Genomic DNA, 97418 nt, shown 5'->3' on the forward strand with positions numbered 1-97418 from the left:
ATTCGGCTGCGATGATCAACTTCTGATTCAGGCGCTCTTGAAGCCAACCCATCTGTACGGGGCACTGGTGAAGCGGTTGATCGAATCAGACACACCTCTGCATGCCATGGCCCACATCACAGGCGGAGGCATTCCCGAGAACTTGCCGCGCTGCCTTCCTGACGGCTTGATCGCCAAGGTGGCCCCCGAACGCTGGCCGCGCTCGGAACTGTTCAGCTGGCTGCAATCTCACGGAGAGATCAAGGAGCGTGATCTCTGGCACACCTTCAATCTGGGAATTGGTTATTGCCTGGTGCTTCCTGGCGCGGCGGTCGAAGCTGCAATCGAACACTGTGAACAACAGGGCTTCAAGGCGTGGGACATCGGCGAGATCATGGCCACTACTGGCCATGACGACTCCCCAGTGCTCGGCTTACCCGCCTGAACCAGACCTGGATCCAACAATCTCCAACAGCTGGAGGACAAAGCGCACTGAGGCCTTCCAGCCCCGTTAGTCTCCCATCAGACAGATCGATCTTGCATCGATCAATGCGTCGCGACATACGCCCTAGTAAGCCATGCCATTTGATAGATCTCAGCGCACGACCCGACGACGTTCGTCGGCAGGTCCCACACCTCCAAGACGCCCAGTCAGTTCTGGATACGACAAAAGCGGAGCTCACCGTCAGGGTGGACCAAGACCGACCTTTCTGGCGCTGAAGGACCACGGCAAGGTCTTCGTTGCGGACATGCCCTTTCTCTCTGATGGGCAACTGGCCAACATCAATAAAGAAGCTGCGGAAGTTCTTCTAAGTCTTGAGCGTCGCATCACCGAGTTGGAGCAGGTTCAGGGTGACCGTGACACGTTGATCAAGGCCTGCACGAAGCGCGATGTCACCCACCGTTTCCTGAGAGCAATCGAGGAGGAACAACAACAGCGCCGGGACAATCCCGCCGTTCGCCGCGCTGCAGGAGAGTCTCTGCCTCGAACGTTTCTGGAGATCGCACGCCACCGCCTTCCGGGCGCAACGTTTGATTCTTTGCTGCAGGAAGCACTCTCAGCCTGCGAACAGTCGGCAGCAGAACCTTCACCTGCCATCAAGCCACCACTCAAGGTGGTTTCCCTGCAACCCCAGGCATCATCACTGCCAGTGGTCGTCAGTCCAGATCCGGAACCAACCGATCAAGCGCTCTGAAACGGATTGTCCGGCATGCGCACCGGACAATCGAGACTGAGCTGATCGAGCAGACTGCGCTCTTGCTCAGTGAGGGTCCAGCCAAGTGCCTGCTTGGCATCCTCGACCTGAGCGGGTCGGCGAAATCCAGGAATCGGGCAGGTTGCGTGAGCCCGGCACCAGTTCAGGGCCACCTGCATCTGATTCACCCCCCTTGCCTGCGCCATGTCAGCCATCGCCTGACGCAGAAGTAGAGAACCCGGCAACAGGCGCCGAAACAGCCCCGAACGCAAGAGCGTTGCATCACTGGGTGTCCAGCCAGGTTGTCGCGCCAAAACGCCAAGAGCAAGAGGGCTGTAAGCCAGGACCTCCACACCGAGGTCTCGACACACGTCGAGGATGCCGCCAGGTCTGATTGGTTCTGGAGCAAGCAGTGACAGCTGCACCTGCACACTGGCCAGCCGTACACCCCGACGCGCCAGATGATCGTGAAGCAGCCTTAGACGCTGGGGGCCGACATTGGAGACACCAAGCTCACGTACTTCACCCTGGTCCACCAGATCAGCGAGACCGTCCAGCAGGGGTCGTTCCTGCCATGGGGCGTATCGGGCTGTGCTCCAGTGCAGCTGCACCCGATCGAGCTGACCCCGTAGACGCTGCCGGCTGGCTTGAAATGCTTTCACCAGGCCGCGACGACCAAGGCGCCAGGGGAATGGAGCCAGCTTGGTGGCAACGATGAGGTTATTGCGGGACGAGAGCTCAAGACCCTCCAGACACTGACCCAGCAGCTCTTCACTTCGACCATTCAATCGACCAGTGCCATAGGAGTCCGCCGTGTCCACGAGCTGCAATCCGGCAGCAACGGCCGCTGCAAACGTTGCTTTCAGTTCTGGATCGTCTGTTTCGGAGCGATAGCCCCAGAGCAGTTGGTTGCCCCAGGCCCAAGTCCCGAATCCAATTCCTGTCACAACGCCGTGGATCGCTGCACGCCATGATCGCTTCAGTTCGGTCCATGCGATGTCACTCACTACTGCCGAAACTGCTCGCAATCGGCGGGACGAGGGCTCTGCGCAGGATTCAGCCAGCGGTGCTGCAGATGAGCGTGTGCTCTGCTCTCACTGTGGTCGCACCGCCAGCAACGGCATCAGCTGCATCGGCATGTGCGTGGCCGACAGCGACTACTGAAGTGATGCGCGTCCAACCGATCCACCAACACGCGGCCCTTGGATGCGCTCTGTTGCTTGGTCTGAGCTCCCCCCTCTCTGCTCAACCCCAAATCGAATCCTTTTCAGGTCGATATCAGACCAAAAGCAGCAACTGTCGCTTCCTGCCATTGAATGGGCAAAAGCGTGGTTGCCGTTTCATTCAGATCGATGGCCGAACACCGGCGGTCATCAGCATCCGCTTTATTGGAGCTGGCGATCAGCCAGGCTCCAGCCAGAGGCTCACATTCGTGGTGTCGGAGTTGTCAACAACGCCCGTTTTGAACTGCAGCCGAGGCAAATGCCAACTGAAAACGGCCAACTGGCAAGGCAGGATCAACAGTGTGTCCGAAGCGAACTACGACGCCAATGGACTGGCTGAAGAATTGCCGAAGGCCTGGGCTGTGAGCCTGGGGAACTGCAGCGTCCGTACAGGACGCATTCTCTGTCGTGCCGATAGACCAGCAGGAGGACAGGTCAGTGCTGAAGCACAACTCTGATGATCCAAACCCTGTGATGAGAACGAAGGCGGCACCCAGATTCGAACTGGGGATAAAGGATTTGCAATCCTCTGCCTTACCACTTGGCCATGCCGCCGCTCGGAGCAAATCCGCTCCACTGGCGGATCGTATCAGCGAGACCGCCCCTGCCCTGCTGGTGATTAGCAACGGACATGGCGAGGATCTGATCGCACTGAAAATCATCGAAGCGCTGCATCGACTGCAACCGGCCTGGACCGTGAAGGTGCTTCCTCTCGTCGGCCAGGGCAGCTGCTTTCAGGGCGCGATTAAACAAGGCTGGGTGCAGAAGATCGGTCCGGGAGCACGACTTCCAAGCGGAGGATTCAGCAATCAGAGCCTGGGCGCTCTCCTCTCAGATCTCATGGCCGGTCTGCCGCTGCTCACCTGGAAGCAATGGATCTGTTTGCAGAAGGAGCGCAAGTCCACTGCTGCAATTCTGGCCGTGGGAGACCTGCTGCCGCTGCTAATGGCCTGGAGCGCCCGTCGGCCGTTTGGGTTCATCGGCACGCCCAAGAGCGACTACACCTGGAGCAGCGGGCCAGGACAAGCCCTGAGTGATCGCTATCACGCACTGAAAGGCAGCGAGTGGGATCCCTGGGAATGGCATGTGATGAAACGGCGCGGCTGCCGCCTGGTTGCCATGCGCGACCGTCTCACCGCAAGGGGACTGCGCCGCCACGGCGTCAACGCGACCAGCCCCGGCAACCCAATGATGGATGGGCTTGCCCCATCAGACCCCCCAGCCAGCCTGGAGCGATGCCGACGCATCCTGCTGCTGTGCGGCAGCCGGATGCCCGAGGCACTGAACAACTTCCGCCGCCTGATCAGCGGACTCCTGCAGATGCCAAGCCCCGTGCCTCTGGCCGTTCTGGCAGCCCTTGGCTCCAGCCCCCTTCAGAACGAGCTGGGTGAACTGCTGCAAAACCTTGGATTCCGCAGCTGCCCTCCTCCGAGCAGCGTCCTCGAAGCCGCCGAATGCTGGGTAAGTGGGCCGGTGCTTCTCCTGATTGGACCAGGGCGATTCCAGCAGTGGGTGGCTTGGGCGGAAGCAGGTGTTGCCACCGCTGGCACAGCCACAGAACAAATGGTGGGACTGGGAATCCCAGCCCTGTCCTTGCCAGGTCATGGTCCGCAGTTCACCCGTGGGTTTGCCGAGAGGCAGAGCCGACTTCTGGGTGGCGCCGTCCGCACCTGTGAATCGGAACAGGAGCTGGGCCGCCGTCTTGCCCAGCTGCTCAATGACCCTCTGCTGCGGCAGGAGATGGGACGCATGGGGCGCCAGAGGATGGGCCCGGCCGGCGGCAGCGAAGCCATTGCCAGGGAAGTGATCGGCCAGCTCGCACCCGAACGCTGATACTGGGTTTCACTTCAGAACGAAGGATCTCCTTCCCACCGCCATGGCCGCCATTCAGGACCGCGACTATCTGAGGCTTTGCGCGGAACTGGCAAGTCTGCTCAGCATCAGCCAGGCCTCTGCCCGCAGACGGGTCGACCAGCAAGCAGCCAAGGACGGTGCACGGGATGTGGAAACCCGAAAAGCCGTGGCAACAAGTCTGCTTGATGCAGCGAAAGCCGAACAGGGCCAGGGCTCAGCGGGCAGCAACCTAGACACGCTGCTGGAGGCTGAGCCCATGGATCAACACTTCATGCTCGAAGACTGAAACCGCTCAGTGCTCGAAGGTGTTGACAAAGCGAAAACGATCCAGATCAGACATCACTGAAACGCATGCGAAGCAACGCTGCGCCAGCTCCCAGCGACCCTCTCGCCGCAACATCACCTCCAACTGGCGGCGCGCGGGCAGCAGATAACGGGCATCGTTGGCGGCGTAGGCCAGCTGGGCGTCGCTTAACTGATCAACCCTGCCCCAATCACTGCTCTGGGCCTGTTTATCCAGCTCAACTCCGACCAGTTCCATGACCAGATCCTTGAGGCCGTGCCGCGGGGTGTAGGTGCGTGCCAGACGACTCCCAACCTTGGTGCAGAACACAGGATTGACTCGGATCGAAAGCCCTGTGGCCAGCGCTGCCACGTCAAACCGGGCGAAATGGAACACCTTTTCAATGGATTGAGCCTCCATCAGTGACTTCAGCCGCGGGGCCTCCGTCTGGCCGAGACCAACGCGAATGCAAGCAACCTGGTCTCTGTCGTCGCAGATCTGCACCAGACAGAGTCGGTCACGTCCATGAATCAGTCCCATGGCTTCGGTGTCGACCGCAAGGGCCTTCGCCTGGACGAAGCGGTCATACCAGTCCTGATCCAGGTCTCCATCAAAGACTGCGAATGCGCAGGGCTCATTGGGGGTCTCAGCCATGGAAGGAAAGCAAGGGACGACAACCAACCACCACTCTGGCCTCAGCGGGCGATCGAACGAGTTTTAACTGAGCGCTTGAAAATCAGAACGAGACCGAGTTAGACAAAATCGAGACAGCTTGTTTTCATGCTCACCCAACGCAAACCAACGCGCTCCTGTCTGGCGGACATCGAACACTATTTCCAGCAGCCCCCGCCGCTCTTCCTGGATCTCGAGCTGGCGGTCTGCTGGGTTCTGGACTGCCTGCTGCAGAACGACACCTACCCCTCCGGACTGCTTCAGCGCCTGCAGAGTGATCATCCCAAGCTGCGGCTATCCGAAACGGTGCTGCATCAGGCGGTCGATTTTCTCGAGCAGCAGGAAATGCTTGATTCCTATACCAAGCGTTGTCCAAGCAGGGGTCGCCCCCGCCGCATGCTCCATCTGCATCAGGACGCCAGAGGGCAGGCTGAGCGCCTGATGGAACCCTGGAGCCGCTGGCTTCATGAACACGATCCACTGACCACCTAGCTACTGACCACGTAGAACAGTCCTCTGTTCGGGCAGCAGCTAGCCGGATGCCATCCCCCCAGACGTCCACTCTGCTGCTCACAGCGTTGCTGGGGATTGGACTGGTCTTCTTCCTGCGAGCTGCCAGCAAGGATCGAACCACTGTTGTGGAGGTTCGATCACCGCGGCCTCCAGTAGAAGTGCTGAATGGCCTCGACGCCTGGTTGAAGCAGCGGGGCTGGAGCCAGCAGGGCGGGGATGCCGATCGCTGCCTGCTGGAATACAGAGGCCAGGTCGACAGCAGTGTCCCTCTGGCAATCCTGCTGTCACTGCTGGGAACCGTCGGTGCTGGCAGCCTTGGACTGGTCGTGAGACAGATGAACCCATCCTTGAATTGGTGGCCTCTGCTGATTGCCACTTTTGGTCCCTTGGCCGGGTGGATCTACACCCGCCGAGCAAGACGTGTGGAAGAGATTCAGATCCGGCTCATCGAGTCTGAGGCAGGCGAAGGCAGCACACTTCGCCTACGTGCTCATCGCGATGAGCTCATCGCCCTTGAGCTTGCCCTTGCCGATCCGCTGGAACTGGCGAGCGATGGCGCGTTGCTGTCATCACCGATCTGACGTGACTCCGCGATGGCTGGTCCTGCCCGCGGCATTGATGACCGCTGGACTGATCCTGTCAGCAGTGATGGCAACGGCCGCCAAAACACCACACCCCCAGGACGACGACCCCCTCACGGGAGTCAGGGTTAGCTTGCCTGCCAGCTGGAAGGGCCGAGCAATACCCTCAGAGTCCATGGAGATTCTGGTTCTGGCAGGCCATGCCGACTCCCAGGGAATCGAGGGAGCCGGGACTTCGGGCGCAGCTGTTGACCGTGGGGGAGCCCGCCCCATGGATGCGCGCATGCGCGATGAACTGTTCTGGAATCGGCGGGTTCGTGATGCCGTGGTGACAACAGGCCAGGCTCGCGGACTCAAGATCCGTTCCTATGAACCGGATCAACTCACGATTGAGAATGAAGAGGATCCACGCACCAACTGGTCGGTGGGGCGACGTCACCACGACGCAGGTGGTTACGTCTTGGAGATCCATTTCGATGCCTACGGCCGCCACGGCGTCGGCTCTGGCCTGATCCCCAACCTGCGCAGTCCAGCGACAAGGATTGACGAGAGCCTGGCCCTCAATTTCGGGCGCTATCCCATCAACTTTCGCGGCGGTCTCGGCGCACCCAGGCGAGGCATCAGCATTCTCGAGATCGGCAAACTGGAGGGACAGCTGGAGCGAGCTTTACGGGCTCCGCAGAGTCGCAATGCAGTGGTTGCCGCGGTGGCCCTTCGCATCGTTGAAGCCATTGAGCTGGGCATCGGGGAGACCCCGGGCCCAGCAACCCAGAGGCTCAGTTCACCGCCTGATGCGGACGACAACGTTCCTCAAGCGATGGATCGTCGAACCAATGCTGTGGGCGGGTGAACAGATCCGTGAGCAGGGCCTCACGAGACCCCTCCTCGGCCTGATAGCCATATTCCCAGCGAGCTAGAGGCGGCAGAGACATCAGGATCGATTCAGTGCGGCCATTGGTCTGCAATCCGAAGATGGTTCCTCGATCCCAGACCAGATTGAATTCCACATATCTGCCCCGTCGATACAACTGGAACTGACGCTCACGGTCTCCGTAAGCAAGGCCATTGCGCTTATCGATAATCGGCATATATGCAGGAAGGAATGCCGTTCCGTTAGCTCTCGCCAGATCATGCAGCTGCTCCCAGGAGAGATTCACTGAACCGATCTCAGCCGCTTTGCGAGCAGCTGGGCCTTCAGGATCCTGGCCGCGGTAAAGACGCCCAGACCCGTCTTGGTAGTCGTAAAAGATGCCGCCGATCCCCCTCGTCTCCTGGCGATGCTTCAGGAAGAAGTACTCGTCACACCAGGGCTTGAACACCTGATAAAGACGCTCATCGACTGAATCGCAAGCCTGCTGATGGGTGCGATGAAAATGGCGGGCATCCTCAAGAAAGGGGTAGTAAGGCGTGAGATCAGCACCACCTCCGAACCACCAGACCGGTCCAGCCTCAAAGTAGCGGTAATTGAGATGCACCGTCGGAACGAATGGATTTCTGGGATGCAGAACCATGGAGGTGCCGGTGGCAAACCATGGATGCCCTTTGGCTTCAGGCCGCTGTTTAAGGATTGAAGGTGGCAGTTCCTTGCCATGCACTTCAGAGAAATTCACGCCTCCCTGTTCAAAGATGCGGCCTTCACGCATCACGCGGGAACGCCCACCGCCTCCTTCAGGCCGATCCCAGCTCTCTTCCTGAAACTTGCCAACGCCGTCGATCTCTTCGAGGCCTGAGCAGATCTCATCTTGCAGGCCCATCACCAGCGCACGGGCACGCTCGCGGGAGTCGGCGGGGGGACGCTCTCCCGAGACAGCCGCAGACGACGAGGGCACGGCCCCGAGCATCCGGCCCTTCAGACGCTTAAGCAGGGAACGGACCATGGTCGACAGTGTCGTTGAACTCCTGACCATTTCAGCCCAGCGCCGTCTCCGACAAGTTCGTGTGAAGGACTGTCATGGAAAAGCGCCCCTAGGATCCAGCCAACGAATGGGACGCATGACCACTGCGGAACAGGCCACTCAGGCGCTCAGCGACCTCCGCGATGCGGGAAGTGACCGTTCTCTGTTGGACCTCGGTTGGCTCGACCAGGTGCGGGTGACGCCTCCAAGGGCAGTGATCCGGTTGAACCTGCCTGGATTCGCACAGAACCAGCGTGATCAGATTGTGAGCGGTGCGAGGCAGCGACTGCTGCAACTGGAGGACATCGACGATGTCCAGATCGAACTCGGGCAACCACCCTCCCAGGGAGGAATCGGACAGGCTGGCCACGGCCAGGTCGCCGAACGACAGTCGATTCCCGGTGTCCGGCATGTCATCGCGGTCAGCAGCGGCAAGGGTGGCGTTGGCAAGAGCACGGTGGCGGTGAATCTGGCCTGTTCACTAGCCGTGCGTGGACTGAAGGTAGGGCTTCTGGATGCCGATATTTATGGTCCCAACGCCCCAACCATGCTCGGGGTGGCGGACCGTACGCCTGAGGTGAGCGGCAGTGGAGACAACCAGTGCATGCAGCCGATCGAGACCTGCGGCGTCGCCATGGTGTCGATGGGGCTGCTGATTGAAGAGAACCAGCCCGTGATCTGGCGCGGACCCATGCTCAACGGAATCATTCGCCAGTTTCTTTATCAAGTGCAGTGGGGAGAGCGCGATGTCTTGGTGGTTGACCTGCCGCCGGGCACCGGCGATGCCCAATTGTCGTTAGCCCAGGCTGTTCCCATGGCGGGCGTCGTGATCGTGACCACCCCACAGCAGGTGGCCCTTCAGGATGCGCGACGCGGATTGGCGATGTTTCGCCAGATGAATATCCCGGTGCTGGGTGTGGTCGAAAATATGAGCGCGTTCATTCCGCCAGACCAGCCCGATCGCAGATATGCCCTCTTCGGCACAGGCGGTGGCCAGACGCTGGCCGATGCTTTCGACGTCCCCCTACTGGCTGAAATTCCCATGGAGATGCCTGTTCAGGAAGGCGGCGATCAGGGCAAACCGATCACCTTGTCAAAGCCCGACTCGGTCAGCGCCAAGACATTTCTGGCGCTGGCAGATCGTCTCTCACCCATGGTGACCAACGAAGCCTGAGCATGGTGTCCGGAGTCGGCCTAAGTGGACAACCCCTGTTCAGAAGGCCCGACAAACGGCGGGGTCGAGGACGCGAGCGGGACTGGATTCTGTGGGGAGTACCGCTCGCCATGGTTGCCGTGGCTGGACTTCTGATCGCCAGCACGCAGCGTCAGGCCGATTACGCCGACTGGTATCACCACTGGATCACTGCCGGTGTCGGCGTGGGAATCGCACTTGTGCTGGCGAGGTTGTCGTTGCTGCGACTCCGCCCCCTGCTGATCCCCATTTACGGACTCACCGTGATCAGCCTGGTCGCTGTTCGAATGATCGGCACCACAGCACTAGGCGCACAACGCTGGATCAGCATCGGGGGCGTGCATGTGCAACCCTCCGAATTCGCGAAGCTGGCAGCAATCCTGCTGCTGGCAGCGGTATTGGATCGACACCCTGTTGAACGCCCGGTGGATCTGCTCAGACCAGTAGGTGTGATTTCACTCCCCTGGGTGCTGGTGTTCATCCAGCCCGATCTGGGCACGTCGCTGGTGTTCGGGGCGCTGTTGTTAACGATGCTCTACTGGTCGGGAATGCCTTTCGAGTGGCTGGTTCTGCTGCTCTCCCCCCTGATCACGGCCCTACTCGCAGGACTGTTCCCCTGGGGACTCGCCGCCTGGATCCCATTCACCCTGGGCATCGCCTACCGGTCTCTGCCCTGGAAAAAAGTCGCGCTGGCTCTGGTCCTGGCGGTTCAAAGTGCAGCTGCACTGGTGACTCCCTGGCTTTGGGCCAATGGCCTGCAAGATTATCAGCGCGACCGACTGGTGCTGTTTCTCGACCCCACCAAGGACCCCTTGGGTGGTGGCTATCACCTCCTGCAGAGCACTGTGGGAATTGGTTCTGGAGGACTGTTCGGCACTGGCCTGCTGCAGGGACAACTCACCAAGCTGCGCTTCATCCCCGAGCAGCACACCGATTTCATCTTCAGTGCGCTGGGTGAGGAGCTGGGATTCGTGGGCACAATTCTGGTGGTTGTCGGCTTCGCACTACTGATGGGGCGCATGCTTCAGGTGGCAGGAAAAGCTCGGACAGACTTCGAATCGTTGGTGGTAATCGGTGTCGCCACGATGCTGATGTTCCAGGTTGTGGTGAACATCTTCATGACCATCGGCCTTGGGCCCGTCACCGGAATACCACTGCCCTTCATGAGCTACGGACGCAGCGCCATGGTGGTGAATTTCATCGCACTTGGCCTCTGCCTATCCGTGGCAAGGCGTGCAAGGCGAGCTCTGATCCCTTGAAGGACTCCACACCGCTGCTGCAGTCAATTCAGGCCTGTATGGCGACGGGTGTCCCTCCAGGCCAGGCCAGCGACACCAATGCCAGACGGCTGTGGTGGGGCGGCTTGGAAGTGCTGCAAGATCTGCTGGAGATTCAATACAACACTGCCGCAGGCATCTGGCTGGCGGCACCGCTGCCAGCCCTTTACGCCCCCGATCTGCTTCAGCGTTTTCAGGGCTGGGTTTGGGCACCTGAGGCCCTGGATGTCCTGAGTGCCGCCGAGCGATCAACCCTGCTCCCACCGGATCGCCTCAATGCCAGACAAAGCCAGGTCGCATTGGCCACGTCCAACGAGCACTTCCAGCGCCTGCCCCTGAGAGAGTCCGACAGTCACGATCCGCTGCTGATCGTGATCACAAGCCGGCTCCAGGTGGCCCTGGCCCTCCATGGCGAAGAGGGACAGCGGCAGCTGCTAATGCGCAGCGAGCCCGACATCCTTGGCCAGGCCCTGACGCTGGTTGAACAGCGTCTGCGCCTGGATGCGCCTGAACAAGCCGACCAACTGCAACAGGCGGTTCGGCAACTCGGCCCTTTGCAAAGCAGCAGCGATCTGGCCACACGCTTCTGGCCCCGTCTGGCGGAGCGGCTCGCTGGAATGGCGCCCACGGTCATGTTGCAGACAGCGCAGGGTCCCAAATCCACACCACCTCCACCACAGCCTGCTAACGACAACGGAGATGAGGATGCTGAACTGTCGCTGCTGGAGGCCATCACGCATGAAGTGCGCACACCCTTGGCCACCATCCGCACCTTGATCCGTTCCCTGCTGCGCCGCCGTGACCTTCCAGAGCAGGTGCTCGGTCGCCTGCAGCAGATCGACACCGAATGCAGCGAGCAGATCGATCGGTTCGGGCTGATTTTTCAGGCAGCCGAACTGCAGCGGCAGCCCCATAGCTCGTCCACGCTGGCCAGCACCGACCTTGGAGCGATGCTGAATCTTCTGGCGCCGGGATGGGAACAGCAGCTGCAACGCCGGGGATTACATCTCGAGCTGAACCTGGAGAGTGGGCTTCCCCCTGTGCTGAGCGATCCAGGTCGACTGGAGCCCATGCTTGGCGGACTGATTGACCGCTGCAGCCGCAGCTTGCCGGCAGGAAGCAGCCTTGAATTGACCCTTCAACCGGCGGGTGCGCGCCTGAAGCTGCAGATTCTCACGAGAACACCTGATCAGCTCTCCACCACAGCAGCCGACGCCAACGACTTGTCGCAGGAAAACCTTGGTCCCGTTCTCAGCTGGAACACCAGCACGGGTGGACTGCAGCTGAGCCAGACGGCAACCCGTCGACTGCTTGAACGACTTGGCGGACGCCTTACCCAGCGCAGGGACCGCGGGCTGACGGTGTTCTTTCCGATCGCCGATCATTGTTGACGGGTGTGAAGGTCCGGGTCGGATCACCAAATCGGAGCCGAATCATTTGCTACTTTCCAAACAGATCGGCATGCGGATTTCCTCAGGACAGCCATGACATCAACTCCTTTGACAGGACAGCTTCCCCAGTACATCGGAAGCACCGGTGGCCTGCTCAATTCCGCGTTAACAGAAGAGAAATACGCAATCACCTGGAGCAGCAAAACCGATCAGGTCTTCGAGCTGCCAACCGGCGGTGCTGCAGTGATGAACACCGGCGAGAACATCATGTATTTCGCACGCAAGGAACAGTGCCTGGCGCTGGGCACCCAGCTGCGCACCAAATTCAAGCCCCGGATCGAGGACTACAAGATTTACCGGATATACCCCGGTGGCGACACTGAATTCCTGCATCCCAAGGACGGCGTCTTCCCCGAGAAAGTCAATGAAGGTCGCGCAATGGTGGGGCATAACCCACGCCGCATCGGCCAGAACACCAATCCTGCCAAGATCAAGTTCAGTGGCCGCGACACGTTCGATACCTGATCCCCTCCTCGCTTAAATCCATCCCGTCGTTCTGTTGAACGGCATGATGGTCGGCGGTCGGTTTCGACGACTTTTTCATGCTCAGTCCCGACCGCAAAGCCTTTCTGGAAGCCGCTCAATCAGGCGCCACGATGATCCCCGTGGCCTGCAGCTGGCCTGCGGATCTCGAGACCCCGCTGACCACCTGGTTAAAGGTCGGACATCAACGACCACCTGGTGTGCTGCTGGAATCTGTTGAAGGTGGCGAAACCCTCGGTCGCTGGAGCGTGGTGGCCTGTGACCCTATCTGGACGTTGTCAGCAGCGCGTGATGGGCTGGAGCGGACCTGGCGAGATAATCACCGCGAGACCTTCAGCGGGAACCCCTTCGATTGCTTGAGAAGCTGCCTGGAGCCTTACCGGCCTGCAACGCTCCCGGGACTGCCTCCGCTGGGCCAGCTCTATGGAATGTGGGGATACGAGCTGATCCGCTGGATCGAGCCCAGCGTTCCTGTCCATCCCGCGAGCGCCGATGGTCCGCCTGATGGACTGTGGATGCTGATGGACAGCATCCTGATCTTCGACCAAGTGAAACGCCTGATTACCGCTGTTGCCTACGGAGACCTCAGCGGACAGCGCAATGCAGCCACAAGTCCTGAGGATGCCTGGGACGAGGCGATGGCGCGCATCAACTCACTGCGCGAACGCATGGCAGCCCCCTTACCGCCCGTGCGACCTCTCAACTGGAGACCAGACAAAGGTGCAACCCCAGAGACCCGAAGCAATCGCACCCAGGATGATTTCCACCAGGCGGTGGACCAGGCGCGTGATCACATTGCTGCTGGTGATGCCTTCCAGCTGGTCGTGAGTCAGCGGCTAAGCGTTGATGTCGATCATCCACCGCTTGATCTGTACCGCAGCCTGCGGATGATCAACCCCTCTCCTTACATGGCGTTTTTCGACTTCGGTGACTGGCAGCTGATCGGCTCCAGTCCCGAGGTGATGGTGAAAGCGGAACCCGATCAGGGTGGGATCCGTACGGTGCTACGACCGATTGCCGGTACGAGGCCCCGAGGCAGTAATTCTGTTGAAGACAGGAACTTCGAAGCCGACCTGCTGGCCGATCCCAAGGAGCGCGCCGAACATGTGATGCTCGTTGACCTGGGACGCAATGACCTGGGCAGGGTCTGTGCGCCCGGTTCGGTCTCCGTGCGCGAACTGATGGTGATTGAGCGTTATTCCCATGTCATGCACATCGTGAGCGAAGTGGAGGGGCGTCTTGCCCCTGGCAAGGACATCTGGGATCTGTTGATGGCCTCCTTCCCGGCAGGGACTGTGAGCGGAGCTCCAAAGATCAGGGCAATGCAGCTGATCCACGAGCTTGAACCCGACGCCCGTGGTCCCTACTCCGGTGTCTACGGCTCGGTGGACCTGGCCGGAGCACTCAATACCGCCATCACGATCCGCACCATGGTGGTGCAACCAAGATCCGACGGTGGCTGGACCCTGCAGGTGCAGGCAGGAGCGGGAATCGTGGCCGATTCCCAGCCAGAAGCAGAGTTCCAGGAGACACTCAACAAGGCGCGCGGGATGCTCACAGCGCTGGCCTGTCTCGAGGACGTCGAAGCATGAGCCGGAACAGGTTGCTCAAAGGCTTTGAAGTCGAGCTGTTCACCGGGCGACCCGATGGCCGCAATGTCGGCATCGCAGCCCGTGCCAAGAGGGAACTCGAGGGCTTCGTGACGGAGCCAGATCACCGCAATCTTGAATATGTGACCGATCCGCAGGCCAATTACGACGGCATTGCAGAGGCCTTGCTCTCTCCTCGCCGCAAGCTGCGTCGCTGGCTGATGGAGCAAGATCTCACCCTGCTGCCAGGCAGCACCCTTAGCCTCGGGGACACCGACCGTTTTGAGCGTTCAGACCCGGATAACCCTTATCACTCACTGATCGAAGCCACCTACGGCACAGCAGTGGTAACAGCAAGCATCCATATCAATCTAGGGATCGATAATCCAGCTGAACTGTTCGCTGCTCTGCGTCTTGTTCGCTGTGAAGCGGCTCTGTTGTTGTCTCTGAGTGCCAGTTCACCCTTCCTCAACGGCCGGATCACCGGAGCGCATTCCCAGCGTTGGCTCCAGTTCCCGCTCACTCCGGCACGCGTTCCTCTCTTCCTTGACCACCAGCACTTCATCTCCTGGACCAATCAGCAGATTGAGGCCGGTTCCATGCACAACGTCCGGCACCTCTGGACCTCCGTGCGACCGAACGGACCGGACCGTCCGAACCAACTGAATCGTCTTGAGCTGCGGATCTGCGATCTGATCACCGACCCAGAGGTGCTGATTGCAGTGACCGTTCTTCTGGAACTACGGGTGCAGCAGGTGCTGCGAGAGCCCGAACAGCACGACCCCCTGCAAAGCAGTGCACTCAATCTTCAGCAACTGGAAGAGCTGAGCATGAGCAACGATCGCGCCGCGGCCCGTTCCAGCCTTGAGGCCACACTGCACAACTGGCGCGACGGACGCGAACGCTCTTGCAGAGACTGGCTGGAGCAGCTGATCGACAGCGTGACGCCGCTGGCTGAAGAGCTTGGATTGAAGCAGCAACTCGATCCACTCTCAGCCGTTTTACAAGAAGGCAATCAGGCCATGCGATGGCTGCAGGGCATCCACTCCGGAGAAAGCATCGAATCGGTGCTGCGCGAGAGCATCACGGCCATGCAAGAGGAGGAGATGCGTGGAGTGTGCACGCCGGCCGAACGTTCTTTGGGATGATCATGACGACTCCAGATCCCGACCCGCTTTCGATGTCCTCCTCCCCAGCAATGATTCCTGCGAGCGATCAGCCCAGGGCTGCGGTGCAGGAGACATCTGGCAATGGCCATCTGCTTCAGCAGCGCCTGGCTCTGGTGGAAGATCTGTGGCAAACCGTGCTGCGCAGCGAATGTCCTGCGGAACAGGCTGAACGCCTGCTGCGCATGAAGCAGCTCAGTGATCCGGCCTTACCCGAACCCAGTGCCGTCAGTTCGGATTCCGTGGTCTCGCTGATTCGAGATATGGACCTGTCGGAAGCCATTGCAGCGGCCAGAGCCTTCTCGCTGTATTTCCAGCTGGTGAACATCCTCGAGCAGCGCATCGAGGAGGACAGCTACCTCGAAAGCATCGTCCGCTCTCAGGAACTGGCCGAGCAGGTTGATCCCTTCACTCCACCACTGGCAACTCAGACAGAACCCGCCACGTTCAGCGAACTGTTTGAGCGTCTGCGGCGCCTGAACGTGCCTCCCGCACAGCTGGAGACCTTGCTTCAGGAACTCGACATCCGACTGGTCTTCACAGCCCATCCCACGGAAATCGTGCGTCACACGGTGAGGCACAAACAGCGGCGTGTTGCCAGCCTCCTGCAACAGCTGGAGACCGCCTTCGAAACCAGTCCACGCGATGCTGACGGCATCCGTCTTCAATTGGAAGAGGAAATCAGGCTCTGGTGGCGCACGGATGAACTGCACCAGTTCAAGCCATCCGTACTCGATGAGGTCGATTACGCCCTGCACTATTTCCAGCAGGTTCTGTTCGACGCCATGCCGCAGCTGCGTCGCCGCCTGACCACCGCACTCTCCGGCAGTTACCCCGATGTACAGCTGCCCCCGTCCTCCTTCTGCACCTTCGGGTCTTGGGTGGGATCCGACCGAGACGGCAACCCTTCCGTCACCACAGACATCACCTGGCGGACAGCTTGTTATCAGCGTCAGTTGATGCTGAACCGCTACATCAGTGCCGTCCAGAGCCTGCGCGACCAGCTCAGCATCTCGATGCAGTGGAGTCAGGTGAGTGCTTCGCTGCTCGAATCACTGGAAATGGATCGGTTTCGCTTCCCGGAGGTCTATGAGGAGCGAGCCACCCGCTACCGCCTCGAGCCCTACCGCTTAAAGATGAGCTTCATGCTCGAACGGTTGCGTCTCACCAAGTTGAGAAATGATCAGCTGGCCGATGCCGGATGGCGAGCTCCGGCCGAGAGCCCCCAGCCGTTTGCTCCCGAGAGTCAGCCGAGCGAAGCCCTCCATTACGGGTCGGTCGCCGAATTCCGCAGTGATCTTGAGCTGATCCGCACAAGCCTGGTGAGCACTGATCTCACCTGTGAGCCCCTCGACACCTTGCTCACTCAGGTTCACATCTACGGCTTCTCGCTTGCGGGGCTCGATATCCGTCAGGAGAGCACGCGGCACAGTGACGCGCTGGATGAACTCAGCCGATATCTCAATCCAGACCAGGCCTATGGAGACCTGAATGAGCAGGAGCGCGTGAACTGGTTGCTGCAGGAGCTGCAGACGCGTCGCCCCCTGATACCTCCTGCAGTGGATTGGTCTGCCACCACCGCGGAAACGGTGGATGTGTTCCGGATGCTGCATCGCCTTCAGGACGAATTCGGCAGCCGCATCTGCCGCACGTACGTCATTTCCATGAGTCACAGCGTTTCCGACTTACTGGAGGTGCTGCTGCTAGCCAAGGAGGCGGGCCTCGTGGATCCCTCCGCTGGCCATGCCGATCTGTTGGTGGTTCCTCTGTTCGAAACGGTGGAGGATCTTCAACGAGCTCCTGAAGTGATGGGCGAGCTCTTCCAGACAACGCTGTACAGAAACCTGTTGCCTCGCGTAGGCAGCCAGGGACTGCCGCTCCAGGAACTGATGCTCGGTTATTCCGACAGCAACAAGGACTCTGGATTCCTCTCCAGCAACTGGGAAATTCACAAGGCTCAGATTGCGCTGCAGGATCTGGCTGCACGCAATGGTGTGGCCCTACGTTTGTTCCACGGCCGTGGAGGCTCCGTCGGCAGAGGCGGTGGCCCCGCTTACCAGGCAATCCTGGCCCAACCGAGCGGCACTCTGCAGGGACGCATCAAGATCACCGAGCAGGGCGAAGTGCTGGCTTCCAAGTACAGCCTGCCTGAGCTGGCTCTCTACAACCTTGAAACGGTCACCACAGCAGTGGTGCAGAACAGCCTGGTCACCAATCAGCTGGATGCCACCCCAAGCTGGAACGAGCTCATGGCTCGACTAGCGAAATGCTCACGCCGCCACTACCGGGCCCTTGTGCATGACAATCCCGACCTGGTGGCCTTTTTCGAGCAGGTGACTCCAATTGAAGAGATCAGCAAACTGCAGATCTCCAGTCGTCCAGCACGGCGCAAATCCGGCGCCAGGGATCTGTCCAGCCTGCGTGCGATTCCCTGGGTGTTTGGCTGGACCCAGAGCCGATTCCTGCTGCCCAGCTGGTTCGGTGTGGGCACAGCTCTCAGTGAAGAGCTCGAAGCTGATCCAGAGCAGATGACCTTGCTGCGCACCCTGCACCAGCGCTGGCCCTTCTTCCGGATGCTGATTTCCAAAGTGGAGATGACTCTCTCCAAAGTCGATCTCGATCTGGCCCGTCACTACGTGACCAGCCTGGGCAGTGCAAGCCATCGCGATGCCTTTGAACGGATCTACACGACGATCGCTGATGAATACACACTCACTCGACGCCTCGTTCTGGACATCACCAGACAGGAAAGATTGCTGGATGCCGACCAGGCACTGCAGCTGTCGGTAAACCTGCGCAACCGCACGATCGTGCCGCTGGGGTTCTTGCAGGTGGCCCTACTCAAACGCCTGCGTGATCAGAACCGTCAGCCACCTATGAGCGAATTTCCGAGTGACGGCGACGGTCGGACCTACAGCCGCAGTGAGCTTCTGCGCGGAGCCCTGCTCACCATCAACGGCATTGCCGCAGGCATGCGCAATACCGGTTGAGTCGCGGTGGCACTGCTTCCCTTTCGCCAACAGGCCGCCGTTCCACGGCTCCCAGAGCGCTACAGCGTGAGCATGGAGTTCGTTCCCGATGGGAACAGCATCAATGCCCTGCTGGAAGACTGCGGCGATCAACCCCACCCGGTGGAACGCTGGCCGCTGGCACTGCAACGCAGCATCTGGCACCTGAGTATCCTCGACAGTGAAGAGCAGCGGCTTGTGGGCTTCGTCAGAGCCACCAGTGATCAGGCACTGAATGCCAATCTCTGGAACCTGGCAGCCGCTTCAGGACCTGATCAAGCCAGATTGCTGGAGGTGCTGGTTCACCGTTCACTGGCCTGTCTACGCAGAGATTTGCCCGGATGCAGCATTTCGATTGCAGCACCTGCCCAAGCGCTGGATGCACTGAAATCACGAGGCTTCATTCTTGATCCTGGCGGGATCAGAGCGATGGGCCTGCGGCTGCGATAACCGGTCGATCTTTCTGAACACGAGCATGGAGGGACTCGAACCCCCGACCCTCAGAACCGGAATCTGATGCTCTATCCAACTGAGCTACATGCCCACGCGGCGGCTGGGAGAACAACCACGATCCAGTTACCTTAGCCACACACCGCACCCGGACCGATTCGGCTTCTCCGGCTCGAACTGCAGGAGTTCCGCAACCACTGCAATCTGCAGCTGGAGATTGATGCGCCGCGTCTGCTGGTGATCGGCAGCAACGGCGTTGGCAAATCCAACCTGCTCGAATCAGTGGAGCTGCTGGGCAGCCTGCGCTCACATCGATCCAGCCAGGATGCGGATCTGATCCACTGGGATGCCTCCCGCGCTCTGCTCAAGGCCACCTGCCTTGATGAGGATGTGGTCGAACTCGAACTGCGGCGACGGGGAGGACGACAGGCTCGACGCAACGGCAAGGTGCTGCAGCGTCAGATGGATCTGATCGGCCCCCTGCGCTGTGTCGGGTTCAGTGCGCTGGATCTCCATCTAGTGCGTGGAGAGCCGGCACTGAGGCGTCAGTGGCTCGATCGGGTCGTGTTGCAGCTGGAACCGGTCTATGGCGACCTGATTGGTCGCTACAACCGCCTGCTGCGACAACGCAGCCAGTTCTGGAGACGAGGTGGGCTCGGCACGTCGCTGGAACGGAACGTGCTGCTGGACAGCTTCGACACCCAGATGGCACTGGTGTGCACACGCATTCACCGCCGCCGTCGTCGTGCCTTGGCACGACTCGAGCCCCTCGCCGCAGCCTGGCAGCAACGTCTCAGCCAGGGCGATGAACAACTGGAACTGCGCTACTCGCCAGGAAGCGTGCTGGAAGGGGAAGAGGCCGAGGAAACCTGGCGGCTGTCCATCGAAGAGCAACTGCAGCGGCAGCGGCCAGACGAGGAGAGGCTGGGCAGCTGCAGGGTGGGACCCCATCGCGACGAAATCGATCTGATGCTTAATGGCACTGCAGCTCGCCGCTTCGGATCTGCAGGGCAGCAGCGCACCGTGGTGCTGGCACTGAAGCTGGCCGAACTGGAATTGGTGGGTGAATTGTGTGGTCATCCCCCTCTGCTGCTGCTGGATGATGTGCTGGCGGAACTGGATCCACGTCGCCAGCTCACCCTGCTGGAAGCCGTGGGTGATTCCCATCAATGCCTGGTGAGCGCTACGCACCTGGACGCTTTCGAAGGCCAATGGCGGCAGCGTTCGCAGATTCTCAACGCTGATCACTTGAGAAACGGGCTGAGAAAAAGCTAGGGTCTGGAGCCCTTTTCTTCGATGCCCTGATGGAGCAGACCCTGTCCTGCCTGCATCCCAACCCGGGATGGGACGACGCTTTAACCATCTCAGCCCCCAGCCCCAGTCAGACGAGTGCGACTGACATGGTGGGAAAACATTGCATCCTTGAGCTCTACGGCTGCGATCAGCGCAAGCTCAACGACGAAGCCTTCCTGAGGACCACCATCACGATGGCAGCGAAACGTGCTGGTGCCACTCTTCTCAACCTCATCACCCACCGATTCGAACCTCAGGGTGTGACCGGGCTGGCGCTCCTTGCCGAGTCCCATATCTCCATTCACACCTGGCCTGAAAACGGTTACGCAGCAGTGGATGTGTTCACCTGCGGAGATCACACCATGCCCGAATCAGCCTGTGAACACCTCAGGCAAGAGCTGGGCGCAGGTCGCCACTCCATGCGCAGCTTTCTGCGAGAAACACCGTCGGCCGTAGCTGAAGCAGAACGGACACCGAGCATCCAGGCCGGCTAAATCGGCCCTCAACCGGGGATAACCCGGTTGAGTTTTCCACTCACCAACCCTTCCAAATCGAGGCTCACACTGGTGAAGCCGAGTTCGAGCATGGCCCGAACCAATGAGTCTCTGAGCTCAGGAGCAAGCAGTTCCGCAAGCCGCTCCTGAGGAACCTCGATCCGGGCCGAAAGGCCTTGGGATCGAACCCTCACGCGAGCGAAGCCCCGTTCGATCAACCAGGCTTCCGCATGACCAACCTGTCTGAGCCGGTCATGGCTGATGGCTTCTCCATAGGGAAAGCGTGAGGCCAGACAAGGCTGAGCCGGCTTGTCCCACCAGGGAAATCCCAGCGCCTTGGACAGTCGTCGCACGCAGGACTTATCGATCTTCAGATCCGCCAGCGGCGAACCCACACCTGCTTCACTGGCCGCCTGTAGGCCAGGCCGATGATCGCCGAGGTCATCGAGATTCACACCATCCAGCACCCTTGCTCCTTCAGCAGCCTCAGCAATGGGGGCGAGATGACTGTGCAGCTCGCGTTTGCAGGCATAACAACGATCCGTGGGATTGCTGCTGTAGGCGGGGTCTTCGAGCTCCCTGGTTTCCACCTCACGGTGGCGGATTCCCAGCCAGTGCGCCTGCTGACGCGCTTCAGCCAATAGATGAGGAGCCAGCGAAGGCGACACGCCGGTGATGGCACACGCGCAGTCGCCAAGCTGTTCCTGGGCGATGGCAGCCACCAAGGTGCTATCCACCCCACCGGAATAAGCAACGAACACGCGATCACAGCCCTCGATCCATTCACGAAGGTGCCTCAGGCGAAGCTCATCCTCCACCGACAAAGATTCCAGCAGGCGCAAGGTCTCGAAAGCCACTGCTGAAAATAAGAATCTCGTTATGCTCCGATCGTAAGAAGCGCCATCCAGGAATCGACGATGGACGCAGTCCAGTCATCCGATAGCTCGAGCGGAAACCGACGCAACAGCAAGCCAGGCATCGGCATCGTCACAGCTGCCGACAGCCGTGAACGCAGCCTGGGTCAGCTGCATGTGTACGACGGAGAAGGCAAGGGCAAAAGCCAGGCCGCACTTGGTGTTGTGCTGCGCACGATTGGTCTGGGCATCTGCGAACAACGGCGAACCAGGGTTCTGCTGCTGCGATTCCTCAAAGGGCCTGGACGGGCCTATGACGAGGATGCAGCGATTGAAGCATTGCAGCAGGGTTTCCCCCACCTCATCGATCAGGTCCGCACAGGGCGCGCCGACTACTTCAATGCTGACGAGGCCACCAAATTCGACCAACAGGAAGCCCAGAGAGGTTGGGACATCGCGCGAGGCGCGATTGCCAGCGCCCTCTATTCCGTTGTGGTTCTGGACGAGCTGAACCCGGTGCTGGATCTTGGTCTGCTCGATATCAACGACGTGGTGAAGACCCTCTCGGCACGACCGGAGGGCATGGAAATCATCGTGACCGGACGAGCTGCCCCCCAACCGTTAATTCAGATCGCCGATCTGCACTCTGAGATGCGGGCCCACAGACGGATCGAGCCCAAAGATGATTCGCTGCTTCCATTCCCGTCACCGGGTGGAATCGAGATTTACACCGGCGAAGGCAAAGGGAAGTCGACCAGCGCCCTGGGCAAAGGTCTCCAGGCCATCGGTCGAGGCATCAGTCAGGACAAAAGCCATCGCGTGCTGATCCTGCAATGGCTCAAGGGAGGTAACGGTTACACCGAGGATGCTGCGATTGCAGCTCTGCGTGAGAGCTATCCGCACCTGGTCGACCACCTGCGTTCTGGACGGGACGCGATCGTCTGGCGTGGTCAACAGGAACCGATCGATTACGTGGAGGCTGAACGCGCCTGGGAAATTGCCCGAGCGGCAATCGCCAGCGGCCTCTACAAGACCGTGATCCTGGACGAGCTCAATCCCACGGTTGACCTGGAACTGCTACCAGTCGAACCCATCGTGCAAGCCCTGGTGCGCAAACCCTCCGAAACTGAAGTGATCATCACAGGGCGCTGCAAACACCCACCGGCCTACTTCGATCTGGCGAGTGTTCATTCTGAGATGGTGTGCCACAAGCACTACGCCGAACAGGGAGTCGACCTCAAGCGTGGGGTTGACTATTGAGGGCCTGATCCAGCCTCAGTAACGAGCAACTCCAGGATCGACCTGCTGCGACCAGGCATCGATCCCTCCCGACACATTGGTGGCGTCGATTCCTTGCTGGGCGAGCAGCTCGACCGCCCTAGCAGAACGTCCTCCCAGCTTGCAATGCACGTAGATCGGACCTTGACCAGCAAGGCGGCGAATCTCCTCGATCCCCTCTCCGTTCTCGATTTGTGCAAGCGGGATCAGTTGCGATCTTGGAATCACGGCCACGTCAGCTTCCGAGGGATTGCGCACATCAATCAGTACCAGCTCACCGCCGTCGTCCAACAGTGCGCTGAGCTCCTTCACGGAAATGCTTCTCACGCTTGACGCTCCCTCAAGACGGCCAGAATCGTCGACGCTACAGAACGCCTCGTAATCGATCAGGCCTGTGATGGGAGGGCGCTGGGGGCGGCGCTGCAGACGCAGCTCACGGAAACGCATGGTCAGGCCGTCCACAAGCAGCAGCCTCCCATCCAGAGATTCACCAAGTCCTGCCAGCAACTTGATGGTTTCGGTGGCTTGAAGCAGCCCGATCAATCCCGGCATCACCCCAACCACTCCACCATCTGCGCAGGAGGGAACAAGGCCAGGGGGCGGTGGCTCCGGAACCAGATCGCGGTAATCCGGCGACTGAGGGCCTTGGTTGAAGACACTGACCTGACCTTCGAAACGCTGGACGGAGCCATACACCCACGGCTTGTTGAGCAAGGCACAGACGTCGTTGATCAGATAGCGAGTCGGAAAGTTATCGGACCCATCCACCACCAGGTCATGGCCCTCGACCAGCTCGATGGCATTGGTGGTGGTGAGCCGGCAAGCGTGCTGCTCAACCAGGCAATGGGAATTCAAGCCCACGATCCTTTGACGAGCGGAATCCGTCTTGAGCTGGCCAAGGCCACTTTCGGCATGAATGACCTGCCGCTGAAGGTTGGAGACCTCCACTCGGTCGTCGTCAACGATGCCGATGCGACCAACACCAGCCGCCGCCAGGTACATCAATAAAGGCGAGCCGAGCCCACCAGCGCCTACACACAACACCGATGCTGTTTTCAACCGCCGCTGACCGGCAACCCCAAACTCCGGGAGTGTGAGGTGACGGGCATAACGTCCACGCTCCTGAGCACTCAGATCGGGATCTGGAAGGTGTTCCGTCATTGCAGAGGCAGAAAGACGCCATCGGGACACGACATCACAGTGTCTCCCACCGTTGCCTGACTGTGGACAACCAACGAAAGAGCGCTGACAGGTTTGTCAGGTCCCCCCGGCCCGGCCCCCTGTAACCACCAGGCACGGACGCCGGCGACACCGGCATCAATGACCATGACTCCCTCGCCGACAGCCCATTGCCTATCCAGTGCACTGGGCAGCGGCTTGCCCTCTGGATGGGAATGCGCACTGCCAAGAACCCGCCAACCTCTCTGTCGAGACCAACGCTGGGCAGCGATTTGCTCACGAGGATCGAGTGCGAAACGTGATCGGCGCGAAGCCGAAACCAGCGATTGATCTCGGTCTCCGGTGATCGCATCGTTGTATCCGCCGAAACCAGGGCGCCAGACATTGCAACAGGGCCACACGAAGCGCACATTGAGATCAGGTGCTGACTCGCCAAGCAGCAATGCGCAACCCTCTTCCGGTGATACAGCTCCAAGAGAAGCCCTGAGAATCATCAGACAATCGAGATCGATACGGAGCCGGCATGGCATTCCAGTGATCTTGCCGATATCGTCGCGGAGTATTAGTAGCCAGCCTAGGCGTCATGAGCGACGAAACCACTACGCAGTCGACTGAAAGCGCCACAGGCGACAACATCGCCTTCGCCGAGCGCTACAAAGACGTCCTCGGCAAGGTGAACGAAACTCTCGACAAGGTCGATTGGAGCCAGGCAGGGCGCATCGGCAAGGTTGTTGGCATTTTTGCCGCTGTGATCGTTGCCCAGATCCTGATCAAAGGCATTCTCGACACGATCAATTTGCTGCCGGTTGTCCCGGGCCTGCTGGAACTGCTCGGCGTTGTGGTGGTCGGGCAATGGAGCTGGAAGAATCTCACCACAAGCGACAAGCGCAATGCTTTAGTTGACAGAATTCAGACTCTTCGCAAGGAGTACCTGGGCTGAAGCCGATTGGCATGAGCCATCAGGTTCATTCACGATCGTTTCAGAGCAAGGCGAGCCGCAGATCCTTCAGGATCTTGCGGCTTTGTTGTTGGTATCCACCGCCAAAAAGGTTGGCGTGATTTAACAGGTGATAGAGATTGAGAGCCTCGATTCTCTGTTCTGCCCCCGCTGGCAGTGGCCATTCACGGCTGTATCCCTCCATAAAGCGACGAGAGAATCCACCGAATAGATAGGTCATGGCCAGATCTACTTCGCGATCAGCCCACCAACTGGCGGGATCAATCAAGAGACCACGACCATCAGCCAGCACCGCTGCATTGCCAGCCCATAGATCGCCATGAACCAGGCAGGGTGCAGGGGCATGACGATTCAGCCATGCAGCGATCGGTTCAAGCACTGACTCCCAATCCTGCTCAGCTAGCCCCCACTCAGAGGCCAGACGTAGCTGGGGCTGAAGTCTGAGTTGGGTGAACGCATCGCCCCAGCTGTCACGCCATCCGGATGGCTGGGGACCAAGACCGATGAAGCCATCACGATCCCAGCCGAAACGACCTGGTCCGACCTCAGCCGACGCACGATGGAGCTGCGCCAGTCCCCGGCCAAGACAGAACTGATCGCCGCTAGTGGCATCCCACCAGGCCATCACCAAGGCTGAGTTCTCAGGCAGTGGCAAGCAGCCGAGCACCTGAGGCACTTCGATCAAGGCTGGATCTGCCCAGTGACGTAAGGCCTGCAGACCGGACTGTTCCGCAAGCAAGTTGGCCGTTTCGGCCACCTTGACGAAGAGTTGCTCACCACCGTTCAGGTTCAGCCGCCACGTGGAACCCACACTGCTGCCGCCAACACTGAGCACATCAACGATCTGTCGTCCCTCAAGCAACTCAGGGGCAGCGGCCAGTGCCTGTTCCAGCTGATCACGCATCCACGCTGATCTAACTCTGCTGCCAGCATGCCGCGATGGAACCAGTCCAGGACGTGATCGTTATCGGTGGCGGCATTGCCGGTCTCACCGCCGCAGCCCTGCTGGCCCATGAGGGTTTGGGCGTCACCCTGCTGGAGGCACACCACCAGCTTGGCGGTTGTGCTGGAACGTTCCGACGGGGTCCGTTCACCTTTGATGTGGGCGCAACACAGGTTGCGGGACTGGAACCTGGAGGAAGTCATGCACGGCTCTTCCAGCACCTGGACATCCAACCTCCTGAAGCCGAACAGCTGGACCCCGGATGTGTGGTTGACCTCAATGACGGGTCGCCACCGGTGCATCTCTGGCACGATCCTCAGCGCTGGTGCCAGGAGCGCAACCAGCAATTCCCTGGCAGCGAAAGCTTTTGGCAGCTGTGCAGCTGGATTCATCGTCAGAACTGGCAGTTTGCTGCAGCTGATCCAGTGCTGCCGATTCGCACTGGCTGGGATTTCGGACGCACACTGGCTGCCCTGACCCCCGGAAATCTGGCTTGTGCCCCACTCAGTCTGCTCACGGTGTCTGATCTACTGACTCTCAGCGGATGCGCTGGAGACCGGCGACTGCGACGCTTCCTCGACCTCCAGCTACGGCTGTATTCACAGCAACCGAGTGACCGCACATCAGCTCTCTATGGCGCCACGGTCTTACAGATGTGCCAGGCCCCACTCGGTCTGTGGCATCTGCACGGATCGATGCAGAGCCTTAGCCACCAGCTGGAGACAGCACTGGAACGCGATGGTGGGCGGGTGTTTCTGCGCCATCGTGCTCTGAAACTGGAGCGCGATGGCGATCAATCTGGATGGTCGGTCACGGTTGAAGCTCCTGGGACAGCGCAACGATGCCTGCATGCCAGCGAGATCATCTGCAGCCTTCCGCCGCAGTGCCTGCCAGGCCTGATTCCGGATCGGGAACAGATGCCAGACACGTACCGCAAGCACCTGAACAGCCTCAAAGCACCGAGCGGAGCAATTGTGTTCTACGGCGCCGTGGAACGGCATCATCTGCCGGACGAATGCCCTGGACACCTTCAGCGCGACGGCAAAAACCCCGGTTCACTCTTTTTGTCGATCAGCCACGACGGTGACGGACGAGCCCCGAAGGGCCAGGCCACCGTGATCGCCAGCGTCTTCACCTCGCCGGAGGGCTGGCATGACATGGATGAGAAGGCTTACCAGCAACGCAAACGGGAGCTTCGGGATTCAATTCGACAAGACGTGAACGCCGCTTTGAAACTGCCAGATGACGCCTGGCTGCATCAGGAGCTGGCTACTCCGAGAGGATTCGCCCACTGGACCGGTCGTCCAGATGGCGTGGTGGGTGGTCTTGGTCAGAGCCCAGATCGCTTCGGCCCCTTTGGACTGGCCAGCCGCACGCCGATTCCCCAGCTGTGGCTGTGCGGTGATTCCATTCATCCCGGAGAGGGCACCGCCGGCGTCAGCCTGTCCGCACTGATGGCATGCAGGCAATTGATGGCTGCGCGAGGTCTGACCCTCAGGCTTGCGGCCTAACTGGATCAGAAGGGGGTTCCAGAAACCCTGGACGCAAGGCGCGAGTCTTTTCCAACTCCTGCTCCAATTGAGCCCAATGGCCGTTGAGGATTGCCTCTTCAAGCTGTTCGAGGCTCCATCGATAGGCGGCAAGAGACTTCAGCAATGCAGAGGTATTGCGGCAGGCCATTGCCGTTCCCAGCGCTGGATTGCCGCCACCAACCCGCGTTGTATCAGCGAAACCACTGGACGCCAATTGACGCGCAAGATCGCGCACGCGTGGGTCTCGCTCCTCCCCGAGCACGCGCAGCAGAGCTGCGCTCACCATCACGGGCAGATGGGAGATCAGGGCAACGGCCTGGTCATGAATGAACGGATCCGCACTGATCCAGTGCGCACCGAGCGCGCAAGCCAAAGCTCTCACCTGCGTCAGAGCTTTGGGATCTGTCTCAGCCTCTGGAGTTCCAACCCAGGCGCGTCCTCTGAACAGACCACGGCAACCGGAGTCCACCCCTGACTCCGCAGTCCCTGCCATGGGGTGAGACGCAACGAAGCGGGGATGGCGATCTCTCCAGACATCGAGGACGGCTCCCTTCACCGACCCCACATCCGTGACGACGGCCTCAGACGGCAGGGCTTGAAGCAGCTTATCTTGCGGCTGCAGCAAGGCCTCTAGCGGCAATGCCAGCACGACAAGATCACATCCCGCGAGGCAGGCAGGGTCGCAGCTGACAGTATCGACAAGCCCGCGCTGAAGGGCACGCTCCGCTGTGCTGTCGCGATGCACGAGGCCCTGAACGCTCACCCCAAGAGCACGCAGATCCAACCCGATCGAGCCACCGATCAGGCCAAGGCCCACAACACCGACCCTGCTGACACCAGCGAGTTCTGCGATCCGCTCCTGATCCATCACTGCTGTCCACATCCAGCACATGTTGCTCGACTTGTGCAGGGATCGGAACAGCTCAGCCTGAACCGATAAGGGGCCAGGCGGTTCTTAGGCTTTTCGAATGCTGGAAGTCCAGGCCCATCAGCAGCTCAAGCACCTGCTTCGTGGAGAAGCGGGCCAATGGGAGCACCAACTGACCCTGAGTCGCCTGGTGGGCCGAAGTCTGCGACGCCAGGATCGAACCAGAATCCAGCTGTCTGCGGGCAGCAGCGACCGTTGGTGGCTAGCCCTGCTGGTGCCGCTCAGCCTGCGCAGCAATCACACCGTGCTGGTTCTCGACCCGACTCAACACCAGCGGTTGCTGCATGTTGAACGGCCGCGCCTGCTGGAGAGCGGATTAAAGCTGGGATGCTGGACAGGCTTTGATCCCCCGCCTGGAGACCAGATCTGGCTGTTGACACCCCAACAGCTTCTGGATGTCCATCGCCGCGGACAGCTCCGTCCTGACGATCATCTTGTTGTTCCCGAGGCGGAGTGGCTTCAAGACCGTCTGCGACGGGCCATGACCGTGAACATCGAATCCTGTCACTGGGAGGAACTACGAGCAGCATTTCCCTCCGCAGGAGAGGGTTTGCTAGATCTGCATGAACGCCTGAGCCGCCAGCTTGTCGCCCTTCGTGGAGGAACGAACCGCGACCTCCCCATGCCCGAGAGCGCTCTGACCCGGGTTCGCGATCTTCTGCAGCTGCTGGGTTCAACACCAGAACCCTGGTGCCAGCTGATGTCCATGGACAGGTCATCTTGGGCCAGCTGGGCTCGCGTGGATTCGAACACCCTGCAGTGGAGCTGGCAGTTGCAACCGCTTGAACCACTGATCACGCTGGAATCGCTCTTCCAAAAGCATCCCTGGACATTGATCCACGCAGATGGAGGCTGTCGACGTCATGGCGAAGAGCCGAGCATCGACAGCGATGAGCTGCGCATCGATCTACGCGATGCACCGCGTGGAGAGCCACTGCCGATCTATCTGCCGAGGCGTCAGCCACTGCCAAACACTGAAATTTTTGCCGGCCATCTTCTGGAGCAGAGCCGACGCCTGATCCTTGGCCGAACGGGATTAACCGCAGTCCTAGTGGATGCGCCATGTATGCGTCAGCGTCTCTGCAGCGAGCTTGCAGCGGAATTCGGCAGCAGGGTCACGTTGGAAAGCACCGCACCGGAGTCAAACGGAGTGATCTGCTGCAGCTGGAACTGGTGGTTGAGTCATCAGCATCTGCTTCCGAACCCAGAACAGCTGATTGCAGCCATGCTGCCGATCGCCAGCCTGGAGGACCCTCTGACCGCAGCCCGTGTGGAGTTGCTGAAGCGCCAGAGGCGTGATTGGTTTCGCACGCTTCTGCTCCCGGAAGCACTGGCCATTTTGATCCCTGCCATTGCCTCGCTCAGACGCAGCGGTGGTCGGCTGGCCATCCTTGACGGGCGGGTCCGAGGACGCAGCTGGGGAGAGCAGGTGCTGCGTGCACTGGAACCCTGGGACTCGTTGCAGAGACTTCGGCCAGACTGACATTCACTTCTAGGCTGACCAACAGCTTGTGAGGCCTGAGATGGGAGAAGCACGACGCCGTGCCAGTCAGGGACTGCCACCTCGCCAGAGCAAACCCGATCCCAAGGACGCTGAGCGATTTATCACCTGGTTACCGCTGACTCGAGCGCAGGCCACGCAATTCGTGTCCATCACCACACGAGGCGCCTGGATCGGCATCGCAGCCCTGGTGCTGTTCTGGGTGGTGGTGCGCTTCATCGGGCCTGCCGCCGGATTCTGGACGCTTGCCGACAGCCCATAAAACCGCGAAAGCTCACCTCAGCTCTGAATTCGGAAGAAAACCTTTAGGCTCATATGCACCTGGGTGGTGTTCTGCGTGTTCCTCCGACTTGCCGAGCAGTACCGCTCGGTGGTCCAAGATCTGGTCATGAGCCTTCAGGCTCTGGCGAGAAATCTCAGCAAACAGGGCATCACAGCAACCTGCTACGTCTGCGATGACGGCCAGCACGGAAGTGGAGCCTCATTTATGGCCGAGCTTGGCGAGCAACATATGGTGCGCTTTCTGGTCTCTGACTTCGGCATCAGCTGGGTCGAATCCCGCAACGGCCGCGAACTGGTGAAATTCGAAGGCGCTGAAGCCATTCAGGAACTTCAGCGCATCACAGGGAGCCTGCAGAGAAGCCGCAGCGAATGCAGCTCCTCACAGCTCAAGCAGGGCTAATCAGGCTGCGTCCTTCGACGGCGCAGCAACCTCAGCAGACTTGGCGAGAGGCTTGGCAGCAGCCGAGCGTGCCGCAGCAGCAAGAGGACGCATGGAATTGGACGTGACTTCCGAACCCTCCGTCAGCTTCTGACGCACCAAAACCTCAATGGCATCCTTGGCCTCCGAATTTTGCTCCAGCCAACCAATGGTGTTGTCACGACCCTGACCGATGTTGTCGCCCTCATAGCTGTACCAGGCACCCTTGCGAGTCACGACACCCGTCTCCTCCGCCAGATCAAGCAGACAACCCAGCGTGCTGATCCCACGACCAAAGAGGATGTCGAATTCCGCGATGCGGAAGGGAGGAGCCACTTTGTTTTTGGCCACCTTCACCTTGGCGCGGATGCCATATTCCTCAGTACCGCGCTTCAGCGTCTGAATACGGCGGATATCAAGACGCACCGAGGCGTAAAACTTGAGAGCGTTACCACCGGTGGTGGTTTCTGGGTTGCCGTAGGTGACACCAATCTTGAGACGCAGTTGGTTAAGGAAAATCACCGTGCAACCGGACTTGCCGATATTGCCTGTGATCTTGCGCATCGCCTGGCTCATCAGACGGGCCTGACTGCCCACGGCAAGGTCGCCCATCTCACCTTCGATCTCAGCACGAGGCGTCAGAGCGGCGACAGAGTCAACTACCACGATGTCGACAGCCGCAGAGCGGACCAACTGGTCCACGATTTCCAGCGCCATCTCGCCGGTGTCCGGCTGAGAAACCAGCAGGTTTTCCACATCCACTCCCAGCGATGCGGCATAAACCGGGTCGAGTGCATGCTCGGCATCAACAAAGGCCGCGACGCCGCCATTGCGCTGAACCTCGGCAATGGCATGCAAGGTCAACGTGGTCTTACCGGAACTTTCGGGCCCGTAGACCTCAACAACTCGTCCTTTGGGATACCCACCACCGAGGGCAAGATCAAGGGTGAGAGCTCCAGTGGAAATGGTTTCCACCCTCATCCTGGATGCGTCCCCGAGACGCATGATCGAACCCTTGCCGAAGTTGCGCTCGATCTGACCGAGCACGAGATTGAGCGCTTTATCGCGCTCACCGGGGCGGACATCTCCACCGGAGGACTGGGAGGCTTTCACGTCGGCTGGCATGGCTGAAACAGTTAAGGAGCAGAAGAACGCCGCAGGCAGCTGATCGGGACGGCGGATGAACCGACGCCTCGGTGGGATCAGAGACCGGACAGATCATCCAGTGCCCCGATCCAGGCCATCCGTCACACGTAGTACAGATGTACGTTATCGAATCAGGGCCAGTCCGCCAAGGGGGCTGCGAACTGCTCTGGCCTCAATAGGCGAATTCCACTGGAGAGGTCCGTCACATCCGTTGGTCTCAGGTAGCCCCAGCTGACCAGCCAGCAGGGCAGGGTTTCGAGGCCTGGGGTGGTTCGAACGGTTTCCAAGGTGGGGCGACGGTCCTCGACAAAACCCTCCAGCGTCCAGTCGCAGGCCAGGCGGCGCAGCACCTCAGGTTTGGATCCCGACTCATGCCCATCCAGCCGTTCTGGCTTGAGCCCCATCGAGGCGAGCAGCTCAGCGGTGAAATCCCGTGCCTTGGTGGTGAGCACCGCCCAGGCCATGTTCTCTTCCGAAAAAGCAGTCAAACGCTCAGGCACTCCCGGATAGGGCTGATGCAGAGCCAGCCAGGAGTCCCGATCGGTCCTCACGGCATCGGCCCGCACCACCTCAAGGGTCTGCTGCAGCAAGGCAGGAGTCCAGCCGAAACGCTCCAGGGCAGCTGTGCATTGCGCCGCGTAGTCGTGCACAAATGCCTGGACCCCGAGCTGCTCGAGAAGACCGCGTTGTTCGGAAATCAATGCCGCGCTCAGCACCATCTCCCAACCGTGATGAATCCAGGGTCTGAGCTGCCGGAACTGTGGCGGTGTGGACTCAGGAAGATCGACAGCGGGATTGAGCTGCAGGCAGGCACGACGAGCACTCCACCAGTACTCGTTCATCCCATCCACAATCACGCCGTCAAAATCGAAGACCAGCAGACTGGGTGATCGCACTGAGGATCAAGAAAAACTGGGCCGCTAGGATTCGAACCTAGGAATGGCGAGACCAAAACCCGCTGCCTTACCGCTTGGCGACGGCCCATTGATTCCAGTGATGAAACTCCCTACGGAGGTCAACTCTGGGGTTCAAATAGTTACTCACAACGGAGTGACCTTCGTCAATCCATCCGAGCATCCAGGTGCGAGATCATGGAGGGAAGACCCTGAGCCGGCGCTGATCACTGGATCCATAGACATCGCTCTGAAGGCTGTAACGCGCCACAAGATCTGCCTGCATCTGAAGAACATTCTCGTTGCGAGGTAGAAGTTCAACCGGACGCCCCTGCGGCATCACAATCTGCTCGACTGCAAGACGGCATTCCTCGAGAGCCGCCAAAGCATCGCCTCGATCCGGATGAACGAATGACCTCTCAGACTCCTGGTCTTGTTTGGGCAGAGGTTGGCGGTTGAGGAGTCGCTCAAGAGCTCGCTCCACCTGGGCCAGAGAATCCGACTTGATCACAAGAATCGGTACCCCGGCCTCCCTTGCCTGTCGGCGAAGCTCGGGCTGGCGTCCTAACCCTCGACGCACGCTCAGCAGCACATCCGCACACGCCAGATCGTCAACAGCACTGACAGGCCAACCATGGCAGCGGACAGCTTCTTCGAGTCGCTGCTGACTGAATCCACAACAGAGCACCTGCAGCTTCAGCTCACGCGGTGCCTCATCAACGGCGGACTTTTCGGGAGCATCGTCCCTGGGAACGGAACGCCTGGGATCGGGCAAAGGAACTACGGCCAGGGCAGGCCGCCGCTGAGGAGGCTGCGGCGTTGAAGGCTCTGGGTCGACAAGCCTGACGCCGCCGTCCGCCATCAGTTCGCGCTGCTGAGGCCTGGGGCTTTGTCCACGCAGCAACAGATCCACCGTGCGCCCGACATCGTCGTGAACTGCCCAGCGATGGCGGCTGTGCATCTCCACAGCGAGCGGGAAGGTGGGTTCAGCAGCACGCTCCAGAACCGTTTTCTGCGTTCGGCGCCGGCGTGCCTCATCGTCGCCAAGGGTGACGGACTCAATCCCCCCCACCAGATCGCACAGTGTCGGATTCTTGATCAGATTGGCGAGTGCATTGCCATGGGCGGTGGCCACAAGCATCACTCCCCTCTCGGCGATCGTGCGTGCCGCCTGAGCTTCCAGCTCAGTACCGATCTCATCGATCACGATGACTTCGGGCATGTGATTTTCAACCGCCTCGATCATCACCTGGTGCTGAAGTTCGGGCCTGGCCACCTGCATGCGCCTGGCACGACCGATTGCAGGATGTGGAATGTCTCCATCACCAGCGATTTCATTGCTGGTGTCGATCACAACGACCCGCTTGTGCAGATCATCGGCCAACACACGGGCAATTTCCCTAAGAGCTGTGGTCTTGCCCACACCGGGGCGTCCCATCAGCAGCAGTGACTCTCCGCTGTCGAGCAGATCACGAACGATGGCGACTGTTCCGAAAACTGCGCGTCCAACGCGACAGGTGAGGCCGACCACATCACCGCTGCGATTACGGACGGCGCTGATGCGATGGAGTGTTCGCTCGATGCCGGCACGATTATCAGCCCCGAACTGGCCGATCCTGCTCACCATCTCCTCGAGATCGTTGCGCTCCAGGCAGCGGCCACCAAGTTCAACTGAGCGACCTGGATAGCGCGCTTCCGGAATCCGACCGAGATCGAGCACAACCTCAAGCAGCTGATCACGACGTTCAGCGGATGCAAGAGCTTCCTGAACTGCGGTGGGCAACAACGCGAGCAGCCGCTGCAGATCATCGGTGATGCGCTCGGTACTCATGGCCCAGGCTCCCAGTGCTCATCAGGACCTAAACGCCTTCTAGCAGGATTGAGTCCCCAATCGGGACCGTCAGGGGCGTGAAAGCCAGGGGATGACAAGATCACGGGCCAGCGCCAGGGCCTGCTCCCAGCCAAAGGGCCAGTCACGCAGGGTGGTCCGGCGGCATTCCGCCTCCTGCAGTAGAGGTTGCACGATCGAACGGGCCATGCCACCAAAGGCGACGCCTGCAGGACCACTGGAACGCGGCAGTCCCAGGCCGTCCAGCAAACCGATCGTCGCGCCATTGGTGCCTCCCGCCAGCTGCAACGGCCCCGGAGGTGCGCTGGTCCGCACCTGCTGCCAGAGCCGCAGTGCCGCACGGGCCGTGCCTGCACCGACATCGCCGCTCATCGGACGTCCATCCAGCTGCCAGAGAGGTCGAAAACCATGCTTGCGCAGAACCTCATGGCGACCCCACAGCTCCGTGACCAGATCTTCGGAGCGAAGACCATGCCCCTCAAGACCGCAGCTGACCGCCAGCCTGCGCAGAGGAATCGAGGCAGCTGCAACCTGCTCAAGCGTGCGATCAAAGTCCTGCTCACGCCCAGGTGCGGTATGAACCTCAATCGCATCGGGTTGGAGCTCGGCCAGCAGAAGGGCGAGGTTGTCCAGCCCCACTCGGTGATCGGAGGTTTCAATCAGGCCAAGGGGGCAGGCCGGTAAACAGCGCCCACAGCCGTAGCAACGGTTGGGGTCGACACCAGGACCGGCATGAATGGCATCAGCCGGGCAGACCCTCTCGCAGGGGCGCGCGCAATCAGGTGGGCAACGGGACGGGTCAAAGACAGCCTTACGAAAATGGGCATCACGTCCATCGCTGACGCTGACCATCAACCAGGGGGAGTGACCAGTGCGTTCCCGGGCCCAGCTGAGACCGGTGCGAGCAGCATTGACGACAGCGGCGTCGGCTGCCACGTCGACACACTGAACGCCGGCCACGGCATACAGGGCACAAAGGTCTGCAACCGCAGCCAAATCCTGGTTACTGGCCCCACAGATCAATTTGACCCAACGTCCCTCCCCGAGGGCTTCATCACCGGCGGTCTGTGAACCGGTGACCGGCAGAAGACAGGTGGTCAGGCTCCCAGCAGCCGTGTCATCGGCTGCCAGCGCAGGCTGCGCGCACCACCCATTTCCACCACAATCTTCAAGCGCGGCTCACGCCGGCAAAGGTCGCAGAGGGACAGCAATTCCGATCGAGACAGCACCTGCCCCTCGATCAGCCAGAGAACGACCGGCTTGTTTCCAAGCAGAATCTCTCCAAGCTGAGGCATGACTTCCTGCACCTCTCCAACCGCCGCACCACGTCCAACGCTTTGATGTCCAAGGTGTGGAGGGCGCACGCCGTGTTTCTGCAACAGAAACACCTCCGGATCTCCTAAACCGCGTGCTGAGGTGATCTGTGTGCGGTACCCAGCGGCACGAAGTCGCCTCAGCAGGCGCGTCTCTGCGCCGCCCTCAAGGGGAGCATGGACTGCCATGACACCTGCGGATTCCAGTTCACGGCGGAAACCCCGACCTGAAAGCAGCAGCGGCATGGAATTAGTCCAGATGGAATGAGTCTGGCAGCTGATCAGGTATGAATGGCAGCTGGAAGGCAGTGGTGTAGGGTTTTTGTTTGCTCTGCCGATCTGTGCCCGTCCGCTAGCCGGGCCTCCAGTTCCAAGAGCAGGTCCGGCGTGTGCGCCGGATCTTCAGGCCAGTGCAATTCAGCGATTTCATTCGTTGCATTGCCGGGAAACTACCGACCTTCACCGGTTGATTAAGTCCCAGCCAGCTGATTCGCTCGCTAGCCCCAATCCGAATTGCTCCAGCGGTTTCCGTTGAAGCTTTCGGCCATGACTGCGTCATCTCAATCAGCGCCCTTCAGGCCACGGCTCCAGCAGCTTCAAGTTGCAACAGCTGAGGTTGTCCACGCTGGCGTCATTACCTCCCATGTCCATCGGCATCCTTGGGAAGAAACTGGGTATGTCCCAGTTCTTCGACGAGCAAGGCAAAGCCGTCCCGGTCACTTTGATCGAGGCGGGGCCTTGCCGAATAACCCAACTCAAGACCACTGAAACTGACGGCTATGAAGCCGTGCAGATCGGTTTTGGCGAAACACGCGAAAAGCTGATCAACAAGCCCGCCAAGGGTCACCTCGCCAAATCCGGCGAGGGGATTCTCCGCCACCTGAGTGAATACCGCGTCGACGACCTGAAGGGTCTCGAGCTGGGTGGCGCAATCACCGTGGGTGATTTCGAGGCAGGCCAGAAGGTTGACGTCAGCGGCGACACCATGGGTCGTGGCTTCGCCGGTTATCAAAAGCGTCATGGCTTCAGCCGAGGTCCGATGACCCACGGCTCGAAGAACCATCGTGAGCCCGGTTCAACCGGCGCCGGCACCACACCTGGTCGGATCTACCCCGGCAAGCGAATGGCGGGTCGCTACGGCGGCAAGAAAATCACCACGAGGGCCCTCACGATCCTCAAGGTGGACAGCGACCGCAACCTGCTCGTGGTCAAGGGCTCTGTTCCTGGCAAGCCTGGATCTCTTCTGAACATCCGGCCCGCCAATCGTGTGGGTGCCAAGCCCACCAAAGGAGGTAAGTAATGGCCAATTGTGTTGTTCGTGACTGGCAGGGCAAGGAAACCGGCAAGGCTTCCATTGACCTGAAGGTGGCCAAGGAAACTACTGCCGTTGACCTGATGCACCGTGCGGTGCTTCGCCAGCAGGCCCACAGCCGTCAGGGAACTGCAAGCACCCTCACCCGTGCCGAAGTACGAGGTGGCGGACGCAAGCCTTACAAGCAGAAAGGAACCGGTCGTGCCCGTCAGGGATCGATCCGTACGCCTCTGCGTCCCGGCGGCGGCATCGTGTTTGGTCCCAAGCCGCGCACCTACAACCTTGCGATGAATCGCAAGGAGCGTCGTCTGGCCCTGCGCACCGCGCTGATGGCCCGCATCGATGACGTGATTGTGGTGAAGGACTTCGGAGCAGCCCTCGAAGCGCCAAAAACCCGTGAAGTCGTTGACGCACTCGGGCGCCTCGGAGTTGCTGCCGACGCGAAGGTTTTGATTGTGCTCACCGCCCCAAGCGAAGTTGTGAAACGGTCCGTTCGCAACCTCGAGAAGGTAAAGCTGATCACTGCTGACCAGCTCAACGTCTTCGATCTGCTCCACGCCAATGCATTGGTGTTGGGCGAAGAGGCACTCGCAACCATCCAGGAGGTCTACGGAGATGACTGAGCGCTTCACAGGACGCCTGGCGGATGTGATCCGCAGGCCTCTCATCACAGAAAAAGCCACCCGAGCACTGGAACTGAACCAGTACACCTTCGAGGTGGACCACAGAGCTGCCAAGCCCGACATCAAAGCCGCTGTTGAGCAGCTATTCGATGTCAAGGTCACCGGCGTTAGCACCATGAATCCTCCCCGCCGCAGTCGTCGGGTCGGCAAATTTGCCGGCAAGCGCTCTCAGGTGAAGAAGGCTGTGGTGCGCCTCGCTGAGGGCAACTCCATCCAACTCTTCCCTGAGTCCTGAGGGGTCTGAAACGTCATGGCAATCCGTACCTTCCGCCCCTACACACCCGGTACCCGCACCCGGGTCGTCACCGACTTCAGTGAAGTCACCGGCCGCAAGCCGGAGCGTTCGCTTGTGGTGTCAAAGCACCGACGCAAGGGACGCAACAACCGCGGCGTGATCACCTGTCGCCATCGTGGCGGTGGCCACAAGCGGCAATACCGCATCGTCGATTTCCGACGCAACAAGCACGGCGTCCCCGCCAAGGTGGCCGCCATTCACTACGACCCGCACCGCAATGCGCGGCTGGCCCTTCTCTTCTACACCGATGGTGAGAAGAGATACATCCTTGCTCCAGCAGGAGTCACCATCGGTCAGACGGTGGTCTCAGGGCCTGAATCTCCTATCGAGATCGGCAACGCCATGCCGCTCTCTGACATTCCCCTCGGTTCCAGCGTTCACTGTGTCGAGCTTTACGCCGGTCGCGGTGGACAAATGGTCCGAACTGCCGGAGCCAGCGCTCAGGTGATGGCCAAGGAGGGCGATTACGTCGCCCTGAAACTGCCATCCACTGAGGTTCGCCTGGTGCGCCGTGAGTGCTACGCCACCATCGGCGAAGTCGGCAACTCGGAGATCCGCAACACCAGCCTTGGCAAGGCTGGGCGCAGGCGCTGGCTCGGACGCCGACCTCAGGTGCGAGGCAGTGTGATGAATCCCTGCGACCACCCCCATGGTGGTGGTGAAGGCCGAGCTCCGATCGGGCGTTCCGGTCCTGTAACCCCCTGGGGCAAGCCTGCGCTGGGACTCAAGACCCGCAAGCGCAACAAGCCGAGTAACAAGTTCGTCCTCCGCAAACGTCGCAAGACGTCCAAGCGGAGCCGTGGCGGACGCGACTCATGATGCTGCTCACCATTCTGTCGTTCGCTTAATCCGCCATGGGACGTTCACTTAAAAAAGGCCCCTTCATTGCCGACAGCCTGCTTCGCAAGGTTGAAAAGCAAAACGCCGCCGATGACAAATCGGTGATCAAAACGTGGTCAAGGGCTTCCACGATCCTGCCGATGATGATCGGCCACACAATCGCGGTTCACAACGGCCGCACCCACGTGCCGGTCTTCGTGACTGAACAGATGGTGGGCCACAAGCTTGGCGAATTCGCCCCCACACGCACCTTTAAAGGCCACATCAAAGACAAGAAAGGAGGCCGCTGAGACCATGACAACGTCATCCCCAACGGCAACTACCGCCAAAGCCCACGGTCGCTTCATCCGCGGCTCCGTGTCCAAGGTCCGGCGGGTTCTCGATCAGATCCGCGGTCGCAGTTATCGCGATGCGCTGATCATGCTCGAGTTCATGCCTTACCGCTCCACGGGTCCCATCACCAAGGTTCTGCGTTCTGCAGTGGCCAATGCCGAGCACAACCTCGGACTTGACCCTTCAACCCTTGTGATCTCCCAGGCCAGCGCAGACATGGGTCCATCCATGAAGCGCTACCGCCCCCGTGCCCAAGGTCGCGCTTTCGCGATCAAAAAGCAGACCTGCCACATCAGCATTGCTGTGGCACCCCAGACCGACTCCTGACCCCCGAGCACCCCGACTGATGGGACACAAAATCCATCCAACCGGCTTACGCCTGGGGATTACCCAGGAGCACCGGTCACGCTGGTACGCACCCAGCAAGAGTTATCCGAGCCTCCTTCAGGAGGACGATCGGATTCGCAAGTTCATCCACAAGAAATACGGCTCCGCCGGTATCAGTGATGTGCTGATCGCCCGCAAGGCCGATCAGCTCGAAGTTGAGCTGAAAACCGCACGCCCCGGCGTGTTGGTTGGACGCCAGGGCAGTGGCATCGAAGAGCTACGCTCCGGCATCCAGAAAACCGTCGGTGATCTGAACCGTCAGGTTCGGATCAATGTGGTCGAGGTCGAGCGTGTCGACGCCGACGCTTTCCTACTTGCCGAATACATCGCTCAGCAACTTGAGAAACGTGTGGCATTCCGTCGCACGATCCGCATGGCCGTGCAGCGAGCACAGCGAGCGGGTGTTCTGGGCCTGAAAATCCAGGTTTCAGGACGCCTGAATGGTGCTGAGATCGCTCGTACCGAGTGGACTCGTGAAGGTCGGGTGCCTCTGCACACCCTTCGCGCTGACATCGACTACGCCACCAAGGTCGCCAGCACCACCTATGGGGTGCTCGGCATCAAGGTCTGGGTATTTAAAGGCGAAGTGCTGGGCGACGAAGCCCAGCAACAGCTGCCAGTGGGGGCAACCCCGCGGCGTCGGGCCGGTCGCAGGCCCCAACAGTTCGAAGACCGCTCCAACGAGGGTTGAACAGGAGGCCTGAACCATGCTGAGTCCAAAACGCGTCAAATTCCGTAAGCAGCAACGCGGCCGCATGCGCGGTGTCGCCACTCGTGGCAACACCATCGCCTTCGGTCAGTTCGCTCTGCAGGCACAGGAATGTGGCTGGATCACCTCTCGCCAGATCGAGGCCAGCCGTCGTGCCATGACCCGCTACGTCAAGCGTGGCGGAAAAATCTGGATCAGGATTTTCCCTGACAAACCGGTCACCATGCGCGCTGCCGAAACCCGAATGGGTTCAGGTAAGGGCAACCCGGAATTCTGGGTGGCGGTGATCAAGCCGGGCAGGATCCTGTTCGAGATGGGTGGTGATGAAATCACCCCCGAAATCGCCAAGGAAGCCATGCGCCTTGCGCAATACAAGCTTCCTGTGAAGACCAAGTTCATCACTCTCGATGAACAGGAGCAGACATCCGGTGCGCAAGCTCCGGGCGCTGCTGCCGCCACCGTGGAGTCCTGACCATGGCCCGTCCCAACGCCTCCGAACTGCGTCAGCTCTCCGACGCAGACCTCACAGAGCAAATCGTCAGTCTCCGCCGCGAGCTGTTCGATCTGCGCTTCCAGCAAGCCACAAGGCAGCTGGCCAACACCCACCGCTTCAAGCAGAGCCGCACCAAGCTGGCCCAACTGCTGACGGTGCAGAAGGAGCGCCTTAGCTCCACCGCCTCCTGATCCTTCGCTTCATACCTATGGCACTCAAGGAAAGGGTCGGCACCGTCGTCAGCGACAAGATGGACAAAACGGTGGTGGTTGCGGTGGAAAACCGCTTTCCCCACCCCATCTACCAAAAGACGGTCAGCCGTACCACCCGTTACAAAGCTCACGACGAGAACAACACTGTTCGCGTTGGTGACCGTGTTCGCATCACCGAGACCCGTCCTCTCAGCCGTCACAAGCGCTGGGCCATCGCTGAGGTGCTCAGCCACAGCCCAAAGGCTGAGGAGGTCAACAAATGATTCAGCAGGAATCTTTTCTCACCGTTGCTGACAACAGCGGAGCCAAGCGCATCCAGTGCATCCGCGTGCTGGGAAGCAATCGTCGCTACGCCCATGTGGGCGACGTGATCGTGGCCACCGTGAAGGACGCCATGCCCAACATGGGCGTGAAAAAGTCCGATGTGATCAAGGCAGTGGTGGTCCGCACGAAAGCCACGCTGCGTCGTGACACCGGCAACTCCATCCGGTTTGACGACAATGCTGCCGTCATCATTAATGACGACAAAAACCCCAAGGGCACTCGTGTCTTTGGACCTGTGGCACGCGAACTGCGCGACCGGAACTTCACCAAAATCGTCTCCCTCGCTCCGGAGGTGATCTGAGATGGCAACTGCAACTCCGAAATCCGCCGCAGCGAAGCGCATCAAGATGCGTCTGCGCAAAGGCGACACCGTTCAGGTGATCACCGGCAAGGACAAGGGCAAGACCGGAGAGGTCCTGCGCACCCTGCCCAATGAAAACCGCGTGATCGTGGAGGGCGTCAATATGCGCACCCGCCACGTCAAACCCACTCAGGAGGGTGAAAGCGGTCGGATCGTCACTGAGGAGGCTTCACTGCATGCCTCCAACGTGATGATCTACTCCACAGACAAGAAGGTGACCAGCCGAGTCGAGCTGATCACTGAGAAGGACGGCAGCAAAAAGCGCCGCCTCAAGAAAACCGGCGAGGTGATCGACTGATCACCTCGATCCGCCTTCTGACCAAGCCCAGAAGTCCCATTCCCCAGCCATGTCACTGAAACAGCGCTACAGGGAGACCATTCAGCCCAAATTGCTGAAAGATCTAAGTCTCTCCAACATCCATGAAGTCCCCAAGGTGGTCAAAGTCACCGTGAACCGAGGACTGGGCGAAGCTGCCGCGAATGCCAAGGCCCTAGAGGCCTCGGTGAACGAACTTGCTCAGATCACCGGCCAGAAAGTGGTGGTGACCCGAGCCAAGAAAGCCATCGCGAGCTTCAAGATCCGCGAAGGCATGCCGATCGGCTGTGCCGTGACTCTGCGCGGTGATCGCATGTACGCCTTCCTGGAGCGACTGATCAACCTGGCACTGCCCCGCATCCGTGACTTCCGTGGCGTCAGCCCCAAAAGCTTCGACGGACGTGGCAATTACACCCTGGGGGTAAGAGAGCAGATCATCTTCCCTGAAATCTCCTTCGACAAGATCGACGCCATCAGGGGCATGGACATCACCATCGTGACCACTGCCCGTTCGGATGAAGAGGGCCGGTCCCTCCTCCGCGAGATGGGAATGCCGTTCCGCAGCAACTAAGCCCTCCTCGGAAACCACTATGGCCAATCACGACCCTATTTCCGACATGCTCACCCGCATTCGTAATGCGAGTGAGAAACGTCACCAGAGCACGAAAGTACCTGCCTCCCGCATGTCTCGCAGCATCGCCAAAGTGCTGCAGCAGGAAGGCTTCATCGCTGAGATCAGCGAAGAAGGCGAGGGAGTCCACACCAACCTGGTGCTGGAACTGAAGTACAGCGGCAAGAACCGCCAACCCACCATCCGCTCCATGCAGCGGGTGAGCAAGCCTGGTCTGCGCATCTACAAGAACACCCGCGGCCTTCCCAAGGTCCTCGGCGGACTGGGGGTGGCGATCATCTCCACCTCCAAGGGTGTCATGAGCGACCGCGATGCCCGAAAGCAGGGCGTGGGCGGTGAAGTGCTCTGCTACGTCCTTTGATCTGGAGCCAAAACCATGTCACGTATCGGTAAAGCCCCCATCCCCATCCCTGAGAAGGTGACCGTGAGCCTCAACGGCCTCGCTGTCACCGTGAAGGGACCGAAGGGAGAACTCAAACGCACACTGCCTGAGGGCGTGAGCATCGATCAGGTGGAGAACACCATCGTGTTGTCTCCCACCAGCAGCAAGCGCACCTCCCGTGAGCGCCATGGCCTGTGCCGCGCTCTCGTAAACAACATGATTGTTGGCGTCGAGAGCGGTTTCAGCAAAAGCCTGGAAATCATTGGTGTTGGCTCCAGGGCTCAGGTAAAAGGCACCACCCTTGTCGTCTCTGCTGGTTACAGCCACCCCGTCGAGGTTGCAGCTCCTGACGGCATCACCTTCAAAGTTGAGAACAACACCAAGGTGACTGTGTCGGGGATCGACAAGGAATTGGTGGGCAATGAAGCCGCCAAAATTCGCTCCATCCGTCCACCCGAGCCCTACAAGGGCAAAGGGATCCGGTACGAGGGCGAATGGATCCTCCGCAAGGCAGGCAAGTCGGGCAAAAAGTAATCCACTACTAGACGCCGTTCTTCTTTACCCACCATGTCGACCCTCTCCCGTAAACAACAGACCCAGAAGCGTCACCGACGCCTGCGTCGTCACCTCAGCGGCACCGCCGGTAAACCCCGCCTGGCCGTGTTCCGCTCCAACAGCCACATCTATGCCCAGGTCATTGACGATGACGCCCAGAGCACACTCTGCTCAGCGTCAACCGTTGACAAGGATCTGCGCAGTAGCCTGAAGGCCAACGGCAACGACTGCAATGCTTCCGTAGCCGTCGGTGAACTGGTGGCCAAACGCGCCCTTGCCAAGGGCATCCAACAGGTGGTCTTCGATCGCGGCGGCAACCTGTATCACGGCCGGGTGAAAGCCCTTGCCGACGCCGCCCGGGAAGCGGGCCTTCAGTTCTGATCCTGCTCTCAACATGACCGATTCCAACCCCCAGACCAATCCCAACGACGTGCCCTCGGCGGCCGATGTTCCTGCTGCAGCTGAAGGCCAGCAGCAGCAGGAGCAACGCCGTGGAGGAGGTCGCGACCGAGGTGACCGACGTGGCGGACGCCGTGGTGACCGACGCAACCAGGAGCGTGATTCCGAGTGGCAGGAGCGGGTTGTCCAGATCCGCCGCGTGTCCAAGACCGTGAAGGGCGGCAAGAAGATGAGCTTCCGGGCCATTGTTGTTGTCGGAAATGAGCGCGGTCAGGTCGGCGTCGGCGTCGGCAAGGCCGGCGACGTGATCGGTGCCGTCCGCAAAGGTGTTGCAGACGGCAAGAAGCATCTCGTCAAAGTGCCTCTGACACGTCACAACTCCATTCCGACCCTGTCCAACGGTCGCGATGGCGCAGCCAGCGTGTTGATTCGCCCCGCAGCTCCCGGTACCGGGGTAATTGCAGGCGGCTCGATTCGCACAGTTCTCGAGCTTGCCGGCATTAAAAATGTGCTGGCCAAGCGACTGGGCAGCAAGACTCCGCTGAACAACGCCCGAGCTGCCATGGTGGCTCTCGAGAGTCTCCGCACACATAAGGAGACCGCCAAGGAACGGGGGATCTCCCTCGAGCAGATCTATTCCTGATTCCCCATGACTCTCCGACTTGATTCCCTAAAGCCCAACAAAGGCGCCCGACGCCGCAAACTGCGCAAAGGTCGCGGCATTGCCGCTGGCCAGGGTGCAAGCTGCGGCTTCGGCATGCGCGGCCAGAAATCCCGTTCCGGCCGGCCCACCCGTCCCGGTTTTGAGGGTGGCCAGATGCCTCTTTACAGGCGCGTGCCCAAGCTGAAGCACTTCACATTGGTGAACCCCAAACACTTCACCGTTGTGAATGTGTCAGCACTGAATGAGCTCAAGGCCGGCAGCACCGTCAACCTCGACTCACTGGTCAAAGATGGTGTTGTCACCAGCCCCAAGCACCCGCTGAAAATCCTCGGCAACGGGGAACTCAAGGCCAAGCTCACGGTTCAGGCCGCCGCTTTCACTGCATCGGCACGAACCAAAATCGAAGCAGCCGGTGGCACCTGCGAACTGTTGGACTGAGATCCGTCGATCGACCTCTACAGATCTAACGTCTGAGCCGTCCGCCGGATCATCATCCGCGGACGGCTTTGCTGCATCAAGCTCAATCACCCAATCTCTGTTCCATGCTCGTCAGTCGGGGACGAAATCCCAGCGCCACTGAAGTCATCACCCAGCTGATTCAGAACCCTGAGCTGAGAGGCAGGGTTCTTACCACTCTGGGCCTGCTGATGTTGGTGCGTCTCGGCATCTACATCCCGATGCCAGGCATTGACCGTGTGGCTTTCGAACAGTTCATCCAACAGGGTGGACAGCTGATTGGTTTCCTCGACATCTTCACTGGTGGCGGCATCTCCACCCTGGGCATCTTTGCTCTTGGGATCCTGCCGTTCATCAATGCCTCGATCATCCTTCAGCTACTCACAGCCTCCCTTCCGCAACTGGAGGATCTGCAGAAAAATGAGGGAGAAGCGGGTCGTCGCAAACTCGCTCAGATCACCCGCTACGTCGCACTCGGCTGGGGTCTGATTCAGAGCGTGGTTTTCGCCATGATCCTGCGCCCCTATGCAATGGAGGGACTTCCCGTTGCTGTGTTCGTGGTGCAGACGGCACTCGCGCTGGTCACCGGATCGATGATCGTGATGTGGCTGAGTGAAGTGATCACAGAACGAGGCATTGGCCAGGGCGCCTCACTAGTGATCTTCCTGAACATCGTGGCCACCTTGCCTCAGGCTCTCGGCTCCACGATTGAGAAGGCCCAAACCGGCGATCGCAACGACGTGTTCGGAATCGTAATCCTGGTTCTGGTGTTCCTGGTCACGATCGTGGGAATCATCTTTGTGCAGGAAGGACAACGCCGGCTTCCGATCGTCAGTGCAAAGCGTCAGGTGGGCGGCGGAGCCGTCTTGCCTAATCGCCAGAGCTACCTGCCCTTGAAGCTCAATGCCGGCGGCGTGATGCCGATCATCTTTGCCTCGGCCCTGATTTTCCTGCCGATCACGATTGCCAACTTCAGCCAGAACCCTTTTCTTATCAGAGCAGCCACTGCCCTGAATCCAGGCAGCTCGAATCCATGGCCTTATGCCCTGGTGTTCTTCTCCCTGATTCTCGGCTTCTCCTATTTCTATGCGTCCCTGACCTTTAACCCGGTGGATGTCGCCAGCAATCTCAAGCGCGGAGGGGTGGCAATCCCAGGCGTTAGGCCTGGAACAGCAACAGCGAATTACCTCGAAGGTGTGAAAAACAGACTCACCCTGCTTGGCGGACTCTTCCTCGGCGCTGTCGCCATCATTCCTTCCGCCGTGGAACGAGCAACCAATGTGCAGACGTTCCAGGGACTTGGAGCCACTTCACTGCTGATCCTGGTGGGTGTTGCCATCGACACTGCCAAGCAGGTGCAGACCTACGTGATCTCTCAGCGCTACGAGGGAATGGTGCGCCAGTAACACGGCACGTTCGAGCAGTCGCTCCGAAACAACACAACAGGAGTGGATCCTCAACACCTGCTGACCTCGTCTACCCCAACCACCCAAAATCGCCATGAAACAACGTCTTCTGTTTGTGGGCCCGCCCGGTGCCGGCAAAGGCACGCAAGCGGCCCGCCTCTGCGAAAAGCACGGTCTTCGGCACCTGTCCACCGGCGATCTGCTCAGAGCTGAGGTGGCCGCAGGCAGTGAGCTTGGCAAGGAAGCGGAAGCCCTGATGAACCGGGGCGAGTTAGTTACAGACAGCCTGGTGCTAGCCATCGTCAAGGCACAGCTCTCTGCTCTCAATGGCCAGGGCTGGCTGATGGATGGCTTTCCGCGCAACGTGGCGCAGGCCGAAGCACTGGCGCCACTGCTTCAGGAACTCGATCAAGCGATTGAGAGCGTCGTGTTGCTCGAGCTGGATGATGCAGTTCTGATCGAGCGACTGCTGGGCCGCGGTCGTGCTGACGACAACAAGGAGGTGATCCGCAACCGTCTTGAGGTCTACAAGCAGCAGACAGCACCTCTGATTGATCACTACAGCAGTCAGAACCTGCTGGCCAGAGTGCAAGCCAACGGCAGTGTTGACGCCATTGCTGAGCGAATTGAAAGCATTGTTGCTTGACCCGCTGTGGTACGTTAGCTGTTTGCAACAATGGAGAGCTTCGCCCCATGAAGGTGCGTTCCTCAGTTAAAAAAATCAGCCCTGACGATCAAATCGTCAAGCGCAGAGGTCGCATCTACGTGATCAACAAGAAGCGCCCTCGCAACAAGCAACGCCAGGGCTGAAGCCTCGGTCTGCTGTCTCAAGGCAGGGTTCCTGTCCCTGCCACCCTGAATTGAAGACTTCCCAGGCAAAGGAAGTCATTGTCCACCTCGATTAATTGCTCAGTGGCACGGATTGCTGGTGTCGACATTCCCCGCGAAAAGCGGATCGAAGTCGCCCTCACCTACATCTACGGAATTGGCCCAACACGGGCCAGAACCATCCTTTCCAAGGCTGGTGTCAACCCCGACATCAGGGTGAAGGATCTAGAGGACGGTGATGTGCAGAAATTGCGCGGTGCCACCGAGGCCTTCACCATCGAGGGTGACCTGCGCAGGCAGGAGGGGATGGCACTCAAGCGCCTGCAGGACATCGGCTGCGTACGTGGTCGTCGCCATCGCATGAGCCTCCCGGTGCGTGGACAGCGAACTCGCACGAATGCGCGGACCCGTCGCGGAGCTCGCAAGACAGTGGCCGGTAAGAAAAAGTAAGCCGCTTCGGCCCATTCGGACCCTTCAGTTCCTTAAGCCCCCTCCATCTCCAGGCCCATGGCCAAAACAGTCAAAAAATCAGGCCCCAAGAAGGCCAAGCGCAACGTTCCCAACGGCGTTGCCCACATCCAAAGCACCTTCAACAACACGATTGTTTCGATTACCGATACCACTGGAGAAGTCATCTCCTGGTCTTCGGCAGGTGCCAGCGGTTTCAAAGGTGCACGCAAAGGCACACCATTTGCTGCTCAGACTGCAGCCGAAGCAGCCGCCCGCAGAGCTCTCGAGCAGGGTATGCGCCAGATCGAAGTGCTTGTGCGTGGCCCCGGATCAGGTCGTGAAACCGCGATCCGTGCTTTACAGGTTGCAGGTCTGGAAATCACGCTGATCCGTGACGTCACTCCACTGCCTCACAACGGCTGCCGCCGTGCCAAGCGTCGGCGCGTCTGAGCCAACGCGTCCCCGTTCAGGTCCCTCTCTCCCCCGACTCAGACCGTGTTGCAATACCAGATCGACCGTATCGAGCATCAGATCGCTGACGATCGCTCCCAAACCGGTGTGTTTCTCATCGGCCCCCTTGAGCGGGGCCAGGCCACAACCCTGGGTAACTCCCTGCGGCGTGTGCTCATGGGCAACCTTGAAGGCACAGCGGTTACAGCAGTCCGCATTGCCGGCGTCAATCACGAGTACGCGACCATCCCGGGAGTTCGGGAGGACGTGCTCGACATTCTGCTGAACTGCAAGCAGATCACCGTCGACAGCCGCACCAACGATCTGGAGATCGGCCGTCTGGTGGTTGCGGGCCCTGCAACGGTCAAAGCCCGCGATCTGCAGTTCTCCTCCCAGGTCCAGGTGGTGGATGGTGAACGCGTGATCGCCACGGTGAGCGATGGCTACAGCCTCGAGCTCGAGGTTCATGTGGAACGCGGCGTGGGCTATCGCCCAGTGGATCGTCACAACGAAGACACCAGTGCCATCGATCTTCTGCAGATTGACTCCGTGTTCATGCCCGTGCACCGGGTGAACTTCACCATCGATGAAACGGCAGTAGCTGAGGGTGGTTCCGCTCGAGAGCGCCTGCGCATGGAAGTGGTGACCGATGGTTCGATCACACCTGACGACGCCATTGCTCAGTCCGCAAACCAGCTGATCGAGCTCTTCCAACCGCTCGCCACCGTCACCATGGTGGAAGAAGTTCCGGTAGAGCCTGAGCCAACAGCTGAAGCTCAGATTCCTCTCGAGGAATTGAATCTTTCTGTGCGTGCCTACAACTGTCTGAAGCGCGCTCAGTTCAATTCCGTCTCCGATCTGATGGGCTTCAGCTACGAGGATCTACTGGAGATCAAGAACTTCGGTTCCAAGTCGGCTGATGAGGTGATTGAAGCGCTTGAAAGGATCGGCATCCAGATCCCCCAAAGCCGCACCAGCGTCTGACTCTTACCCGCCCTTTACTGCAGCCCCTTCAGAACCATGCGTCACCAATGCCGAGTCCCAAAGCTGGGACGCCCCGCTGACCAACGCAAAGCCATGCTTCGCGGCCTCACAACTCAGCTGATCCGCGAAGGTCGCGTCACCACCACCAAAGCTCGTGCCAAAGCACTGCGTGACGAAGCTGAACGGATGATCACACTGGCCAAGGAGGGCAGTCTTGCTTCCCGGCGCAGGGTTCTGGGATACGTCTACGACAAGCAGCTGGTGCATGCTTTGTTCGAGAAAGCTCCTGATCGCTACAGCGATCGCAAAGGTGGCTATACCCGCATCACTCGCACCGTTCGTCGTCGCGGGGACAATGCCGAGATGGCCATCATCGAGCTGGTCTGAAGTCCGGCTCCAGCATCACGGAAATCACCATCTCGAAACCCTCGGCTGATTCTGTCGGCATCCGCCTCAAACGGATTGCTCTCAGTCTCCAGTACGAGGGTTCTTCATTTTGTGGATGGCAACGTCAACCCAACGGCACCAGTGTGCAATCGGTGCTCGACGAGGCCATCTCAGCGCTCGACCCCCATCGGCCGATACAGACCGTGGCAGCGGGGCGAACGGATGCTGGCGTGCATGCATCCGGCCAGGTGGTGCATTTCGACAGCTGCGGTCCGATTCCAGCAGAGCGCTGGGCCCCAGCTCTCAATGGACGTTTGCCGTCCTCGATCCGGGTGCGAGAAGCGGTGGAACGCCCACTTGGATGGCACGCCTGCTACTCCGCCAGCTACCGGCGTTATCGCTACACCCTCTACAACGGTCGAAGGCCAAACCTGTTTCTGGCGCCCTGGAGCTGGCATCGCTATCAAACACGGCTCGATGAAAAGGCGATGGAACAGGCGCTTCGTGGCCTGCTGGGACTTCACGACTTCGCAGCGTTCCAACGCGCAGGAAGCCGACGATCCCACTCACGCACAACGATCCAGGACGTGTCCATTCAGCGTCAAGGAGACCTGATTCACTTTGAGATCCAGGCCAGCGGTTTTCTCTACGGAATGGTGCGTCTGCTGACGGGCCAGCTCGTAGCGGTGGGAGAGCATCGACTGACCCCGGAGCACTTTGAACGCCGTTGGAGAGAACGTCGCCGCAGTGAAGTGAAAGATGGAGCACCAGCGCAGGGACTCTGCCTGCTGCGCGCTGGTTATCCGGACACCATCTTCAGCAAGGGCGGCTGGTACGATTGTCAACCGACGTTTTTTCTGGCCTCAGAGGACCCACCTCCGGATCCTCCCCCATGGCCAATCAGTACCTAAGCGGTCGATTCCACTCAACTGACCCGATCAGTGGGGGAACCACCGACAGGTAAAGTCGTTCTTTGAGCTCTGTCCAGCACGCCACGGCGTGACTGAAGCTCCCTGCCCAGCTTCGTCGCTCGCGACGGGGCATAACCGAACCGGCATGCCGGCGCGATGAACAAGACCTCCGTCCCCTCCATCGATTCAATCGACCGCCAGTGGTATCTGGTGGACGCTGAGAATCAAACGCTCGGCCGCTTAGCGACCGAAGTTGCTTCCGTGCTCCGCGGCAAGAACAAAGCCAGCTACACCCCGCATCTCGACACCGGCGATTTTGTCGTTGTCGTCAACGCCGACAAGGTGAAGGTGAGCGGCAGCAAGCCGCAACAGAAGCTGTACCGCAGGCATTCCGGACGCCCCGGTGGGATGAAGGTGGAGACCTTCGCTCATCTGCAGGAGCGTCTTCCTGAGCGAATCGTGGAAAAAGCCATCAAAGGCATGCTTCCCCACAACGCTTTGGGTCGCCAGATGTTCCGCAAACTGAAGGTGTACAAGGGTGCCGATCATCCGCATTCCGCCCAGCAACCTCAGCCCCTGCAGCTTGATCCCGCCGCTTCCGCCAAATGAGCACGTCTAATTCCGTCGTTTACTGGGGCACAGGTCGCCGTAAGACCTCAGTCGCACGCGTTCGCCTGATCCCCGGCAACGGCACGATCACCATCAATGGCCGGCCTGGAGATAACTATCTCAACTACAACCCCGCCTACATCGCTGCCGTCAAGGCTCCGTTGCAGACGCTGGGTCTAACCACTGAGTACGACGTGCTCGTCAACGTCAGAGGTGGTGGTCTCACCGGACAGGCTGATGCCATCAAGCAGGGCGCTGCCAGGGCTCTGTGCGAGCTCTCCTCCGACAACCGCAAGCCTCTGAAAACGGAAGGTCACCTGAGCCGTGACCCTAGGGCTAAGGAACGTCGCAAGTACGGCCTCAAGAAAGCCCGCAAAGCTCCCCAGTTCTCCAAGCGCTGATCCCTGTCATGCCCAAGCCCGACATTCATCCCACCTGGTATCCCGACGCCAAGGTGATCTGCAATGGAGAAGTGGTCATGACCACTGGCTCCACACAGCCCGAAATTCATGTGGACGTCTGGAGCGGAAACCATCCGTTCTTCACAGGCACCCAGAAAATTCTCGACACCGAGGGCCGCGTGGATCGCTTCATGCGCAAGTACGGCATGGGCAGCACCGCCAGTGTCAACGACGAGAAAACAGCTCCCGCCAAGGACGAAGCGAAGAAGGAAGCCTGATGCGCTCTGCAATCGACGCAGAAGCGATCGATCGCCACGATTTTTGCCCCCGAATGCAGATCAAGCTCTGCTTTCGGGGCTTTTTTCTGAAAGGACATCACTATCAGGTCCTTTGCCGACCATGCTTCTGAGGCCATGGACTCCTCAACTCTGATCAGCCGTCTTGAGGCCGCGACCAGCAGTTTTCACAATCTGGAACGCCAGCTCGCTGACCCCGATGTGGCTTCAGATCCGGATCGTCTGCAATCTGTGGCCAAAGAGCGTTCACGCCTTGAACCGCTGGTCGTCGACTACACCAGCCTGCAGAACGTTCTCCAGGAAAGAAAACAGGCGCGGACGCTGCTGCGTGAAAGCCGCGGCGATGCCGAGATGGAAGAACTCGCTCAGCTGGAACTGCAGTCTCTGGAGCAACGCCATGACGAACTGATCCAGCGGCTGACGCTTGCATTACTGCCCCAGGATCCGCGCGATCAACGCAGTGTGATGCTGGAAATCAGAGCCGGTGCCGGCGGCGATGAAGCCTCGCTCTGGGCCGGAGATCTTGCCCGCATGTATGAGCGATTCAGCAGCCGTCGTGGTTGGACGGTCCAGCCCGTGAGCGCTAGCGAAGCCGACCTTGGCGGTTACAAGGAACTGATTCTTTCCGTGAAAGGCGATGCCGTCTTCAGCGAATTGAAATTTGAAGCCGGTGTGCATCGTGTACAGCGTGTCCCTGCCACCGAATCCCAGGGCCGTGTGCACACATCCACGGCAACGGTGGCTGTGATGCCAGAGGCAGATCCCGTGGAGGTTCAGATCGAACCCGGTGATCTAGAGATCAGCACGGCTCGATCAGGAGGAGCCGGCGGACAGAACGTGAACAAAGTCGAGACAGCCGTCGACCTGCTGCACAAACCGAGCGGCATCCGTGTGTTCTGCACGCAGCAACGCTCCCAGCTCCAGAACCGCGAACGGGCCATGGAGATTCTGCGAGCCAAGCTGTATGAGCGACAGCTCGCCGAAGCCAATGAACGGGAGAGTTCAGCCCGACGCTCCCAGGTGGGTACGGGCGACCGCAGCGAAAAGATCCGCACCTACAACGCCAAAGACAACAGGGTCACCGACCATCGACTCGGCAAAAATTTCAGCCTTGAGTCCGTTCTTCAAGGACAAATGGAAGATGTGATCGGTGCCTGTGTCGCCGAGGAACAGCGCAGCAAACTGGAACAACTCAGCCAACAGAGCGACGATTAACCAGAACGGTTCAGGCGCCGATCACATATTTGGCCCATTCACTGTGGCGACCTGAATCAATCTGGCGAACAGCCTCGAAACTCAAACTGCTGAGGGGACGCCGCGGAACCCGTTTAAGAGGCATGCCGGCTTCAGATGGGGTACGACTGGCTTTGCGCACATTGCAACTGGTGCAAGCCGTGGTCACGTTATCCCAGGCATCGGTTCCACCTCGGCTGCGAGGGATTACGTGGTCGATGGACAGGAGTTCGTGGCTGCCGCAGTACTGACAGGTGTGATTGTCACGCTGAAACAGATTGCGGCGTGTCAGTGGCACCTGGCGGAAGGGCACTCGCACAAACTGACGCAGACGGATCACCGTTGGCAGATGCATATCACTGCGAACAAGGTGTTTGGAATCGTGTTCCAGACCCTCGGCTTTGCCCTTGATCATCATCACGACGGCTCGACGCCAGGTGGTGATGTTCAACGGCTCGTAGGACGCGTTGAGAACGAGAACCTGGCCCATGCCAGCTCCCTGATTACACGCCATGCTATCGGGGTCACAAGGGCAGCTTTGTGACCTTCACTACCCAGTCCCGATGCCTGACCTGTACGCCGATCGCCCCAGCCCTACAGGCCCTGAAACGGCTGCTGGCGCTGACCCGCGACAGCGAGCCTGGATGGAGGTGTCGGCTTCAGCAGTTGAACACAACGCCAGAGCGTTGAAGCAGTTGCTGGCATCCGACTGCTCCCTGATGGCGGTCGTCAAGGCTGACGGCTACGGGCATGGCGCCGAAACAGTTGCCCGGGCAGCCATCTGCGGGGGGGCGACCAGCCTGGGAGTCGCCACCCTGCAAGAGGGAATTGAATTGCGACGGGCCGGGCTGGAGTTACCGGTCCTCGTGCTGGGCAATCTCACCCAACCCGAAGAGCTGCGCTCCTGTCTGCACTGGCAGCTGATGCCCACGCTGAGCAGCATGCGCGAGGCACTTCTCTGCCAAAACCTCGCCAGTGGCAGCGGCCGAAAGTTCACGGTGCAGCTCAAGCTCGACACCGGCATGACTCGGCTTGGCTGCCACTGGGAGGACGGGGAGCGCCTGACTGAAGCGATCCTCCAGCTCGATCAATTGAATCTGGGTGGGGTCTACAGCCATCTCGCCCTGGCCGATGGCGAACTTGAAGGGCATGCCGATCGGATCACGCGCTTGCAGCAAGAGCGTTTCGAAGCCGTAACACGCAAACACCGACAGCAGGGTTTACAGCGACATCTGGCCAATTCAGCAGGCACCCTGAGGGATCGATCACTGCATCACGATCAGGTGCGCGTGGGATTAGCTCTCTATGGCCACGCCCCCAGTGCCCATCTGGAGCAGAGCCTGGATCTTCAACCAGCGATGACCGTCAAAGCTCGAGTCAGTCTGATCCGTGAGGTCGCACCAGGTGTGGGGGTGAGCTATGGGCACCGCTTCGTCACCAGTCGGCCCAGTCGGCTGGCCGTCATCGGCATCGGCTACGCCGATGGCGTGAGCCGCTGCCTGTCAGGGCAAATCCATGCCCTGCATCGTGGCCAGCTTCTTCCCCAGGTTGGTGCGATCACCATGGATCAACTGATTCTGGATGTCACCGACCATCCTGATCTTGAGAGCGGTGATGTAGTCACGCTGCTGGGAGAAGATGATCAGAAGGTAATCCGCCCTCAGGACTGGGCAGAACTGTCGGGTTCCATCCCCTGGGAGGTGTTGTGCGGCTTCAAGCACCGCCTACCGCGACTGGTGGTCTGAACGGGCACCCTCTTGATATGGTGGGCGGGCCGCTGGAGAGGTGGCTGAGTGGTTGAAAGCGGCTCCCTGCTAAGGAGTTACAGGAGGCAACTTCTGTCGAGGGTTCGAATCCCTCCCTCTCCGTTGAATTGAACAGTGAGTCGTCAATCGGCTCCATAGGCAGCAAGTTCCCTTGCCATGAGTGGCAGCAGTTGGTCGTCGCCTGCGCGCTCCTGACCTTCGCTAAAGACCACCAACAGACAAGGTGCCTGCCCGTCGATGCACCACCATGCTGCGTCGTGACGAGCCTGACTCATCCAGCCGGCTTTACTCCAGAGCTGACTGCCTTCCGGCAAACCCTCGCCGAGGAAACCATCCACTTGATTCTCAGGATCTTCGAGCCTGTCTGCCTTGCCGAGTGAACGCGCCAATCGGGCTCGAAGTCTCTGACAAGCCGGAGGTGAGAGCACGCCATCGGTCATGACCGCCTCGAGAATCCTGGCAACAGCGGCTGTGCAGAGGGCATTGCGATTGTTGTTGTTCTCCCCGTAGAACACTCGTTCGCGTCCATAGGGACCATCACCCCAGGTTTTCTGGCAACAGTTGACGCGCTCCAACTCAGGCCAGCCGAAACCATGAAACCAGTCGTTCACTCGGCGGCGTTGCTGCTGCCACTGCTCCCAAGCAGGGGAGCGCAAGGGCGGACCACTCGTTGTGCCGGTCAGCAGATCCACGATCAATCCCGTGGCGTCATTGCTGGAGTCAGCCAGCATGTCTCGGAGCGCACGACGAAGTTCATCGCTGTCTGGAATCAGATCCCGCTGCAACCAGTGCTCGGCCGCCACCGCGTACAACAGCTTCACCACACTCGCGGGATAGAGCAGCTTCTGGTCAGCCCAAGCCGCACCGGTGCCGCTGCCATTGGTCGGAAACGTGGTGTCGTAACGCACCCAGGTCACGGCCATCTGATCGTGCAGACCGGGACGGCCATCGGCCGCCAGCCTGTCGATCAGAGCAACGAGGTGCTGCTGCATCGCCGGCTCGGGACGGTAGAACGCCATGGCAATGGCTACTGGCAATGCCGACCCTAGGCACCCCGATCACTCCGGACCTGATCAGCCCAGGGAGCTGCTGGAAACTGCTGCGTGGCCAGAACGGCTACGCCTCGCCAACAAAGAGCGGACTCGCCACCCAGGCCGCAGCAGGCCGATGCTTCAAGGTCGCTGCACCGTTGCGCCGCGAAGATCGAGGGCGTTTGCAAGTTGTGCTGCTCGAGGACGGCTACCCCTGCTGGCTATCCATGGATGAACTGGCTGATCAGGCTGTGGCCTGCGAGGCCTGGCAACCATGCCTGCTCTCAAGCTCGGAGATCACCAGCCGTCTGAATACGGTTCTGAAGTGGCTGCAAGCCGCTGCCGAGCTCAACAACACCTACCTGTGGGGAGGCACCATCGGGCCTGACCTGGACTGCTCCGGCCTTGTGCAGACAGCCTTTGCCAGCACTGGGATCTGGCTGCCCAGAGATGCTTATCAGCAAGAACGGTTCTGCAAGCCGCTGGCGGTGCAAGCGAATGATGTGAACGCGTTGCGCTCCGGTGATCTGATCTTCTTCGGCACACCTGAGCGCTGCACGCACGTCGGCATCCATCTCGAAAACGGCCGCTACATCCACAGCTCGGGTATTGAACATGGCCGCAATGGCATCGGCATCGACAGCCTGAATCCCCAGGATCTACACCCCGTGGCCAGTCACTACAGGGCTGAACTGCGGGGTGCAGGCAGGGTGACCCGCTGCCATGACGGCAGCACCCTGCCTTAACGGCTCCTGTTGATGGTCTGACTCTCTGCTTGCCTTGTCTGCTCAGAGTTGGTCCAACAGGCGCCGATTAGGTTGCATGGATCTCGATCGGATCCTGATGACGGCTGGGCTGGACCTTTCGGTTGTGGTGCCGCTCTACAACGAGGAGGAAAGCCTGCCTGAGCTGGTGGACCAGCTGCTGAAGGCGCTGCGACCCATTGGAGAGCGCTTTGAACTGGTGCTGGTCAATGACGGTTCAACCGACAACACCGCATCAGTACTGGAAAGCATCAGTGAGGAAGTGCCGGAGCTGGTGGGTGTTCTGCTGCGCAAGAACTACGGTCAAACAGCTGCCATGGCGGCAGGTTTTGATGTCGCTCAGGGGCAGGTGATCGTGAGCCTCGATGGTGATCTACAGAACGATCCCGCCGACATCCCCCTGCTCCTAAACAAGCTGCGCGAAGGCTATGACCTGGTGAGCGGTTGGCGTTTTGATCGCCAGGATGCCGAGCTCCAGAGAAAACTTCCCTCCAGGCTGGCCAATCGTCTGATCGGGCGCGTCACTGGGGTTCGCCTGCATGACTATGGCTGCTCACTCAAGGCCTATGACCGCGACGTGCTATCCGACATGCGCTTGTACGGCGAGCTGCATCGCTTTCTACCGGCGCTGGCCTTCATCGAAGGAGCCCGCATCACAGAAGTGAAGGTGAATCACCGTGCGCGTCAGTACGGAACCAGCAAATACGGAATTGATCGCACCTTTCGGGTCCTGATGGACCTGCTCACGGTTTGGTTCATGAAACGCTTCCTCACCCGGCCGATGTACGTCTTTGGGTTTGGAGGCCTCGTCGCCATTGCAACAAGCCTGGTGGCAAGCGCCTATTTGCTGTTGATCAAACTGACGGGTGAAGACATCGGCAACAGGCCACTGCTCACGATGGCTGTCGTACTCGGCCTGGCCGGGATTCAGCTGTTCTGTTTCGGACTGTTGGGAGAATTGCTGATCCGGACCTACCACGAAAGCCAGGGGCGCCCGATCTATCGCATCCGGGCAACGTTGCGAGGGGGCCGAGCCACCTGAGCCGGAGACGGTCGGGTCGCTCCACGGTGACGCTCAATGGCTGTTGCAGCGGCTTCTACGACAAGGCTGTCAGCATCACGCAGACCACGCCTCAGCAGCGGCAGAACGGAGGCATGCCCCCACTGACCCGCCACCCTCACGGCCTCAAGCCTCTGGCCTGGGTTGCCTTGATCCATCGCCTCGCGTAACCGACGCTCAAGCGAGATCCGCTCAGCGCTGCTGACCGGAGGCTGGAACGGGGCCAAATCGCCGGTTCCCTTGCCAGATCCTGCCTGAGTCTCAAGGTTCTGCTGCGGCGATGAATCCTGCACTAATCCCAGCTGGGCTCTGTTGATGGCTGCCACAGAGGTCGCATCCGTGCTGCTCAACAGCGTTTTTCCAGGCCGTCGACCAAGACTCCAGAGCACGATCACCAGCACAAGGGCGGCACCACCTGCAAGCAGCTGATTCATGGGTTTAGGGCGACGGAGGCCAAATGGATTGAATTTTTATGTCACCGACCCGATCGGTCGAAGACCACCAGAAAGGCAGTCTTTACAGTAGCTGTGACATTTGGGTCGCTGCCATGACTGGAGATTTCGTCGCTTCCTGGATGCCTTCGGTTTTCATCCCACTGGCTGGGGTTTTGGGTCCAGCTGTCGTGATGGTTCTGATGTTCAACCTGATCGAAACCACCGCCGACTAATCGCTAGCAGGCCCCTGCCAACGATCAAGCGAACTGCCCACCCACCGCTTCCTCATCCATGTCTGTTTCCCCCGTCGCCGATCCAACGGTTGGCAATCTCGCCACCCCGGTGAACAGCAGCTATTTCACCAAGGCCTACCTCAACGCTCTGCCCGCGTACCGACCAGACCTCTCCCCAAACCGGCGCGGCCTGGAAATTGGCATGGCGCACGGCTTTCTGTTGTATGGCCCGTTCGCTGTTTGCGGCCCTCTCCGTAACGGCGATTACGCCGCGACAGCTGGATTGCTCGCCTCCATCGGATTGGTGTCGATCCTGACTGTGTGCTTGTCGATTTACGGCACTGCTGGCAAGGGCCCCAACGTGCAGCCTGCTGACGCCACAATCATCAACCCACCCGCCGACCTGTTCACCAAGGCTGGCTGGGCTGAGTTTGCCAGTGGCTTCTGGCTGGGTGGCTGTGGAGGCGCTGCATTTGCCTGGTTCCTGGCCAGCTCAACATTTGTGCTTCCTTTGGTGAAAATTGCCGGCGGCGTCTGGAGCGTCAACTGAGTTCCAAACTCCCTAAATCTGCATCACCGATTCAATCGATCGGATTCTTTCAAGCCCCGAATGAGCACTGAGTGACTCATTTGGGGCTTTCTGCTGCCAGGATCTGGGCCCTTGCTGAGCGGTTGCCGACTTGCGGTCCATCTCCCAGCCATTTCTGAGACGGCCCGTCTTCACCATCGTCTGCAGCTTGCTGGTGCTGCTGGCGGGTGTGGTGTCTCTGGTGGGCCTCGGGCTGGAAGACCTGCCTCAACTGGCTCCCACACGCGTAAGCGTGAGCGCCAGTTTTCCTGCCGCAGGTCCTGAAGTTGTCGAGCAAAGCGTCACAGCAGTGCTGGAAAACCAGCTCAGTGACCTCGACGGCCTGGAGAGCATCACCTCTAACAGCAGACAGGGCGGTGCAAGTCTCAGCCTGCGCTTCGAGGCTGGCGACCCAGAACTCAACGCGATCAAGGTTCAGAACGAAGTCAACCTGGCCAGCCGCCGATTGCCCCAGGCCGTGACGCGGCAGGGGCTGAATGTGAACCGCTCCACGAATGATCTCCTGCTGATCCTCGGCTTCAGCGCTCCTCCAGGGCTGTATGAGCCGATCTTCATCGGTGGCTGGCTCGACCAGCGACTGAGTGAAGGCCTGCGAACCACGCCTGGAGTTGGCGACATCCGTGTGTTTGGCAGTAGCGAGCTCGCCTATCGGCTCTGGCTGGATCCCAGTCGGCTGGAGCAGTTCAATCTCTCCACCAACGACATCACCAATGCTCTGGCAGAGCAGAACGTTCTTGCCGCAGTGGGCAATCTGGGTGAGGCACCGGCACCGGCTGGGCAGTTGTTCAGCCTGCCGGTGGATGCCGAAGGGCGTCTACGCAGCCAGGCCGACTTTGAAGCCATGGTGGTGAAACGCACCGAAAACGGAGGCTTGGTTCGGCTGAAGGATGTGGGTCGCGTTGAGCTGGGGCAACGCAGCTACGGCAGCAGCGCCCTCAACCTTCAGGGCGAAAGCTCCGTGGCTGTTGGCATCTTCCAGCGGGATGGATCGAATGCACTGGAAGTCAGCCGTGCGGTTCGAGACAGGCTGAAAAGCCTGGAAAGCAGCTTTCCTCCTGGATTGGATGTTCAGGTGATCGTGGATGTGGCCGAAACCGTCCAGGCCAATCTCGATCGCACCAGAGACACCCTCAGGGACGCGGTGCTGCTGGTTTTGCTAGTGCTGGTGCTGTTTCTGGGACGCTGGCGCCTTGCCTTGATTCCTGGCCTGGCGGTGCCTGTGGCATTGATCGGCAGTCTTGTGGTGGTGCGCCTCAGCGGATCCAATCTCAACAGCCTGATCCTGTTTGGCCTCGTGCTGGCCACAGGCATCGTGGTCGACGACGCCATTGTCGTCAGCGAAGACATCGCAGGTCGGATCGAGCGGGGCGAGGAGCCAAAGGGGGCTGCGGAAGATGCGATGGCAGAACTAGCGGGCGCCGTGTTGGCCACATCGCTGGTTCTAGCTGCAGTCTTCCTGCCAGTTCTGCTGATCCCTGGCTCCATAGGCCGCCTGTATCAACCGATTGCACTGGCCATCGGTGGCGCCATTCTGTTCTCAACGTTCAATGCGCTCACCTTCACTCCGATGGCCTGTGCCCGCGTGCTCGGACAGGGCGACGGACGCTTGCCAGGACCACTCAGGTTGATCAGTCGCAGACTGCAATCGGGCATGGCCGGGTTGCAACGTCTTTACGCACGGATGCTGGCGGTTTGGCTAACGCGTGGCAGAACCGTGATCGCTCTGGTGCTGGCAGGCCTGATGCTCACCGGCATTGGTCTGGCGACGATCCCCACCTCCTTCATCCCCAACGAAGATCAGGGCCAGGTACGCGGTTATTTCACGCTTCCGGAGGGAGCAAGCCTGGAACGAACCGAAGCTGTGATGGAACGCATCCGCGAGGTGGTTGCCGAAGAGCCCCTGATCCGCAGCGGCAATTTCTATGCCGGAAGCTCGTTCGGACAGAGCGGCGAGGACACGGGATCGTTCTATCTGCGCCTCAGACCCATGAAAGAACGCTCAGGGCGGCAGAACAGCAGTGAAGCTGTGAAGCAGCGCCTGAACAGCGAGCTGAGACGACGCATCACCGATGCTCAGGTGATCGTGACCACACCGCCCACAGTGCGCGGTTTCAGCAGCGAATCGGGCCTGCAGATGGAATTGCTGGATCGCAGTAGCGGCCAGCTCAGCCTGCAGGATTTCGAGACCCAGGCCCAACAGTTCATCCTTGCTGCCCAGAACTCCGGACAATTCCAGCGCGTCAGCACGCGCTTCGATGCAAGCTCACCACGATGGCGACTAGAGCTGGACCGAAGCCAGATGGCTGCTCTGGACCTTCCGGTGGGTCCCACTCTCAGGGACATCGGAACTGCCATCGGAGGCCGTTTCATTGATGACACCTTCTCGGGAGGGGAAATCCGCAGCATCTATCTCCAACTGGAGGGAACAGATCGCAGCACGCCTGGAGATCTCACCAGCCTGATGGTGCGCAACCGCAGCGGCGATCTGGTCTCTGTGGCAAACGTTGCGCGGCTGAAGCGTGATTCAGGAGCGAATCGAATCACCCATTACAACCAGAACCGATCCATCAGCATTACTGCCGTCACAGCGGAGGGGATCAGCAGCGGCCAGGCCATCGATCTACTGCAGTCGATCAGTGATCAGACCGGAGGCAACAACCTGGGTCTCGCCTTCACCGGTCTTGCCAGAGAGGAGACCCGGGCGGAATCCGTGTCCTGGGTGCTGTTCGGCCTTGGCGTCACGGTGGTGTATCTGTTGCTGGCGGGCCTCTATGAAAGCTTCGTAGACCCGCTGATCATCTTGCTCACAGTGCCGATGGCACTGCTGGGAGCACTGATCGGCCTGAAGCTGCGCGGTCTCAGCCTCGACGTTTTTGCCCAGATGGGCCTGCTGGTGCTGGTGAGCCTGGCCGCCAAGAATGGAATCCTGATTGTTGAATTCGCCAATCAGCGTCTAAAGCAAGGCGTCGCATTGACGGATGCAATCGAGGAAGCAGCGCTGAACAGGATGCGACCGATCCTGCTGACCGCAGTGACGTCGTTGGCAGGATTTCTGCCATTGCTGCTCGCCACAGGCACAGGCTCCGCCAGCCGCATCAGCATCGGTACCGTTGTGTTCAGCGGGCTGCTGGTGTCCACGCTGCTCTCACTCTTCATCGTGCCGGCAACCTATCTGCTGTTCAAGCGCTGGCGAAGAGTCGATGCGGCAAGTCCGGAGCTGGACGGCTGATTTCAACAGGGCTCAAAACGATCGTTCACAGCAGGGCCACCCCCAGGAGGGATAAGGCACGCCCCGCCGGACGACGATTCAGCGGCTAACGCCCTAGTCGCGATCGAAGCGAACGTCGTCGGAGCAAATGGCGGCTGAGGTGCTGCACGCTCAGCAATCTGCTCATCCGCCTCAAGCTGAGCCAGATCGATTCGCTCTCTGGGCAGGATCTGCAAGGTGAGGTTGTAACCGGCGGCGACGCCAACCAGCAGCACCACCAGCTCCAGCTTGGGGGGAAGAGAAGGGAATGACATCCAGAACTCAACCAAAGCGGTGAAGGTCCAGTAGACGCGGACAACAGGATCAAAACGTGACTGAGATCGATCAAAGCCATGACGCTTTGCATACGAAAACCAGACGCACAGATTTGTAAGGTGTGTGCTCCCTGAAGCGCTGAGACGACACGGCATGCTGAGCAGCGCAACGAATCGCCAAACGTCATCTGCTCAGGCTCAGTATTTCTCCTACGGCGAAGCGGCCAATCCGATTCGCAGCGGACTGACTGGCACCGTTCCCTATCGCTCCTTTTCCCCGGCTTTCTTTTCCCAGAACGGCAGTGCCGTGATGCCTCTGGATCTGAGCGAAGAACTGCAGTGCAGTGGACCTGCCACCGGCCCATCGTTGTGCGCCAACTTCATCCGACTGGATGGCGACGAGCTGCGCACTGCCGCTGTGGCAACAAGCCAGTTGTTCTTCGTGGCCGATGGCCAGGGAGACACGGAAGCTTGCGGCGAACACTTCCAGTGGAGCAAGGGCGACATGCTCGTTCTCCCCGCCGGAGGAGATGCCATTCACTGCTGCTCTGGCAAAGCGGCTCTCTACTGGGTGCACGACGCGCCACTGCTGCGTTTTCTGGGTGTGACTCCCAATGAAGCCCGTTTTGAACCAACGTTTTACAGCCATCACGACAGCCAGGGGCGACTGGCTGAGATCGCAGCCAGCCCCAGCGGAGCGCGTGCCAACCGGGTCAGCGTGCTGCTGGGTAATTCAGCGTTTCCCCAAACAAGAACTGTCAGTCACACTCTTTGGGCGATGCTCGGCATTCTTCCCGCAGGACAGGAACAAAAGCCCCATCGCCACCAATCGATCGCCCTGGATTTCGCCGTGAACTGCGAACCTGGTTGCTACACCCTGATTGGAACTGAGCTCGATGATCAGGGAAGAATCCGAAACCCACACAGAGAAGATTGGGCAGCTGGTGCCGCTTTTGTGACTCCACCGGGCTACTGGCATTCCCACCACAACGAGTCAGGTGCAGATGCCTATGTGCTGCCGATTCAGGACGCAGGACTCCACACTTATCTGCGAACGCTCAACATTCTTTTTAGCGGCTGATCAACGGCTGAATTGTTCTCCGCCATTCAGATTTAGCCAACAAAAAACCCCCGCCAGATGATCTGGACAGGGGTGAATGAAAGATTGCCCTGCAGTGAGGGCAATCAGGATTGATCAGCCGAACTTGCCGGATGTCGATGCAATCAGGAAGGCGGCGTACGTGAGGATGTAGCCAATCGTGAAATGGGCGAGACCCACAACACGAGCCTGAACGATGGACAGAGCCACAGGCTTGTCGCGCCAGCCAACAAGGTTGGCGAGCGGTGTGCGCTGATGAGCCCAAACAATGGTCTCGATCAGCTCCTGCCAGTAACCACGCCAGGAGATCAGGAACATGAATCCAGTCGCCCAGACGAGGTGGCCGAACAGGAACATCCAGGCCCAAACAGCGAGATTGTTACTACCGAAGGGGTTGTAACCGTTGATCAGCTGGGAGGAATTCAGCCACAGATAGTCGCGGAACCAACCCATCAGGTAGGTGCTGGACTCATTGAACTGAGCCACGTTGCCCTGCCAGATAGCCAGGTGCTTCCAATGCCAGTAGAAGGTGACCCAACCGATTGTGTTCAGGGCCCAGAAGACGGCCAGATAGAAGGCGTCCCAGGCAGAGATGTCACAAGTACCACCACGGCCAGGGCCGTCGCAGGGGAAGGAGTAACCAAAGTCCTTCTTGTCTGGCATGAGCTTGGAGCCACGGGCATCCAGAGCACCTTTGACCAGGATCAGAGTTGTGGTGTGCAGACCAAGAGCGATGGCGTGGTGAACCATGAAGTCACCAGGGCCGATCGGCAAGAACACGTCGGTGTTCCCGTTGATGGCATCCATCCAGCCACCCATGTAGGCAGCGTTGGCATTGGCTGCAGCACCAGCGGAATTGGAGAGCAGAACGTCGAAACCGTAGATCGCCTTACCGGAAGCGGCTTGAACGAACTGGGCAAAGACGGGCTCAACCAGAATCTGCTTCTCAGGTGTTCCGAACGCCACAACAACGTCGTTGTGAACGTAAAGACCAAGCGTGTGGAAACCAAGGAAGAGGGTGATCCAGCTCAGGTGGCTGATGATCGCTTCCTTGTGCTCAAGCATCCGGGCCAGGACATTGTCCTTATTGGCTTCGGGGTCGTAGTCACGGATGAAGAAGATCGCTCCGTGGGCGAAAGCACCGCACATCAGGAAGATGGCGATGTACTGGTGGTGCGTATAGAGAGCAGCCTGTGTCGTGTAGGCCTTCGCGATGAAGGCATACGACGGCATCGCATACATGTGTTGTGCCACCAGGGAGGTGACCACACCCAGCGAAGCAAGAGCCAGGCCGAGCTGCATGTGAAGGCTGTTGTTCAAGGTGTCGTAAAGACCCTTGTGGCCAGCGCCGAGATCACCGGGAGTGCCCTTGGGAGGATTGTGAGCTTCGAGGATCTCCTTGATGGAGTGTCCGATACCGAAGTTGGTCCTGTACATGTGACCAGCGATCACAAACAGGCAACCAATCGCCAGGTGGTGGTGGGCGATGTCAGTGAGCCAGAGAGCTTCTGTCTGAGGATGGAAGCCACCGAGGAAGGTGAGAATCGCAGTTCCAGAGCCTTCGGCCGTACCAAAGATTTGACCCGCTGAATCAGGATTCTGTGCATACACACCCCAGTTGCCGGTGAAGAAAGGTCCAAGACCGGCGGGGTGAGGCATCACGCTCAGAAAGTTGTCCCACCCAACGTGCTGACCCCTGGATTCAGGAATCGCCACGTGCACCAGGTGTCCGGTCCAGGCAATAGAGCTGAAACCGAAGAGGACAGCCAGGTGGTGGTTCAGACGCGACTCAGCATTCTTGAACCATGCGAGTGACGGGCGGAACTTGGGCTGCAGGTGCAGCCAACCGGCGAAGAGTGCCCAGGCCGACAGGATCATCATGAAGATGGAACCCTGATACAGCTCGGCATTCTTGGTCATGCCAATTGTGTAGAACCAGTGGTAAAGGCCTGAGTAGGCGATGTTCACTGGCGATGTGGCTCCCGCTTGGGTAAAGGCGGTAATAGCGCCTTGACCGAAATGGGGATCCCAGATTGCATGAGCAATGGGCTTCACGTGCAGAGGGTCGGCGACCCACTGTTCGAAGTTGCCCTGCCAGGCGATGTGGAACAGGTTTCCCGAAACCCAGAGACCGATGATCGCGAGATGCCCGAAATGGGTGGAGAAGAGCTTTTGGTAAAGCCTCTCCTCCGTCATTCCGTCATGGCTCTCGAAGTCGTGAGCCGTGGCGATCCCGTACCAGATGCGGCGGGTTGTCGGGTCCTGTGCCAGACCCTGGCTGAACGAAGGAAATTTCGTTGCCATTAGAGGGAAAGTTCAGGAAAGGTCAGCCGCCCACCACAAGGATGTGGGCGTGGAAGAAGGACCACGTGACTGTGATGCCGCCCAAAAGATAGTGAGCAACACCGACAGCACGGCCCTGGATGATGGACAGCGCACGAGGCTGGATGCCAGGGGCCACCTTCAGCTTGTTATGAGCCCAGACGATGGACTCAATCAGCTCCTGCCAGTAGCCGCGGCCACTGAAGAGGAACATCAGGCTGAAAGCCCAGATGAAGTGACCACCAAGGAACATGATTCCGTAGCCGGCTGTGTTGGAGCCGTAGCTGTTGATCACCTGAACGGCCTGAGCCCACAGGAAATCACGCAACCAACCGTTGATGGTGATGGCGCTGTTGGCGAAATTTCCATTGGTGAGGTATTGGACTGAGCCATCAGGCCTCACCGCACCCCACACGTCGCTCTGCATTTTCCAGGAGAAGTGGAAAATGACGATCGACAGGGAGTTGTACATCCAGAACAGACCCAGGAAAACATGGTCCCAAGCAGACACCTGGCAGGTGCCGCCGCGACCAGGGCCATCGCAGGAGAAGCGGAAACCAAGGTTGGCTTTGTCTGGAATCAGACGGGAATTACGGGCGTAGAGAACACCCTTGAGCAGGATCAACACCGTCACGTGAATCGTGAAGGCGTGGATGTGGTGGACCATGAAGTCCGCCGTGCCCAGCGGAATTGGAGCCGCCGCGACCTTGCCGCCTACGGCGACAACGGAACCGTTGAACACTTCACTGACACCAGCGAGAGCGTTAGGAGCGGTGCTGCCGGCAGCTGCAGCATGCATACCCTGAATCCACTGAGCGAAGACGGGCTTCAGCTGGATCGCGGAATCACTGAACATGTCCTGGGGACGACCCAGAGCACGCATGGTGTCGTTGTGGATGTACAGGCCGAAGCTGTGGAAGCCAAGCCAGATACACACCCAGTTGAGGTGGCTGATCAGAGCGTCACGGGCCTTGAGCACTCTGTCCAAGACGTTGTCCACGTGCTTGGCAGGGTCGTAATCGCGAATCATCGCGATGGCGGCGTGAGCTGAAGCTCCGACGATCAGGAAGCCACCAATCCACATGTGATGGGTGAACAAACCGATCTGAGTCGGATAGTCAATCGACATGTACGGATAGGGAGGCATCGCGTACATGTGCTGGGCAACGATGATGCTCAGGGAGCCGAGCATTGCAAGGTTCAGAGCCAGCTGGGCATGCCAGCTGTTGATCATGAACTCGAACAGGCCGTCATGGCCCTTCGTTGCAGGGAAAAGCAGAGGATCGCCTTTCTGGCCCTCGAGGATCTCCTTCATTGAGTGACCGATTCCCCAGTTGGTCCGGTACATGTGTCCGGCCACGATGAACAGCACCGCGATCGCCAGATGGTGATGAGCGATATCGGTCATCCACATGCTTCCGGTCACAGGATTGATTCCACCCTTGAAGGTGAGGAAATCGCTGTATGCAGCCCAGTTGCCATTGAAAAAAGCACCGATGCCGGCACTGAATCCTGGATAGAGCTGAGCCAGCAGATCCTGATTGAAGAATTCGTGGGGAAGAGGAATGTCTGCCACGGAAGCAATGGTCTTGCCGTTCAACACCAGCGGCTGGCCGGCGTCGATGGCATCCATCAACTTCGTGGTTGGCAGAGACACATGCAGCAAGTGACCGGTCCAGGACAGTGAGCCCAGGCCCAGCAGACCAGCCAAGTGGTGGTTGAGCATCGACTCAACGTTCTGGAACCACTCAAGCTTCGGAGCTGCCTTGTGATAGTGAAAAACGCCTGCATTCAGCATCAGGCCGGCCATCACCAGAGCGCCAATGGCAAGAGACATCAACTGCGTCTCATTGGTGATGCCCCAGGCCCTCCAGACATGGAAGAGACCGGAGGTGATCTGGATGCCTTGGTGGCCGGCACCCATATCGCCGTTGAGGATTTCCTGGCCGAAAACCGACCAAACCACCTGAGCGCTTGGCTTCACATGGGTGGGATCGGCAAGCCAGCCGGAGAAATTGGAGAAGTGGGCGCCATGGAAAAAGGCACCACTCAGCCAGATGAAGATCACGGCCAGATGGCCGAAGTGAGCACTAAAGATCTTCCGAGAAACCTCCTCAAGGTCACTCGTGTGGCTGTCGAAATCGTGAGCGTTGGCGTGGAGGTTCCAAACCCAGGTGGTGGTTTTGGGACCTTTCGCGAGGGCTCGGTCGAAATGTCCGGGCTTTCCGAACAATTCGAAGGTCGCTGGATTGTCGACCTTCTCGACTTGAGTCTTCGCGGTGCTCCCACGCTCTGGTGGGCTGATGGTCATCGAGTCGTTCCTCGAGGGACGGGATCGAGGTGGTGGGACACCCCTCCGGAAATCCATGGGATTACCGGGGCCCCGGGCGCGGATCAGCAAGCTTCACCGTGGCCGGGCGCCAGTGGCGTTCAGAGCAATGAACCCTGACTCTCACTGGAGCTAGGGCCCCAAAGAGGGGACCGCTGCGGGAAGCATAGGAGGGGGAGCAGTCATCACACGACAGGGAGTTACAAAGGTTCAATCCGGTCGCGGGCCTGTCCAGACCTGGAATCTGCATCAGCTCGAGCATCAGCGAGGAGACCCCGATTAGGCGCGTTGAGCAACACAAACAGGCGACACATATCGATCTATTTAATGCAAATCATTCCCAATAGTGCGTCCTTCCCATCGGTGCCCAGAATGGGTCGAATCAAGCTTTGCCCCATGGCGGCATCAGGCCGGACGGTCCACCTTCATCACTGGCTGCAGACTCTGCTTGCACTGTGGATCATGGTGGTCCCCGCCGCAACCGCGCAGGCCTGGCCCTGGGGAGCAGACAGCTCAGGCGATGGAGAGCGCTCTGCAGAGATCATCAGTGTGTCTTCACCTTCCGGGCGACTGCAGGAAGTCAGTCCCCCGGGCGCTGTGCAGCAGCTACAAGCAGCGCTCAGCAGCCATACCCCCCGACTTGAACTGATCAGACCCTCCGATGGCGCTCTGCTGAAAACCGGTGAGGTGCAAGTCACGTTGCGGATCCAGGATTGGCCGTTGGCTGAGGATCCACAACTGGGCCTTGGAGCCCATGTGGCCCTGCAGATCGACGACGATCCACCACTGCGTTTCGGGCACGCCGAAAACGATCGACTGCAGATCACGCTTCCCGGTCTCAGCCCAGGAAGTCATCGCTTTACGGCCTATGCCGCCATGCCCTGGGGTGAAGCCGTGAAATCTCAGGGAGCCAGCCTCCAGTGGCGACTGGATCTCCTGCAGCAGCTTTCAGGAACGCAGCCCAATCAGGATGCTCCCTGGCTTGCCATGGTCAGCCCCTCAGACCTCAGCAACGGTGATCCTTTGCTGATCGACTGGCTGATCTGGAACGCCCCACTGCAGAACCTACGGGAGGGAGATGGCCGCTGGAGGCTGAGGATCAGCGTTAATGGCGACAGTTTTTTGGTTGACCGCCAGGAGGCTCTTTGGCTGAAAGCATCAGGCAACGGGAATGGCAGCGTGCAGATGGAACTGCTGGATGGTCTTGGTGAGCCGATCACTCCGGTCTTCAACAATCAATTACGAGCCACAGCAGCGCGTCCCGGCCTCCGTCCGATTTGGATGCAGTCGAAGCTGAGCGATGAACAGATGGCACGTCTGCTTGGCGTCGCCATTTCTGAAACAGAACAGTCATCTGAGCGAGATGCAACACCGCCACAGACTGCGCTCAATCCTGACTCTGAAACCGAAACTGAGACTGAGAAGTCCATCCAAGACAACCCTTCAAAACCGATCAACACACCGGCTGCACCAAAAGCTGAGGAACCAACAGTTGAGGAATCAACCATGGAAGAACAGTCCATGGCTCCAAGCCCTCAGCAGATCGACTCCTCGCCTTCGGCCACCACAGCTGACGATGAGCTGCCAGTGCTGCCTGATCAATCAGCTGACGACACTGAAGAACCGCTGGAGACCAGCAAAGCCGACAAGGCTGCTCCCGAGCGAAGCATCAGGACAACAGAACCGACAGCCGCGCCAGAGAAGCTACGGATCACCAGCAGCCTGGGAGGATCAGCCAGGGAGCTGTTGAACGAGGATGGCACCCAGCGCTGATTCCCTGAGGCCACTAGCCCTGAACGCTGTCGACACCACCTCCATCCAGCCGATGGAAGCGCCACTCGCACTGGGCCTATCCGTGAGTGCCTGGCCCCTGCTTCAGCAGCTGCAACAGGCGGGACAGGCGGATCGGGTGGGATTAACACCTCTAGCCGCCGCAGCACTGCAAACAACTCCCAGCGACTTGTTGGTCGCACCGGCTGCGGAATTTCTGAGCGACCAGTGGCGTAGGGGTGAGCCCACAATCGTGATCGGAGCCATGGGTGCCGTCACACGACTGATCGCACCGTTGCTGAGCGGTAAGCAGAACGATCCTGCCGTGGTGGTGATGGATGCTCACGGTCAAAACATCGTGCCCCTGATTGGTGGTCATGCGGCAGGAGCAGAACAGCTGGCCCATGCACTGGCTGCGGCACTAGGCGGGCAAGTGGTGCTGACCGGTGATGCAGCGAGCCAGGAGCGACTGGCTCTCGACGCCTTCGGAGAAGCCTGGGGATGGGTGCGTGGCGGCACGCCGAAAGCCTGGCATGACCTCATGCTCTCCCAGGCCTCTGGACCAAACCTCAAAGTTGTTCAGCAAACAGGAACGGACCTCTGGCGCAGTAGTACTGCCGGTCAACACTTCGGCGTTACCGCTGACTCCGAACACGGGATTGCGCTCGCCATCGGTCCGCGCTCCGACGGGGCTCCCTGTCGCTGGCACCCAGCCACGCTCTGGATCGGCATCGGCTGCGAACGCTTGAGCAGCCTTGCCTTGATTCAACGAGCTGTGGATCGCTCTCTTCAGTCCGCAGGACTGGCCAAGGAGGCCGTGGCAGGCATCAGCAGCATCGAGGCCAAGGGTGACGAGCCGGCTCTGCTGGAGTTCTGTGAGCATCAAAATTGGCCGTTACGACTGTTCGGCGCCGCTGCCCTCGCCGATGTCGCCGTGCCCACGCCCTCTGAAGTAGTGAAGGCGGAGATGGGCACAGCATCCGTTGCGGAAGCCTCTGCACTTCTGGCATCAGGAGATGGCGCACAGCTGTTGCAGTCCAAGCGGATCTTCCATGCCGAGGGCGGCGAACAGGGTGCCGTGACGGTGGCAATCGCAGAGGCTGCTCATCCCTTGGCAGCCAGCAAAGGAGAGCTGCATCTGGTTGGCAGTGGGCCAGGGTCACTGCAACTGCTCACTGCTGACGCCCGCACAGCGCTCAGCCGCAGCGTCCTCTGGGTGGGATATGGCCTTTACCTGGATCTGCTTGAACCGCTGCGTCGTTGCGATCAAGTCCGATTGGACGGACAACTCACCCGTGAACGGGATCGCTGCTGGCAAGCACTGGATTTGGCCCGTCAGGGCGCCCGTGTGGCACTGATCTCCTCAGGAGACAGCGGCATCTACGGCATGGCTGGGCTGGCGCTGGAGCTTTGGATGGACCTGCCTGAAACAGAACGTCCTCGCTTCCAGGTGCATCCTGGCCTCTCCGCACTGCAACTGGCTGCCGCCAGGGCAGGGGCACCACTGATGCACGACTTCTGCACCATCTCTCTGAGCGACCGGCTCACGCCCTGGCAGGTGATCGAACGACGCATCGAGGCAGCTGCCTCAGGCGACTTTGTGGTTGCGATCTACAACCCTCGCTCCAGGGATCGCAACTGGCAGCTGACAAGGGCCCAGGAGATTCTGCTCTGCGCGCGGCCGGAGACGACTCCTGTGGTGATGGCTCGCCAGCTTGGACGCAGTGACGAGCACGTCAGTCTTCACAGCCTGGGCAACCTGCGGCCTGAAGACGTAGACATGCTTACGGTGTTGGTGATTGGAAACAGCAGCAGCCGAGTCCAGGACGGCCGCATGGTGACCCCCAGGGGTTACCCAGGTGCCACTCTGAATTGATGACGACCTAGTGCAGTCGGGATGACAGGATTCGAACCTGCGGCCCCTTCGTCCCGAACGAAGTGCGCTACCAAGCTGCGCCACATCCCGATGGCCCGACTGTAGAAGATGACCTCAGTTCTGAAACCTGACTGGTTGCGCGTCAAAGCCCCTCAGCGGGAACGCATCGGAGCTGTTGCCGACCTGCTTCTTGACCTCAAGCTCAACACGGTCTGCCAGGAAGCAAGTTGTCCAAATATCGGTGAATGCTTCGCCGGGGGAACCGCCACATTTCTGATCATGGGGCCGGGCTGCACGCGTGCTTGCCCCTACTGCGATATCGACTTCGACAAGAGCGTTCGAGCGCTGGACCCCACCGAACCGGAGCGTCTTGGCGAAGCGGTGTCGCGGCTGAAACTCAAGCATGTGGTGATCACCTCGGTGAATCGCGACGATCTGAGCGATGGAGGAGCGAGCCAGTTCGTTGCCTGCATTGAGCAGGTGAAACGACGCTCTCCCTTCACCACAATCGAACTGCTGATCCCCGACCTTTGCGGCAACTGGGACGCACTGGAAACGGTGATGGACGCCGCGCCGCATGTGCTCAACCACAACATCGAAACCGTCCCACGCCTTTACAGACGAGCCAGACCTCAGGGCAATTACGAACGCTCTCTGGAGCTGCTGAAACGGGTGAGAGATGGATGGCCCAGGTCGTACAGCAAATCAGGTCTGATGGTGGGCCTGGGAGAAAACGATGAGGAGGTGATCGACGTGTTGCGCGACTTGCGCGCCCACCGCGTCGACATTGTGACCATTGGCCAGTACCTCTCTCCCGGCCCAAGACACTTACCTGTGAACCGCTTTGTGACTCCGGAGCAGTTCGACCGTTACCGGCGCATTGGTGAACAAGAGCTGGGTTGCCTGCAGGTGGTGAGCAGTCCACTCACACGCAGCAGCTATCACGCCGGCGAAGTACAGCGGCTGATGATCAGCCACCCACGCTGACGATCAGAGCTCATCACCGCCGATATGGATCCATTGCTGCAACTGCCAGTTCACCAGTCCGGCCTGAATCATCGGATCGTCTTGAACCCAGCGGTGAGCGTCTTCAAAGCTGCTGGCTTCAAAGATCAAGAGTCCACCGCCGCCGGGCCGCTGCTCACCATCCACCAGATAACCACTGTGGATGCGACGTCCGCTGTTGCCATGGGACATCACCCATTGGCGATGAGCCTCAAGATGAGGCCGCTTCTGCTCAATGGGCAGGGCGGCCGTCTCCGGGGTGAAGGTTTCGGTCTTGATGAACCAGGGCACGGTGCGGAAGAACGATCAGGCCGCAACCGCCTGTTTGTCGGCAAGCCCCATGGCAGCCCGTTCGCTGGGGGGGACCAGAACCTTGAAACGGCTCCTTGCGGCAGACCAGTCAGACAGAAGGCCCGAAGCTTTCTCACTGCCGGTGGCCGCGACGTGAAGCTCAAGCAGACCCTTGAGCGTGGCCTCCTGCTCAGATGTGGTGATGGGGCACACCTCCACGATCTCCGGGTTCACGCGTGGAGTGACCCGGTCACCTTCATCGAGAAGGAACGTCACGCCACCGGTCATCCCAGCGCCAACATTGCGGCCAGTGCTGCCAAGCACCACCACAACGCCACCAGTCATGTATTCACAGCAGTGGTCGCCGGCACCCTCAACCACCGTGCGGGCACCGCTGTTCCGCACACCGAATCGCTCACCAGCGCGCCCATGAGCGAAGAGCTCACCACCGGTTGCTCCATACAGACAGGTGTTGCCAAGAATCACCTGGTCACCCGGATTCGCAGTGGAATCCGATGGCACAAGCGTGATGCGACCGCTGTTCATGCCCTTGCCGACATAGTCATTGGCTTCCCCTTCAAGGCGCACATTCATGCCCTGAACGAGAAAGGCCCCGAAGCTTTGACCAGCAGCTCCACGGAAGGTGAGATCAAGCTGGCCCAAGAAGCCACGATTGCCGTAGCGCTGGGCAATCTCACCGGCCAGACGAGCGCAGACACTCCGGTCGGTGTTGATGATCTCAACCGTGCGGCGAATGGATCGCTGACTGTCAATGGCCGCCATCAGCTCGGAGTCGGCCAACAGTTGGTCTTCGAGAATCGGCCCATTGCCGTGAGCTTGAGCACTGTGGATCAGCCATGAACGATCTTCAGAACCACTGATCGGTGCCAGAAGGCTGGAAAGATCCACGCACTTGGTTTTGGCCAGCGAAACGCCTCTGGGCTTGAGGAGGTCGCTGCGACCAATGAGATCCTCCAGTCGAGCCACACCCAGCAGACTCATCAGCTGGCGCACCTCTTCGGCGACGTACCAGAAAAAATTCACGACGTGCTCAGGCACTCCCGTAAAGCGCTGACGCAGGTTCTCTTTCTGTGTCGCCACTCCAACCGGGCAGCTATTGAGGTGACAAACACGAGCCATCACGCAGCCTTCGGCGATCATGGCGATCGAACCAAAGCCATATTCCTCAGCACCAAGCAGAGCAGCGATCACCACATCCCAGCCGGTCTTGAGACCGCCATCGGCTCTGAGCAGAACTCTGTCGCGAAGGCCATTCTCGAGCAGAGCGCGATGCACTTCTGTGAGGCCCAGTTCCCAGGGCCCACCCGCGTGCTTGATCGAACTCAGCGGGGAAGCACCGGTGCCTCCGTCGTGGCCGGAGATTTGGATCACGTCCGCGTTGGCCTTGGCCACCCCGGCAGCGATCGTGCCGATACCGATCTCGGCGACCAGTTTGACGCTGACCGGCGCCGAAGGATGCACCTGGTGCAGGTCATGGATCAGCTGAGCCAGATCTTCGATCGAATAGATGTCGTGATGAGGTGGCGGTGAAATCAAAGCGACACCAGGCTTGCTATTGCGAAGCCAGGCGATGTACTTGTCCACTTTCGGCCCGGGGAGCTGGCCACCTTCTCCAGGCTTGGCACCCTGAGCCACCTTGATTTCCAGCTGTTTCCCGCTCCTGAGATATTCAGCAGTCACACCGAAGCGTCCTGAGGCGATCTGCTTGATCGCAGAGCAGGCGGTATCGCCGTTCTGAAGCCCGCCGATGCTGGGGAAAGCAACGGACCGGCCGTCGCCATCCACATCGCTCAACACCTGGAAGCGAGCAGGATCTTCACCACCTTCACCGCTGTTGCTCTTACCGCCAATCCGGTTCATGGCCACCGCCAGCACCTCGTGCGCTTCACGAGATAGAGCTCCGAGGCTCATACCGCCGGTACAGAAACGGGTGCAGATGCTTTCAACGCTCTCCACCTGATCCAGGGGCAACGGCGTGGACGCGACCTTGAACTCCAGCAGGTCACGCAGCGCCATCACCGGACGGTTCTCCAGCAAGCTCTTGTACGTGGAGAAATGGTCATAGCCTGGACCCTGTGCCAAAGCCTTGTGCAGGGCCTTGGAGAGTTCAGGGTTGTTGCGGTGATACTCCGCACCGTTGCGGTATTGCACGAAACCCATGAACTCGAGCTTGCTGCGGTTCAGCTCGGGGAAGGCCTTGGCATGCATCGAGAGTGTTTCGTTCGCCAGTTCCGCAAGGGTCATGCCGGCAACCCGGCTGGTCGTGCCGCTGAAAGCGGTCTCGATCACATCGGCACCGAGCCCGATCGCCTCGAAGATCTGAGCACCGTGATAACTGGCCAGAAGTGAAATGCCGATCTTGGACAGAATTTTTCTGAGGCCGTTTTCCAGAGAGACACGCACATTGGCCTGAACCTGATCAGCACTGAGGTCGGGAAGCTTTCCCTGCTCAATCCGTTTTCTGGTTTTGGGGTGTTGGAGCCAGTGGCGGGTGGTCTCCCAGGTCAACCACGGACAAACGGCACTGGCCCCATAGCCGATCAGGCAGGCCATGTGATGGGTGCTCCAGCACTGAGCGGTGTCCACCACAAGGGAGCAGCGCAGTCTCAACTTGCGGCGCAACAGATGGTGGTGGACGGAGCCAACAGCGAGCAGTGCCGGCATCGCCACCGTGGTGGCCGTCAGTGGTGTGGGCTCAGCGTTGGCATCAACGCGGTCGGAGAGCACCAAAACCTGAGCCCCAGCGTGCACGGCTTGCTCAGCTGCCTGGCATAGGGCATCAAGAACAGCTTGAAATCCACCGGTGCAGGATTCAACCGCCACCTGGGTGGACAAGAACTGAACCGGGAGACTTTGCTGGCTGATCTCTTCCAGCTCGGCCTCATTGAGAACCGGGGTATCGAGATGAATCACAGAAGCAGCTTCCGCCTGAGGTTTCAAGGCCGGACGACGCTCACCGAGATGCATCTCCAGGCTCATCACCAGTTGCTCCCGCAGAGGATCGATCGGTGGATTCGTGACCTGCGCGAAACGCTGTTTGAAATAGTCGTAGAGCAAATGGGGCTTGTCTGAGAGCACCGCCAGTGGGATGTCATCCCCCATGCAGAAGGTGGGCTCCTTCCCTAAGGAGGCCATATCGCCGATGATCAGGTCGAAATCCTCTGCGGTGAAGCCCATGGCGGTCTGCAGTCTCAGCAGATCGAGTTCTCCGACCTGCTGAGACTGAGTCCAGGCTTGCGGACGCACATTGCGGCGGTGTTGCTCCAACCAATCGCCATAGGGGAAACGTCCAGCGGCGTCTTCCTTGACCAACCAGTTATCAAGGAGTTGGCCGGTCTGCAGATCCACCGCGAGCATCTGACCTGGACCGAGCCGACCTTTCTGGACCACGGTCTTGCCGCTGAGATCGACCACACCGGTCTCGGATCCCATGATCACGAAGCCATCCTCCGTGGAGCACCAGCGAGCTGGACGCAGGCCGTTGCGATCCAGGGTTGCTCCAACACGCTTGCCGTCAGCGAACACCAACAGAGCCGGGCCGTCCCAGGGCTCCTGGATACCAGCGTTGAATTCATACATGGCCGTCACATCAGGACGGCTGTCGAGGTCCGGCTGGTTGCGGAATGCTTCAGGGACCAGGGTGATCAGGCTGTCGGTGACGGAACGACCACTTCGCACCATCAGCTCAAGGGTGGCGTCGAGGTTGGCTGAATCGCTGAAAGCTGGATTCACAACAGGGTTGAGGTCGTCCGCAGCTTCTCCCCAGACACCAGCGAGGCTGGCTTCAGAGGCCTTCGCCCAATTGAGATTGCCCAGCAGGGTGTTGATCTCACCGTTATGCCCCAACAACCGCATCGGCTGGGCAAGGGGCCAGCGGGGGAGGGTATTCGTGCTGAAGCGCCGGTGATACACCGCGAAGCTCACTTCAAAGCGGGAGTCCCGCAGATCGGCGTAGTACTGAGCAAGCACTTCCGATCGCACCATGCCCTTGTAAACAACCGTTCGGCTGCTCAGAGAAGCCACATAAAAATCGCGTGAGCCCTCGAACCCCCACGCTTCCCTGGCCCTGGCTCCAACACGGCGCCGGAGACGCAGAAGAAGCGCCTCAAAGGCATCACCTTCAGCATCCCCCTTCACCAACCACTGCTCAATCACCGGGGCCGTTTCACGGGCCAGAGGCCCAAGCACTGCTGCATCGACAGGCACCTCGCGCCAACCGGCGAACTGCAGACCAAGTGCAATAGCTTCCGCTTCAAAGAACTGGCGAGCCTGCTGGCGACGTTCAGCGTCTGTGGGCAGGAACATCATTCCAAGCCCTTTTGCGTCAGCGGCTTCTGGCCAGATTGCCCGGAGATAGCTCCATGGGATTTCACACAAAACACCCGCACCATCTCCGGAGTCAGAGTCACCCCCACAACCACCGCGGTGTTCCATGCAACCGAGGCCACGCAAGGCCTGCTTCAGCACCCAATGGCTGGGATGCCCCTGCATCTGCGCTAAGAATCCCACTCCACAGGCGTCCTTCTCACCGGCCACTGCCTGGGGCGCAGCGCTGTCGCTGTAAGGCCAGGAGGAGCCGGTGAGGTGTGTCATGACCTGGATAAGAGTCGGGCTGATCCCGCTTTGGATGCAACATCCATCACGGTGCAAATTCGATCCTAAGGATTGGCCACCCCGGCTAGCGTCAGCGGATGTTCCTGTCGCCTCCTCCTCCAGTCCCGGTTGCCGAAGTGCGCACAGCCGACCGTGTGAACGGCAGCGAAGTGAAGGTCGCAGGCCTTGCATCCAAGGGGGCATGGCAGTGGGTCGGAAACGACCAACGCTCACCAATCCAGCTCTGGATCCCTCTGGATGTGCTGATCGGTCGACTCGGCTTCCAGCGGGTTCGTAGTGAAGGAGGGGAAGCACTGGAGTGGTTTGGTCAACGCGTCCCTCTACAAACGCTGATCAAGCGTTCTCTGGACGATGAGGTCGCGATTGACGCAGCACCTTGGTTCAAGCGATTGAATGTCGCCAGCAGCCATCGACAGGGTGTCCTGTCGATTTCACTGGAAGCACCCAGGGTTCAAAAGCTGCGTCAGGGCCGCGGCAGCACGGCGGGGCGACTGGTCCTCGATCTCAGCGGACCTGCGCTGATGCAACGGCAGAACGACGACCTATTACTCGGGGTGTCGATCACTGCCGCCCAGGACGCCAAGTTGCGTGCAATGGGCCTGAAGACCAAACGCGAAAGGCGAGGTCTGCGAATCGAGGGACGAGCCGATCGTCCGACGCTCACTCTTGCAACACCCTGGCGGATTGTGATTGATGGATTGAGCAGCTCCCGCACCACCCGAGTTCGTTCGTCGAGGAATGGATTGCAGTCGGCTCTGCTCAACCCAGAGATCCAAGTGGCACGCCGCAACGGGCTTGTGCTGGAAGCCCGCACGTTTCGTGTGGGGGTAAAACCGGTGACAATTTTCAGGGCAGGTGTTCCCTTCAACAGCAAATCGCTCGAACTGCGACCACTCGCTGCTCGTGGCGCACAAACCGGGATTCGATTTCTAAGCCAACTGGCCCAGCCTGAACAAGCTTTGTTGGCCGTGAATGGGGGGTTCTTCAATCGGGTTCGTCAGCTTCCCCTGGGCGCTCTGCGTGTCGATGGAACGTGGCTTTCAGGACCCATTCTCAATCGGGGAGCGATCGGCTGGACAGCAGGACAAAAGCTTCTGTTCAACCGTCTGCGCCTCGACCAGTCCATGCAGATCAATGGAGGCCGTCGCTGGGGCCTGGGGTTTCTCAACAGTGGCTATGTGCAAGGAGGCTTGAGTCGCTACACCCGGGCATGGGGGCCGGTCTACAAGGCCCTGAGCGGCGAGGAGAAGGCCATCACCGTGAAGGATGGCGTCACCATCAACCTCCACAATCGCGCCGAATTGAGCCGGGGGGTTCCTCTGACACCCGGAGCGTCCCTGATCGTGTCGCGCGCTGGAACACCGCTTCCCGCTCAACCCGGTGATCGGGTCAGCATCAGCCTGCAGCCATCCAATCCAGTCGGAGAGCAACCGCAAGTCCTGGCTGGAGGACCACTTCTGATGAAAGATGGTCAAGTTGTGCTGCGCGGTCGTCAGGAAGGTTTCAGTGCCGGATTCCTGTCCCTTGCCGCTCCGCGAACGGTCGTCGCCCAGGACCGCAGTCGTGTATGGCTGATGACACTCAAGGGCACTTCAGGCAGTGACCCCACGCTGCTGGAAACGACGCTGGCTCTTCAGCAACTGGGCATGCTTGATGCCCTCAACCTTGACGGTGGGAGCTCTACGACGCTGTTAGCAGCGAATCGAACGGTGATGACCGGACGCGGCGTGACGCCCAGGGTTCAGAACGGTCTTGGGCTCGTTCGCCACTGAACAACAGCTGGCACACTGGACGCCTTCCCGAGCATCGGTCCATGGGCTCCACGCTGCAAATCACCGCAACTGCAGCCGCCGAACTGGGGCGACAGGCCGCTGTGGCAGGCACCCCCGGAGTGATGCATCTGGATCTCACGGCGGGGCACTGTGAGCGCAATGTCATCCGTCTGCAGCCAGGCAGCCTCAATGGAACACCCGCCGCTCGGGCCGAGGGAGTGACCCTGCATGTTCCCGATGCCCAGAAGGCATTGCTGGAGGGGCTGACACTGGACTATCGAAGCGACATCAGTGGCGGAGGCTTTCTGATCCTGAGCAGCGATGCAGTGCGTTGCTGCGCCTGCGGCAGCGCTTTCAGCCGCCTTTGATCAGATTGGGCAGGTCGAACCGGTATTGTGATGGATTGTCGAACAGGTCGGATCTCCGGCCGCTACGCGACCGTCGATGCCAACCATTCAGCAACTGATCCGGACCGAGCGTCAGAGCTCAAAGGCGAAAACCAAATCGCCAGCTCTGAAAGCCTGCCCCGAACGCCGTGGTGTTTGCACCCGTGTGTACACGTCCACTCCCAAAAAGCCCAATTCGGCTTTGCGCAAAGTGGCCCGTGTGCGCCTCACCTCCGGATTCGAGGTCACCGCCTACATCGGCGGCATCGGCCACAACCTGCAGGAGCACTCGGTTGTGCTGATCCGCGGCGGTCGCGTCAAGGATCTGCCTGGAGTTCGCTACCACATCATTCGCGGAACCCTTGACACCGCAGGAGTCAAGGACCGTCGTCAGTCCCGCTCCAAGTACGGCGCCAAGTCTCCGAAGGAATGATCACCAAAGATCCCCCTTCAGGATCGTGATCTGCCCGTCACCTTCACCCTTCTCCGTTCCTTTTTCATTTGACAGTCCATGTCACGCCGTAACGCCGCCGTCAAGCGCCCGGTCCTCCCCGATCCCCAGTTCAACAATCGACTCGCCACCATGCTTGTGGCTCGGCTGATGAAGCATGGCAAGAAGTCCACGGCACAGCGAATCCTGTCCGACGCCTTCAGCCTGATCGGCGACCGCACCGGTGGCGATCCCATCGAACTCTTCGAGACGGCCGTGAAAAACGCGACTCCTCTTGTCGAAGTGCGTGCCCGACGCGTCGGCGGTGCCACCTATCAGGTGCCCATGGAAGTCCGCCAGGAGCGCGGCACAGCCATGGCTCTGCGCTGGCTTGTGAGCTTCTCCCGTGCTCGCAACGGCCGCAGCATGGCTCAGAAGCTTGCTGGTGAACTCATGGACGCTGCTAATGAAGCCGGCAGTGCCGTTCGCAAGCGCGAAGAAACCCACAAGATGGCCGAAGCCAACAAAGCTTTCGCTCACTACCGCTACTGATCCAACACCGCTCTGAAGCCTCGTTTGCTCAGGGCGGACCTGTAGGATCTCACCGCCTTTTTACGCCCCACCCCGGAGTTTCCTGTGGCTCGCGCCTTTCCCCTGGAACGCGTCAGAAATATTGGTATCGCTGCCCACATTGATGCGGGCAAAACCACCACGACAGAGCGCATCCTGTTCTATTCAGGTGTGGTTCACAAGATCGGTGAAGTGCACGATGGTGCAGCGGTGACCGACTGGATGGCCCAGGAGCGCGAGCGGGGCATCACGATCACGGCTGCGGCCATTTCCACCAGCTGGAAAGACCACCGGATCAACATCATTGATACCCCTGGTCACGTGGACTTCACCATCGAGGTGGAGCGCTCTATGCGTGTTCTCGATGGTGTGATCGCTGTGTTCTGCGCCGTTGGAGGCGTCCAGCCTCAGTCAGAAACCGTCTGGCGACAGGCCGATCGCTATTCCGTTCCCAGGATGGTGTTCGTCAACAAGATGGACCGCACCGGTGCAGACTTCCTCAAGGTCCACGGTCAGATCAAGGATCGCCTCAAAGCCAATGCTGTTCCTATTCAGCTGCCCATCGGCGCTGAAGGCGAGCTGAGCGGCATCATTGATCTCGTGGCCAACCAGGCACACATCTATAAAGATGACCTCGGTCAGAACATCGAAGTCACCGATGTTCCTGCTGACATGAAGGATCAGGTGGACGAATGGCGCAACGTCCTGATGGAAACCGTTGCCGAGAACGACGAAAACCTGATTGAGAAATTCCTGGAAACAGGTGAGCTCTCGATTGATGAACTGAAAAATGGCATTCGTGAAGGCGTTCTGAAGCATGGTCTCGTGCCTGTGCTTTGTGGCTCCGCCTTTAAGAACAAGGGTGTGCAGCTTGTTCTCGACGCAGTTGTCGACTACCTTCCCGCCCCTGTTGATGTCCCCCCCATTCAGGGTGTGCTGCCAGACGGCAAGGAAGCCGTTCGTCCGTCCGACGACAAAGCCCCCTTCAGTGCTTTGGCCTTCAAGGTCATGGCTGATCCCTACGGCAAGCTCACCTTTGTGCGGATGTACTCCGGTGTGCTCGAGAAGGGCAGTTATGTGCTCAACTCCACCAAAGACAGCAAAGAGCGCATCTCCAGATTGGTGGTGCTGAAGGCCGACGATCGTGAAGAAGTCGATGCACTGCGCGCCGGCGATCTGGGTGCTGTTCTTGGTCTGAAGAACACAACCACCGGTGACACTCTGTGTTCCGTGGAAGATCCGATTGTTCTTGAGACTCTGTTTGTTCCGGAACCCGTCATTTCCGTGGCAGTCGAGCCCAAAACAAAGGGCGACATGGAGAAACTCTCCAAAGCTCTTGTCTCACTGGCTGAAGAAGATCCCACCTTCCGGGTCAGAACTGATTCAGAAACTGGCCAGACCGTGATTGCCGGAATGGGAGAGCTCCATCTGGAGATCCTGGTCGACCGGATGCTGCGCGAATTCAAAGTGGAAGCCAATATCGGCGCTCCTCAGGTTTCCTATCGCGAAACCATTCGCGCCTCATCACGAGGCGAGGGCAAGTTCTCTCGTCAGACCGGTGGTAAGGGTCAATACGGCCACGTCGTGATCGAAATGGAGCCGGGCGAACCCGAATCCGGCTTTGAATTCGTCAACAAGATTGTTGGCGGTGTCGTTCCCAAGGAATTCATCAAGCCCTCCGAAATGGGCATGAAGGAGACCTGTGAGTCCGGCGTGATCGCCGGATTCCCGATGATCGACGTCAAAGTGACCATGATCGACGGTTCATATCACGATGTGGACTCGTCGGAAATGGCATTCAAGATTGCCGGTTCGATGGCCTTCAAGGATGCGGTCAAGAAGTGCAACCCAGTTCTTCTTGAGCCGATGATGAAGGTCGAGGTCGAGGTCCCCGAGGATTTCCTCGGCTCGATCATCGGCGACCTGTCCTCCCGCAGGGGCCAGGTCGAAGGTCAGGCAATTGACGATGGCACGTCAAAGGTCTCGTCCAAGGTGCCCTTGGCCGAGATGTTCGGCTACGCCACCGAGCTCCGATCCATGACCCAGGGTCGGGGTATTTTCTCGATGGAATTCAGCCACTATGAGGATGTTCCTCGCAACGTGGCCGAGGCCATCATTTCCAAGAATCAGGGCAATTCCTGATCTCTACCCTCCTTTAATTCCACCCCCGATTCTTTAACCAAAATGGCACGCGAGAAGTTCGAAAGGAACAAGCCCCACGTCAACATCGGCACCATCGGCCACGTTGACCACGGCAAGACAACCCTCACCGCCGCGATCACCAACGTGCTCGCCAAAAAGGGACAGGCAGAGGTCCAGGACTATGCCGATATCGACGGTGCTCCCGAGGAGCGTGAGCGCGGCATCACCATCAACACCGCTCACGTCGAATATGAGACTGACTCGCGTCACTACGCCCACGTGGACTGCCCTGGCCACGCGGACTATGTGAAAAACATGATCACGGGTGCCGCTCAGATGGACGGCGCCATCCTCGTTTGTGCCGCCACCGACGGCCCCATGGCGCAGACCAAAGAGCACATCCTGCTGGCCAAGCAGGTGGGCGTGCCCGCCCTGGTGGTTGCTCTGAACAAGTGCGACATGGTCGATGACGAAGAGATTATCGAACTGGTGGAAATGGAGATCCGCGAACTGCTCTCCAGCTACGACTTCCCCGGCGACGATATCCCCGTGGTTCAGGTCTCCGGACTGAAGGCCATCGAAGGTGAGGCTGAGTGGGAAGCCAAAATTGAAGAGCTGATGGCGGCTGTGGACGCCAACATCCCTGAGCCTGAGCGTGAAGTCGACAAGCCCTTCTTGATGGCTGTTGAGGATGTCTTCTCCATCACCGGTCGCGGCACCGTGGCGACAGGCCGTATTGAGCGCGGCATCGTCAAGGTTGGCGAAGAAGTTGAAATCGTCGGCATCAGAGAGCCTCGGAAAACCACCGTTACCGGTGTGGAAATGTTCCGCAAGCTGCTCGATGAGGGCATGGCGGGAGACAACGTGGGTCTGCTGCTCCGCGGCATTCAGAAGGAAGATATCGAGCGCGGCATGGTGCTCGTAAAGCCTGGCTCAATCACTCCTCACACCAAGTTCGAGGGTCAGGTTTACGTCCTCAAAAAAGAAGAAGGTGGTCGCCATACCCCGTTCTTCGCTGGCTACCGCCCGCAGTTCTACATCCGCACCACGGACGTGACCGGTCAGATCACCGCATTCACCGCTGAAGATGGCAGCAACGTGGAAATGGTGATGCCCGGAGACAACATCCAGATGACTGGCGAATTGATCTGCCCAGTCGCCATGGAAATGGGCATGCGCTTTGCTATCCGTGAGGGTGGTCGCACCATCGGTGCAGGCGTCGTCTCCAAGATCATCGAGTGATCTCACCGGGATGATTGCAAGGATGGTCTGACCGCTGTCAGGCCATCCCTTAGCATTCATGGATGAGTTGAACGCTGCCTAGACACGTTCAATCAGCACCTCGACAATCCACCTCTCGTGATCTCCCTAGGAGATTTCTTCGCGCTTCATGTCCACTGCAATTGCCCAGCAGAAGATCCGCATCCGTTTGAAGGCGTTCGACCGCCGCATGCTGGATCTGTCCTGCGACAAAATTATTGAAACGGCCGATAACACAGCAGCAACTGCCATCGGCCCCATTCCTCTTCCAACCAAGCGCAAGATCTACTGCGTGCTGCGCTCCCCTCACGTGGACAAGGATTCACGCGAACATTTCGAGACCCGCACCCACCGCCGCATCATTGATATCTATAGCCCTTCCGCGAAGACCATCGATGCTTTGATGAAGCTCGATCTACCCAGTGGCGTGGATATCGAGGTGAAGCTCTGAGCTGAGCACGCTCATTCGGTCAGCTGCCTAAGATTCGTTCCCTGAGCAATTTCATGCGTGGCTGACCTGTCCGTCAGAGAGCTTCCCCTATTTCCTCTGCCGGATGTCGTTCTGTTCCCCAGCGACGTACTGCCACTGCACATTTTTGAATCGCGTTACAGGATGATGCTGCAAAGCGTCCTCGAGACCGATCAACGTTTTGGTGTCGTTCGTTGGGATCCCCGCAGCCAAAGCATGGCGTCCATCGGCTGTTGTGCCGAAGTGATCCAGCATCAGACAGGCGACGACGGCCGCAGCAACATCGTGACGCTTGGGCAACAGCGTTTCAGAGTGCTGAATGTGACCCGCGAGACTCCCTTTCGCACTGCGATGGTGAGCTGGATTGAGGATGAGCCGGAAGGCGATCTCGATCAGCTCCATACCCTCAGTGATTCCGTCACCAAAGCGCTCAGAGATGTGGTCGAGCTGACAGGAAAGCTCACCGACTCCCCCACCGCACTGCCCGACGATCTGCCCGACCTTCCGAGGGAACTTTCGTTCTGGATCGGCGCTCACCTCGGTGGTCCCGTGGCCGATCAACAGCAGGAACTTCTGGAGCTCACGAGCACCAGGATCCGGCTCGAACAGGAGTACGAAATGCTCGATGAAACCCGTCGCCAGCTGGCAGCACGAACCGTGCTGCGCGACACCCTCTCCTCCGCCGATTCCGGCAACGGTTGATGTCTCTCTCCACTGTTCTGACTCCGGCCATCATCGGGCTCGCAGCCGCTGCGGGCGCCTACGCACTCTGGACTCGACGAAGTCGGACATATCACTCCAGTGAAAGCGTCGCTTCTGCCTATGACGCCTGGACTGAAGATCGTCTGCTCGAAACCCTCTGGGGTGAGCACGTGCATCTCGGACATTACGGTGATCCCCCAAAGCGACGGGATTTCCGCCGCGCCAAAGCCGATTTCGTGCATGAGTTGGTGCATTGGAGTGGATTGGATCGTCTGCCTCCCGGCTCACGGGTGCTCGATGTGGGCTGCGGGATTGGCGGCAGCGCCAGGATTCTTGCCAAGGAGTACGGCTTTAACGTGCTTGGGGTCAGCATTAGTCCCGCACAGATCCAACGGGCCACCGATCTAACGCCGGACAACCTGTCCTGCCGCTTTGAGGTCATGGACGCACTGAACCTGAATCTTGCGGACGCTGAATTCGACGGGGTTTGGAGTGTGGAAGCAGGCCCACACATGCCGGATAAGCAACAGTTCGCAGACGAACTTCTGAGGGTTCTGAAACCAGGTGGAGCTCTGGCTGTCGCCGATTGGAACCGTCGCGATCCTCGCGACGGTGCTCTGGATGCCCGCGAGCGCTGGGTGATGCACCAGCTGCTGACTCAGTGGGCTCATCCGGAATTTGCCAGCATCCCTGGGTTCCAGCACAACCTGGAGTGCAGCAGTCAGCGCAGGGGGCTGATCGATACTGACGACTGGACCAGGGCGACTCTTCCGTCTTGGAACGAATCGATCCTGGAGGGATTTCGCCGCCCGTCGGCGGTACTCAGACTCGGCCCACCCGCCCTGCTCCAGGGGCTACGTGAAACGCCCACGATTATGTTGATGCGCTGGGCCTTCGCTCGGGGGATGATGCAGTTCGGCGTCTTCCGCCTCGCCGCTGATCAGTTGAATTCGGAACTGGGATAAGCGCCGAAATCAGCCAGATGCTCACACAGAGGGCTCAAAAGGGTCTGGAGTTTTGTCAGGACGACATCCGCACCAGAGGTTGGCAACTCCACATCCACAAAGAACACGTACTCACCTAATTCACGTTTCGACGGTCTCGACTCGATCCTGCTCATATTCAGGCCCAGGCCAGCAATCGCCTGCAGAGCTTCAATCAAGGCCCCAGGAGCATTGCGATGCAGAGAGAACGCCAGGCTGGCGAGCTGACCTCCGCGCAGACGCTCGCCGCGATGGAGCAGCAGAAAGCGGGTTCTGTTGCCCACAACATCATTCACCGGGAACGCCAGTTCCTCGAGACCCTGCAGTTCGCCAACGGACCGATCTGCAATCGCTGCTCTGAAACGGCTGCCCTTCACCATCCGCGCTGCTTCCGCAGTGGATGTGGTCGGAAGTTGCAGCGCCTGCGGCAAGTGGGTTGCTAGCCAGCCGCTGCATTGCGCCAGTGCCTGGGGGTGAGACAGCACCTCCGTGACGCTCTCAATCGAACCACTACTGAGCAGGGCGTGGCGGATCGGCAGAACCAAAGCGCGTCGAATGCACAGATCGGGATGAGACCAGAGAGCGTCAAGACTGGCCGTGACACCACCCTCCACAGAGTTCTCAACGGGCACCACAGCAGCCTCACAACGACCATCCGCCACGTGGTCGACCACTGAACGCAGCCCAGTGCATGCAACCAACTCAGCATCACTGATCTGTTCGAGCCGGATCATCTCTTTGGCCGCTCGCTCGCCATAAGTGCCTTTCGGCCCTAGAAACGCCATCCGAATCGGCATGGATCCAAGCACTTGCATCGATAGGATCATGCCGCGTCAGCACAAGGGGCATGACCCTTGCCTTCCGCGCCAGTCAGCATCTCGATCTGCCGGTCGCCAACCAGACCCAGCCCCTACGCAGCTACCTGCAACAGGAAGACCGAGTCATTAAAGCTCTTCTGGATGCGCGTCAGCTCGACAGGATCGGTCCAGGTCGTTACCGGTACACGGTCACCACACTTCAGGTGTTTCAACTGCAGGTCTGTCCTGTCGTATCCCTGAAAATCGAGCCGGGTGATGGAACGATCTCCATCCAGGCAACTGACGCCACGCTTGAAGGGCTTGGGCTTGTGGATGATTTCCAGCTGAGCCTGGAAGCACAACTGCAAGTGACGGATCACGGCTTGCAGGGCGAGGCCAAACTGGGAGTGAACGTCAGTCAGCCACCACTGCTGAAGCTGATTCCCAAACGGGTGCTGGAAAGCACCGGCGAGTCGATCCTGAACGGCATCCTGATGACAATCAAAGGTCGGGTCGGGCGACAGCTGGTGCGTGATTTTCAGGACTGGGCACTGCAATCACCAGCTGAGGACACAACAGGTTCAGATCGGCGCTCAGACCCTGGCGAACACCTTGGTGAGGAAGGTGTGACGATGCATCGGAGTGGCACCTGAAGCAAGCAGGGCCGCTCGATGTTGAGCGGTGCCATATCCGGCATGGCGTTCCAGGGCATAGCCAGGGAAACGTCGAGCCAGGCGACGGATCAAGGCATCGCGAGCTTCCTTTGCCAGCACGCTGGCGGCAGCGATCGAGGCTTCACTGCTGTCACCACGCACAATGGTGCGTTGAGGTCCTGTCCAGAGGCGTAGGGGCAATACCCCATCCACCAGCACCAACTCTGGAACCTGGGGAAGTTTTTGAAGAGCGCGGAGCATGGCGAGTTCCGTCGCCACCCTGATCCCCTTCGCATCCACATCACGCGCAGCCGCTTGGCCCAGGGCCCAACTGGTGGCTCGAGCTTCAATCTCGGGAACCAGCGCAGCTCTGCGCTTGGGGGAGAGGGCTTTGCTGTCCGTCAGGCCGAGATCGGAGAGTGCATTCGCGGCAGAATCAGTGAGGCAGACCGCGGCAGCGAAGACAGGCCCGAACCAGCATCCACGGCCAACCTCATCGACACCAGCAATCACTCGGCGGTGGCGGAAGACCGACGACGACGACGGCCAGGGCGGGCCTCTTCAGCCGGCTTCTCAGGCTCGGCAACTACTGCTGCAACGGGTTCAGGAACCTGTGACTCAGGAGCAGCAACCGTTCGCGACGCTGTCGGAGCGTCGTTGGCAGGAGTTACCTCCAATGGGGTGATCTCAACCAGCAGTGGTGCCTCATCAGCAGTTTCCGTGGCCGACACAGGCGAAGGTGCGGGAGCGGTTGAGCCATTGCGTGCTCCACCTCGACCTCCGCGGGAGCCGCGGCGACGGCGGCGACCTGAACTGGCCGCCAGCTGCTGACGTGCATCTTCCAGGACCGCGTCGGCATCTTCTCCCGGTCGCACCACCCGAACGAGCAGGTTGTCAGTTTCAGGAGGTGGATCCAACAGAAGCACTGGATTCAGTCCCAACCAGCCAAAGACCCTTTCCTGGTCATCGTCCATCGGGACAGCGACCAGTTCAGGATCCTGACGGCGGTTGGCGCCTGCGGGCTCGGTGGCATCCGATGTGGATTCACCGGCCACCGTCGCCTCAAGGGTCGGATCCACCAGCTTGTTCTCCGTGGATCCATTCACCCGGCCGCGGCCACCACGTCGGCGGCGGCCGCCTCCTGAGTCAGCAGGAGCCGCGACTTCCTCACGCGTCGATGTCGCCGATCTCACCAGACCTGTGGCGGCAGCTTGAGGCTGAGGAAGATCCTTGCCAGGCAGCACTGCCTCGTAACCAGGGGAGACTCGACCAAACAACTCATAAATGTTCTGGCCCTGACGCTTGCGCGTCATCTCAACCAAGCCGAGCTCGGTGAGTTGGGCGATCTGAGGGCGCGCCGTGTCATCGCGCATCGCCGTCATGAAATGCTCCAGCAACTGCAACTGATCGCGACGGGAATCCATGTCGATGAAGTCGACGACGATCACTCCTCCGATGTTGCGGAGCTTCAACTGCCGTCCAATCTCGACAGCTGCCTCGCAATTGGTCCAGAGGACTGTCTCACGGGCATTGGCGGAACGGGTGAACGAGCCCGAGTTCACATCGATCACAGTGAGAGCCTCGGTAGGCTCGATGATCACGTAACCGCCGGAGGGAAGATCCACCCGAGGTTTCAGAGCATCACGGATGGCCGCATTCACCTTGAAGTGCTCAAGCAGCTCGTCGGATTCGGTATGTGCCTCCACTGAAACGTTCGCCCCTTCCTGCCCCAGGAAGCTGGTCACTCGATCAACAGCTGCGGCGTCATCCAGCACCACACGGGCCAGATCAGGGCCGGTGTGGTCTCTGAGAATCCGATGGATGAAATCCTCATCCCGGTTGAGCAGAACGGGAGGCGAAGCGGTTTCGGCTGCTTTTTGAATCGCTTCCCACTGACGCAGCAAGGATTCGAGATCGTCGATGAGCAGGTCTTCACTGATGTCCTCTGCTTCCGTACGGACGAGTAGACCCGCACCCGGCGGTTTCACCAGCACCCCGAGAGCTCGGAGGCGATTGCGCTCCCCTTCGGCGCCAATACGACGGGAAATATTCACGCCCTGGCCACTGGGCTGCAACACCAGATAACGGCCTGGAAGAGCCAAATTGCCGGTGAGACGTGGGCCCTTTGTGCCGGTGGGCTCTTTCATCACCTGAACGAGCACCTTCTGGCGCGGTTCGAGCAGCTCTGTGATCCCTGCAGCACCTTTTTTAAGGCGCAGCGGGCCCAGGTCGCTCACATGGATGAAACCGTTTTTCTCACTCTCACCGATGTTCACAAAGGCGGCGTCAATCCCCGGAAGCACGTTCTCCACCGTTCCGAGGAACACGTCACCGATCTGATAGCGGCCTTGCGCCACGATCAGCTCATCAACACGGTCACCGGACAGAACCGCCGCGATGCGCAGCTGCTCGGCGATGACGATTTGCTGGGGCATAAACAGAAACTGACGACGCCCGTCAGGGCAGTGACCGGTCAGTGAGCCGCTGGGCTCATCGATCGGGGGTGAATTGGAATTTCTTTGAAAAGACCCTGGGGTCGAAATGGCACGGAGTGGATCACTCCTATGGCCGATCAACATCAGCGCGGGGGCGCTGGCAGGAGCGGAGGCCTAGGCCTCTCGTTCCAAACAATGATTGGGACAAGAAGGCCGGGACGAATCTGTGGCTCAAGCCTCTGGATTGAAGTCCTGAATTGAATTTAGCACTGCAGCAGAGTCAGCTCCACCCGTCGAACACGGGAGAGTGACAAGTCAAACCCCAGAGATTGCGAGAGCCAGAACTGCAACTGAGCAGGCTTAAGACTGCGGCCCTGGGAATCAACGGCAGCAAGCAGCTCCAGCTCCGCTCTGGCGCCAATGTCCTCCGAGCAGGGCTCAAGCTGCTCCAGCAGTCGCAGATCCTGGAGCAGTTCACGCACATCACGACGACGCGGACGCCCTTTCTTGTCGGTGTCCTCCCAGATCAGCTCGTTCTGTGCCAGCAAAGCCGCGATGGCCTGCGACCAATCGACGGATTCACTCTGCGACAGCAGCTCAGAGCCACTCAGCACAAAACGCCAGCGGCTGGTTTGCACCTGCTGAGCCAGGCTGGGAGATGACACGGCCACCTCCTCAGCCGTGATCAGATGCAATCCCGGTGGCAACGTCTGCTGCCAACGTTCTTTGACCATCAACGCGTCCACTGTCTCCACAAATTCCAGATCCATCCATTCGCCTCCCCCTTCCACTCCCAAAGGCAGCGCCAGTGCGAGCTGAAGCCGAGGCAATGGATGAAACCCACCTGTGAAGCTCACGGGCAGCTCGGTCCTGCGCAGTGCTCGCTCGAGAAGACGCACTAGATCCAGATGGCTGAGCAAGGCCATCGCTCCAGTTTTGCTGAAGCGAAAGCGAATACGACAGACACGGTCACTCGGTGGCGCCTGCTGAGGCCTGGCCACTGGAATTGCAGGTGGCGCCACCACAACGTTATGGCCCAGATCAGGGCCGCAAACGCCACAGCTGCTGCACGTTTCAAAAGAGCAGTCGGGCACAACACTCGAGGCAAGCGCATGCTGCAGATCCTGGGCAAGCCAGCCCTTGTCGATGCCGCTGTCGATGTGATCCCAGGGCAGGGGTTGCCGGCAAAACGCCTCAAGATCATCACGATCCAGCGCCGACACTGCACTCCAGCCACCAAGCTCCATCTGCCGGTAACTCCCATCAAGCCCGGCCTGGGCAATGGCACTAGTCCAGGCGTTGTAAGTGCGATCCAGGGCCTCGAACCAGGCATCCATGCCTGCGCCGGCACGCCAGGCCGCTTCAATCACAGGCGCCAGACGCCTGTCTCCGCGACCCACAAAATCTTCCATCGCCGACAGGCGCACATCCGTGAAGTTGAAGCGCACACCTCGAAGGCGTCGACCTGCATCACGCAGCAGTTGCTGACGACGGAGAAACTCGCTTGTAGAAACGCTGTGCCATTGAAAAGGAGTGTGGGGCTTCGGTGTGAAGTTGCTGATGGTGGTGTTGAGGCTGAGGCGGCCCAGATCACGGCAACACTCCTGAAGCATCCGACAGGTTTCGGCGATGCCGAGCACATCGGCATCGGTTTCTCCCGGAAGCCCGATCATGAAATAGAGCTTGACCTTGCGGTATCCGTTCTGCATCGCCGTACGGATGCCCTGCAGCAGGTCATCGTCGGTCAACCCCTTGTTGACGATGTCGCGCAGACGTTGCGTGCCGGCTTCCGGAGCGAAGGTGAGTCCTGCCTTGCGTGCACCTCCGAGAATGTGGGCGATGTTCTGGTCGAAACGGTCCACTCTTTGGCTAGGGAGCTGAAGAGTGACATTGCGATCCGCAAGCCGATTGCGAAGCTCCACTCCCACTGCCGGGAGAGCGAGATAATCACTGCAGCTGAGCGAGAGCAGTGAGAAATCGCTGTATCCCGTTTGCCGCATCCCCGTTTCAACGGCCTCGATTACGGCTTCGGGCTCCACATCCCTCGCCGGCCGCGTGAGCATGCCCGGCTGGCAGAAACGACAGCCACGCGTGCAGCCCCGTCGGATTTCCACCGTCAGTCGGTCATGGACGGTTTCCACGTGGGGAACCAGACCCATGGCGTAATGGGGCATCGGCGTAGCGACCCGTCTCAGCACCCGTTTGGGGAGTTCTGGCTTAAGCGGTTCAAGGCTGACTCCATCCAGACCCGGGGCATAGAGAGACGGCACATAAACCCCTGGCACCATGGCCAGATCAAGCAGCAGAGCCGAGCGCGTCAGCCCTGCCTGCTTGCCTTCGGCCAGCACCAATCCGATCTCCGGCAACAGCTCCTCACCATCACCCAAGGCGAAGAAATCGAAAAAGGCGGCATAAGGCTCTGGATTGCTGGTGGCCGTTGGCCCTCCAGCAAAGATCAGCGGCGGTGCCTGAGGGTCGCTCAGGGGCAAGTCACCGCGGTCTGCCGCTCGGATCGGAACCCTGCAGAGATCCAACATCTCCAGGATGTTGGTGGCGCCCAGCTCATAACTCAGGCTGAAGCCAAGGATGTCGAAGGCGTTGAGGGGCCAGCGGCTCTCCACACCGAACAGCGCCTGCTCACGCTGCTTGAGGCGTTCGGCGAGATCGGCGGCAGGCAGGTAGGAGCGATCACAGACCTGCCCAGGCAAGGCATTGAGAATCGAGTAGAGAATGATGTGCCCCAGATTGCTGGAGCCCACCTCATAAAGCTCGGGATAGGTGAGGGCCCAGCGAACCCGGGCGGCATGCCAGTCCCTGGGCTCCACACCCAGCTCATGGCCCATATAGCGAGCGGGCCTGTTGATGCCCGCATCCACCAACTCGTCAAACGCCACAGGCGCATTGGATGGATTCAACGCGACGGCCACGGTCTTCCGACCCGACTTCCTTCATCGTATGTAGCAGGATGCCCGCAGAAATCGGTCTTTCTGTGGTTCAGGTCAACGGCAATTACCTCAAACTCAAGGCGGGCTATCTGTTCCCTGAAATCGGACGTCGGGTGAAGGCCTTTGCTGCCGCCAACCCCGATGCAGCGTTGATTCGCCTGGGCATTGGCGATGTCACGGAACCGCTCCCCCAGGCCTGTCGTGAAGCGATGAAATCAGCCATCGATGAGATGGGCACCGCTGAAGGTTTTCACGGCTACGGCCCTGAACAGGGTTACGGCTGGCTGCGGGAGGCCATCGCCAAGCACGACTTCCAGGCCCGCGGATGTGACATCAGCGCTGAGGAGATCTTCGTTTCCGATGGCTCCAAATGCGACAGCAGCAACATCCTGGACATTCTCGGGGCCGGGAACAAGATCGCCGTCACAGACCCTGTCTACCCCGTTTACGTGGATAGCAATGTGATGGCCGGTCGCACCGGCGATGCCGGTGACGAAGGTCGCTATGCCGGTCTCACTTATCTGCCCATCAGTGCCGACAACAGCTTCACGGCCGAGATCCCCAGCGAACCTGTGGACCTCATCTACCTGTGCTTTCCCAACAATCCCACAGGAGCCGTCGCAACGAAGGAGCAGTTGAAAGCCTGGGTGGACTACGCCCGCGCCAACGGCTCTCTGATCCTGTTCGACGCCGCCTACGAGGCCTTCATCCAGGACCCGAGTCTTCCCCACTCAATCTTCGAGATCGAGGGAGCCCGCGACTGCGCCATTGAATTCCGCTCGTTCTCCAAGAACGCAGGCTTCACCGGCACCCGCTGCGCGCTCACCGTTGTACCCAAGGGACTCAAAGGCAAAACCTCCGCTGGTGAAGCGGTTGAACTCTGGGGCCTTTGGAACCGCAGACAAAGCACCAAGTTCAACGGTGTGAGCTACATCATTCAGCGTGGGGCAGAGGCCGTTTACTCCGATGCCGGCCAGCGAGAGGTCAAAGGCTTGGTGGCCTTTTATATGGAAAACGCCGCGATCATCCGTCGCGAACTCAATTCCGCTGGCCTCACCGTCTATGGCGGGGAGCACGCTCCCTACGTATGGATCAAAACTCCGGATGGCATGGACTCCTGGGGCTTCTTTGACCATCTGCTCAATCAGGCGAATGTGGTCGGCACCCCGGGAAGTGGCTTCGGCGCAGCCGGAGAGGGTTACTTCCGCCTCTCGGCCTTCAACAGCCGAGACAATGTCGACAGCGCCATGGCGCGGATCAAGGCCCTCTGATTCGCCAGCTGTGCTTCCAGTCCCTTTAGATTCCTTGTCTGTGAGAACCATGGTCATGGCGGTGGATACCCCCAGCCGCAGTCCAGGTGGAGCGGCCGTCCTGGACAAGGCACCGGAAAAGGTGCGCAAGCGCTCTCCCCGGTACAAAGTGCTGCTTCACAACGACCCTGTGAACTCGATGGAGTACGTGGTCACCACCTTGCGCCAGGTGGTGCCCCAACTCAGCGAGCAAGACTGCATGGCCGTCATGCTTGAAGCTCACAACACAGGCGTGGGTCTTGTGATCGTCTGCGACCTGGAGCCGGCCGAGTTCTATTGCGAAACGCTCAAGGGCAAGGGGCTCACCAGCACAATCGAGCCGGAGGAGTAATCGTTAAACCCATTGCCGAAGCCTGGGGTGGTCTGCTCAGCCACCAACCCCGCTGGGTCACGGCGATCATCCTGATTCCCGCGCTGTACGGACTGGGATGGTTGATGGCACAACCCATCGCCTACCTGCTCCCTGGGTCCTCACCTCCACGGCTGTCGTTGATCGGCACCGTCATCACCTTCGTGCTGTTCATCCTGGTATTGCCCAGCTGGGTGCGCCAACGCTGGAACAGTCGCCAGCCCTGGCTAACCCTTGGAGTTCGCAGCCGACGCGGTGAGTCATCAGCCGGATCCTGCTTGATCCAGGGTCTGCTGCGCTCCGCTGGTCTGCTGGCCCTGATTTGCCTGCCGTTGCTGTTGGGATCCTGGGGACGCTGGCTCGGGGAGCTCACCACGGGTGATGTGATCAACGCCTTGTTGCTCTGCTTCGGACTCGGATTAGCTGAGGAACTGCTCTTTAGGGGCTGGCTGTGGGGAGAGCTCAACGCACTGACCGGTCCTCGCACAGCCGTCATCGGTCAGGCCGTGATCTTCAGCCTCGCGCACACCCGATTTGATCAGGGTTTTCTGCCAATGGTTGGTCTACTGACAGGGTTGTTGCTGCTTGGTCTCATTCTTGCCGTGCAACGGCGCCTGGACAGTGGATGCCTATGGGGCTGTGTCGGATTACATGGAGGTCTGGTCGGCGGGTGGTTCGCACTGCGTTCAGGCTTGCTGCAGGTCTCACCCAGTGCTCCCGACTGGCTGATCGGCCCCGGTGGTGCCCATGCCAACCCCTTGGGCGGGCTGGTGGGAATCATTGCGCTGATCGTTCTGCTTTGGCGTCAGCTCACAGCTTTGGCCAAAGCAGCTCGACCCTGAAGCGGTGCACGGAGTGCTTCCTGCAGAGGAGCCATGCCGTAATCCCTCTCAAGCAGTGACATCACGGTTCGGCCGAAATCGGAAGGATCAAGGTCAAAAGCCTCTAAACAGATTCTGCCGAACGTGCTTCCCATCGGCTCTGGATTCCAGAGAAGCTTGCGCGCCGTCCAGGGCATCATGCTCATGGGGTTGTAACCGGGTTTGATCAGACCCTGATCGAATCCATACTGCTCAAGGTGGGTGTGGGGCTGAAGCCCGATGAAGAAAATCGCTGGTTCAACAAGATCTGCGCCGAAGATGCGCTCCAGCTCACGGTGATAAGCAACGGTTTGGCGAATCGTCTCCGGACGCTCGTCGATCACGTTGAACGAATAGTTCACCGACACATGGTCGCGGAAGCCAGCGTCCGCCAGCATCCTGCAACTTTCCAGAACCGTGCGCAGGTTGTAGCCCATCCGCATTTTGCGCACGAGCTCCTGCGACCCCGACGTGATGCCGATCTCGAAATAGCTCATCCCGGTCTCCACCATCAGCTGAGCCAGCTCTGGATCCAGATTGTCGGCCCTGATGTAGGCAGCCCAACGGATGTCGGTCAGGCCCTCAGCCTTGATGGCACGTAACAGCTCCTTGGCGTCCTCGATGTAGCGCTTGGCCGGAATGAATTGAGCGTCGGTGAACCAAAAGCCTCGAACACCTCTGTCGTAGAGCTGACGCATCTCCGAAACCACTGCTTGAACAGGGTTCAGACGCACCTGCTTGCCCTCTACAGCCGTGTAAACGCAATAACAGCAGTTATGGGGACAGCCGCGTTTGGTCTGCACTCCGACATAGAAATCACCGGCCTCGAGGTACCAGTCGAGCTGGGGCCAAATCGAGGCGATGTAGTCGTAGTCGCATGCCGTTTTCGGTCGACTCTCCGGTTGCTCATGGATCAGCCCCGGCCGAGGGGGATCACCAACCACGAAGCAGCGCTCTCCATCCAGTGATTGACCGAGAAGCAGTTTCTCCAGAAGAGGCTCGCCCTCGCCCACGGACACAATCGTTCCCTTAGGCAGAGAACGTCCGAGCTGTTCGTAAAACACACTGACGGCGCCGCCGCCAAGCACGGCCCTGGCTTCAGGGCGATGACGCCTTGCTTGACGAAGCCCTCTGCGCACCAGAGCCTGATTGCGGGAGAGCTCTCCGTAATGACTGGTCATCAGGCGGAGTCCACCTAATGCACCGTGCAATCGCTTCAGGGGATTGCGGGCGTAGAAGACTTCAAACGAATTCTGCAGTGGGTTGCCACCCCGACCATCAACAGGGGCATAGATCTGAATGTCCCGCCAGGAGAACACCAAAAGTGTGGGGCGGAATTGGTCAATCGTGATGCGCAGAACCCGGTGCACGTCCAGAACCGGTAACGCCGCCAAGTCGAGAATCCGCTGAGGGATTCCTGGGAAACACTTGTGCAGGTGATCAGCCAGATAGATCGGGCCAATCGGGAAAATGGGGTTGCAAGGCAGCCTGACCAGCAGCACCCTTTCGCCGGAATGCTTGGGCTGAGTCAGGAGCTCAGGCGGTTGCAGAAGGCCTTGCATGGCTTGGACGCTAACAACCACGTCCCTGAGAACGCCTGAGCGAGGTCTCAATGGTTCTTCACGTCGGCTTCATAAAGCAAGCGACAT

The 97418-nt window shown here is 59.6% G+C and carries 104 protein-coding genes and 5 tRNA genes (1 of these 109 only partly in view); 79 read left to right on the forward strand and 30 right to left on the reverse strand.

The window, feature by feature from the left end:
• Together purM and DXY37_RS00360 are read left to right on the forward strand one after the other, a co-directional pair.
• Positions 1 to 424 carry the final stretch of a phosphoribosylformylglycinamidine cyclo-ligase gene (gene purM, locus DXY37_RS00355; protein ID WP_115124931.1) on the forward strand. It extends 614 nt beyond the left edge of the window, so 424 of the gene's 1038 nt are visible here — the last part of the coding sequence; the start codon falls outside the window, past its left edge; the stop codon is at positions 422 to 424.
• Positions 425 to 557: 133 nt separating this feature from the next.
• The gene (locus DXY37_RS00360; RefSeq protein WP_115124868.1) at positions 558 to 1175 is read left to right on the forward strand and encodes a histidine phosphotransferase; all 618 of its coding nucleotides are present in this window, start codon (positions 558 to 560) and stop codon (positions 1173 to 1175) included.
• Here the strand turns inward: DXY37_RS00360 and DXY37_RS00365 are convergent.
• Entirely contained in the window at positions 1163 to 2122 is a 960-nt protein-coding gene (locus tag DXY37_RS00365; RefSeq protein WP_115124932.1) for an aldo/keto reductase, read from the reverse strand. The two genes, DXY37_RS00360 and DXY37_RS00365, sit on opposite strands and share 13 nt — an antisense overlap.
• Before the next feature lie 49 nt (positions 2123 to 2171).
• Here DXY37_RS00365 and DXY37_RS13130 point away from each other — a divergent pair, with 49 nt between their 5' ends.
• Positions 2172 to 2339, forward strand: coding sequence for a hypothetical protein (locus DXY37_RS13130; protein ID WP_170951728.1), 168 nt, complete (start codon positions 2172 to 2174; stop codon positions 2337 to 2339).
• Between the two features lie 4 nt (positions 2340 to 2343).
• A complete protein-coding gene (locus DXY37_RS00370; RefSeq protein ID WP_115124869.1) occupies positions 2344 to 2856 on the forward strand; it encodes a hypothetical protein in 513 nt (170 codons plus the stop codon).
• A gap of 26 nt (positions 2857 to 2882) precedes the next feature.
• Here the strand turns inward: DXY37_RS00370 and DXY37_RS00375 are convergent.
• Positions 2883 to 2953 (reverse strand) — tRNA-Cys (locus tag DXY37_RS00375).
• Between the two features lie 54 nt (positions 2954 to 3007).
• On the opposite strand from DXY37_RS00375, the gene DXY37_RS00380 reads away from it, so the two are divergent.
• Together DXY37_RS00380 and DXY37_RS00385 are read left to right on the forward strand one after the other, a co-directional pair.
• Positions 3008 to 4231 (forward strand): lipid-A-disaccharide synthase-related protein, encoded by a 1224-nt coding sequence (locus DXY37_RS00380; RefSeq protein ID WP_115124870.1) that lies wholly within the window; start codon positions 3008 to 3010, stop codon positions 4229 to 4231.
• Between the two features lie 43 nt (positions 4232 to 4274).
• A complete protein-coding gene (locus DXY37_RS00385) occupies positions 4275 to 4538 on the forward strand; it encodes a hypothetical protein (RefSeq protein ID WP_115124871.1) in 264 nt (87 codons plus the stop codon).
• Positions 4539 to 4544: 6 nt separating this feature from the next.
• Here the strand turns inward: DXY37_RS00385 and DXY37_RS00390 are convergent, their stop codons facing one another.
• Entirely contained in the window at positions 4545 to 5189 is a 645-nt protein-coding gene (locus DXY37_RS00390; RefSeq protein ID WP_115124872.1) for a ribonuclease D, read from the reverse strand.
• A 126-nt stretch (positions 5190 to 5315) separates the two neighbouring features.
• On the opposite strand from DXY37_RS00390, the gene DXY37_RS00395 reads away from it, so the two are divergent.
• The 3 genes from DXY37_RS00395 to DXY37_RS00405 are packed head-to-tail and all read left to right on the forward strand — an operon-like array spanning position 5316 to position 7151.
• A complete protein-coding gene (locus DXY37_RS00395; RefSeq protein WP_067095402.1) occupies positions 5316 to 5699 on the forward strand; it encodes a helix-turn-helix transcriptional regulator in 384 nt (127 codons plus the stop codon).
• Between the two features lie 47 nt (positions 5700 to 5746).
• The gene (locus DXY37_RS00400) at positions 5747 to 6301 is read left to right on the forward strand and encodes a cofactor assembly of complex C subunit B (RefSeq protein WP_115124873.1); all 555 of its coding nucleotides are present in this window, start codon (positions 5747 to 5749) and stop codon (positions 6299 to 6301) included.
• The gene (locus tag DXY37_RS00405) at positions 6219 to 7151 is read left to right on the forward strand and encodes an N-acetylmuramoyl-L-alanine amidase (RefSeq protein ID WP_371637744.1); all 933 of its coding nucleotides are present in this window, start codon (positions 6219 to 6221) and stop codon (positions 7149 to 7151) included. The genes DXY37_RS00400 and DXY37_RS00405 overlap by 83 nt, the downstream gene beginning before the upstream one ends.
• Here DXY37_RS00405 and hemF read toward each other — a convergent pair.
• Positions 7078 to 8178, reverse strand: a complete 1101-nt coding sequence (gene hemF / locus DXY37_RS00410; protein ID WP_115124874.1) for an oxygen-dependent coproporphyrinogen oxidase — start codon at positions 8176 to 8178, stop codon at positions 7078 to 7080. The genes DXY37_RS00405 and hemF overlap by 74 nt on opposite strands.
• 115 nt (positions 8179 to 8293) lie before the next feature.
• On the opposite strand from hemF, the gene DXY37_RS00415 reads away from it, so the two are divergent.
• The 8 genes from DXY37_RS00415 to DXY37_RS00450 all read left to right on the forward strand — a co-directional run bounded on the left by DXY37_RS00415 (position 8294) and on the right by DXY37_RS00450 (position 18812).
• Positions 8294 to 9370 (forward strand): Mrp/NBP35 family ATP-binding protein, encoded by a 1077-nt coding sequence (locus DXY37_RS00415; RefSeq protein WP_115124934.1) that lies wholly within the window; start codon positions 8294 to 8296, stop codon positions 9368 to 9370.
• A gap of 2 nt (positions 9371 to 9372) precedes the next feature.
• Positions 9373 to 10647 carry a rod shape-determining protein RodA gene (gene rodA / locus DXY37_RS00420; protein ID WP_115124875.1) on the forward strand — a complete coding sequence of 425 codons (1275 nt, stop codon included), beginning with the start codon at positions 9373 to 9375 and terminating at the stop codon, positions 10645 to 10647.
• Between the two features lie 38 nt (positions 10648 to 10685).
• Positions 10686 to 12056 carry a sensor histidine kinase KdpD gene (locus DXY37_RS00425; RefSeq protein ID WP_115124935.1) on the forward strand — a complete coding sequence of 457 codons (1371 nt, stop codon included), beginning with the start codon at positions 10686 to 10688 and terminating at the stop codon, positions 12054 to 12056.
• 93 nt (positions 12057 to 12149) lie between these two features.
• Complete coding sequence (locus DXY37_RS00430; protein ID WP_067095390.1) at positions 12150 to 12581, forward strand: photosystem I reaction center subunit II PsaD; 432 nt, start codon at positions 12150 to 12152, stop codon at positions 12579 to 12581.
• Positions 12582 to 12658: 77 nt separating this feature from the next.
• Complete coding sequence (locus DXY37_RS00435) at positions 12659 to 14191, forward strand: anthranilate synthase component I family protein (protein WP_115124876.1); 1533 nt, start codon at positions 12659 to 12661, stop codon at positions 14189 to 14191.
• Complete coding sequence (gene gshA, locus DXY37_RS00440; RefSeq protein WP_115124877.1) at positions 14188 to 15336, forward strand: glutamate--cysteine ligase; 1149 nt, start codon at positions 14188 to 14190, stop codon at positions 15334 to 15336. Before DXY37_RS00435 ends, gshA begins: the two co-directional genes overlap by 4 nt.
• Complete coding sequence (gene ppc / locus DXY37_RS00445; protein ID WP_115124878.1) at positions 15333 to 18344, forward strand: phosphoenolpyruvate carboxylase; 3012 nt, start codon at positions 15333 to 15335, stop codon at positions 18342 to 18344. The genes gshA and ppc overlap by 4 nt, the downstream gene beginning before the upstream one ends.
• A 6-nt stretch (positions 18345 to 18350) precedes the next feature.
• Positions 18351 to 18812, forward strand: coding sequence for an N-acetyltransferase (locus DXY37_RS00450; RefSeq protein WP_115124879.1), 462 nt, complete (start codon positions 18351 to 18353; stop codon positions 18810 to 18812).
• A gap of 20 nt (positions 18813 to 18832) precedes the next feature.
• On the opposite strand, the gene DXY37_RS00455 is transcribed toward DXY37_RS00450, so the two are convergent.
• Positions 18833 to 18906, reverse strand: a tRNA-Arg gene (locus DXY37_RS00455).
• A gap of 83 nt (positions 18907 to 18989) precedes the next feature.
• Between DXY37_RS00455 and recF the strand changes: the two genes are divergently transcribed.
• Complete coding sequence (gene recF, locus DXY37_RS00460) at positions 18990 to 20087, forward strand: DNA replication/repair protein RecF (protein ID WP_244276759.1); 1098 nt, start codon at positions 18990 to 18992, stop codon at positions 20085 to 20087.
• A gap of 29 nt (positions 20088 to 20116) precedes the next feature.
• A complete protein-coding gene (speD, locus tag DXY37_RS00465) occupies positions 20117 to 20599 on the forward strand; it encodes an adenosylmethionine decarboxylase (RefSeq protein WP_115124881.1) in 483 nt (160 codons plus the stop codon).
• An 8-nt stretch (positions 20600 to 20607) separates the two neighbouring features.
• Here speD and larE read toward each other — a convergent pair whose 3' ends face one another.
• Entirely contained in the window at positions 20608 to 21456 is an 849-nt protein-coding gene (gene larE, locus DXY37_RS00470; protein ID WP_115124882.1) for an ATP-dependent sacrificial sulfur transferase LarE, read from the reverse strand.
• A 60-nt stretch (positions 21457 to 21516) separates the two neighbouring features.
• On the opposite strand from larE, the gene DXY37_RS00475 reads away from it, so the two are divergent.
• Positions 21517 to 22713 carry a cob(I)yrinic acid a,c-diamide adenosyltransferase gene (locus tag DXY37_RS00475; protein ID WP_115124883.1) on the forward strand — a complete coding sequence of 399 codons (1197 nt, stop codon included), beginning with the start codon at positions 21517 to 21519 and terminating at the stop codon, positions 22711 to 22713.
• Between the two features lie 15 nt (positions 22714 to 22728).
• Here the strand turns inward: DXY37_RS00475 and moeB are convergent, their stop codons facing one another.
• Both moeB and DXY37_RS00485 read right to left on the reverse strand, forming a co-directional pair.
• The gene (gene moeB / locus DXY37_RS00480) at positions 22729 to 23892 is read right to left on the reverse strand and encodes a molybdopterin-synthase adenylyltransferase MoeB (RefSeq protein WP_115124884.1); all 1164 of its coding nucleotides are present in this window, start codon (positions 23890 to 23892) and stop codon (positions 22729 to 22731) included.
• Positions 23889 to 24440 carry a M67 family metallopeptidase gene (locus DXY37_RS00485; RefSeq protein WP_115124885.1) on the reverse strand — a complete coding sequence of 184 codons (552 nt, stop codon included), beginning with the start codon at positions 24438 to 24440 and terminating at the stop codon, positions 23889 to 23891. Before DXY37_RS00485 ends, moeB begins: the two co-directional genes overlap by 4 nt.
• 53 nt (positions 24441 to 24493) lie before the next feature.
• Here DXY37_RS00485 and DXY37_RS00490 point away from each other — a divergent pair, with 53 nt between their 5' ends.
• Positions 24494 to 24850 (forward strand): CAAD domain-containing protein, encoded by a 357-nt coding sequence (locus DXY37_RS00490; RefSeq protein WP_067095364.1) that lies wholly within the window; start codon positions 24494 to 24496, stop codon positions 24848 to 24850.
• A gap of 40 nt (positions 24851 to 24890) precedes the next feature.
• Here the strand turns inward: DXY37_RS00490 and DXY37_RS00495 are convergent, their stop codons facing one another.
• The gene (locus DXY37_RS00495) at positions 24891 to 25772 is read right to left on the reverse strand and encodes a fructosamine kinase family protein (RefSeq protein WP_115124886.1); all 882 of its coding nucleotides are present in this window, start codon (positions 25770 to 25772) and stop codon (positions 24891 to 24893) included.
• A gap of 35 nt (positions 25773 to 25807) precedes the next feature.
• On the opposite strand from DXY37_RS00495, the gene crtD reads away from it, so the two are divergent.
• A complete protein-coding gene (crtD, locus tag DXY37_RS00500) occupies positions 25808 to 27322 on the forward strand; it encodes a C-3',4' desaturase CrtD (RefSeq protein WP_115124887.1) in 1515 nt (504 codons plus the stop codon).
• Here the strand turns inward: crtD and DXY37_RS00505 are convergent.
• Positions 27306 to 28226 carry a prephenate/arogenate dehydrogenase gene (locus tag DXY37_RS00505; RefSeq protein WP_244276760.1) on the reverse strand — a complete coding sequence of 307 codons (921 nt, stop codon included), beginning with the start codon at positions 28224 to 28226 and terminating at the stop codon, positions 27306 to 27308. The two genes, crtD and DXY37_RS00505, sit on opposite strands and share 17 nt — an antisense overlap.
• Positions 28227 to 28311: 85 nt before the next feature.
• Between DXY37_RS00505 and DXY37_RS00510 the strand changes: the two genes are divergently transcribed.
• The 3 genes from DXY37_RS00510 to DXY37_RS00520 all read left to right on the forward strand — a co-directional run bounded on the left by DXY37_RS00510 (position 28312) and on the right by DXY37_RS00520 (position 30454).
• Entirely contained in the window at positions 28312 to 29754 is a 1443-nt protein-coding gene (locus DXY37_RS00510; RefSeq protein WP_115124888.1) for a helicase, read from the forward strand.
• A gap of 40 nt (positions 29755 to 29794) precedes the next feature.
• Positions 29795 to 30034, forward strand: a complete 240-nt coding sequence (locus DXY37_RS00515) for a DUF2839 domain-containing protein (RefSeq protein WP_067095352.1) — start codon at positions 29795 to 29797, stop codon at positions 30032 to 30034.
• Between the two features lie 75 nt (positions 30035 to 30109).
• Positions 30110 to 30454, forward strand: a complete 345-nt coding sequence (locus DXY37_RS00520; protein WP_115124937.1) for a DUF1815 family protein — start codon at positions 30110 to 30112, stop codon at positions 30452 to 30454.
• Here DXY37_RS00520 and recA read toward each other — a convergent pair whose 3' ends face one another.
• From recA to DXY37_RS00550, 6 genes are all read right to left on the reverse strand, one after another.
• Entirely contained in the window at positions 30455 to 31597 is a 1143-nt protein-coding gene (gene recA, locus DXY37_RS00525; RefSeq protein WP_067095349.1) for a recombinase RecA, read from the reverse strand.
• 152 nt (positions 31598 to 31749) lie between these two features.
• Positions 31750 to 32514, reverse strand: coding sequence for an HAD family hydrolase (locus DXY37_RS00530; protein WP_244276755.1), 765 nt, complete (start codon positions 32512 to 32514; stop codon positions 31750 to 31752).
• Positions 32515 to 32530: 16 nt separating this feature from the next.
• Positions 32531 to 32602, reverse strand: a tRNA-Gln gene (locus DXY37_RS00535).
• Positions 32603 to 32707: 105 nt separating this feature from the next.
• Positions 32708 to 34342, reverse strand: coding sequence for an AAA family ATPase (locus tag DXY37_RS00540; protein WP_115124889.1), 1635 nt, complete (start codon positions 34340 to 34342; stop codon positions 32708 to 32710).
• Positions 34343 to 34411: 69 nt separating this feature from the next.
• Complete coding sequence (locus tag DXY37_RS00545; protein WP_244276756.1) at positions 34412 to 35356, reverse strand: LdpA C-terminal domain-containing domain; 945 nt, start codon at positions 35354 to 35356, stop codon at positions 34412 to 34414.
• 101 nt (positions 35357 to 35457) lie between these two features.
• Complete coding sequence (locus tag DXY37_RS00550; RefSeq protein WP_115124891.1) at positions 35458 to 35919, reverse strand: NAD(P)H-quinone oxidoreductase subunit N; 462 nt, start codon at positions 35917 to 35919, stop codon at positions 35458 to 35460.
• A gap of 397 nt (positions 35920 to 36316) precedes the next feature.
• Between DXY37_RS00550 and rplC the strand changes: the two genes are divergently transcribed.
• From rplC to prfA, 30 genes are all read left to right on the forward strand, one after another.
• A complete protein-coding gene (rplC, locus tag DXY37_RS00555) occupies positions 36317 to 36973 on the forward strand; it encodes a 50S ribosomal protein L3 (protein ID WP_115124892.1) in 657 nt (218 codons plus the stop codon).
• A complete protein-coding gene (gene rplD / locus DXY37_RS00560; protein WP_115124893.1) occupies positions 36973 to 37608 on the forward strand; it encodes a 50S ribosomal protein L4 in 636 nt (211 codons plus the stop codon). Before rplC ends, rplD begins: the two co-directional genes overlap by 1 nt.
• Positions 37601 to 37903, forward strand: a complete 303-nt coding sequence (locus tag DXY37_RS00565; RefSeq protein WP_067095333.1) for a 50S ribosomal protein L23 — start codon at positions 37601 to 37603, stop codon at positions 37901 to 37903. Before rplD ends, DXY37_RS00565 begins: the two co-directional genes overlap by 8 nt.
• 15 nt (positions 37904 to 37918) lie before the next feature.
• A complete protein-coding gene (gene rplB / locus DXY37_RS00570) occupies positions 37919 to 38782 on the forward strand; it encodes a 50S ribosomal protein L2 (protein WP_067095330.1) in 864 nt (287 codons plus the stop codon).
• Positions 38783 to 38817: 35 nt separating this feature from the next.
• On the forward strand, positions 38818 to 39093 hold the full coding sequence (gene rpsS / locus DXY37_RS00575; RefSeq protein ID WP_006854824.1) for a 30S ribosomal protein S19: 276 nt from the start codon (positions 38818 to 38820) through the stop codon (positions 39091 to 39093).
• Positions 39094 to 39097: 4 nt separating this feature from the next.
• On the forward strand, positions 39098 to 39463 hold the full coding sequence (rplV, locus tag DXY37_RS00580) for a 50S ribosomal protein L22 (protein WP_115124894.1): 366 nt from the start codon (positions 39098 to 39100) through the stop codon (positions 39461 to 39463).
• 19 nt (positions 39464 to 39482) lie between these two features.
• Positions 39483 to 40214 (forward strand): 30S ribosomal protein S3, encoded by a 732-nt coding sequence (rpsC, locus tag DXY37_RS00585; protein WP_066904453.1) that lies wholly within the window; start codon positions 39483 to 39485, stop codon positions 40212 to 40214.
• Between the two features lie 16 nt (positions 40215 to 40230).
• Positions 40231 to 40704: a 50S ribosomal protein L16 gene (gene rplP, locus DXY37_RS00590; protein ID WP_115124895.1), complete on the forward strand. Its 474-nt coding sequence runs from the start codon at positions 40231 to 40233 to the stop codon at positions 40702 to 40704.
• A 2-nt stretch (positions 40705 to 40706) separates the two neighbouring features.
• The gene (gene rpmC, locus DXY37_RS00595) at positions 40707 to 40916 is read left to right on the forward strand and encodes a 50S ribosomal protein L29 (RefSeq protein ID WP_067095316.1); all 210 of its coding nucleotides are present in this window, start codon (positions 40707 to 40709) and stop codon (positions 40914 to 40916) included.
• Between the two features lie 17 nt (positions 40917 to 40933).
• Positions 40934 to 41200 (forward strand): 30S ribosomal protein S17, encoded by a 267-nt coding sequence (gene rpsQ / locus DXY37_RS00600; protein ID WP_066904462.1) that lies wholly within the window; start codon positions 40934 to 40936, stop codon positions 41198 to 41200.
• Positions 41197 to 41562 (forward strand): 50S ribosomal protein L14, encoded by a 366-nt coding sequence (gene rplN, locus DXY37_RS00605; protein ID WP_066904467.1) that lies wholly within the window; start codon positions 41197 to 41199, stop codon positions 41560 to 41562. Before rpsQ ends, rplN begins: the two co-directional genes overlap by 4 nt.
• Before the next feature lies 1 nt (position 41563).
• Positions 41564 to 41920, forward strand: coding sequence for a 50S ribosomal protein L24 (gene rplX, locus DXY37_RS00610; RefSeq protein WP_067095313.1), 357 nt, complete (start codon positions 41564 to 41566; stop codon positions 41918 to 41920).
• A 49-nt stretch (positions 41921 to 41969) separates the two neighbouring features.
• Entirely contained in the window at positions 41970 to 42509 is a 540-nt protein-coding gene (gene rplE, locus DXY37_RS00615) for a 50S ribosomal protein L5 (RefSeq protein ID WP_115124896.1), read from the forward strand.
• A gap of 19 nt (positions 42510 to 42528) precedes the next feature.
• Positions 42529 to 42930, forward strand: coding sequence for a 30S ribosomal protein S8 (rpsH, locus tag DXY37_RS00620; RefSeq protein ID WP_066904475.1), 402 nt, complete (start codon positions 42529 to 42531; stop codon positions 42928 to 42930).
• A 15-nt stretch (positions 42931 to 42945) separates the two neighbouring features.
• Complete coding sequence (rplF, locus tag DXY37_RS00625; protein WP_066904479.1) at positions 42946 to 43485, forward strand: 50S ribosomal protein L6; 540 nt, start codon at positions 42946 to 42948, stop codon at positions 43483 to 43485.
• A 33-nt stretch (positions 43486 to 43518) separates the two neighbouring features.
• The gene (rplR, locus tag DXY37_RS00630; protein WP_115124897.1) at positions 43519 to 43887 is read left to right on the forward strand and encodes a 50S ribosomal protein L18; all 369 of its coding nucleotides are present in this window, start codon (positions 43519 to 43521) and stop codon (positions 43885 to 43887) included.
• Positions 43888 to 43900: 13 nt separating this feature from the next.
• Complete coding sequence (rpsE, locus tag DXY37_RS00635) at positions 43901 to 44548, forward strand: 30S ribosomal protein S5 (RefSeq protein WP_115124898.1); 648 nt, start codon at positions 43901 to 43903, stop codon at positions 44546 to 44548.
• Positions 44549 to 44554: 6 nt separating this feature from the next.
• Positions 44555 to 45007 carry a 50S ribosomal protein L15 gene (rplO, locus tag DXY37_RS00640; protein ID WP_066904488.1) on the forward strand — a complete coding sequence of 151 codons (453 nt, stop codon included), beginning with the start codon at positions 44555 to 44557 and terminating at the stop codon, positions 45005 to 45007.
• 104 nt (positions 45008 to 45111) lie between these two features.
• Positions 45112 to 46431, forward strand: coding sequence for a preprotein translocase subunit SecY (secY, locus tag DXY37_RS00645; protein ID WP_115124939.1), 1320 nt, complete (start codon positions 45112 to 45114; stop codon positions 46429 to 46431).
• Between the two features lie 94 nt (positions 46432 to 46525).
• On the forward strand, positions 46526 to 47077 hold the full coding sequence (locus DXY37_RS00650; protein ID WP_115124899.1) for an adenylate kinase: 552 nt from the start codon (positions 46526 to 46528) through the stop codon (positions 47075 to 47077).
• A 47-nt stretch (positions 47078 to 47124) separates the two neighbouring features.
• Positions 47125 to 47241 (forward strand): 50S ribosomal protein L36, encoded by a 117-nt coding sequence (gene rpmJ / locus DXY37_RS00655; protein ID WP_066904998.1) that lies wholly within the window; start codon positions 47125 to 47127, stop codon positions 47239 to 47241.
• Positions 47242 to 47343: 102 nt separating this feature from the next.
• Positions 47344 to 47709 carry a 30S ribosomal protein S13 gene (gene rpsM / locus DXY37_RS00660; protein ID WP_067095292.1) on the forward strand — a complete coding sequence of 122 codons (366 nt, stop codon included), beginning with the start codon at positions 47344 to 47346 and terminating at the stop codon, positions 47707 to 47709.
• Positions 47710 to 47766: 57 nt separating this feature from the next.
• The gene (gene rpsK, locus DXY37_RS00665) at positions 47767 to 48159 is read left to right on the forward strand and encodes a 30S ribosomal protein S11 (protein WP_066904496.1); all 393 of its coding nucleotides are present in this window, start codon (positions 47767 to 47769) and stop codon (positions 48157 to 48159) included.
• A 45-nt stretch (positions 48160 to 48204) separates the two neighbouring features.
• The gene (locus DXY37_RS00670) at positions 48205 to 49143 is read left to right on the forward strand and encodes a DNA-directed RNA polymerase subunit alpha (RefSeq protein ID WP_115124900.1); all 939 of its coding nucleotides are present in this window, start codon (positions 48205 to 48207) and stop codon (positions 49141 to 49143) included.
• 36 nt (positions 49144 to 49179) lie between these two features.
• Positions 49180 to 49530 (forward strand): 50S ribosomal protein L17, encoded by a 351-nt coding sequence (gene rplQ, locus DXY37_RS00675; RefSeq protein WP_067095286.1) that lies wholly within the window; start codon positions 49180 to 49182, stop codon positions 49528 to 49530.
• Positions 49531 to 49553: 23 nt separating this feature from the next.
• Entirely contained in the window at positions 49554 to 50441 is an 888-nt protein-coding gene (truA, locus tag DXY37_RS00680) for a tRNA pseudouridine(38-40) synthase TruA (RefSeq protein ID WP_115124901.1), read from the forward strand.
• A gap of 156 nt (positions 50442 to 50597) precedes the next feature.
• Positions 50598 to 51050 (forward strand): 50S ribosomal protein L13, encoded by a 453-nt coding sequence (rplM, locus tag DXY37_RS00685; protein ID WP_067095280.1) that lies wholly within the window; start codon positions 50598 to 50600, stop codon positions 51048 to 51050.
• On the forward strand, positions 51047 to 51451 hold the full coding sequence (gene rpsI / locus DXY37_RS00690) for a 30S ribosomal protein S9 (RefSeq protein WP_066904513.1): 405 nt from the start codon (positions 51047 to 51049) through the stop codon (positions 51449 to 51451). Before rplM ends, rpsI begins: the two co-directional genes overlap by 4 nt.
• A gap of 8 nt (positions 51452 to 51459) precedes the next feature.
• The gene (gene rpmE, locus DXY37_RS00695) at positions 51460 to 51729 is read left to right on the forward strand and encodes a 50S ribosomal protein L31 (RefSeq protein WP_067095277.1); all 270 of its coding nucleotides are present in this window, start codon (positions 51460 to 51462) and stop codon (positions 51727 to 51729) included.
• Between the two features lie 135 nt (positions 51730 to 51864).
• Positions 51865 to 52962, forward strand: coding sequence for a peptide chain release factor 1 (gene prfA / locus DXY37_RS00700; RefSeq protein WP_115124902.1), 1098 nt, complete (start codon positions 51865 to 51867; stop codon positions 52960 to 52962).
• A gap of 10 nt (positions 52963 to 52972) precedes the next feature.
• Here the strand turns inward: prfA and DXY37_RS00705 are convergent, their stop codons facing one another.
• Complete coding sequence (locus DXY37_RS00705; protein WP_067095271.1) at positions 52973 to 53470, reverse strand: HNH endonuclease; 498 nt, start codon at positions 53468 to 53470, stop codon at positions 52973 to 52975.
• Positions 53471 to 53543: 73 nt separating this feature from the next.
• On the opposite strand from DXY37_RS00705, the gene alr reads away from it, so the two are divergent.
• Together alr and DXY37_RS00715 are read left to right on the forward strand one after the other, a co-directional pair.
• Positions 53544 to 54725 carry an alanine racemase gene (gene alr / locus DXY37_RS00710; RefSeq protein WP_115124903.1) on the forward strand — a complete coding sequence of 394 codons (1182 nt, stop codon included), beginning with the start codon at positions 53544 to 53546 and terminating at the stop codon, positions 54723 to 54725.
• A gap of 34 nt (positions 54726 to 54759) precedes the next feature.
• Positions 54760 to 54848 (forward strand) — tRNA-Ser (locus tag DXY37_RS00715).
• Between the two features lie 20 nt (positions 54849 to 54868).
• Here the strand turns inward: DXY37_RS00715 and DXY37_RS00720 are convergent.
• On the reverse strand, positions 54869 to 55765 hold the full coding sequence (locus DXY37_RS00720) for a serine hydrolase (protein WP_115124940.1): 897 nt from the start codon (positions 55763 to 55765) through the stop codon (positions 54869 to 54871).
• Between the two features lie 17 nt (positions 55766 to 55782).
• On the opposite strand from DXY37_RS00720, the gene DXY37_RS00725 reads away from it, so the two are divergent.
• Both DXY37_RS00725 and DXY37_RS00730 read left to right on the forward strand, forming a co-directional pair.
• Entirely contained in the window at positions 55783 to 56523 is a 741-nt protein-coding gene (locus tag DXY37_RS00725; RefSeq protein ID WP_115124904.1) for a C40 family peptidase, read from the forward strand.
• Between the two features lie 97 nt (positions 56524 to 56620).
• Positions 56621 to 57583 (forward strand): glycosyltransferase family 2 protein, encoded by a 963-nt coding sequence (locus DXY37_RS00730; RefSeq protein ID WP_115124941.1) that lies wholly within the window; start codon positions 56621 to 56623, stop codon positions 57581 to 57583.
• On the opposite strand, the gene DXY37_RS00735 is transcribed toward DXY37_RS00730, so the two are convergent.
• Entirely contained in the window at positions 57541 to 58035 is a 495-nt protein-coding gene (locus DXY37_RS00735) for a HEAT repeat domain-containing protein (protein ID WP_115124905.1), read from the reverse strand. The two genes, DXY37_RS00730 and DXY37_RS00735, sit on opposite strands and share 43 nt — an antisense overlap.
• A 113-nt stretch (positions 58036 to 58148) precedes the next feature.
• On the opposite strand from DXY37_RS00735, the gene DXY37_RS00740 reads away from it, so the two are divergent.
• The 3 genes from DXY37_RS00740 to DXY37_RS00750 all read left to right on the forward strand — a co-directional run bounded on the left by DXY37_RS00740 (position 58149) and on the right by DXY37_RS00750 (position 62086).
• Positions 58149 to 58268, forward strand: coding sequence for a photosystem I reaction center subunit VIII (locus tag DXY37_RS00740; protein WP_114993331.1), 120 nt, complete (start codon positions 58149 to 58151; stop codon positions 58266 to 58268).
• A gap of 58 nt (positions 58269 to 58326) precedes the next feature.
• Entirely contained in the window at positions 58327 to 58818 is a 492-nt protein-coding gene (locus tag DXY37_RS00745) for a photosystem I reaction center subunit XI (protein WP_115124906.1), read from the forward strand.
• A 130-nt stretch (positions 58819 to 58948) separates the two neighbouring features.
• On the forward strand, positions 58949 to 62086 hold the full coding sequence (locus DXY37_RS00750; RefSeq protein WP_115124907.1) for an efflux RND transporter permease subunit: 3138 nt from the start codon (positions 58949 to 58951) through the stop codon (positions 62084 to 62086).
• Between the two features lie 2 nt (positions 62087 to 62088).
• Here DXY37_RS00750 and DXY37_RS00755 read toward each other — a convergent pair whose 3' ends face one another.
• Complete coding sequence (locus DXY37_RS00755; RefSeq protein WP_115124942.1) at positions 62089 to 62379, reverse strand: hypothetical protein; 291 nt, start codon at positions 62377 to 62379, stop codon at positions 62089 to 62091.
• Between the two features lie 154 nt (positions 62380 to 62533).
• On the opposite strand from DXY37_RS00755, the gene DXY37_RS00760 reads away from it, so the two are divergent.
• Positions 62534 to 63460 (forward strand): cupin, encoded by a 927-nt coding sequence (locus tag DXY37_RS00760; RefSeq protein ID WP_115124908.1) that lies wholly within the window; start codon positions 62534 to 62536, stop codon positions 63458 to 63460.
• A gap of 114 nt (positions 63461 to 63574) precedes the next feature.
• Here DXY37_RS00760 and psaB read toward each other — a convergent pair whose 3' ends face one another.
• The gene (gene psaB, locus DXY37_RS00765; protein ID WP_067095224.1) at positions 63575 to 65782 is read right to left on the reverse strand and encodes a photosystem I core protein PsaB; all 2208 of its coding nucleotides are present in this window, start codon (positions 65780 to 65782) and stop codon (positions 63575 to 63577) included.
• Positions 65783 to 65804: 22 nt separating this feature from the next.
• Complete coding sequence (psaA, locus tag DXY37_RS00770) at positions 65805 to 68111, reverse strand: photosystem I core protein PsaA (RefSeq protein ID WP_115124909.1); 2307 nt, start codon at positions 68109 to 68111, stop codon at positions 65805 to 65807.
• A 414-nt stretch (positions 68112 to 68525) separates the two neighbouring features.
• Between psaA and DXY37_RS00775 the strand changes: the two genes are divergently transcribed.
• Together DXY37_RS00775 and cobJ are read left to right on the forward strand one after the other, a co-directional pair.
• A complete protein-coding gene (locus DXY37_RS00775) occupies positions 68526 to 69902 on the forward strand; it encodes a hypothetical protein (RefSeq protein ID WP_115124910.1) in 1377 nt (458 codons plus the stop codon).
• Positions 69903 to 69954: 52 nt separating this feature from the next.
• Positions 69955 to 71775, forward strand: a complete 1821-nt coding sequence (cobJ, locus tag DXY37_RS00780; protein WP_115124943.1) for a precorrin-3B C(17)-methyltransferase — start codon at positions 69955 to 69957, stop codon at positions 71773 to 71775.
• A gap of 16 nt (positions 71776 to 71791) precedes the next feature.
• On the opposite strand, the gene DXY37_RS00785 is transcribed toward cobJ, so the two are convergent.
• Positions 71792 to 71865 (reverse strand) — tRNA-Pro (locus DXY37_RS00785).
• A gap of 18 nt (positions 71866 to 71883) precedes the next feature.
• Between DXY37_RS00785 and lipA the strand changes: the two genes are divergently transcribed.
• Positions 71884 to 72762 (forward strand): lipoyl synthase, encoded by an 879-nt coding sequence (gene lipA, locus DXY37_RS00790; RefSeq protein ID WP_115124911.1) that lies wholly within the window; start codon positions 71884 to 71886, stop codon positions 72760 to 72762.
• A gap of 3 nt (positions 72763 to 72765) precedes the next feature.
• On the opposite strand, the gene DXY37_RS00795 is transcribed toward lipA, so the two are convergent.
• On the reverse strand, positions 72766 to 73071 hold the full coding sequence (locus DXY37_RS00795; protein ID WP_115124912.1) for a YciI family protein: 306 nt from the start codon (positions 73069 to 73071) through the stop codon (positions 72766 to 72768).
• Positions 73072 to 73086: 15 nt separating this feature from the next.
• Positions 73087 to 77685 (reverse strand): glutamate synthase large subunit, encoded by a 4599-nt coding sequence (gltB, locus tag DXY37_RS00800; protein WP_115124913.1) that lies wholly within the window; start codon positions 77683 to 77685, stop codon positions 73087 to 73089.
• Between the two features lie 98 nt (positions 77686 to 77783).
• On the opposite strand from gltB, the gene DXY37_RS00805 reads away from it, so the two are divergent.
• From DXY37_RS00805 to DXY37_RS00845, 9 genes are all read left to right on the forward strand, one after another.
• Positions 77784 to 79478 (forward strand): phosphodiester glycosidase family protein, encoded by a 1695-nt coding sequence (locus DXY37_RS00805; protein WP_115124914.1) that lies wholly within the window; start codon positions 77784 to 77786, stop codon positions 79476 to 79478.
• 41 nt (positions 79479 to 79519) lie between these two features.
• Positions 79520 to 79846: an AIR synthase gene (locus DXY37_RS00810; protein ID WP_115124915.1), complete on the forward strand. Its 327-nt coding sequence runs from the start codon at positions 79520 to 79522 to the stop codon at positions 79844 to 79846.
• Positions 79847 to 79922: 76 nt separating this feature from the next.
• Positions 79923 to 80297, forward strand: coding sequence for a 30S ribosomal protein S12 (gene rpsL, locus DXY37_RS00815; protein ID WP_066904579.1), 375 nt, complete (start codon positions 79923 to 79925; stop codon positions 80295 to 80297).
• 78 nt (positions 80298 to 80375) lie between these two features.
• On the forward strand, positions 80376 to 80846 hold the full coding sequence (gene rpsG / locus DXY37_RS00820; protein ID WP_066904590.1) for a 30S ribosomal protein S7: 471 nt from the start codon (positions 80376 to 80378) through the stop codon (positions 80844 to 80846).
• Positions 80847 to 80930: 84 nt separating this feature from the next.
• Entirely contained in the window at positions 80931 to 83006 is a 2076-nt protein-coding gene (gene fusA, locus DXY37_RS00825; RefSeq protein ID WP_067095203.1) for an elongation factor G, read from the forward strand.
• A 42-nt stretch (positions 83007 to 83048) separates the two neighbouring features.
• The gene (gene tuf / locus DXY37_RS00830; RefSeq protein ID WP_115124916.1) at positions 83049 to 84248 is read left to right on the forward strand and encodes an elongation factor Tu; all 1200 of its coding nucleotides are present in this window, start codon (positions 83049 to 83051) and stop codon (positions 84246 to 84248) included.
• A 148-nt stretch (positions 84249 to 84396) separates the two neighbouring features.
• Positions 84397 to 84717: a 30S ribosomal protein S10 gene (rpsJ, locus tag DXY37_RS00835; protein ID WP_006042265.1), complete on the forward strand. Its 321-nt coding sequence runs from the start codon at positions 84397 to 84399 to the stop codon at positions 84715 to 84717.
• A gap of 57 nt (positions 84718 to 84774) precedes the next feature.
• On the forward strand, positions 84775 to 85437 hold the full coding sequence (locus DXY37_RS00840; RefSeq protein WP_115124917.1) for an LON peptidase substrate-binding domain-containing protein: 663 nt from the start codon (positions 84775 to 84777) through the stop codon (positions 85435 to 85437).
• On the forward strand, positions 85437 to 86402 hold the full coding sequence (locus DXY37_RS00845) for a methyltransferase domain-containing protein (RefSeq protein WP_115124918.1): 966 nt from the start codon (positions 85437 to 85439) through the stop codon (positions 86400 to 86402). The genes DXY37_RS00840 and DXY37_RS00845 overlap by 1 nt, the downstream gene beginning before the upstream one ends.
• On the opposite strand, the gene pheA is transcribed toward DXY37_RS00845, so the two are convergent.
• Positions 86378 to 87217, reverse strand: a complete 840-nt coding sequence (gene pheA, locus DXY37_RS00850; protein ID WP_115124944.1) for a prephenate dehydratase — start codon at positions 87215 to 87217, stop codon at positions 86378 to 86380. The two genes, DXY37_RS00845 and pheA, sit on opposite strands and share 25 nt — an antisense overlap.
• Positions 87218 to 87267: 50 nt before the next feature.
• Here pheA and DXY37_RS00855 point away from each other — a divergent pair, with 50 nt between their 5' ends.
• The gene (locus DXY37_RS00855) at positions 87268 to 87870 is read left to right on the forward strand and encodes a DUF1997 domain-containing protein (RefSeq protein WP_115124919.1); all 603 of its coding nucleotides are present in this window, start codon (positions 87268 to 87270) and stop codon (positions 87868 to 87870) included.
• On the opposite strand, the gene DXY37_RS00860 is transcribed toward DXY37_RS00855, so the two are convergent.
• The 3 genes from DXY37_RS00860 to DXY37_RS00870 all read right to left on the reverse strand — a co-directional run bounded on the left by DXY37_RS00860 (position 87811) and on the right by DXY37_RS00870 (position 93148).
• Positions 87811 to 88383 carry a ribonuclease HII gene (locus DXY37_RS00860; protein ID WP_115124920.1) on the reverse strand — a complete coding sequence of 191 codons (573 nt, stop codon included), beginning with the start codon at positions 88381 to 88383 and terminating at the stop codon, positions 87811 to 87813. The genes DXY37_RS00855 and DXY37_RS00860 overlap by 60 nt on opposite strands.
• Positions 88380 to 90305, reverse strand: a complete 1926-nt coding sequence (locus tag DXY37_RS00865) for an Rne/Rng family ribonuclease (protein WP_115124921.1) — start codon at positions 90303 to 90305, stop codon at positions 88380 to 88382. Before DXY37_RS00865 ends, DXY37_RS00860 begins: the two co-directional genes overlap by 4 nt.
• Before the next feature lie 263 nt (positions 90306 to 90568).
• Positions 90569 to 93148: a TIGR03960 family B12-binding radical SAM protein gene (locus tag DXY37_RS00870; RefSeq protein WP_244276761.1), complete on the reverse strand. Its 2580-nt coding sequence runs from the start codon at positions 93146 to 93148 to the stop codon at positions 90569 to 90571.
• Between the two features lie 146 nt (positions 93149 to 93294).
• On the opposite strand from DXY37_RS00870, the gene DXY37_RS00875 reads away from it, so the two are divergent.
• The 3 genes from DXY37_RS00875 to DXY37_RS00885 all read left to right on the forward strand — a co-directional run bounded on the left by DXY37_RS00875 (position 93295) and on the right by DXY37_RS00885 (position 95751).
• Positions 93295 to 94521, forward strand: coding sequence for an LL-diaminopimelate aminotransferase (locus DXY37_RS00875; protein ID WP_115124945.1), 1227 nt, complete (start codon positions 93295 to 93297; stop codon positions 94519 to 94521).
• Between the two features lie 49 nt (positions 94522 to 94570).
• Positions 94571 to 94891 carry an ATP-dependent Clp protease adapter ClpS gene (clpS, locus tag DXY37_RS00880; RefSeq protein ID WP_115124922.1) on the forward strand — a complete coding sequence of 107 codons (321 nt, stop codon included), beginning with the start codon at positions 94571 to 94573 and terminating at the stop codon, positions 94889 to 94891.
• Positions 94892 to 94995: 104 nt separating this feature from the next.
• Positions 94996 to 95751, forward strand: a complete 756-nt coding sequence (locus tag DXY37_RS00885) for a CPBP family intramembrane glutamic endopeptidase (RefSeq protein WP_115124923.1) — start codon at positions 94996 to 94998, stop codon at positions 95749 to 95751.
• Here the strand turns inward: DXY37_RS00885 and DXY37_RS00890 are convergent.
• Complete coding sequence (locus DXY37_RS00890; RefSeq protein WP_115124924.1) at positions 95715 to 97331, reverse strand: photosystem II high light acclimation radical SAM protein; 1617 nt, start codon at positions 97329 to 97331, stop codon at positions 95715 to 95717. The two genes, DXY37_RS00885 and DXY37_RS00890, sit on opposite strands and share 37 nt — an antisense overlap.
• Positions 97332 to 97418: the final 87 nt, after the last annotated feature.

The organism is Synechococcus sp. GEYO (assembly GCF_900473955.1).
Lineage (GTDB): Bacteria > Cyanobacteriota > Cyanobacteriia > PCC-6307 > Cyanobiaceae > Synechococcus_C.

Excerpts from the sequence above, each read along its gene's own strand:
- DXY37_RS00360 (WP_115124868.1), top strand. The coding sequence starts at position 558 with ATGCCATTTGATAGATCTCAGCGCACGACCCGACGACGTTCGTCGGCA.
- DXY37_RS13130 (WP_170951728.1), top strand. The coding sequence starts at position 2,172 with ATGTCACTCACTACTGCCGAAACTGCTCGCAATCGGCGGGACGAGGGC.
- DXY37_RS00370 (WP_115124869.1), top strand. The coding sequence starts at position 2,344 with ATGCGCGTCCAACCGATCCACCAACACGCGGCCCTTGGATGCGCTCTG.
- DXY37_RS00385 (WP_115124871.1), top strand. The coding sequence starts at position 4,275 with ATGGCCGCCATTCAGGACCGCGACTATCTGAGGCTTTGCGCGGAACTG.
- DXY37_RS00390 (WP_115124872.1), bottom strand. The coding sequence starts at position 5,189 with ATGGCTGAGACCCCCAATGAGCCCTGCGCATTCGCAGTCTTTGATGGA.
- DXY37_RS00395 (WP_067095402.1), top strand. The coding sequence starts at position 5,316 with ATGCTCACCCAACGCAAACCAACGCGCTCCTGTCTGGCGGACATCGAA.
- DXY37_RS00400 (WP_115124873.1), top strand. The coding sequence starts at position 5,747 with ATGCCATCCCCCCAGACGTCCACTCTGCTGCTCACAGCGTTGCTGGGG.
- DXY37_RS00405 (WP_371637744.1), top strand. The coding sequence starts at position 6,219 with ATGAGCTCATCGCCCTTGAGCTTGCCCTTGCCGATCCGCTGGAACTGG.
- hemF (WP_115124874.1), bottom strand. The coding sequence starts at position 8,178 with ATGGTCCGTTCCCTGCTTAAGCGTCTGAAGGGCCGGATGCTCGGGGCC.
- DXY37_RS00415 (WP_115124934.1), top strand. The coding sequence starts at position 8,294 with ATGACCACTGCGGAACAGGCCACTCAGGCGCTCAGCGACCTCCGCGAT.
- rodA (WP_115124875.1), top strand. The coding sequence starts at position 9,373 with ATGGTGTCCGGAGTCGGCCTAAGTGGACAACCCCTGTTCAGAAGGCCC.
- DXY37_RS00425 (WP_115124935.1), top strand. The coding sequence starts at position 10,686 with ATGGCGACGGGTGTCCCTCCAGGCCAGGCCAGCGACACCAATGCCAGA.
- DXY37_RS00430 (WP_067095390.1), top strand. The coding sequence starts at position 12,150 with ATGACATCAACTCCTTTGACAGGACAGCTTCCCCAGTACATCGGAAGC.
- DXY37_RS00435 (WP_115124876.1), top strand. The coding sequence starts at position 12,659 with ATGCTCAGTCCCGACCGCAAAGCCTTTCTGGAAGCCGCTCAATCAGGC.
- gshA (WP_115124877.1), top strand. The coding sequence starts at position 14,188 with ATGAGCCGGAACAGGTTGCTCAAAGGCTTTGAAGTCGAGCTGTTCACC.
- ppc (WP_115124878.1), top strand. The coding sequence starts at position 15,333 with ATGATCATGACGACTCCAGATCCCGACCCGCTTTCGATGTCCTCCTCC.
- speD (WP_115124881.1), top strand. The coding sequence starts at position 20,117 with ATGGAGCAGACCCTGTCCTGCCTGCATCCCAACCCGGGATGGGACGAC.
- DXY37_RS00475 (WP_115124883.1), top strand. The coding sequence starts at position 21,517 with ATGGACGCAGTCCAGTCATCCGATAGCTCGAGCGGAAACCGACGCAAC.
- moeB (WP_115124884.1), bottom strand. The coding sequence starts at position 23,892 with ATGACGGAACACCTTCCAGATCCCGATCTGAGTGCTCAGGAGCGTGGA.
- DXY37_RS00485 (WP_115124885.1), bottom strand. The coding sequence starts at position 24,440 with ATGCCATGCCGGCTCCGTATCGATCTCGATTGTCTGATGATTCTCAGG.
- DXY37_RS00490 (WP_067095364.1), top strand. The coding sequence starts at position 24,494 with ATGAGCGACGAAACCACTACGCAGTCGACTGAAAGCGCCACAGGCGAC.
- DXY37_RS00495 (WP_115124886.1), bottom strand. The coding sequence starts at position 25,772 with ATGCGTGATCAGCTGGAACAGGCACTGGCCGCTGCCCCTGAGTTGCTT.
- crtD (WP_115124887.1), top strand. The coding sequence starts at position 25,808 with ATGGAACCAGTCCAGGACGTGATCGTTATCGGTGGCGGCATTGCCGGT.
- DXY37_RS00505 (WP_244276760.1), bottom strand. The coding sequence starts at position 28,226 with ATGTGGACAGCAGTGATGGATCAGGAGCGGATCGCAGAACTCGCTGGT.
- DXY37_RS00510 (WP_115124888.1), top strand. The coding sequence starts at position 28,312 with ATGCTGGAAGTCCAGGCCCATCAGCAGCTCAAGCACCTGCTTCGTGGA.
- DXY37_RS00515 (WP_067095352.1), top strand. The coding sequence starts at position 29,795 with ATGGGAGAAGCACGACGCCGTGCCAGTCAGGGACTGCCACCTCGCCAG.
- recA (WP_067095349.1), bottom strand. The coding sequence starts at position 31,597 with ATGCCAGCCGACGTGAAAGCCTCCCAGTCCTCCGGTGGAGATGTCCGC.
- DXY37_RS00540 (WP_115124889.1), bottom strand. The coding sequence starts at position 34,342 with ATGAGTACCGAGCGCATCACCGATGATCTGCAGCGGCTGCTCGCGTTG.
- DXY37_RS00550 (WP_115124891.1), bottom strand. The coding sequence starts at position 35,919 with ATGCCGCTGCTGCTTTCAGGTCGGGGTTTCCGCCGTGAACTGGAATCC.
- rplC (WP_115124892.1), top strand. The coding sequence starts at position 36,317 with ATGTCCATCGGCATCCTTGGGAAGAAACTGGGTATGTCCCAGTTCTTC.
- rplD (WP_115124893.1), top strand. The coding sequence starts at position 36,973 with ATGGCCAATTGTGTTGTTCGTGACTGGCAGGGCAAGGAAACCGGCAAG.
- DXY37_RS00565 (WP_067095333.1), top strand. The coding sequence starts at position 37,601 with ATGACTGAGCGCTTCACAGGACGCCTGGCGGATGTGATCCGCAGGCCT.
- rplB (WP_067095330.1), top strand. The coding sequence starts at position 37,919 with ATGGCAATCCGTACCTTCCGCCCCTACACACCCGGTACCCGCACCCGG.
- rpsS (WP_006854824.1), top strand. The coding sequence starts at position 38,818 with ATGGGACGTTCACTTAAAAAAGGCCCCTTCATTGCCGACAGCCTGCTT.
- rplV (WP_115124894.1), top strand. The coding sequence starts at position 39,098 with ATGACAACGTCATCCCCAACGGCAACTACCGCCAAAGCCCACGGTCGC.
- rpsC (WP_066904453.1), top strand. The coding sequence starts at position 39,483 with ATGGGACACAAAATCCATCCAACCGGCTTACGCCTGGGGATTACCCAG.
- rplP (WP_115124895.1), top strand. The coding sequence starts at position 40,231 with ATGCTGAGTCCAAAACGCGTCAAATTCCGTAAGCAGCAACGCGGCCGC.
- rpmC (WP_067095316.1), top strand. The coding sequence starts at position 40,707 with ATGGCCCGTCCCAACGCCTCCGAACTGCGTCAGCTCTCCGACGCAGAC.
- rpsQ (WP_066904462.1), top strand. The coding sequence starts at position 40,934 with ATGGCACTCAAGGAAAGGGTCGGCACCGTCGTCAGCGACAAGATGGAC.
- rplN (WP_066904467.1), top strand. The coding sequence starts at position 41,197 with ATGATTCAGCAGGAATCTTTTCTCACCGTTGCTGACAACAGCGGAGCC.
- rplX (WP_067095313.1), top strand. The coding sequence starts at position 41,564 with ATGGCAACTGCAACTCCGAAATCCGCCGCAGCGAAGCGCATCAAGATG.
- rplE (WP_115124896.1), top strand. The coding sequence starts at position 41,970 with ATGTCACTGAAACAGCGCTACAGGGAGACCATTCAGCCCAAATTGCTG.
- rpsH (WP_066904475.1), top strand. The coding sequence starts at position 42,529 with ATGGCCAATCACGACCCTATTTCCGACATGCTCACCCGCATTCGTAAT.
- rplF (WP_066904479.1), top strand. The coding sequence starts at position 42,946 with ATGTCACGTATCGGTAAAGCCCCCATCCCCATCCCTGAGAAGGTGACC.
- rplR (WP_115124897.1), top strand. The coding sequence starts at position 43,519 with ATGTCGACCCTCTCCCGTAAACAACAGACCCAGAAGCGTCACCGACGC.
- rpsE (WP_115124898.1), top strand. The coding sequence starts at position 43,901 with ATGACCGATTCCAACCCCCAGACCAATCCCAACGACGTGCCCTCGGCG.
- rplO (WP_066904488.1), top strand. The coding sequence starts at position 44,555 with ATGACTCTCCGACTTGATTCCCTAAAGCCCAACAAAGGCGCCCGACGC.
- secY (WP_115124939.1), top strand. The coding sequence starts at position 45,112 with ATGCTCGTCAGTCGGGGACGAAATCCCAGCGCCACTGAAGTCATCACC.
- DXY37_RS00650 (WP_115124899.1), top strand. The coding sequence starts at position 46,526 with ATGAAACAACGTCTTCTGTTTGTGGGCCCGCCCGGTGCCGGCAAAGGC.
- rpmJ (WP_066904998.1), top strand. The coding sequence starts at position 47,125 with ATGAAGGTGCGTTCCTCAGTTAAAAAAATCAGCCCTGACGATCAAATC.
- rpsK (WP_066904496.1), top strand. The coding sequence starts at position 47,767 with ATGGCCAAAACAGTCAAAAAATCAGGCCCCAAGAAGGCCAAGCGCAAC.
- rplQ (WP_067095286.1), top strand. The coding sequence starts at position 49,180 with ATGCGTCACCAATGCCGAGTCCCAAAGCTGGGACGCCCCGCTGACCAA.
- rplM (WP_067095280.1), top strand. The coding sequence starts at position 50,598 with ATGAACAAGACCTCCGTCCCCTCCATCGATTCAATCGACCGCCAGTGG.
- rpsI (WP_066904513.1), top strand. The coding sequence starts at position 51,047 with ATGAGCACGTCTAATTCCGTCGTTTACTGGGGCACAGGTCGCCGTAAG.
- rpmE (WP_067095277.1), top strand. The coding sequence starts at position 51,460 with ATGCCCAAGCCCGACATTCATCCCACCTGGTATCCCGACGCCAAGGTG.
- prfA (WP_115124902.1), top strand. The coding sequence starts at position 51,865 with ATGGACTCCTCAACTCTGATCAGCCGTCTTGAGGCCGCGACCAGCAGT.
- DXY37_RS00705 (WP_067095271.1), bottom strand. The coding sequence starts at position 53,470 with ATGGGCCAGGTTCTCGTTCTCAACGCGTCCTACGAGCCGTTGAACATC.
- alr (WP_115124903.1), top strand. The coding sequence starts at position 53,544 with ATGCCTGACCTGTACGCCGATCGCCCCAGCCCTACAGGCCCTGAAACG.
- DXY37_RS00720 (WP_115124940.1), bottom strand. The coding sequence starts at position 55,765 with ATGGCGTTCTACCGTCCCGAGCCGGCGATGCAGCAGCACCTCGTTGCT.
- DXY37_RS00725 (WP_115124904.1), top strand. The coding sequence starts at position 55,783 with ATGCCGACCCTAGGCACCCCGATCACTCCGGACCTGATCAGCCCAGGG.
- DXY37_RS00730 (WP_115124941.1), top strand. The coding sequence starts at position 56,621 with ATGACGGCTGGGCTGGACCTTTCGGTTGTGGTGCCGCTCTACAACGAG.
- DXY37_RS00735 (WP_115124905.1), bottom strand. The coding sequence starts at position 58,035 with ATGAATCAGCTGCTTGCAGGTGGTGCCGCCCTTGTGCTGGTGATCGTG.
- DXY37_RS00740 (WP_114993331.1), top strand. The coding sequence starts at position 58,149 with ATGACTGGAGATTTCGTCGCTTCCTGGATGCCTTCGGTTTTCATCCCA.
- DXY37_RS00745 (WP_115124906.1), top strand. The coding sequence starts at position 58,327 with ATGTCTGTTTCCCCCGTCGCCGATCCAACGGTTGGCAATCTCGCCACC.
- DXY37_RS00755 (WP_115124942.1), bottom strand. The coding sequence starts at position 62,379 with ATGTCATTCCCTTCTCTTCCCCCCAAGCTGGAGCTGGTGGTGCTGCTG.
- DXY37_RS00760 (WP_115124908.1), top strand. The coding sequence starts at position 62,534 with ATGCTGAGCAGCGCAACGAATCGCCAAACGTCATCTGCTCAGGCTCAG.
- psaB (WP_067095224.1), bottom strand. The coding sequence starts at position 65,782 with ATGGCAACGAAATTTCCTTCGTTCAGCCAGGGTCTGGCACAGGACCCG.
- psaA (WP_115124909.1), bottom strand. The coding sequence starts at position 68,111 with ATGACCATCAGCCCACCAGAGCGTGGGAGCACCGCGAAGACTCAAGTC.
- DXY37_RS00775 (WP_115124910.1), top strand. The coding sequence starts at position 68,526 with ATGGCGGCATCAGGCCGGACGGTCCACCTTCATCACTGGCTGCAGACT.
- cobJ (WP_115124943.1), top strand. The coding sequence starts at position 69,955 with ATGGAAGCGCCACTCGCACTGGGCCTATCCGTGAGTGCCTGGCCCCTG.
- lipA (WP_115124911.1), top strand. The coding sequence starts at position 71,884 with ATGACCTCAGTTCTGAAACCTGACTGGTTGCGCGTCAAAGCCCCTCAG.
- gltB (WP_115124913.1), bottom strand. The coding sequence starts at position 77,685 with ATGACACACCTCACCGGCTCCTCCTGGCCTTACAGCGACAGCGCTGCG.
- DXY37_RS00805 (WP_115124914.1), top strand. The coding sequence starts at position 77,784 with ATGTTCCTGTCGCCTCCTCCTCCAGTCCCGGTTGCCGAAGTGCGCACA.
- DXY37_RS00810 (WP_115124915.1), top strand. The coding sequence starts at position 79,520 with ATGGGCTCCACGCTGCAAATCACCGCAACTGCAGCCGCCGAACTGGGG.
- rpsL (WP_066904579.1), top strand. The coding sequence starts at position 79,923 with ATGCCAACCATTCAGCAACTGATCCGGACCGAGCGTCAGAGCTCAAAG.
- rpsG (WP_066904590.1), top strand. The coding sequence starts at position 80,376 with ATGTCACGCCGTAACGCCGCCGTCAAGCGCCCGGTCCTCCCCGATCCC.
- tuf (WP_115124916.1), top strand. The coding sequence starts at position 83,049 with ATGGCACGCGAGAAGTTCGAAAGGAACAAGCCCCACGTCAACATCGGC.
- rpsJ (WP_006042265.1), top strand. The coding sequence starts at position 84,397 with ATGTCCACTGCAATTGCCCAGCAGAAGATCCGCATCCGTTTGAAGGCG.
- DXY37_RS00845 (WP_115124918.1), top strand. The coding sequence starts at position 85,437 with ATGTCTCTCTCCACTGTTCTGACTCCGGCCATCATCGGGCTCGCAGCC.
- pheA (WP_115124944.1), bottom strand. The coding sequence starts at position 87,217 with ATGCCGATTCGGATGGCGTTTCTAGGGCCGAAAGGCACTTATGGCGAG.
- DXY37_RS00855 (WP_115124919.1), top strand. The coding sequence starts at position 87,268 with ATGACCCTTGCCTTCCGCGCCAGTCAGCATCTCGATCTGCCGGTCGCC.
- DXY37_RS00865 (WP_115124921.1), bottom strand. The coding sequence starts at position 90,305 with ATGCCCCAGCAAATCGTCATCGCCGAGCAGCTGCGCATCGCGGCGGTT.
- DXY37_RS00870 (WP_244276761.1), bottom strand. The coding sequence starts at position 93,148 with ATGGGCCATGAGCTGGGTGTGGAGCCCAGGGACTGGCATGCCGCCCGG.
- clpS (WP_115124922.1), top strand. The coding sequence starts at position 94,571 with ATGGTCATGGCGGTGGATACCCCCAGCCGCAGTCCAGGTGGAGCGGCC.
- DXY37_RS00885 (WP_115124923.1), top strand. The coding sequence starts at position 94,996 with ATGGCACAACCCATCGCCTACCTGCTCCCTGGGTCCTCACCTCCACGG.
- DXY37_RS00890 (WP_115124924.1), bottom strand. The coding sequence starts at position 97,331 with ATGCAAGGCCTTCTGCAACCGCCTGAGCTCCTGACTCAGCCCAAGCAT.